Annotated in this window: 113 protein-coding genes and 4 tRNA genes (2 of these 117 cut by a window edge); 49 read left to right on the forward strand and 68 right to left on the reverse strand. The window is 69.0% G+C overall.

All coding sequences use genetic code 11. From position 1 onward, the window contains the following. The 4 genes from rplK to ABIE21_RS12765 all read right to left on the reverse strand — a co-directional run. On the reverse strand, positions 1-89 hold the start of the coding sequence (rplK, locus tag ABIE21_RS12750; RefSeq protein ID WP_354025212.1) for a 50S ribosomal protein L11. 343 nt of this gene lie to the left of the window's left edge; the window shows 89 of its 432 coding nt (coding positions 1-89); it begins with the start codon at positions 87-89; its stop codon lies beyond the left edge, outside the window. 117 nt (positions 90-206) lie between these two features. Next, positions 207-1,211 (reverse strand): transcription termination/antitermination protein NusG, encoded by a 1,005-nt coding sequence (nusG, locus tag ABIE21_RS12755; protein WP_354025213.1) that lies wholly within the window; start codon positions 1,209-1,211, stop codon positions 207-209. Between the two features lie 66 nt (positions 1,212-1,277). Beyond that, on the reverse strand, positions 1,278-1,559 hold the full coding sequence (secE, locus tag ABIE21_RS12760; protein WP_354025214.1) for a preprotein translocase subunit SecE: 282 nt from the start codon (positions 1,557-1,559) through the stop codon (positions 1,278-1,280). 70 nt (positions 1,560-1,629) lie between these two features. Next, positions 1,630-1,702: transfer RNA gene (locus ABIE21_RS12765), tRNA-Trp, on the reverse strand. A 196-nt stretch (positions 1,703-1,898) separates the two neighbouring features. Here ABIE21_RS12765 and ABIE21_RS12770 point away from each other — a divergent pair. Next, positions 1,899-3,113, forward strand: a complete 1,215-nt coding sequence (locus ABIE21_RS12770; protein WP_354025215.1) for a pyridoxal phosphate-dependent aminotransferase — start codon at positions 1,899-1,901, stop codon at positions 3,111-3,113. A gap of 172 nt (positions 3,114-3,285) precedes the next feature. Here the strand turns inward: ABIE21_RS12770 and ABIE21_RS12775 are convergent, their stop codons facing one another. After that, entirely contained in the window at positions 3,286-3,933 is a 648-nt protein-coding gene (locus ABIE21_RS12775) for a response regulator transcription factor (RefSeq protein ID WP_354025216.1), read from the reverse strand. Between the two features lie 72 nt (positions 3,934-4,005). Then, entirely contained in the window at positions 4,006-5,151 is a 1,146-nt protein-coding gene (locus tag ABIE21_RS12780) for a PspC domain-containing protein (protein ID WP_354025217.1), read from the reverse strand. Positions 5,152-5,264: 113 nt separating this feature from the next. Here ABIE21_RS12780 and ABIE21_RS12785 point away from each other — a divergent pair, with 113 nt between their 5' ends. The 7 genes from ABIE21_RS12785 (at position 5,265) to ABIE21_RS12815 (ending at position 12,049) form a co-directional block, all read left to right on the forward strand. Further along, a complete protein-coding gene (locus ABIE21_RS12785) occupies positions 5,265-6,899 on the forward strand; it encodes a PspC domain-containing protein (RefSeq protein ID WP_354025218.1) in 1,635 nt (544 codons plus the stop codon). Further along, positions 6,896-7,171, forward strand: a complete 276-nt coding sequence (locus tag ABIE21_RS12790; protein WP_354025219.1) for a hypothetical protein — start codon at positions 6,896-6,898, stop codon at positions 7,169-7,171. Before ABIE21_RS12785 ends, ABIE21_RS12790 begins: the two co-directional genes overlap by 4 nt. Positions 7,172-7,212: 41 nt before the next feature. After that, entirely contained in the window at positions 7,213-8,418 is a 1,206-nt protein-coding gene (locus ABIE21_RS12795; RefSeq protein WP_354025220.1) for a hypothetical protein, read from the forward strand. Between the two features lie 78 nt (positions 8,419-8,496). Then, entirely contained in the window at positions 8,497-9,447 is a 951-nt protein-coding gene (locus tag ABIE21_RS12800; RefSeq protein ID WP_354025221.1) for an ABC transporter ATP-binding protein, read from the forward strand. Then, the gene (locus tag ABIE21_RS12805) at positions 9,444-10,283 is read left to right on the forward strand and encodes an ABC transporter permease (protein WP_354025222.1); all 840 of its coding nucleotides are present in this window, start codon (positions 9,444-9,446) and stop codon (positions 10,281-10,283) included. The genes ABIE21_RS12800 and ABIE21_RS12805 overlap by 4 nt, the downstream gene beginning before the upstream one ends. Next, positions 10,284-11,438, forward strand: coding sequence for a sensor histidine kinase (locus ABIE21_RS12810; protein ID WP_354025223.1), 1,155 nt, complete (start codon positions 10,284-10,286; stop codon positions 11,436-11,438). Continuing rightward, positions 11,435-12,049, forward strand: coding sequence for a response regulator transcription factor (locus ABIE21_RS12815; protein ID WP_354025224.1), 615 nt, complete (start codon positions 11,435-11,437; stop codon positions 12,047-12,049). Before ABIE21_RS12810 ends, ABIE21_RS12815 begins: the two co-directional genes overlap by 4 nt. Before the next feature lie 31 nt (positions 12,050-12,080). Here ABIE21_RS12815 and ABIE21_RS12820 read toward each other — a convergent pair whose 3' ends face one another. The 6 genes from ABIE21_RS12820 to ABIE21_RS12845 all read right to left on the reverse strand — a co-directional run bounded on the left by ABIE21_RS12820 (position 12,081) and on the right by ABIE21_RS12845 (position 19,395). Next, positions 12,081-13,169 (reverse strand): UDP-N-acetylmuramate dehydrogenase, encoded by a 1,089-nt coding sequence (locus ABIE21_RS12820; protein WP_354025225.1) that lies wholly within the window; start codon positions 13,167-13,169, stop codon positions 12,081-12,083. Between the two features lie 3 nt (positions 13,170-13,172). Beyond that, positions 13,173-13,583 (reverse strand): MaoC/PaaZ C-terminal domain-containing protein, encoded by a 411-nt coding sequence (locus tag ABIE21_RS12825; protein ID WP_354025226.1) that lies wholly within the window; start codon positions 13,581-13,583, stop codon positions 13,173-13,175. After that, positions 13,583-14,029, reverse strand: coding sequence for a MaoC family dehydratase N-terminal domain-containing protein (locus tag ABIE21_RS12830; protein WP_354025227.1), 447 nt, complete (start codon positions 14,027-14,029; stop codon positions 13,583-13,585). The genes ABIE21_RS12825 and ABIE21_RS12830 overlap by 1 nt, the downstream gene beginning before the upstream one ends. 625 nt (positions 14,030-14,654) lie before the next feature. Continuing rightward, positions 14,655-15,620, reverse strand: a complete 966-nt coding sequence (locus ABIE21_RS12835) for an NAD-dependent epimerase/dehydratase family protein (protein WP_354025228.1) — start codon at positions 15,618-15,620, stop codon at positions 14,655-14,657. Continuing rightward, on the reverse strand, positions 15,617-18,376 hold the full coding sequence (locus ABIE21_RS12840) for an alpha/beta fold hydrolase (protein ID WP_354025229.1): 2,760 nt from the start codon (positions 18,374-18,376) through the stop codon (positions 15,617-15,619). The genes ABIE21_RS12835 and ABIE21_RS12840 overlap by 4 nt, the downstream gene beginning before the upstream one ends. Beyond that, complete coding sequence (locus tag ABIE21_RS12845) at positions 18,373-19,395, reverse strand: 3-oxoacyl-ACP synthase III (protein WP_354025230.1); 1,023 nt, start codon at positions 19,393-19,395, stop codon at positions 18,373-18,375. Before ABIE21_RS12845 ends, ABIE21_RS12840 begins: the two co-directional genes overlap by 4 nt. 326 nt (positions 19,396-19,721) lie before the next feature. Here ABIE21_RS12845 and dhaK point away from each other — a divergent pair, with 326 nt between their 5' ends. The 4 genes from dhaK (at position 19,722) to ABIE21_RS12865 (ending at position 24,910) form a co-directional block, all read left to right on the forward strand. Next, positions 19,722-20,720, forward strand: coding sequence for a dihydroxyacetone kinase subunit DhaK (gene dhaK, locus ABIE21_RS12850; RefSeq protein ID WP_354025231.1), 999 nt, complete (start codon positions 19,722-19,724; stop codon positions 20,718-20,720). Beyond that, a complete protein-coding gene (gene dhaL / locus ABIE21_RS12855; RefSeq protein ID WP_436232340.1) occupies positions 20,717-21,349 on the forward strand; it encodes a dihydroxyacetone kinase subunit DhaL in 633 nt (210 codons plus the stop codon). Before dhaK ends, dhaL begins: the two co-directional genes overlap by 4 nt. Continuing rightward, positions 21,346-22,068 carry a dihydroxyacetone kinase phosphoryl donor subunit DhaM gene (gene dhaM, locus ABIE21_RS12860; protein WP_354025232.1) on the forward strand — a complete coding sequence of 241 codons (723 nt, stop codon included), beginning with the start codon at positions 21,346-21,348 and terminating at the stop codon, positions 22,066-22,068. Before dhaL ends, dhaM begins: the two co-directional genes overlap by 4 nt. Positions 22,069-22,201: 133 nt before the next feature. Continuing rightward, positions 22,202-24,910: an outer membrane protein assembly factor BamB family protein gene (locus tag ABIE21_RS12865; RefSeq protein ID WP_354025233.1), complete on the forward strand. Its 2,709-nt coding sequence runs from the start codon at positions 22,202-22,204 to the stop codon at positions 24,908-24,910. Here ABIE21_RS12865 and ABIE21_RS12870 read toward each other — a convergent pair. From ABIE21_RS12870 to ABIE21_RS12910, 9 genes are all read right to left on the reverse strand, one after another. Next, positions 24,903-25,493 (reverse strand): IclR family transcriptional regulator, encoded by a 591-nt coding sequence (locus ABIE21_RS12870; protein WP_354025234.1) that lies wholly within the window; start codon positions 25,491-25,493, stop codon positions 24,903-24,905. The genes ABIE21_RS12865 and ABIE21_RS12870 overlap by 8 nt on opposite strands. Positions 25,494-25,496: 3 nt before the next feature. Next, positions 25,497-26,237: an IclR family transcriptional regulator gene (locus tag ABIE21_RS12875; protein WP_354025235.1), complete on the reverse strand. Its 741-nt coding sequence runs from the start codon at positions 26,235-26,237 to the stop codon at positions 25,497-25,499. Positions 26,238-26,324: 87 nt separating this feature from the next. Continuing rightward, entirely contained in the window at positions 26,325-27,329 is a 1,005-nt protein-coding gene (locus ABIE21_RS12880) for a ThuA domain-containing protein (RefSeq protein WP_354025236.1), read from the reverse strand. Positions 27,330-27,489: 160 nt separating this feature from the next. Continuing rightward, a tRNA-Met gene (locus ABIE21_RS12885) sits at positions 27,490-27,566 on the reverse strand. Between the two features lie 21 nt (positions 27,567-27,587). Next, positions 27,588-27,662, reverse strand: a tRNA-Thr gene (locus ABIE21_RS12890). A gap of 82 nt (positions 27,663-27,744) precedes the next feature. Further along, the gene (locus tag ABIE21_RS12895; protein WP_354025539.1) at positions 27,745-28,965 is read right to left on the reverse strand and encodes an ABC transporter permease; all 1,221 of its coding nucleotides are present in this window, start codon (positions 28,963-28,965) and stop codon (positions 27,745-27,747) included. A 101-nt stretch (positions 28,966-29,066) separates the two neighbouring features. Next, positions 29,067-29,747: an ABC transporter ATP-binding protein gene (locus ABIE21_RS12900; RefSeq protein WP_354025237.1), complete on the reverse strand. Its 681-nt coding sequence runs from the start codon at positions 29,745-29,747 to the stop codon at positions 29,067-29,069. Continuing rightward, positions 29,744-31,333 carry a hypothetical protein gene (locus ABIE21_RS12905; protein ID WP_354025238.1) on the reverse strand — a complete coding sequence of 530 codons (1,590 nt, stop codon included), beginning with the start codon at positions 31,331-31,333 and terminating at the stop codon, positions 29,744-29,746. Before ABIE21_RS12905 ends, ABIE21_RS12900 begins: the two co-directional genes overlap by 4 nt. Positions 31,334-31,336: 3 nt before the next feature. Next, on the reverse strand, positions 31,337-32,323 hold the full coding sequence (locus tag ABIE21_RS12910; protein ID WP_354025239.1) for a hypothetical protein: 987 nt from the start codon (positions 32,321-32,323) through the stop codon (positions 31,337-31,339). Between the two features lie 215 nt (positions 32,324-32,538). Between ABIE21_RS12910 and ABIE21_RS12915 the strand changes: the two genes are divergently transcribed. Then, positions 32,539-34,272, forward strand: coding sequence for a glycoside hydrolase family 13 protein (locus ABIE21_RS12915; protein ID WP_354025240.1), 1,734 nt, complete (start codon positions 32,539-32,541; stop codon positions 34,270-34,272). A 454-nt stretch (positions 34,273-34,726) separates the two neighbouring features. Here ABIE21_RS12915 and ABIE21_RS12920 read toward each other — a convergent pair whose 3' ends face one another. The 3 genes from ABIE21_RS12920 to ABIE21_RS12930 form a co-directional block, all read right to left on the reverse strand. Continuing rightward, positions 34,727-35,923 (reverse strand): M23 family metallopeptidase, encoded by a 1,197-nt coding sequence (locus ABIE21_RS12920; protein ID WP_354025241.1) that lies wholly within the window; start codon positions 35,921-35,923, stop codon positions 34,727-34,729. A gap of 210 nt (positions 35,924-36,133) precedes the next feature. Then, positions 36,134-36,934 (reverse strand): inositol monophosphatase family protein, encoded by an 801-nt coding sequence (locus ABIE21_RS12925; protein ID WP_354025242.1) that lies wholly within the window; start codon positions 36,932-36,934, stop codon positions 36,134-36,136. Positions 36,935-37,260: 326 nt separating this feature from the next. Then, positions 37,261-37,345, reverse strand: a tRNA-Tyr gene (locus ABIE21_RS12930). Positions 37,346-37,494: 149 nt separating this feature from the next. Between ABIE21_RS12930 and ABIE21_RS12935 the strand changes: the two genes are divergently transcribed. Then, positions 37,495-38,508, forward strand: coding sequence for a LacI family DNA-binding transcriptional regulator (locus ABIE21_RS12935; protein WP_354025243.1), 1,014 nt, complete (start codon positions 37,495-37,497; stop codon positions 38,506-38,508). A gap of 139 nt (positions 38,509-38,647) precedes the next feature. On the opposite strand, the gene ABIE21_RS12940 is transcribed toward ABIE21_RS12935, so the two are convergent. Next, positions 38,648-39,403 carry a hypothetical protein gene (locus ABIE21_RS12940; protein ID WP_354025244.1) on the reverse strand — a complete coding sequence of 252 codons (756 nt, stop codon included), beginning with the start codon at positions 39,401-39,403 and terminating at the stop codon, positions 38,648-38,650. Between the two features lie 21 nt (positions 39,404-39,424). On the opposite strand from ABIE21_RS12940, the gene ABIE21_RS12945 reads away from it, so the two are divergent. From ABIE21_RS12945 to ABIE21_RS12955, 3 genes are all read left to right on the forward strand, one after another. Further along, entirely contained in the window at positions 39,425-39,913 is a 489-nt protein-coding gene (locus ABIE21_RS12945; protein ID WP_354025245.1) for a YajQ family cyclic di-GMP-binding protein, read from the forward strand. Between the two features lie 47 nt (positions 39,914-39,960). Beyond that, positions 39,961-41,418 (forward strand): cardiolipin synthase, encoded by a 1,458-nt coding sequence (cls, locus tag ABIE21_RS12950; RefSeq protein WP_354025246.1) that lies wholly within the window; start codon positions 39,961-39,963, stop codon positions 41,416-41,418. A 189-nt stretch (positions 41,419-41,607) separates the two neighbouring features. Next, on the forward strand, positions 41,608-41,811 hold the full coding sequence (locus ABIE21_RS12955) for a hypothetical protein (protein WP_354025247.1): 204 nt from the start codon (positions 41,608-41,610) through the stop codon (positions 41,809-41,811). 100 nt (positions 41,812-41,911) lie between these two features. On the opposite strand, the gene ABIE21_RS12960 is transcribed toward ABIE21_RS12955, so the two are convergent. From ABIE21_RS12960 to ubiE, 3 genes are all read right to left on the reverse strand, one after another. Beyond that, entirely contained in the window at positions 41,912-43,279 is a 1,368-nt protein-coding gene (locus ABIE21_RS12960; protein WP_354025248.1) for an FAD-dependent oxidoreductase, read from the reverse strand. Positions 43,280-43,349: 70 nt separating this feature from the next. Then, the gene (locus ABIE21_RS12965) at positions 43,350-44,435 is read right to left on the reverse strand and encodes a polyprenyl synthetase family protein (protein ID WP_354025249.1); all 1,086 of its coding nucleotides are present in this window, start codon (positions 44,433-44,435) and stop codon (positions 43,350-43,352) included. Between the two features lie 59 nt (positions 44,436-44,494). Beyond that, positions 44,495-45,250, reverse strand: a complete 756-nt coding sequence (gene ubiE / locus ABIE21_RS12970; protein WP_436232348.1) for a bifunctional demethylmenaquinone methyltransferase/2-methoxy-6-polyprenyl-1,4-benzoquinol methylase UbiE — start codon at positions 45,248-45,250, stop codon at positions 44,495-44,497. Between the two features lie 76 nt (positions 45,251-45,326). Here ubiE and ABIE21_RS12975 point away from each other — a divergent pair, with 76 nt between their 5' ends. Continuing rightward, positions 45,327-46,559: an isochorismate synthase gene (locus ABIE21_RS12975; protein ID WP_354025251.1), complete on the forward strand. Its 1,233-nt coding sequence runs from the start codon at positions 45,327-45,329 to the stop codon at positions 46,557-46,559. Here the strand turns inward: ABIE21_RS12975 and ABIE21_RS12980 are convergent. The 3 genes from ABIE21_RS12980 to ABIE21_RS12990 all read right to left on the reverse strand — a co-directional run bounded on the left by ABIE21_RS12980 (position 46,556) and on the right by ABIE21_RS12990 (position 49,554). Beyond that, positions 46,556-47,380 carry a PPK2 family polyphosphate kinase gene (locus ABIE21_RS12980; RefSeq protein ID WP_354025252.1) on the reverse strand — a complete coding sequence of 275 codons (825 nt, stop codon included), beginning with the start codon at positions 47,378-47,380 and terminating at the stop codon, positions 46,556-46,558. The two genes, ABIE21_RS12975 and ABIE21_RS12980, sit on opposite strands and share 4 nt — an antisense overlap. Positions 47,381-47,543: 163 nt before the next feature. Next, a complete protein-coding gene (gene menD / locus ABIE21_RS12985) occupies positions 47,544-49,241 on the reverse strand; it encodes a 2-succinyl-5-enolpyruvyl-6-hydroxy-3-cyclohexene-1-carboxylic-acid synthase (protein WP_354025253.1) in 1,698 nt (565 codons plus the stop codon). Then, positions 49,222-49,554: a PLD nuclease N-terminal domain-containing protein gene (locus tag ABIE21_RS12990; RefSeq protein ID WP_354025254.1), complete on the reverse strand. Its 333-nt coding sequence runs from the start codon at positions 49,552-49,554 to the stop codon at positions 49,222-49,224. The genes menD and ABIE21_RS12990 overlap by 20 nt, the downstream gene beginning before the upstream one ends. A gap of 39 nt (positions 49,555-49,593) precedes the next feature. Between ABIE21_RS12990 and ABIE21_RS12995 the strand changes: the two genes are divergently transcribed. Continuing rightward, positions 49,594-49,878: a DUF4229 domain-containing protein gene (locus tag ABIE21_RS12995; RefSeq protein WP_354025255.1), complete on the forward strand. Its 285-nt coding sequence runs from the start codon at positions 49,594-49,596 to the stop codon at positions 49,876-49,878. Here the strand turns inward: ABIE21_RS12995 and ABIE21_RS13000 are convergent. From ABIE21_RS13000 to ABIE21_RS13015, 4 genes are read right to left on the reverse strand one after another with little or no spacing between them, the layout of a single operon-like run. After that, a complete protein-coding gene (locus tag ABIE21_RS13000) occupies positions 49,849-50,853 on the reverse strand; it encodes a 1,4-dihydroxy-2-naphthoate polyprenyltransferase (RefSeq protein ID WP_436232341.1) in 1,005 nt (334 codons plus the stop codon). The genes ABIE21_RS12995 and ABIE21_RS13000 overlap by 30 nt on opposite strands. Positions 50,854-50,862: 9 nt before the next feature. Next, positions 50,863-51,960 carry an AMP-binding protein gene (locus ABIE21_RS13005; RefSeq protein WP_354025256.1) on the reverse strand — a complete coding sequence of 366 codons (1,098 nt, stop codon included), beginning with the start codon at positions 51,958-51,960 and terminating at the stop codon, positions 50,863-50,865. Continuing rightward, on the reverse strand, positions 51,960-52,868 hold the full coding sequence (locus ABIE21_RS13010) for a 1,4-dihydroxy-2-naphthoyl-CoA synthase (RefSeq protein WP_354025257.1): 909 nt from the start codon (positions 52,866-52,868) through the stop codon (positions 51,960-51,962). The genes ABIE21_RS13005 and ABIE21_RS13010 overlap by 1 nt, the downstream gene beginning before the upstream one ends. Positions 52,869-52,900: 32 nt before the next feature. Continuing rightward, a complete protein-coding gene (locus tag ABIE21_RS13015) occupies positions 52,901-53,119 on the reverse strand; it encodes a hypothetical protein (RefSeq protein WP_354025258.1) in 219 nt (72 codons plus the stop codon). 51 nt (positions 53,120-53,170) lie between these two features. On the opposite strand from ABIE21_RS13015, the gene ABIE21_RS13020 reads away from it, so the two are divergent. Beyond that, on the forward strand, positions 53,171-54,154 hold the full coding sequence (locus tag ABIE21_RS13020) for an o-succinylbenzoate synthase (protein ID WP_354025259.1): 984 nt from the start codon (positions 53,171-53,173) through the stop codon (positions 54,152-54,154). Positions 54,155-54,173: 19 nt separating this feature from the next. Here the strand turns inward: ABIE21_RS13020 and ccsB are convergent, their stop codons facing one another. Genes ccsB through ABIE21_RS13045 form a run of 5 tightly spaced genes read right to left on the reverse strand, consistent with a single transcriptional unit; the run spans position 54,174 to position 58,749 of the window. Beyond that, on the reverse strand, positions 54,174-55,148 hold the full coding sequence (gene ccsB / locus ABIE21_RS13025) for a c-type cytochrome biogenesis protein CcsB (RefSeq protein ID WP_354025541.1): 975 nt from the start codon (positions 55,146-55,148) through the stop codon (positions 54,174-54,176). Between the two features lie 2 nt (positions 55,149-55,150). Continuing rightward, a complete protein-coding gene (resB, locus tag ABIE21_RS13030; protein WP_354025260.1) occupies positions 55,151-56,803 on the reverse strand; it encodes a cytochrome c biogenesis protein ResB in 1,653 nt (550 codons plus the stop codon). Next, complete coding sequence (locus ABIE21_RS13035) at positions 56,781-57,518, reverse strand: cytochrome c biogenesis CcdA family protein (RefSeq protein WP_354025261.1); 738 nt, start codon at positions 57,516-57,518, stop codon at positions 56,781-56,783. The genes resB and ABIE21_RS13035 overlap by 23 nt, the downstream gene beginning before the upstream one ends. A gap of 2 nt (positions 57,519-57,520) precedes the next feature. Then, the gene (locus tag ABIE21_RS13040; RefSeq protein ID WP_354025262.1) at positions 57,521-58,114 is read right to left on the reverse strand and encodes a TlpA family protein disulfide reductase; all 594 of its coding nucleotides are present in this window, start codon (positions 58,112-58,114) and stop codon (positions 57,521-57,523) included. Beyond that, positions 58,111-58,749, reverse strand: a complete 639-nt coding sequence (locus tag ABIE21_RS13045) for a histidine phosphatase family protein (RefSeq protein WP_354025263.1) — start codon at positions 58,747-58,749, stop codon at positions 58,111-58,113. The genes ABIE21_RS13040 and ABIE21_RS13045 overlap by 4 nt, the downstream gene beginning before the upstream one ends. Before the next feature lie 71 nt (positions 58,750-58,820). On the opposite strand from ABIE21_RS13045, the gene aspS reads away from it, so the two are divergent. Further along, on the forward strand, positions 58,821-60,149 hold the full coding sequence (gene aspS / locus ABIE21_RS13050) for an aspartate--tRNA(Asn) ligase (protein ID WP_354025264.1): 1,329 nt from the start codon (positions 58,821-58,823) through the stop codon (positions 60,147-60,149). Positions 60,150-60,195: 46 nt separating this feature from the next. Beyond that, a complete protein-coding gene (locus tag ABIE21_RS13055; RefSeq protein ID WP_354025265.1) occupies positions 60,196-60,474 on the forward strand; it encodes a hypothetical protein in 279 nt (92 codons plus the stop codon). Between the two features lie 104 nt (positions 60,475-60,578). Here ABIE21_RS13055 and ABIE21_RS13060 read toward each other — a convergent pair whose 3' ends face one another. The 5 genes from ABIE21_RS13060 to ABIE21_RS13080 all read right to left on the reverse strand — a co-directional run bounded on the left by ABIE21_RS13060 (position 60,579) and on the right by ABIE21_RS13080 (position 62,181). After that, positions 60,579-60,899: a Dabb family protein gene (locus tag ABIE21_RS13060; protein WP_354025266.1), complete on the reverse strand. Its 321-nt coding sequence runs from the start codon at positions 60,897-60,899 to the stop codon at positions 60,579-60,581. Next, on the reverse strand, positions 60,896-61,159 hold the full coding sequence (locus tag ABIE21_RS13065; RefSeq protein ID WP_354025267.1) for a glutaredoxin family protein: 264 nt from the start codon (positions 61,157-61,159) through the stop codon (positions 60,896-60,898). Before ABIE21_RS13065 ends, ABIE21_RS13060 begins: the two co-directional genes overlap by 4 nt. A gap of 80 nt (positions 61,160-61,239) precedes the next feature. Continuing rightward, positions 61,240-61,338, reverse strand: coding sequence for a 30S ribosomal protein bS22 (locus tag ABIE21_RS13070; protein ID WP_003792170.1), 99 nt, complete (start codon positions 61,336-61,338; stop codon positions 61,240-61,242). Between the two features lie 95 nt (positions 61,339-61,433). Continuing rightward, positions 61,434-61,628 (reverse strand): helix-turn-helix domain-containing protein, encoded by a 195-nt coding sequence (locus ABIE21_RS13075; protein ID WP_354025268.1) that lies wholly within the window; start codon positions 61,626-61,628, stop codon positions 61,434-61,436. An 88-nt stretch (positions 61,629-61,716) separates the two neighbouring features. Then, positions 61,717-62,181 carry an ArsR/SmtB family transcription factor gene (locus ABIE21_RS13080; RefSeq protein WP_354025269.1) on the reverse strand — a complete coding sequence of 155 codons (465 nt, stop codon included), beginning with the start codon at positions 62,179-62,181 and terminating at the stop codon, positions 61,717-61,719. A gap of 89 nt (positions 62,182-62,270) precedes the next feature. Here ABIE21_RS13080 and ABIE21_RS13085 point away from each other — a divergent pair, with 89 nt between their 5' ends. The 3 genes from ABIE21_RS13085 to ABIE21_RS13095 are packed head-to-tail and all read left to right on the forward strand — an operon-like array spanning position 62,271 to position 65,035. Then, complete coding sequence (locus tag ABIE21_RS13085) at positions 62,271-63,695, forward strand: TrkH family potassium uptake protein (protein WP_354025270.1); 1,425 nt, start codon at positions 62,271-62,273, stop codon at positions 63,693-63,695. Then, the gene (locus ABIE21_RS13090; RefSeq protein WP_354025271.1) at positions 63,688-64,359 is read left to right on the forward strand and encodes a potassium channel family protein; all 672 of its coding nucleotides are present in this window, start codon (positions 63,688-63,690) and stop codon (positions 64,357-64,359) included. Before ABIE21_RS13085 ends, ABIE21_RS13090 begins: the two co-directional genes overlap by 8 nt. A 16-nt stretch (positions 64,360-64,375) precedes the next feature. Further along, positions 64,376-65,035 carry a hypothetical protein gene (locus ABIE21_RS13095; RefSeq protein ID WP_354025272.1) on the forward strand — a complete coding sequence of 220 codons (660 nt, stop codon included), beginning with the start codon at positions 64,376-64,378 and terminating at the stop codon, positions 65,033-65,035. 25 nt (positions 65,036-65,060) lie between these two features. Here the strand turns inward: ABIE21_RS13095 and ABIE21_RS13100 are convergent, their stop codons facing one another. From ABIE21_RS13100 to proC, 4 genes are all read right to left on the reverse strand, one after another. Further along, positions 65,061-65,678, reverse strand: coding sequence for a GyrI-like domain-containing protein (locus ABIE21_RS13100; protein ID WP_354025273.1), 618 nt, complete (start codon positions 65,676-65,678; stop codon positions 65,061-65,063). A 252-nt stretch (positions 65,679-65,930) separates the two neighbouring features. Then, positions 65,931-67,217, reverse strand: coding sequence for a glycosyltransferase (locus ABIE21_RS13105; protein WP_354025274.1), 1,287 nt, complete (start codon positions 67,215-67,217; stop codon positions 65,931-65,933). Next, the gene (locus ABIE21_RS13110) at positions 67,214-69,400 is read right to left on the reverse strand and encodes a glycosyltransferase (RefSeq protein ID WP_354025275.1); all 2,187 of its coding nucleotides are present in this window, start codon (positions 69,398-69,400) and stop codon (positions 67,214-67,216) included. Before ABIE21_RS13110 ends, ABIE21_RS13105 begins: the two co-directional genes overlap by 4 nt. 263 nt (positions 69,401-69,663) lie before the next feature. Further along, positions 69,664-70,494 (reverse strand): pyrroline-5-carboxylate reductase, encoded by an 831-nt coding sequence (proC, locus tag ABIE21_RS13115; RefSeq protein ID WP_354025276.1) that lies wholly within the window; start codon positions 70,492-70,494, stop codon positions 69,664-69,666. Between the two features lie 22 nt (positions 70,495-70,516). On the opposite strand from proC, the gene ABIE21_RS13120 reads away from it, so the two are divergent. Continuing rightward, on the forward strand, positions 70,517-71,479 hold the full coding sequence (locus tag ABIE21_RS13120; RefSeq protein WP_354025277.1) for a cation diffusion facilitator family transporter: 963 nt from the start codon (positions 70,517-70,519) through the stop codon (positions 71,477-71,479). A gap of 363 nt (positions 71,480-71,842) precedes the next feature. Here ABIE21_RS13120 and tadA read toward each other — a convergent pair whose 3' ends face one another. Continuing rightward, complete coding sequence (gene tadA, locus ABIE21_RS13125) at positions 71,843-72,295, reverse strand: tRNA adenosine(34) deaminase TadA (protein WP_354025278.1); 453 nt, start codon at positions 72,293-72,295, stop codon at positions 71,843-71,845. A gap of 39 nt (positions 72,296-72,334) precedes the next feature. On the opposite strand from tadA, the gene upp reads away from it, so the two are divergent. The 5 genes from upp to ABIE21_RS13150 all read left to right on the forward strand — a co-directional run bounded on the left by upp (position 72,335) and on the right by ABIE21_RS13150 (position 76,893). Further along, a complete protein-coding gene (upp, locus tag ABIE21_RS13130) occupies positions 72,335-72,970 on the forward strand; it encodes a uracil phosphoribosyltransferase (protein WP_354025279.1) in 636 nt (211 codons plus the stop codon). A 66-nt stretch (positions 72,971-73,036) separates the two neighbouring features. After that, a complete protein-coding gene (locus ABIE21_RS13135) occupies positions 73,037-74,074 on the forward strand; it encodes a LolA family protein (protein WP_354025280.1) in 1,038 nt (345 codons plus the stop codon). Further along, positions 74,071-75,009, forward strand: a complete 939-nt coding sequence (locus ABIE21_RS13140; protein ID WP_354025281.1) for an ABC transporter ATP-binding protein — start codon at positions 74,071-74,073, stop codon at positions 75,007-75,009. The genes ABIE21_RS13135 and ABIE21_RS13140 overlap by 4 nt, the downstream gene beginning before the upstream one ends. Beyond that, a complete protein-coding gene (locus tag ABIE21_RS13145) occupies positions 74,996-75,847 on the forward strand; it encodes an ABC transporter permease (RefSeq protein ID WP_354025282.1) in 852 nt (283 codons plus the stop codon). Before ABIE21_RS13140 ends, ABIE21_RS13145 begins: the two co-directional genes overlap by 14 nt. 305 nt (positions 75,848-76,152) lie before the next feature. Next, complete coding sequence (locus ABIE21_RS13150) at positions 76,153-76,893, forward strand: winged helix-turn-helix domain-containing protein (RefSeq protein WP_354025283.1); 741 nt, start codon at positions 76,153-76,155, stop codon at positions 76,891-76,893. A gap of 21 nt (positions 76,894-76,914) precedes the next feature. Here the strand turns inward: ABIE21_RS13150 and ABIE21_RS13155 are convergent, their stop codons facing one another. From ABIE21_RS13155 to ABIE21_RS13170, 4 genes are all read right to left on the reverse strand, one after another. Continuing rightward, complete coding sequence (locus ABIE21_RS13155; RefSeq protein WP_354025284.1) at positions 76,915-78,420, reverse strand: CoA-acylating methylmalonate-semialdehyde dehydrogenase; 1,506 nt, start codon at positions 78,418-78,420, stop codon at positions 76,915-76,917. Between the two features lie 63 nt (positions 78,421-78,483). Next, the gene (locus ABIE21_RS13160; RefSeq protein ID WP_354025285.1) at positions 78,484-78,888 is read right to left on the reverse strand and encodes a VOC family protein; all 405 of its coding nucleotides are present in this window, start codon (positions 78,886-78,888) and stop codon (positions 78,484-78,486) included. A 107-nt stretch (positions 78,889-78,995) separates the two neighbouring features. Beyond that, positions 78,996-79,262 carry a hypothetical protein gene (locus tag ABIE21_RS13165; RefSeq protein WP_354025286.1) on the reverse strand — a complete coding sequence of 89 codons (267 nt, stop codon included), beginning with the start codon at positions 79,260-79,262 and terminating at the stop codon, positions 78,996-78,998. Between the two features lie 113 nt (positions 79,263-79,375). Continuing rightward, on the reverse strand, positions 79,376-79,723 hold the full coding sequence (locus ABIE21_RS13170; protein WP_354025542.1) for a DUF3592 domain-containing protein: 348 nt from the start codon (positions 79,721-79,723) through the stop codon (positions 79,376-79,378). A gap of 66 nt (positions 79,724-79,789) precedes the next feature. Here ABIE21_RS13170 and ABIE21_RS13175 point away from each other — a divergent pair, with 66 nt between their 5' ends. After that, a complete protein-coding gene (locus tag ABIE21_RS13175) occupies positions 79,790-80,323 on the forward strand; it encodes an SRPBCC domain-containing protein (RefSeq protein WP_354025287.1) in 534 nt (177 codons plus the stop codon). Positions 80,324-80,414: 91 nt separating this feature from the next. Then, complete coding sequence (locus ABIE21_RS13180; protein ID WP_354025288.1) at positions 80,415-80,759, forward strand: hypothetical protein; 345 nt, start codon at positions 80,415-80,417, stop codon at positions 80,757-80,759. Between the two features lies 1 nt (position 80,760). Here the strand turns inward: ABIE21_RS13180 and ABIE21_RS13185 are convergent, their stop codons facing one another. Together ABIE21_RS13185 and ABIE21_RS13190 are read right to left on the reverse strand one after the other, a co-directional pair. Next, positions 80,761-80,973 carry a hypothetical protein gene (locus ABIE21_RS13185; RefSeq protein WP_354025289.1) on the reverse strand — a complete coding sequence of 71 codons (213 nt, stop codon included), beginning with the start codon at positions 80,971-80,973 and terminating at the stop codon, positions 80,761-80,763. A gap of 64 nt (positions 80,974-81,037) precedes the next feature. Next, positions 81,038-82,684, reverse strand: a complete 1,647-nt coding sequence (locus ABIE21_RS13190; protein WP_354025290.1) for a BCCT family transporter — start codon at positions 82,682-82,684, stop codon at positions 81,038-81,040. Positions 82,685-82,795: 111 nt separating this feature from the next. On the opposite strand from ABIE21_RS13190, the gene ectB reads away from it, so the two are divergent. The 4 genes from ectB to ABIE21_RS13210 all read left to right on the forward strand — a co-directional run bounded on the left by ectB (position 82,796) and on the right by ABIE21_RS13210 (position 87,603). After that, positions 82,796-84,058 (forward strand): diaminobutyrate--2-oxoglutarate transaminase, encoded by a 1,263-nt coding sequence (ectB, locus tag ABIE21_RS13195; protein WP_354025543.1) that lies wholly within the window; start codon positions 82,796-82,798, stop codon positions 84,056-84,058. A gap of 429 nt (positions 84,059-84,487) precedes the next feature. Next, positions 84,488-85,921, forward strand: a complete 1,434-nt coding sequence (locus ABIE21_RS13200) for a GMC family oxidoreductase (RefSeq protein WP_354025291.1) — start codon at positions 84,488-84,490, stop codon at positions 85,919-85,921. A gap of 108 nt (positions 85,922-86,029) precedes the next feature. Continuing rightward, the gene (locus tag ABIE21_RS13205; RefSeq protein WP_354025292.1) at positions 86,030-86,659 is read left to right on the forward strand and encodes an MEDS domain-containing protein; all 630 of its coding nucleotides are present in this window, start codon (positions 86,030-86,032) and stop codon (positions 86,657-86,659) included. Between the two features lie 101 nt (positions 86,660-86,760). Beyond that, on the forward strand, positions 86,761-87,603 hold the full coding sequence (locus ABIE21_RS13210) for a helix-turn-helix transcriptional regulator (protein WP_354025293.1): 843 nt from the start codon (positions 86,761-86,763) through the stop codon (positions 87,601-87,603). Here ABIE21_RS13210 and ABIE21_RS13215 read toward each other — a convergent pair. The 4 genes from ABIE21_RS13215 to nhaA form a co-directional block, all read right to left on the reverse strand. Continuing rightward, positions 87,600-88,652: a redoxin domain-containing protein gene (locus tag ABIE21_RS13215; protein WP_354025294.1), complete on the reverse strand. Its 1,053-nt coding sequence runs from the start codon at positions 88,650-88,652 to the stop codon at positions 87,600-87,602. The genes ABIE21_RS13210 and ABIE21_RS13215 overlap by 4 nt on opposite strands. Continuing rightward, the gene (locus tag ABIE21_RS13220; RefSeq protein ID WP_354025295.1) at positions 88,642-89,577 is read right to left on the reverse strand and encodes an alpha/beta hydrolase; all 936 of its coding nucleotides are present in this window, start codon (positions 89,575-89,577) and stop codon (positions 88,642-88,644) included. Before ABIE21_RS13220 ends, ABIE21_RS13215 begins: the two co-directional genes overlap by 11 nt. Positions 89,578-89,585: 8 nt before the next feature. Then, positions 89,586-90,797: an epoxide hydrolase family protein gene (locus ABIE21_RS13225; protein ID WP_354025296.1), complete on the reverse strand. Its 1,212-nt coding sequence runs from the start codon at positions 90,795-90,797 to the stop codon at positions 89,586-89,588. Between the two features lie 137 nt (positions 90,798-90,934). Beyond that, complete coding sequence (nhaA, locus tag ABIE21_RS13230; protein WP_354025544.1) at positions 90,935-92,203, reverse strand: Na+/H+ antiporter NhaA; 1,269 nt, start codon at positions 92,201-92,203, stop codon at positions 90,935-90,937. A 328-nt stretch (positions 92,204-92,531) separates the two neighbouring features. Between nhaA and ABIE21_RS13235 the strand changes: the two genes are divergently transcribed. Both ABIE21_RS13235 and ABIE21_RS13240 read left to right on the forward strand, forming a co-directional pair. Then, positions 92,532-92,681, forward strand: a complete 150-nt coding sequence (locus ABIE21_RS13235; RefSeq protein ID WP_354025297.1) for a hypothetical protein — start codon at positions 92,532-92,534, stop codon at positions 92,679-92,681. After that, on the forward strand, positions 92,682-92,936 hold the full coding sequence (locus ABIE21_RS13240) for a zinc-ribbon domain-containing protein (RefSeq protein WP_354025298.1): 255 nt from the start codon (positions 92,682-92,684) through the stop codon (positions 92,934-92,936). A gap of 18 nt (positions 92,937-92,954) precedes the next feature. On the opposite strand, the gene ABIE21_RS13245 is transcribed toward ABIE21_RS13240, so the two are convergent. Further along, positions 92,955-94,403 (reverse strand): threonine/serine ThrE exporter family protein, encoded by a 1,449-nt coding sequence (locus tag ABIE21_RS13245; RefSeq protein WP_354025299.1) that lies wholly within the window; start codon positions 94,401-94,403, stop codon positions 92,955-92,957. A 373-nt stretch (positions 94,404-94,776) separates the two neighbouring features. On the opposite strand from ABIE21_RS13245, the gene ABIE21_RS13250 reads away from it, so the two are divergent. The 6 genes from ABIE21_RS13250 (at position 94,777) to ABIE21_RS13275 (ending at position 98,952) form a co-directional block, all read left to right on the forward strand. After that, a complete protein-coding gene (locus ABIE21_RS13250) occupies positions 94,777-95,214 on the forward strand; it encodes a MarR family winged helix-turn-helix transcriptional regulator (RefSeq protein ID WP_354025300.1) in 438 nt (145 codons plus the stop codon). Positions 95,215-95,216: 2 nt separating this feature from the next. Continuing rightward, positions 95,217-96,584, forward strand: a complete 1,368-nt coding sequence (locus ABIE21_RS13255) for a cryptochrome/photolyase family protein (RefSeq protein WP_354025301.1) — start codon at positions 95,217-95,219, stop codon at positions 96,582-96,584. Between the two features lie 61 nt (positions 96,585-96,645). Further along, positions 96,646-97,065, forward strand: coding sequence for a VOC family protein (locus ABIE21_RS13260; RefSeq protein WP_354025302.1), 420 nt, complete (start codon positions 96,646-96,648; stop codon positions 97,063-97,065). A gap of 112 nt (positions 97,066-97,177) precedes the next feature. Continuing rightward, positions 97,178-97,732 carry a hypothetical protein gene (locus ABIE21_RS13265; protein WP_354025303.1) on the forward strand — a complete coding sequence of 185 codons (555 nt, stop codon included), beginning with the start codon at positions 97,178-97,180 and terminating at the stop codon, positions 97,730-97,732. 251 nt (positions 97,733-97,983) lie between these two features. Then, positions 97,984-98,505: a hypothetical protein gene (locus tag ABIE21_RS13270; protein WP_354025304.1), complete on the forward strand. Its 522-nt coding sequence runs from the start codon at positions 97,984-97,986 to the stop codon at positions 98,503-98,505. Positions 98,506-98,643: 138 nt separating this feature from the next. Next, entirely contained in the window at positions 98,644-98,952 is a 309-nt protein-coding gene (locus tag ABIE21_RS13275) for a hypothetical protein (RefSeq protein ID WP_354025305.1), read from the forward strand. Positions 98,953-99,009: 57 nt separating this feature from the next. On the opposite strand, the gene ABIE21_RS13280 is transcribed toward ABIE21_RS13275, so the two are convergent. The 4 genes from ABIE21_RS13280 to ABIE21_RS13295 all read right to left on the reverse strand — a co-directional run bounded on the left by ABIE21_RS13280 (position 99,010) and on the right by ABIE21_RS13295 (position 104,775). Continuing rightward, positions 99,010-101,586: a family 78 glycoside hydrolase catalytic domain gene (locus ABIE21_RS13280; RefSeq protein WP_354025306.1), complete on the reverse strand. Its 2,577-nt coding sequence runs from the start codon at positions 101,584-101,586 to the stop codon at positions 99,010-99,012. Positions 101,587-101,594: 8 nt separating this feature from the next. Beyond that, positions 101,595-102,506: a carbohydrate ABC transporter permease gene (locus ABIE21_RS13285; RefSeq protein WP_354025307.1), complete on the reverse strand. Its 912-nt coding sequence runs from the start codon at positions 102,504-102,506 to the stop codon at positions 101,595-101,597. Positions 102,507-102,509: 3 nt separating this feature from the next. Then, positions 102,510-103,394, reverse strand: a complete 885-nt coding sequence (locus tag ABIE21_RS13290; RefSeq protein ID WP_354025308.1) for a carbohydrate ABC transporter permease — start codon at positions 103,392-103,394, stop codon at positions 102,510-102,512. 82 nt (positions 103,395-103,476) lie between these two features. Then, positions 103,477-104,775, reverse strand: a complete 1,299-nt coding sequence (locus ABIE21_RS13295; RefSeq protein ID WP_354025309.1) for an ABC transporter substrate-binding protein — start codon at positions 104,773-104,775, stop codon at positions 103,477-103,479. 136 nt (positions 104,776-104,911) lie between these two features. Here ABIE21_RS13295 and ABIE21_RS13300 point away from each other — a divergent pair, with 136 nt between their 5' ends. Beyond that, positions 104,912-105,961: a LacI family DNA-binding transcriptional regulator gene (locus ABIE21_RS13300; protein WP_354025310.1), complete on the forward strand. Its 1,050-nt coding sequence runs from the start codon at positions 104,912-104,914 to the stop codon at positions 105,959-105,961. Positions 105,962-106,102: 141 nt separating this feature from the next. On the opposite strand, the gene ABIE21_RS13305 is transcribed toward ABIE21_RS13300, so the two are convergent. Beyond that, positions 106,103-107,572, reverse strand: a complete 1,470-nt coding sequence (locus ABIE21_RS13305; RefSeq protein ID WP_354025311.1) for an MFS transporter — start codon at positions 107,570-107,572, stop codon at positions 106,103-106,105. 43 nt (positions 107,573-107,615) lie between these two features. Continuing rightward, entirely contained in the window at positions 107,616-108,515 is a 900-nt protein-coding gene (locus tag ABIE21_RS13310; RefSeq protein WP_354025312.1) for a hypothetical protein, read from the reverse strand. Between the two features lie 125 nt (positions 108,516-108,640). Between ABIE21_RS13310 and ABIE21_RS13315 the strand changes: the two genes are divergently transcribed. From ABIE21_RS13315 to ABIE21_RS13325, 3 genes are all read left to right on the forward strand, one after another. Next, a complete protein-coding gene (locus tag ABIE21_RS13315) occupies positions 108,641-108,976 on the forward strand; it encodes an ArsR/SmtB family transcription factor (RefSeq protein ID WP_354025313.1) in 336 nt (111 codons plus the stop codon). Next, complete coding sequence (locus tag ABIE21_RS13320; RefSeq protein ID WP_354025314.1) at positions 108,973-109,431, forward strand: SRPBCC family protein; 459 nt, start codon at positions 108,973-108,975, stop codon at positions 109,429-109,431. Before ABIE21_RS13315 ends, ABIE21_RS13320 begins: the two co-directional genes overlap by 4 nt. A 220-nt stretch (positions 109,432-109,651) precedes the next feature. Further along, a complete protein-coding gene (locus ABIE21_RS13325) occupies positions 109,652-110,245 on the forward strand; it encodes a dihydrofolate reductase family protein (protein ID WP_354025315.1) in 594 nt (197 codons plus the stop codon). Positions 110,246-110,257: 12 nt separating this feature from the next. Here the strand turns inward: ABIE21_RS13325 and ABIE21_RS13330 are convergent, their stop codons facing one another. After that, positions 110,258-110,825, reverse strand: partial view of an alpha/beta fold hydrolase gene (locus tag ABIE21_RS13330; protein WP_354025316.1) — the 3' portion only. It continues 134 nt past the right edge of the window; the window shows 568 of its 702 coding nt (coding positions 135-702); its start codon lies beyond the right edge, outside the window; the stop codon is at positions 110,258-110,260.

Below are 110,825 nucleotides of genomic sequence, written 5' to 3' on the forward strand. Positions count from 1 at the left end.
AGCGCGGGGCCGATGGGCGGCGCGGGGTTAGCGGCGCCGGCCTGGATCTGAAGCTTAATCAGACCCGTGACCTTCTTTTTCGATGCCATTGTTTTTCCTTTTCTGTTCGAGAGGCCATTGCTGGCCGCTCTCCCGCACCTCGGGCGGTTCCCGGGTGCGGTGGTTCAGGCGAAGCCGACGTGTCGCCCGAAGGGCGAACCGTATGACTAGAGCTTGGTGACCTGGTCGAAGCTGAGCTCGACCGGGGTCTCACGCTCGAAGAGCGATACGAGCACGGTGAGCTTGCCGCTCTCCGGCTTGATCTCGCTGATCGAGCCGGGAAGACCCGCGAACGAGCCCTCCTTGATCGTGATGGTCTCGCCGACCTCGAAGTCGATCTCGGCCGGGATGGAGCGGGCGGTGTTCTTGCCCTTCCCGGGAGCCGACTTGGAGGGGGCTTCGACGATCTGCACGAGGCCCTTGAGCATCTCGAACGCCTCGTTGAAGCGCAACGGCGTCGGGTTGTGGGCGTTGCCCACGAAGCCGGTGACGCCGGGGGTGTGACGCACGACGCTCCAGGAGTCTTCGTTCAGCTCCATGCGCACGAGCACGTATCCGGGGATGCGCACGCGGGTGACGAGCTTGCGCTGGCCGTTCTTGATCTCGACGACGTCTTCCATCGGAACCTCGACCTGGAAGATCGAGTCTTCGACGGTCATGGAGATCTTGCGGTTCTCGATGTTCTGCTTCACGCGCTTCTCGAAGCCCGCGTAGGAGTGGATGACGAACCACTTGCCGGGAAGCGACTTCAGCTCGGTGCGGAACGCCTCGTAGGGGTCGACCTCGATGGGGTCGCCGTTGTCGTCGAGCTCGGGACCGTCGTAGGGGGGAACGTCGAGTTCTTCGTTCGCTGCCTCTTCGGCCTCGATGTCTGCTTCGTCGTCGGCTGCGGCGACAGAGGCGTCTGCCTCGTCGGGCGAGTCGATGTCGAGGGCGTCGTCGACGATGGCGTCGGCCTCGGGGTCGATCGCGGCGTCGAGAGCCTCGAGGAGGCCGGCGAGGTCGCCCTCTTCCTGCGTCTCTTCGTCTTCGATGTGCAGCGCGGTGTGCTCGGCTGCGTCTACGGAATTCTCGTCGACAGCCAGCGAGTTGCCCTCCTGGGCCTCATCGTCCTCAGAGGACTGCTCTGCAGCGGTCGCGAGGTCGATATCGTCGCGGTGATTCTCAGACACTGAATTCCATTCCATTTCTTGTTTCGTGACCGGACGGATCCGGCCACGTCGAGCAGGCGGGCCTCGCTAGGAGGCTAAGTCGCCGTCGCCGAAGATGTAGTTGACCGCGAGCGAGAACACCCAGTCGAGTCCGCCTACGAGGGCCATCATGATGACCACGAAGACCAGCACGACGAGCGTGTAGCTCACGAGCTCTTTGCGAGTCGGAGTCACGACCTTCTTGAGCTCGCCGACGACCTGTCGGATGAACAGCGACAAACGGCCGAACGGGCTGCGCTTGACAGCGCTGTCCTTCCGGGCGTTCTCTACGACGTCCTCGCTGGGCTCGTCGGTGATTCTTCTAGCCACTGTTACTACCTTCCGACAACTCGTCGTTGTGGTGCACGGCACCCCGCACGGAAATGTACGAGGACACCTGCAGGGCGGACAGGACTTGAACCTGCAACCTGCGGTTTTGGAGACCGCTGCTCTACCAATTGAGCCACCGCCCTTTGCGTGCTCTTGCGAACACACGGGGTACTGCTTTTCTCACACGGCTTCGCTACTGAAACTCACAGGCTGGAATGCCAGAAGATGGCGCGCAAGAGCTTGGCAGAATTACTACCTCGACAAGTGTAAGGCATCGACGGCATTCCGTCATCTCGAGCGGACCGAGAACGACTCTGCCGTGCGCTCTACACTAGCTGCGTGGCCACATTTCCTCGAATCTCCCGGCGCATTGGCGCTATTGCCGAGTCCGCGACCCTGAAGGTCGACGCGAAAGCGAAGGCTCTACAGGCGCAGGGACGCCCCGTCATCTCCTACGCGGCGGGGGAACCCGATTTCTCGACGCCCGCGACCATCGTCGAGGCGGCATCCGCTGCTGTTCTCGACCCCAGGAACTACCGCTACACCCCCGCGGTCGGCCTGCCCGAGTTGCGGGAGGCGATCGCGGCGAAGACCCTGCGCGACAGCGGGCTCGAGGTCGCCGCCTCGCAGGTCGTCGTGACCAACGGCGGCAAGCAGGCCGTGTACCAGGCCTTCGCCACGATCGTCGACCCGGGCGACGAGGTGTTGCTGCCCGCACCGTACTGGACCACCTACCCCGAGGCCATCCAGCTGGCCGGCGGCGTGCCCGTCGAGGTCTTCGCCGGCAGCGACCAGGGCTACCTCGTGACCGTCGAGCAGCTCGAGGCGGCGCGCACCGAGCGCACCAAGGTGCTGCTCTTCGTCTCGCCGTCGAACCCGACCGGCGCCGTGTACTCGGCCGCCGAGACCGCCGCGATCGGCGAGTGGGCGCTGTCGCACGGTATCTGGGTGATCTCCGACGAGATCTACCAGAACCTGACCTACTCCGACGACCCCGACGTCGCGCCCCGCGCCATCTCGATCGTCGAGGCCGTTCCCGCCCTGGCCGACACGACGATCCTCGTGAACGGCGTCGCGAAGACCTATGCCATGACCGGTTGGCGCGTGGGCTGGATGGTCGGCCCGGTCGACGCCATGAAGGCCGCCGGAAACCTGCAGTCGCACCTGTCGTCGAACGTGTCGAACATCTCGCAGCGCGCGGCCCTCGCCGCCCTCACCGGCCCGCAGGACGCCGTCGAGGAGATGCGACGCGCCTTCGACCGCCGTCGTCGCCTCATCGTCGACGAGCTGAACAAGATCGACGGGATCGTCTGCCCGGTTCCCGAGGGCGCCTTCTACGTCTACCCGGATGTCACGGGGTTGCTGAACCGCGAATGGGGCGGCGTCACGCCCACGACGTCGCTCGAACTGGCCGACCTGATCCTCGACCAGGCCGAGGTCGCCGTGGTGCCCGGCGAGGCTTTCGGGCCGAGCGGCTACCTGCGCCTCTCCTACGCGCTCGGCGACGCCCCGTTGCTCGAGGGAGTTCAGCGGCTGCAGCGGCTCTTCGCGTAGGCGCCCGCGAGCCGAGGGGCAAGGTTTCGACCTTTACGCACCCGCTGAATGTCGATTGTTTGCCCCTTGCTGAACCACCGGGCGCAGGGGGCAATGAAACGACTTTCAGGCATTCGTTCGACAGCCGAAGTTTGCCCCTCTGCTCGCCTCGAGAGGCGGCGCAGACGCCAGCTCAGAGCAGCTTTCGCTCCAGCGCCCACGCGGTGAGCTCGTAGCGCGACGAGAGCTGCAGCTTGCGCAGCACGGCCGAGACGTGCGTCTCGACGGTCTTCACCGAGATGAACAGCTCGGTCGCCACCTCTTTGTACGCATAGCCGCGCGCGATGAGGCGCATGACCTCGCGTTCGCGCGCGCTGAGCCGGTCGAGCTCGTCGTCCGACGCCGCCTGCTCGCCCGCGACCGCCCCGAAGGCGTCGAGCACGAAGCCGGCGAGGCGGGGCGAGAACACGGCGTCGCCGCCCGCGACCGCCGCGACCGCGCGCGACACCTCGCCGCCCGACGAGCCCTTGGTGATGTAGCCGCGCGCGCCGGCCCGGATCACGCCGACCACGTCTTCGGCCGAGTCCGACACCGACAGGGCGAGGAAGCGCACGGAGTCGAGCAGCGCGCTCGAACGGCGCAGCACCTCGGCTCCCCCGCCGCCGGCGCCGCCCGGCAGGTGCACGTCGAGCAGCACGACCTCGGGACGCAGCGATTCGATGAGCGCGACGGCCTCGTCGACGGTCGCGGCCTCTCCGAGAACGGTGACGGTGTCGTCGAGGTCGGCGCGCAGCCCCGAGCGGAAGATCGAGTGGTCGTCGACGATGAGCACGTTCGTCATGCGGGTTCTCCTGAATTCTCACTGCGCCGGCCGCCGATGGGACGGATGCCACGGCTCACGTCACCGGGCACGTTACACCTCGAGGTGCAGGTGCACCTCGGTGCCCGATCCGCCGGTACCCGGTCGCACGCTCGCGGAGCCGCCGGCACGGGACATCCGCCCCACTATCGATTCTCGGATGCCCAGGCGGTCGGCCGGAAGGGCCGACAGGTCGACGCCCGGTCCGCGGTCTCGCACGAACACGTCGATGGCCTCGGGCGACGTCTCGAGGTAGACGGAGACCTCTCCGCCGGCGTGCCGCGCCGCGTTCAGCATCGCCTCGCGGGCGGCCGCCACGAGCGCGGCGCTGGGGCGATCGACCGGGGCGCCGGCCGTGACCACGTCGATGCGCACCGCGTAGTCGAGCTCGATCGCGGCGGCGACGTCGCGCAGCTCGGTCGCCAGATCGCTCGCCACCGGGGTGTCGCCGACGAACAGCCAGTCGCGCAGCTCGCGCTCCTGCGCCCGGGCGATGCGGGCGACCTCGGTCGAGGCCCCCGCCCGGTTCTGGATCAGGGCGAGGGTCTGCAGCACGGAATCGTGCAGGTGCGCCGCGATCTCGGCCCGCTGCTCCTCGCGCACCTGCGCGGTGCGCGAGGCCTGCAGGTCGCTCCACAGCGTGACGACGCGCGGGGCGACGATCACGGCCACCCCGAGCACCACCATCGTGACGCCGAGCACCGCGCCGGAGGCGGTGGGACGCGACAGGAGCACGGCCACCCCGGTGAGCACTAGCAGCACGACGGCGGCGATCCGCTTCCACACTCCCTGGGCCGCACTGCGGTCGGGGTCGTTGCGGTCGAACGTCAGGCTCCAGGCGACGGCCAGCCCGCTCGCCACGGTGACCACGAGAAGGGCGGTGATCGACTCGCGAGCGCTCGCGAGGAACAGGATCGCGCCGAGGGCGGCGATCACGAGCAGCAGCAGCGACGCGGGAGCGGAGCGCCGCACGGCCCCCGGCTCGTCGTCGGGGTCGGTCACGGCCTCGTCGAGCGGCACGAACGCCCAGAGCCACAGGTAGAGCAGGATGCCGCCGCCACCGAACAACGCGAGCACGACGGCGAGCGCGCGCACGCCGCCCACCGAGACGTCGAGGTGTCGGGCGACGGCGAGGCACACCCCGCCGACCACGACTCGGCGGGGGCGCACGAGAGGCGGGCGGGCTCGTGGAGTGGTCACCCTTGAATACAAGCAGGTTTGGCGGACCCCCGGATGCCCGGGCCCGCCTTTCAGGGTGCGGTCAGGGTGATACCCCATGGCAGCTCGGCGTGCTCGGCGGCCACCATTGAGACATGCCCAAGAACACCACCCCGCAGCCCGAGCCGGACGAGTCCGTCGGCCAGGCAGCCCTCCCCGGCGCCGATCAGCCCGGCGCAGAACACCCCACCACAGACCTGCCCGGCCCCGACCACACCGGCCCCGACCACTCCGCCACAGACGGCGCCGGCCAGCCGCCCACCGCTCCGCCGCTCGTCGAGCCGCTCGCCGGCAACCGCTTCTTCGCCTGGATGCGCTCGCTCAACCTGAACCGCGAGCCCGGCTGGATCGGCGGCGTCGCAGCCGGCATCGCAGCCCGCCTCGGCGTCGACCCGCTCATCGTGCGCGGCATCCTCGTGGTCGTCGCCGTGCTCGGCGGACCCGCGCTGCTGCTCTACGCCGCCGCATGGCTGCTGCTGCCCGACGAGAACGACAAGATCCACCTCGAGGAGGTCTTCAAGGGCCGCCTCGACTCGCCCATCGCCGGCATCGGAGCGCTCATCCTGCTGAGCATGCTGCCCGTGACCCAGGGATTCTGGTTCGCCGGCAACGCCTTCTGGGGCGAGCCCTACTGGGCGCAGTCGTTCGGCCGCGCGCTGTGGACCGTCGTGGTGCTCGGACTCATCGTCTGGTTCGTGATCTGGGTGGCCCGCAGGTCGAGCCGCGCGTCGAACGTGCCGACACCGACACCGGCGACGACGGATGCGCGTCCCGAGACGATCCCCCAGCCCCATACGGCGGCCTACTCCGCCGCCGGGGCCGGCGCGGCGGGCGCGCCCGGTGCCCGCCCCGTCGCGCCCCCCGGCACGGCGACGGCCGAGGAGTTCGCGGCCTGGCGCCTGCAGCAGGAGCAGTGGAAGGCCGAGAACGTCGCCTTCCGCACCCGGCAGGCCAACGAGCAGCGCGCCGCGAGCCTCGCCGCGCAGGCGCAGTACCGCGCCGAGCGGGCCGCCCGCCGTGCCGTCTACGAGGCGCACCAGGCGCGCACACGCTCCAACCCGCTCTACTCGTTCATCGCCATCGGGCTCGCGCTCGTCGTCGGCGGCGTCGTCACCGTGCTCCAGGGCGACGGCGCGATCGAGCCGGCCGGAGTGCTCGCCGGCCTCGGCGCGACCCTCGCGGTGCTCGCAGTGGCGATCATCGTCAACGGCGTGCGCGGCCACCGCCCGGGCGGCGCGCAGGGCGTCGCCGCCATCGTGCTGGTGCCGCTGCTCATCGCCGCGGTGCTTCCGCACAGCCCGAACATCAGCTACGTCGACAACGCGACCTTCGCGCCACAGGCTGAGGACAGCTACTCGAACGACGTGTACTTCGTCGCCGCCGCCGACACGGTCATCGATCTGCGGGGTTATTTCGACGAACCGCTGCCGGCGGGCTACGAGGGCGACCTGTTCAGCGACACGACCATCGTGTCGGGGGCGGGCGATGTGACCGTGCTCGTTCCGGCGGACGCCGCGTTCAGCTACTCGGCGACCATCGGCTCCGGCCGTCTCGACTCGCCCGACGGCGACGCGCGCGGCGCCTGGGTCCGTGAGTACGGACAGTTCAACCTCGTCGACGGGGTCCCGCCCGGCGAAGAGCCCGAGCGCGCCATGTACCTCGTCGTGGCGATGGGCACCGGCACCCTCCGATTCGAGCAGACCGCAGCAACTGAAGGAGCAAGCGAATGACCGACACCGAGCAGCATCCCGTCACGACCGACACCCCGCCCGCCCCGCTTGCGCCGCTCAAGCCCCGTATCGGCACGATCGTCTGGGGCTGCATCCTGCTCGTCGTGGCAGCGATCGCCATCGCAGCCTCACAAGTCGACTTCGGCGATCTGACCCCCACCGTCATCGTCTGGAGCATCATCGGATTCGGCGGGATCCTCGTGGTGGCCGGGATCGTCACCGCCATCGTGCGTGCGGCGACGCGCATCAAGGACGACCCGCCGGTCGGATGACCGCCGCGCGTCGGGCGGTCGTCCGGGCTAACCTTGCCCGAATGACCGCCCATAAGCGCGCCCAGCCCGACCCCGTCGACTACGCACCCGCCGACCAGTCCCCGTTCGGTGCGGCACGCGTGGTCGTCGGGCTGCTCCTCGTTCTCGCCGGCGCGGTCGTGCTGGCTGTCGCCATGCTCCCGCAACTCGTCCCCACGTTCGGCGCCGACCCATTCACGTTCCTGATCCAAGACCGGACGGGCGCGCCGGAGGACGGCAACGGCACCCTGCTCACTTTCGGCGCCCTCGTGCTTCCGGCCGGCGGATTCTCGCTCGCCTATCTGAGCGCCACGTCGCGCACCCGCCTCTGGATCGCCGGTTTCTGTGCCGCGTTCTTCACCCTGCAGACCGTTCTGCTGGCGGGGGCGGTGTTGTGGATCACGGGAGCCGGCCTCCACGCCGCGGCCCTCTTCGCCCTGCCCAGGAGCTTCGACACGGGAGTCATCACGTCGCCGCTGGCACTCCTGTTCAGCGTGGCGGCCGCGGCGATCATGTTCGTCCTGGCCAAGCGCACCACGTTCGACGCCCAGAGCGCCGACTACTTCGCCGAGGGCAACACGGTGGTGCGCGTGCGTCCGCTCCCCGTCGTCGTCCACGCGCTCTGGGCGGTCGTGGCTCTCGCGGTGCTGGCCGCCGTGCTCTACGTGCCACTGGCGCTCATCGAGCGGGCGGCGCTCGACTCCGCTGCCGGAACCCTGCCCGAGGGATCGTCGGCGCCGTGGCCCCGCCACACCGATCTCGACTTCGCCGACGCGCGAGCCGCCTACGCCGTCACCGTGGGCATCCTGGTCGGCGCGATCGTGTCGTCGCTGATCAAGAAGGTCCTCTACCGCACCGTGCTTCGCGGCTACATCGGCGCCCCCGTGTCCGCGCAGACGGAGGACCGCTGGAAGGGCATCCAGTCGTTCGCCCACTACCCGATCGCCGTCGCCGGGGGCACAGCGACGGCCGTCGTGCTCTTCCTGCTGCCGACCAACGACTACGACGAGCCCGATGCGACGGCGATCGCGATCTTCACGTCGATCTCGATCGCGCTCCTGCTACTCGGCCTGTTCCTGCTGTCGTCGGTCTGGAAGTCGGGCGACGACCCACTCCACGAATCCGCACTGCAGCAGGGCGTGGTCGGCGATCTGCACAAGACATTCGCCGTGCCCGACCGGAGGAAGCGCACCCCGAAGCGGCCGAAACGGCCGCGGCGCAACCGCTAGGCATCCACCGGTCGGTTGAGGGCGGGACCCACCGGTGCACCACTGTTCCCGAGCCCCCGGGCACGCCAGAGTGGAAGCATGACGAAACCCCCAGCCGCGGTCAGCGTTCGCGACCTGCGCAAGTCCTACGGAAAGCTGAATGCCCTCGACGGCGTCAGCTTCGACATCGAGCGCGGAGAGACCTTCGCGCTCCTCGGTCCCAACGGAGCGGGCAAGAGCACCGCCATCGAGATCCTCGAGGGCTACCGTGACCGCACCTCCGGCGAAGCGACCGTGCTCGGCACCGACCCGGGCCGCGGCGGTCTGGCCTGGAAGGCGCAGCTCGGCATCGTGCTCCAGTCGACCGGCGAGAGCGGCAACGTCACGGTGCACGAGCAGCTCACCCACTTCGCCGGCTTCTACCCGAACCCGCGCCCCGTCGACGAGGTCATCGCGTCCGTCGGGCTCGAGGCGAAGGAGAGAACGCTCATCCGCAAGCTCTCCGGCGGACAGCGCCGTCGCGTCGACGTGGCCCTCGGCATCATCGGCAACCCCACCCTGCTCTTCCTCGACGAACCGACCACGGGCTTCGATCCAGAGTCGCGCCGCCAGTTCTGGGAGCTCATCCGCTCGCTCAAAGACGAGGGCACCACCATCCTGCTCACCACCCACTACCTCGACGAGGCGGCGAACCTGGGCGACCGGGCCGGCATCATCGCGGGCGGGCGGCTCATCGACATCGGCACCATCGACGCGATAGGCGGGGCGGATGCGCGCGTGCCGCTCGTACGCTGGGTCGACCGGGGCGTCCGGCGCGAGCAGAGAACGGCCGAGCCGGCCACGCTCGTCGCCGCCCTGGTGCGCGACAACGGCGGCGTCGAACTCGACGGCCTCGAGGTCGTGCGGCCGAGTCTGGAGGACATCTACCTCGAGCTGGTCGCGGCGTACGAGCATCCGGCCCCTGAACGTGTCGAAGGGCCTGAGCGTGTCGAAGGGCCTGCCGCTTCGACAAGCTCAGCGACCGACCTTTCGAAGGAGAACGCACGATGACCACCATCGCCATCCCCCGCCTGCCCGCCGGCCGCACCGTGCGCCTGGGCCTCAGCCGCATCGTCAACGAGGTGCGCGCGTACTTCCGACAGGGCGACTCGGTGTTCTTCACCTTCCTGTTCCCCCTGGTGATGCTCACGATCTTCGCCACCGCCTTCAGCAACCAGTCGTTCGGTACGGATGCCTCGGGCAACGAGGTCTCCGCGGCGGCGTACTACCTGCCGGGGATGCTCGCCGCGGGGCTCCTGCTCAGCGGCCTGCAGAACCTGGCCGTCGACATCGCGACCGAGCGCAGCGACGGAACCCTCAAGCGTCTCGCCGGCACCCCCCTGCCGGTGGTGAGCTACTTCATCGGCAAGATCGGGCAGGTGCTCGTGACCGGTGCGGCGCAGGCTGCCCTGCTGCTGCTCGCCGCCGGGCTCGTCTTCGGGGTGTCCCTGCCGACCGCGCTCGAGGATTGGTTCACCTTCGCCTGGGTGTTCCTGCTCGGTGTGACCACATCGGCCGTGCTGGGCATCGCTCTCAGCCGGCTGCCGCGCACCGGCAAGAGCGCGACCGCCGTGGTCATCCCGATCACGCTCGTGCTGCAGTTCATCTCGGGGGTCTACCTGCCGTTCAGCCAGCTGCCGGAGTGGCTGCAGAACGTCGCCAACGCGTTCCCGCTGAAGTGGATGGCGCAGGGCATGCGCGCCGTATTCCTGCCCGATACCTTCGAGTCGGCGGAGCCGGGCGGCGAGTGGAACCTCATCGGCGTTTTCATCGCCACCTCGGCCTGGCTCGTGGTCGGACTCGTGGTCTGTCGTCTGACCTTCCGCTGGATCCGCAAGGATAGCTGAATGGGCAGTACCAAATGGTGGGATATCGCGGTCGTCACGGCGGCCGCGATTCTCTGCGTGCTGCTGTTCGCGAACGACGCGGAGGGCTTCGCGTTGCTCGCCGCCTTCGGAGTGATCGGCGCGCTGCTCGCCACCTGGTTCTTCATCGGGCGCGGCCACGACCAGGGCGGAACCCGCCGGTCGGCAACTGCGGCGGCCCTCGTCATCGTGCTTTCCGGGGTCGGAACGGCGCTCAACCCGGGAATGGCCACGATCCAGGTGATCGCCTTCCCGCTGCTCTGGTACTTCGCCAGCGGCCTGCGCAACGCGGTGATCACGAACGCCCTGCTCGCCGTCTCGGTCGGGGTCGGATACTTCGTCGGGCTCGGTGCCACGAGAAACGCGTTCTTCAACGCGTCACTGGTAGAGGCCATCTCGCTCGCCGGCAGCCTCGCGATCGGCCTGTGGATCACCCGCATCTCGGTCGAGAGCGAATCTCGCGAGCGGTTGCTCGTGCAGCTGCGTGAGACGCAGGCGCAGCTCGCCGCGGTCAGCCGCGACGCCGGCGTCATGGGCGAGCGTGAGCGGCTCGCCCGCGAGATCCATGACACCATCGCGCAAGACCTCACCGGGCTCGTGTTGCTCGCCCAACGCACCCGCCGGGAGCTGCAGAGCGGCAGCCCCACCGTGGGAGAGACCCTCGACCTGTTGGAGGACAGCGCCCGATCGGCCCTGGCCGAGACCCGCTCCCTCGTCGCAGCCAGCGCGCCGGTCGGACTCGCCGAGGGCGGCATCCGCGCCGCCCTCGACCGGCTCGCGGTGCGCTTCGGCCGGGAGACCGGCATCGCCGTGACCGTCGCCGGCGAGACCCCGCCGCTCGACCGCGACACCGAGGTGGTGCTGCTGCGGTGCGCCCAGGAGGGACTCGCGAATGTGCGCAAACATTCGGCCGCCGCGAACGCCACCCTCGAGCTCGCCTTCGACGAAGCATCCGTCACCCTGATCGTCACCGACGACGGCGGCGGCTTCGATCCCGCTGCGGCGATCGACGGCTACGGCCTGAGCGGCATGCGCGACCGCCTCACCCTCGTGGGCGGCACGCTCGCCGTCGACAGCGCGCCCGGGGCCGGGGCCTCGCTCACGGCCGTCCTGCCTCGCTCGGCGGTGCACGCGTGATCCGGGTGCTCGTGGCCGACGACCACCCGATCGTGCGCAGCGGGATCGTGGCCCTGCTCGCCGCCGCCGCCGACATCGAGGTCGTCGGCGAGGCCGCGAACGGGCGGGAGGCCGTCGACCTCGCGCTGGCGCTCTCCCCCGAACTCGTGCTGATGGACCTGCAGATGCCCGAGCTGAACGGTGACGAGGCGACCGCGCTCATCCTCGCGGCGCTGCCGGAGACCCGGGTCGTGGTGCTCACCACCTACGAGACCGACGCGAGCATCCTCACCGCGATCGAGGCGGGCGCGAGCGGCTACCTGCTGAAGGCCGCACCGCAGGAGGAGATCCTGGCCGGCATCCGTTCGGTCGCCCGCGGCGAGGTGGCGCTCGCGCCGTCGATCGCGGCCATGCTGGTCGGACGCGTCAAGACCCGCGCGATCACGCTGAGCCCGCGCGAGACGGAGGTGCTCGGTCTCGTCGCCCAGGGCATGAGCAACCCGTCGATCGCGAAGAAGCTGTTCCTCGGCGAGGCGACGGTGAAGACGCACCTGCTGCACGCCTTCGAGAAGCTCGAAGTGAGCGACCGCACGCGCGCGGTCACGAAGGCGATGGAGCTGGGGCTGCTGTAGCCGGCGGTCCCTGAGCCTGTCGAAGGGGGTCCTACAGCGACAGCCCCACCATCACCGGCTCGGGGTGCATGCGCACGCCGAACTCCGAGAAGACCCGGGTCTGCACGAAACGGCCGAGCTCGGCGATCTCGGCGGCGGTCGCACCCCCGGTGTTGACGATCGCGAGGGTGTGTTTGCTCGAGATCGCGGCACGCGAGCCGGGGAGCGAGAATCCGCGTGAGATTCCGGCCTTCTCGATGAGCCACGCGGCGCTGAGCTTCACGCGGAAGTCGGTCTGCGTCGGCGGGGCCGCCGGCTCCTCGCCGAGCGGCACGGCGATCGCCTGAGGCTCCGGGGCGTTCGCCCAGCGCGGCGCCTGCTCCGGCAGCGTTCGGGCGAAGTTCTCGCCCACGATCGGGTTGGTGAAGAACGAGCCACAGCTCACCGAGTCGGGGTCGGCCGGGTCGAGCACCATGCCCTTGGATGCTCGCAGGGCGAGAACCGTGTCGCGCACCGTCTGCACCCCGACGCGTTCGCCGAGCTCGACCCCGAGCGACGACGCGAGCTGGGCGTAGGCCACCGGGGCGCCGGCGGGGTCGCGGTCGAGCTCGAGCTCCACGGCCACGACGAGGCCCTGCTTGCCCTGTTTGAGCGCCGAGGTGCGGTAGTCGAACCGGAGGTCGGCCGCCGTGAGCCGCTGGAGCTCGCCGCTCAGATAGTCGAGGAAGTCGATCGCGACGAGGGTCGACGCGATCTCCTGGCCGTAGGCGCCGATGTTCTGCACGGGGGCGGCACCGGTCGACCCGGGGATTCCGCTGAGCGCCTCGATACCGCTGAGCCCGCGCGCGACGGTGTACGCGACGAGGTCGTCCCACGGCTCGCCGGCCTGCACGCGAAGGCGCACACGGTCCGGGGCATCCACCACCGTCTCGATGCCACGGGTGAGCACGCGGATGACCGTGCCGTCGAATCCGTCGTCGGCGACCACGAGGTTCGACCCGCCGCCGAGAACCAGCCATTCCTCGCTGCTCCCCCACACCTCGAGGGTCTGCGCGATGAGCTCGTGTGGCGTCTCGGGCGCGAGCATCGTGTGGGCTGCACCGCCGACGCGCATGGTCGTCAGCTCGGAGAGATCGGTCATGCGTCAGACCAGGCTGACGCGGGCTTGCGCCTTGCCGAGCACCGTCTGGTTGTCGAAGGTGACCGTGAGGTCGATGCGGGCGACGTTCTCCTCGACCGCGCCGACCTTGGCCACTACGGTGACGCTCGCGCCGGCGAGGGCGTCGACGGCGACGGGGCGGGTGAAGCGCACCTGGTAGTCGAGCACCTTGCCGCTGTCGCCGATCCAGTCCACGACCGGCTGGATGGCGAAGCCCATCGTGAGCATGCCGTGCGCGAGCACACCGGGCAGGCCGACGCTCGTCGCGACGTCGTCGCGGTAGTGGATCGCATTGAAATCACCGGATGCTCCGGCGTAGCGGACGAGGGAATCGCGCGTGATCGAGAAGGTGGTCTCGGCGACGATCTCGCCGACGGTCAGCGTTTCGGTGGGCATTACTCGTCTCCTCGCACGACCAGCGTCGAGATCGCGGTCACCACGTGGGCGCCGGTCGAATCGGTGATCGTGGACTCGGCGGTGATCATCGAGTGCCCGCCGAGCGACTTGATGTTCGCCACCGCCAGCGTCGCGGTGAGCTCGTCGCCGGCGACGATGGGGCGCGAGAAGCTGAAGCGCTGGTCGCCGTGGACCACGCGTGTGAAGTCGATGCCGGCGTCGGGCTCGGCGAGCAGCTGAGCGAGCGTGGACTCCTGGATGACCACCGGGAACGTCGGCGGCGCGACCAGGTCGGGGTAGCCTGCCGCCTTCGCGGCATCCACATCGAAGTTGACGGGGCTCGTGGAGAGCACGGCGCGGGAGAATTCGCGGATCTTCTCCCGACCGACGAGGTACGGGGCAGTGGGCGCGAACACGCGGCCCTGCAGTTCGGGGTTCACTGGCACCTTGTGATTCTAGCCAGTCGTACAACCACAAAACCCCGATTGCATTTCTGCAACCGGGGTTTCGTTGGGGGTCTTGAGGGTGCTTATCCGCCTACTGGCAGGAGTCGCACTGCAGAAGATCCATCGGGTCAACGGGAACTGCGTAGCCGCCGACTGAATCGTTGTCGTTGTCCATGTGATCCTCCTTCTGTGTAGTCGAGATCGCGACTGCTTGCCGCGAGGGTTCTCACTATATAACGGGAATCACAGCTGTGTCATTCCACTACATCTAGTGTTTCGGCGTGTCGCGTCGATTAACATTCTGTGCCCGGCCACCGACATTTCGTGTACCGCGAGATTCCGCGGAAGTTGAGTCGCGCGACACGTTCTCGCACGATTTTCTGGCCCCCGATCTGGGTGCGCGGCCCGGGAGTGTCGCGTCGCACGGCGTGTCGCGCGTGTGCGGGCGGTGGCTCGCCCGACGAGCCGCGAGCGCTCGAGCCGCGGGGCAAACAATCGACCCTCAAGCCAACGCTCAACGTCAAAACGTTGCCCCTCAGCAATAGGCAGCGTCACCCGACGAGCTGTGGGGCAAACAATCGACGTCGAAACCGGCGCTCAACGTCGAAACCTTGCCCCTCGGCTCTTAGCGGTAGGAGGCGGCGAGCCGTTCGAAGCCCTCGTCGAGCGAAACAGCCGGCGTCCACTGCAGGTCGGCGCGGGTGCGGCGCTGGTCGAACCAGTGTGCGGTCGACAGCTGTTCGGCGAGGAACCGGGTCATCGGCGGCTCGTCGACGCCGGGGCGCACGCGCCACACCGCCTCGATGACCGATCCCGCGGCGCGGGCCACGCCGGCCGGCACGCTCCAGCGCGGGGCCGGCACTCCGGCGGCGGCGCACATGCCGGCGAGCAGCTCGGCCACCGGGCGCGGCTCGCCGTTGGTCACGACGTACGAGTTGCCGTGCACCTCGGGCGCCCGCTCCAGGGCTGCGGCGATCGCCGACGCGGCGTTGTCGATGTAGGTCGTGTCGATGAGGGCGGCGCCGTGGCCGAGCAGCGGCAGGCGTCCGCGGCTGGCACGGTCGACGATGCGGGCGACGAGCTGCGTGTCGCCCGGTCCCCAGACGAGGTGCGGGCGCACGGCGACGACGGCGAGCTCCGGCGAGTCGGCGGCGAGGGCCATCAGCTCGGCGGTCGCCTTGGTGCGGGCGTAGTCGCCCCGGGCGCGCAGCGGGTCGGCGGGGAGGGCGTCGTCGCCGACGATGGATGCCCCGGCGTGCGCCACCGACGGAGACGACACGAATACGAAGCGGCTGGCCGTCGAGTCGGTTGCCGCCCGCAGCAGCCGGAGGGTGCCGCCCACGTTGATGTTCTCGAACTCCGCGGGGGCGCCGGCGAGAGAGACCTTCGCGGCCAGGTGGACGATCGCGTCGACCCCGGCGACGGCGTGGGCGACCGTGGTCGCATCCGTCACCGAGCCCAGCAGATCGGTGACGCCCACGACACCGGACGGACGGCGCTGCAGCGTGCGCACCTCGTGCCCGGCGTCCCGAACCGCGGCCGCGACGGCACCGCCGAGCAGACCGCTCGCGCCGGTGACGAGAACGATCACGGTCGCGTCATCCGCCCGCCGGTGAGCACGTCGGCCGCCCAGTCGCCGAGGCGCACGCGGTCGATCTTGGAGTTGTGACGGATGTCGGTGGGCAGCTGCGGCACGACCAGCACCGCGGCGATGGGCAGCTCGACGGAGCCGCGCACGGCGCTGGCCATGGCCGACGTCGCCAGCGACACGCGGAACGCGGGCGGGACGGTCTCGATCACGGCGACGAGCTGTTCCTCGCCGAGCGGGCCGACGCCGACGAGGGCCGCGCGGGCGACCTCGAAGACCGACTCGATCTGCTGCTCCGGTCCGACCGGGGTGACGACGCCGTCCTCGGTGACGATGACGTGCGGCATCCTGCCCTCGACCCACAGGCGCCCCTCGGCGTCGATGTGGCCGACGTCGCCGGTGCGGTGCCAGCGCTCCCCCGTCAGGGCACCGCGGCGCGACTCGCGCTCGGTGAGCCAGAGCGAGTCGTAGTGGTCTTTGATGTGCGGCGCCGAGACGACGATCTCGCCCGTCAGCATCGGTTCGTCGGTGAGCTCGCCCGTCGCCTCGCCCCACGCGTTGAGCGCGCTGATGCGCACGCGGGTGGATGCCGCGGGCAGGCCGACGCAGACGCCGCCGGGGCCGCCGAGGGTGAGCGCGGCGTCGCGGATGCCCTCGAGCGTGATGTCGGTCATAAGCAGACCCTCGGTCATGCCGTACGGCGTGTGCGCGGTCGCGTTCGGCATGAGGGCGGATGCCGCGGCGAGCAGCCGCTCGGAGACCGGCGCCCCCGCCGACAGGAACTCCTGCACGCTGGTGAGCGCCTCGCGGTCGGCGTCGGTGAGCGAGTGCGCCGTGGCGACCACGTTCGTGATCGCGGCGGGCGAGAGGAACACCACGGTGGCGTCGACGGCGGCGACCGCGGCGGCGACGGCCGTCGCGGTGAGCGTCTTCGGCGAGGTGACGACCATGTCGGGGGTGACCGAGCGCGCGCCGAGCGCGGGGCCGAGCAGCGCGAAGGGGGCGAATCCGGCGACCAGGCCGGTGCCGACTCCGACGCCGTAGGTGTCGGCGAGCGCGTCGACCAGGGCGGCCAACTGGCCGTGCGTATAGACGACGCCCTTCGCCGGCCCGGTGGAGCCGGAGGTGAACAGCACCGCAGCGGTGTCGTCGGGGGCGGGGAAGTCGGGCAGCTCCTCCTCGACGCCGAGCGACACGAGGTCGCCGAGCGAGTAGGCCACGTCGAGCGAGCGGCGCACCGGCTTGATGTAGCGCGCGGTGGAGATCTTCTGCCCCGGCCAGCCGAGGGCGGTCGCCGCGGCGAGCCCGGCTGGCGCGCCGATCACGTGGTCGGGCCAGGCGCCGCGCACGGCGCGGGTGAGCCCCTTGAGGCCGAGTCCGGCGTCGGCCACGACCACGACGGCGCCGATGCGCAGGCACGCGTAGAGCACTGCGGTGAGGTCGGCGCCGGGCTGCACGAGCAGCGAGACGCGGTCGCCGCGCTTGACGCCGACCATGGCGAGGCCGGCGGCGATCTGGCGCACGCGCTTGGAGAGCAGGCGCCAGCTGACGACGTTGGGCTCGGATCCGCGCGCCGGCGCCATCTCGACGAGCGCGGTGTCGGTGCTGTCGCGCAGCGGGTCGAGGTAGCGGAACAGCCCGGCCGGGTTGCCCTCGACGACGGGCTTCACGTAGTCCTCGTCGAAACGGTTCGGGTCGAGGTCGTCGTCGTCGAGCCCGGCGGGCCCTTCGACAGGCTCAGGGACCGTGAACCGCGAGGGGTTGGCCGCCGCGGTGCCGAGGCTGCCGAGCTCCGTTCCGCGGTCGCCGAGCCAGGTGAGGACGGCCGCCGCGTAGTCGACGTCTTCGGCGACCAGGTGTCCCGCGCCTTCGAAGCGGTGCACGTCGGCGTGCGGCATCCGGTCGACCAGGTCGTCGAGGTAGCGGTCGCCGAAGATCGGGTCTTCGGGGCCCCACAGGGCGAGGGCGGGCACCGCGAGGTAGCGCAGCGACTCGGCGATGCGGGCGAGCTCCGGATGGCTCGGGTGCGACTCGTCGGCCGGGATGTCGGCGACGAAGCCGCCGATGCCCGCGCGGCGGTCGGCCTCGAGGTAGGGCGCGCGGTAGCCGTCGCGGATCTCGTCGGAGAGGGGCGGATGCGCCAGGGAGAGCGTGGTCTCGAGGAACGCGGGCGTCGCGACCGTCGCGGAGCCCAGCACGCCGCGCAGCAGCGTCAGCCGCAGCGGCGCGGGGATCGGGGTGCCCTCCGGCTGGAAGATCGCGGTGTTGAGCACGGCGACGCCGGCGAGCAGGTCGGGGTGGTCGACGGCCCAGCCGAGGCTGACGACGCCGCCCCAGTCGTGGCCGAGCGTGATGACGGGGCCGGTGAGGCCGAGCGACGCCGTGAGGTCGCCGAGGTCGCGCACCCGTCGCGCGAGGTCGCGCGGCTCTCCGGTGCGTTCGGAGAATCCCATGTCGAGCTGGTCGACGGCGACGACCCGCCATGCCTCGCGGCCCTGGGCCGCGGCATCCGTCGCCTGGGTCAGCAGGTCACGCCACAGGTAGCTCCACGTGGGGTTGCCGTGCACGCACAGGATCGTGCCGACCGGCGTGACGCCGAGCTCGGCGAGCCGCGCGGCGTTGTCGAGCAGGTGCCACTCGTGGGTGACGCCGTCGTCGCCGGCACTGACCAGACGCGAGAACGACGGGTCGAGACCGTCGAGTCCCGCGGGTGGAAGGCTCGCCGGAAGGGGAGCGGAACGCGGGATTCGAGAAGTCACCAGGCGATCTCCAACATTGCGGTATTGAGTCCGGAACCGACGCCCATCAGCAGCACGCGGTCACCCTTCTTGAGGTCTTCGGCCTCGTAAGCGAGCGTGATCGGGATCGACGCGGGGCCGATGTTTCCGAGCAGCGGGTAGGTGCGTGGCACCTTGGCCTCGTCGAGGCCCGCGGCCTTGACGATGGCGTTGGTGTGCACGGAGGAGACCTGGTGCAGGATGTAGCGGTCCATCTTGCCCCACGACCAGTCGGACTTCGCCTCGTTCCAGGCGGAGACGACGAGCTCCATGCCGCCCTTGAGCAGCGCCTTCGCGTCGGTGAACATGCCGTCGACGCTGCCGACGCAGAGGTCGTTGAACTGGGTGGCCGCGCGCGTGACGCCGCCGAGGATGCGGTGCCCCTCGGGGTGGGCGTCTGCGCGGCCGATGACGGCCGCCGCGGCACCCGAGCCGAGCGTGAGGCTGGCGAACTCGCTCATGAAGTCTTTACGGTTCAGGCTGTTCGCCTCGAGCCGGTCGACGGTGTTGTTCTGGATCTCGTCGGCGTCCTCGCCCGCGACGATCACGGCGTAGTCGATCTGGCCGGAGTCGATGAGCGACGAGGCGAGGCTCATGCCGTTGACGAAGCCGAGACACGCGTTCGCGATGTCGAAGTTGAGGGCGGAGCTCGGCAGGCCGAGGCCGTGGTGGATGCTCACGGCGACCGAGGGCTCGAGGTTCTTGCGAGTCACCGAGGTGTTGATGAGCAGGCCGACCTGGTCGGGGCGGACGCCGGCCTGGGCGAGCGCGCGCTTGCCGGCGGCGATCGCGGCGTCGTCGAACTGCTGACCCTCTTCCCAGTTGCGGCGCTCGTACACGCCCGCGACGCGTTGCAGCAGTCCCTTGGGAAGGTGGAGTCGCTTGAGCGCCCCCTGCAGTCGCTGGTCGATCGATTCCGACGTCGTGATGCGTGAGGCGATCGTCGATGCGACCGAGAGCAGTGCGACGTTCTTGTGCGTCGTCGTGGCGTTTCCGTCCAACGGATCTCCCTATCGAATTGTCAACTGGGTGCGAGATGACAAGTTAATTATTGTCCTTCGCGAAGCTGACCGTTGACCGGGCTGGCGCTGGACGGTCTCGAGCGACCGCCACCGGGCCCCCGAACTGTCGCAAGGGGGGCTATTCCGGCGTGATCAGGCCCGTTTGCGACAAGTCCATCGACATGTCAATGGGGTCGGCGCAAGCACCGGCGTGCCCCTCGTGGTGCATGGTACTTTTGCCGGAATCGGCTGGACGCTTCGCGCGGCTTACCCGCGCGCGCGCTCATCCTTCGTTCAATGACGAACACCTGGAAGGCACACCCGACATGAAGAAACTCATCAACGCTCCGGAGGCCGTGCTGGCCGACGCCCTCGTAGGCATCGATGCGGCTCATCCCGAGCTCACCGTCGACCACGCGAACCGCATCATCTACCGCGGCACCCCCACGCGGGCCGGCAAGGTCGCGCTGATCTCCGGCGGCGGCTCGGGACACGAGCCGTTGCACGGCGGCTACGTCGGCCTCGGCATGCTCGACGCCGCGTGCGCCGGCGAGGTCTTCACCTCCCCCACCCCCGACCAGATGCAGGAGGCGACCAAGGTCGCCGACGCGGGCGCGGGCGTGCTGCACATCGTCAAGAACTACACGGGCGACGTGATGAACTTCGAGATGGCCGCCGAGCTCGCCGAGGCGGAGGCCGGAACGAGGGTCGCCTCCATCGTGGTCAACGACGACGTGGCCGTCGAGGACTCGACCTGGACCGCCGGCCGGCGCGGCGTCGGCCTCACCGTGCTGCTGGAGAAGATCGTGGGCGCCGCCGCCGAGGAGGGACGCGACCTCGACGCCGTCGTCGCGCTCGCCACGCGGGTCAACGAGTCGGGGCGCTCCATGGGGATGGCGCTGACGAGCTGCACCGTGCCCTCGGCCGGCAGGCCAACCTTCGACCTGCCCGACGACATGATGGAGATCGGCGTGGGGATCCACGGCGAACCGGGCAGACACCGGGTGCCGCTGGCGCCGGCCGCATCCATCGCCCAGCAGCTGGTCGAGCCGATCCTCGCCGACCTCGACTTCACCAAGGGGCCGGTGATCGCGATGCTGAACGGCATGGGAGGCTCCCCGTTGATCGAGCTGTATCTGATGTACGGCGAGGTCGCGAAGCTGCTCGAGAAGGCCGGCGTCACCGTCGCCCGCAACCTGGTCGGCAACTACATCACGAGCCTCGACATGGCCGGGTGCTCGGTCACGCTGCTGCAGGCCGACGACGAGCTGCTCGGCCTGTGGGACGCGCCCGTCAACACCCCCGGCCTCCGCTGGGGCGTGTGACCGTGGCAGACGTCTCGCTCGACCGGCTCGTCGACTGGCTGACCCGATTCCGTGCGCTCGTGACCGAGAACCAGGGCTACCTCACCGAGCTCGACTCGGCGATCGGAGACGCCGACCACGGGTCGAACATGGCGCGCGGCATGAACGCGGTGATCGACAAGCTCGGTGAGCCGCAGACGGTCGACGCGTTGTTCAAGACCGTCGGCATGACCCTCGTGAGCTCGGTGGGCGGCGCGAGCGGGCCGCTCTACGGCACGTTCTTCCTGCGCATCGGAACGACGGCGGGGGCGGTGGACTCGCTCGACGGCGCCACCCTCTCGGCCGGACTGCGCGCCGGGTTCGAGGGCGTGATCTCTCGCGGCAAGGCCGAGCCGGGCGACAAGACGATGGTGGATGCCATGGGCCCGGCCCTCGACGCCCTGGACGCGAGCCTCGGGTCGGGTTCGGACCCCGCCGCCGCGGCCGCCGCGGCGTTCGAGGCGGCGCAGCGCGGCCGCGACGCGACCGAGCCGCTCGTGGCGCGCAAGGGCCGGGCGAGCTACCTCGGCGAGCGCAGCGCCGGCCACCTCGACCCCGGGGCGACCTCGACCGCGTTCCTGTTCCAGGCCCTCGCGGAGGCGCTGGCTTGATCGGCATCGTGGTCGTCTCGCACAGCCCCGCGCTGGCGGACGCCGCGGTGGCCCTCGCGCTCGAGATGGTCGCCGGGGCTCCGCCGCCGATCGCCGTGGCCGCGGGAGCCGGAGAGGGCGTCATCGGCACCGACGCGATCGCCGTGGCCGCCGCCATCGACGAGGTGGCCTCGCCCGACGGGGTGCTCGTGTTCATGGACCTCGGATCGGCCGTGCTCAGCGCGTCGATGGCGCTCGAGTTCACCGCGACCGACGCCGAGGTGCGGCTCAGCGACGCCCCGTTCGTGGAGGGAGTCGTCGCGGGCATCGTGCTGGCCGCGGCCGGGGCCTCACTCGCCGACGCGGCGAGGGAGGCGTCGAGCGCGATGACCGCCAAGAACGCGCAGCTCGAGTCCGCGCCGCCGGCGGACCCGCAGACGGCGGCGCCCGTCGTCGACGGCTCGGTCACGGCAGAGGCCGAGGCGACGATCGTGAACGACGTAGGCCTGCACGCACGGCCGGCGTCGGTGATCGTGGCGAAGATGGCCGAGTTCGATGCGAGAGTGCGGATAGCCGATGCGGACGACCCGACGCGGTCGGCGCCCGCGGGCAGCCTGCTGGCCCTGATGGGCCTCGGACTCGGGAAGGGCACCAGGCTGCGCATCAGCGGCACCGGCCCCGACGCCGCGGCCGCCGTGGAATGGGTGCGCGCGATGACGGCGGACGGGTACGGCGAGTGACAGGTTAGTCGCACCCGTTTCATCCGCCCGCGCCCGCCCGAGTACCACTCGGTGGATCGCAGCTTGCCAACCCCAGCGCGTCGGAATAGCGTCCGAGGCACAACCGGATCGACGACGATCGAGGAGCTGGCACATGAGAAGAAGTCTTGTGAATCGGACGGGCACGGCGGGGTTCGGAGCCCTCCTGCTGCTCGCGTTAACCGCGGTCCCCGTCCAGGGTGCGGCTGCCGCCACACCGGCCGAGACGCCGGCCGGTGAGACAGCGCCGAGCGGGCTCACCGGGCTCCGACCCACCGGTGACGACATGCCGACGGTGGGCGGCAATCTCGGCAATCAGCACTATTCCGCGCTGACGCAGATCGGCAAGCGCAACGTCGACAAGCTCGCCCCTGCCTGGCGCACGCACGTGTCGGCGGTGGAACCGGCCACCGACGACGTCGGCCAGCAGACCACCCCCATCGTGGTCGACGGCGTGATCTACCTCGACTCCCCGAGCGGCGGCGTGATCGCCGTCGACGGCGCGACCGGTGCGGCCGTATGGAAGTGGGAGCCGACGGAGTTCGCCACCGTAGACACGCGACGCGGGGTCTCGGCCGGCGAAGGCAGGATCTACACCCTCGCCGACGGCGACCGGGTCGTCGCCCTCGACCAGGCGACGGGTCAGCAGCTCTGGGTCGTGCAGCCGACCGCCCCCGACGGGCAGAGCCTCGGAAACCTGGAACGCGTCGCGACCGTCTACAACGACGGCATCGTCTACGCGCACGCCGCCAACGGCGACCGCGCGGCGGTCGTCGCACTCGACGCCGACGACGGCAGCTACCTCTGGCACTTCTTCGGCGGCCCCGACCGCGACGCCGTGTACACCGACGTGAACGGCAACACGGTCGCGGCCGGCGAGACCTGGGGACCGCCGCTGCCCGACGGCACCGAGTGCGCGCTCATCGGCGGGGCGACGCCGTGGATCCACGGTTCCGTCGACCCCGAGCTGGGCATGTACTACATGACCTTCGGCAACGCCCGCAGCTGCCGGTCGTCGCAGGACGGATCCCTCCGCCCCGGCGACAACCTCTTCTCGAGCACCCTCGTCGCCGTCGACGCGGCTACGGGCGACTACAAGTGGCACTACCAGTCCATCCGGCACGACGTGTGGGACATGGACAACGTGCACCCGCCGACCCTCGCAGACATCACCGTGGCCGGAGAGGCGCGCAAGGTGCTGTTCTACGGCAGCAAGTCGGGTCACCAGTTCGTTCTCGATCGCACGGACGGCACGCCCGTGCTGCCGGTCGTCGAAAATGAGATGATCACCGACTCGAGGCAGAAGAACGCCGAGACCCAGCCGTTCCCCGAGGAGCGCCTGCTCCCCGAGTGCGTCGTCTGGCAGAGGCTCGATCCCGAGAACGTCCCGGGAGATCCTTGGCGCGCGGTTCCTAACTACAACGGCTACCAGGCCGACGCCGACGGCAACCTGGTCTTCAACCCCGACAGCTATGTGAAGGCGGATGAGCCGTTCCTCACCTATCCCGAGGACTACCCGGCCGACCACCGCCAGGGCTGCATGTACGACCCGCAGTGGGACCTGCCGATCCTCTCGACCACGAGCCAGAACGGCGGCGCCGACTGGTCGAACAACGCCTACAGCCACCGCACCGATCTGGTGTACTACCCCTACGGCACCAACCCGGTGGCACACTGGAACGGCGCCGCGGCAAACGGCCAGCGCGCGATCGGCCAGTACCAGACCGGCGGCATCCTCGCCTACGACGCCTCGACCGGCGAAGTGCAGTGGCAGAACCATCTGGGCACCGACATGTCGCACGGCCAGGGCCCGCTGGTGACCGCGTCCGACCTGCTGTTCGCCGGCCAGATCGACGGGCGGCTGCTCGCGATGAACGCCCGCGACGGCAAGGTCCTGTGGGACTTCCAGACCGGATCGGGCATCGCCTCGGCTCCCATCACCTACAGGGTGAACGGCGAGCAGTACGTGGCGGTATTCGCGGCCGGCTCGACGAATCCGTACGGCAACTCGGTCACGCAGGGCGACTCCCTCTGGGCGTTCAAACTGGGAGGCGGCTACACCACGGAATCGGGGAGCCCCGAGGGCCCGGATCCCGCTCCGCTGTCGATCCGGCGGCCGGTGAGCGGTGCCGCAGTCGAGGGTTCGACGGTCGGCAACACGGTGCTCCTCGCACGCGGCGACCGCACGACCGACACCGCGGCCGTGCAGGACGCCACGGCGCAGAACGCCATGCAGCCGACACATCTGCGGGTGCCGGTGGGAAGCACGGTCACGTTCCTGAACCCGGGCGCGGAAACGTTCCCGAACTTCCCCAACCTGAAGGAACACTGCGCGACGCAGTTCTTCGAGGGCGAGTTCAACGCCCGACTGCAGCCCGGCGAGAGCTACCAGCACACCTTCGCTCGAGCGGGCGAGTACTACTTCAACGACTGCACCGACCCGAGGCCGACCGGAAAGATCGAGGTGTACCTCGATCCGCAGGACCAGCCCGGCGCACTCCGGTTCATCCCGAGCCGACTCGACCTGGAACCGAAGAGAGGCATCTTCTCCCCCATGACGAGCAAGGTCCTCGCCCACTTCCAGCTCCCCCGCGGCTACCGGTACGACAGTGCGGCGGAGCTCATCACGCCCCTGTCGCAGAACCCGGTCGAACCGGTCAAGGTGACCTCGGTGAAGAACCAGGTCGTGCTGGTGTTCGACGAGACGGACATCGACCACAACGTGCCGGAGGGCCAGACCTCTCTGACCGTTCGGTTGAACGTGGTGCGCGACGGCGTGCAGCAGCAGTTCACGTCGACGGCAGCAGTCAGGGTCGTCAAGTGAGACCCGAGTAGTCACCGCACTCGAGGCCGCGCTCGATCGCCCGGGCGGCGGCCTCGAGGGGGGCTGCATTCACGTCGACGTCGCCGGGGAAGACGAGGGTGATCGCGGCGTCGATACCCGCCGAGAACACTCGCACCGGCCGGGTCACGCGCGACGGCCCTGGTGTGTCGCGCCGCTCCAGTGCGGGTGTGCGATCCCCGATACGCCGGGAGACGTCGGGCGCCCTGTCCCGCACCATAGCGATGAGCACCATGTCGGCCCCGTCGCGGATCGCCAGTTCGACGGTCGCACCCGTCTCCGTGCGCAGAGCCGACATCATCGGCAGGGCGGCGCGTCTCAGCCTCTGCGGCGCCTCGGCGAGCTGGCCGAGTTCGAACAGTCGCACTCCCAGGCGGATGGTCGAGCCGTCGCGCTCGAGATAGCGACGGTCGACGAGGCCGCTCACCAGCCGGGAGACCGTGGACTTGGGCAGACCCGTCCGCTGCGCGAGTTCAGAGACCCCCATGCCACGATCGTCTTCGCCGAGAACCTCGAAGATGACTGTGATGCGGTCGAGCACGCCGACCGGGTCATCGACCGCCATCGATCACACCGCTTGCAGCGCGAGCCGACGGGTGAGCGCCAGTGCGGCGTGGCGCACCAGGGGAATCATCCGCTCGGTGTCCATCTCTCTCACCGGCCCGGCGACCGAGATCGCGGCGACGGGCGCCAATTGTGGCGAGAGGACCGGGCTCGCGACTCCGACGACCCCAGGGAAGGTTCTGCATCGGTCGATCGCGACAGCGCACGACCGCACGTGTTCGAGCTCACGCTCGAGTTGGTTGCGCCCCATGCTGTCCAGGCCGCCCGTGATGGCGCGCGCGGCCGACTCGTCGCTCGTGAAGGCGAGAAACGCCTTGCCGAGGGCGGTCGTCACGGCGGGCACGCGAACGCCCGCGCGGGAGGGCGCGGGTCGCAACCGGCCGCGCACGGATATCACCGAGAGCATGTCGCGCCCATCCTGAACGGCGACGTTGAGGTGCTCGCCGGTGGCGTTGAAGAGCTCGGCGAGCACGGGGAGTGCGGCGGCGCCGAGGCGGCGTGGGGTGGAAGCGCGAGCCCCCAGCTCGAACAGCCTCAACCCGATGACGACCCCCGCTTCGGTGCGTTCGAGATAGCCGCGGCGAACGAGCTCGGCCACTGTGCGTGATGCGGTCGACTTGGGGATTCCCGTCGCGAGGGCGAGCTCCGTCACCGAGGCACAGCCGCCGCACTCACGCACGGCTTCGACAATCGCGATGATCCGGTCGAGCACCGATACCGGCTCATCACCCTGAGCGGTTCGCATGCGGTCCAGTATCGGCCTGTGACGGGGCGCCGAGGCGGCCCAGTCCCGCTGAGTGGAACGCGGAGCTCCCGCCTCGACGCCTCGACGTCATCTGGTGGTCGTGCAGAACTGCTTGATGCCCATGGCGCTCTCCAGGCCCTCCATCACGTGCTGCTTGAAGAGGTCGTCACCCGCCAGGCTCGCATCGGTCCACGCGGCCGGGTCGTGACCCAGCGTCGTCAGCCACGACTTGCCGCCGTCGTAGTAGTGGCACCAGCTCACGGCGTGCTCTTTTCCGTGACCCGGGTGCCCGGTCGCCCGGCCGTTGAGGCTCGTCTTCTCGTCGACCTCGAGCAGCACGTTGACGTAGCTCGGGTACGGCACGAGGTTGTACCACTCGTCGGTGAAGGCCCAGGTTCGCGGCATAAACGAGGTCGAGACGTCGCGACGGTTGATCGTCTCGACCGTGCCCGGCCGGTTGGGCGCGTGGTCGTAGAAATTCGCCCCGCCGAGCAGTCCCTCGTACCACGGCCAGTGGTACTCGGCACCGAACGCGTTGTGGATGCCCACGAAGCCTCCGCCGCCACGCACGTACTGCATGAGCGTCGTCTGCGCGGTGTCGTCGAGGGTGTCGCGGTTGGAGCTGAGGAACACGACCGCCTGGTACTGGCTCAGGCGGCTGAAGCTCGCGAGGTCCTCGGTGTAGTCGACCGCGATACCGCGTTCTTCGGCCCACGCCTTCAGGCCTGCTTGCGCGATGTTGTCTGCGTTGAGCGGGGGGTTCAGCCCCGGGGCGAGCGGCGTGCCGAGGTGGGCGTGACGCGGGCCGGCCGTGCGGCTCCAGATGAGGATGCGCTTCGCCTCGCCCTCGACCCAGCCGTTGCCCCAGTTGTTGTAGCAGACGGGGTCGGTACCGCGGCAGACGCCGTAGTCCTTGATCTCGTCCTGGTAGATCTGGCTGGCGGTCGCGGGTCTCCCGCTGTTCCCGTTGCGGTCGCCCCACCCCCGGTCGCCGTCCCTGTCGGTGCCGATCCCGGCGGCGGTGAGCACAATTCCTCCGCCGAGGGTTGCCGCGGCGACGAGAGCGACGCCCGACCGTAGTAGCGATTTCACGAGATCTCCTTTGATCGTTGTGCGACGCACTCCGGCCATCGACGCCCGGAGGCTGGTGCGAATCTATGCGCGCCGAATCGGATCAGGCAAAGCGCGTTCCATCCAGTAAGCCCTCGCGCGGTGGAGAACGACCGCGGGGCCGGGGAGTGTCGAATGTGTGTGGTAGCTGAGGCGGGGTACGATCCCGCGACCTCACGATTATGAGTCGTGCGCTCTAACCAACTGAGCTACTCAGCCATATAACCGCCGGGGCGGTTATGGAGCCCCCTGTGGGAATCGGACCCACTACCTCTTCCTTACCAAGGAAGTGCTCTACCAATGAGCTAAGGGGGCACAAAGCGACTTTCATCGTTTTGGCACCGTAAGAGACTAGCATCCGCCGGGCCCTGTTCTGCACACGGCGGATGCTCGACGGTCACGACCCGCGGAGAGCCGTGATCGGTTCGATGTTGGACGCCCGGCGGGCCGGGAGCGCGCCGGCCGCGAGACCGACGACGGCGCCGAGGAGCGCGGAACCGACGGCGAGCCACGGGTCGAGAATCGGCGTCCAGCCCTGGAGCAGCGAGACGATGACGACGGCGAACACGCCCAGCGCCGAGCCGATGAGGCCGCCGAGCAGGCCGATCACCACCGACTCGATCATGAACTGGCGGGCGATGTCCCGCCGGGTGGCGCCGAGCGCGCGGCGCAGCCCGATCTCGCCGACCCGCTCCATCACCGAGAGCATCGTCACGTTCGCGATGCCGAGACCGCCGGCGAGCAGCGCGATGCCGCCGAGGATGAGGAACACCACGTTGATGTCGGCTTGGATGTTGTCGCGCAGCGACGACTTGGTCGATGGAGCAGTCACGTCGAAGTTCTCCGGCGCGTTCGGCGACAGCGCGATCGGCGCCTGACGTTCGACGACGCTGCCGGCGCCGACGGCGATCTGCACCTGCAGTTCGGCCGGTGCGCTCACACCGAAGTCGGCGCGCGCCGTGCCCATCGGAAGGATCACCGAGTCGAGCAGATCGGAGCGCCGTTCGACGCCCTTGATGATGCCGATCACGGTGTACGAGGTCTCGCCGATGAAGACCGACGGCTGGCTGTCGACCCGGTTGATGCCGAGCTCCTCCGCCGCGCGCATGCCGAGCACCACCACCCGGTCGCCGCGCAGGTCGTGTCCCGCGTCGAAGTAGCGACCGGTGACGACGTCGCCGCGCACCGCGTCGAGCAGTTCGGCCGTGGTGGCCACGACCGCGGGGCTGAGCACCGCGGGTGCCGACGGGTCGTTCACGGGCACGGATGTCACGGCGAGCTCCCGCACGTCGACCTCGGCCACGAGTCCCGCGCGTTCGACTCCCGCGAGTCGCTCGACCCGCTCCGGGGCATCCCACGGCAGCACGCCGACCGCTCGCTCGCCGCCGTTTCCCTGCGCCGTCGCGGGCGCGACGACCACCTGGGTGGCGGCGACCGCGTCGAACTGGTTGGCTATCTGGCCGGCCGCGGTCTGGGCGAAGCCCACGGTCACGACGAGCGAGGCGATACCCAGCACTGTGCCCAGCGTCGTCATGATGAGCCGGCTGGGCTTCGCGCCGATGCCGAAGCTGGCCTCGACCAGGAGGTCCTGCAGCGAGAACCGGTCGGCGCGCGGTATGGCCGGCGGCGCGCCCCAGCCCGCCTCGGCGGAATCGGCGTCGGCCGTGTCGGCGAGTTCGGCGAGCTTCGCCTTGCGCCCGAATCCCCGCAGTGAGATCTTCACGAGAGCTCCTGTAGTCGACCGTCGGTGATGCGGATGCTGCGTTCCGCGCGTTCGGCGACGGCGCGGTCGTGCGTGATGATGACGAGGCTCAGTCCGTCGGCGTTGAGCTCCTCGAAGAGGTCCATGACCTCGCCGGAGGTGGTGGCGTCGAGGTTTCCGGTCGGCTCGTCGGCGAGCAGCAGCTCGGGCGAGCCGACGACCGCTCGGGCGACGGCTACCCGCTGACGCTCTCCGCCGGAGAGGGTTCCAGGCACGAAGTCGACACGGTGTCCGAGCCCGACACGCTCGATGGCGGCCCGGGCGCGCGGTTCGCGCTCGGCGCGCGGAACCCCGCTGTAGAGCGTCGCGAGCAGCACGTTGTCGAGCACCGTGCGGTGCGGCATCAGATGGAACGCCTGGAAGACGAATCCGATCTTGCCGCCGCGCAGGGCGGCGCGCTGCTCTTCGTCGAGCGCGCCGGTCGACGCGCCGTCGAGGTAGTACTCGCCGACGCTCGGGCGGTCGAGCAGCCCGAGCAGGTTGAGCATGGTGGACTTGCCCGAGCCGCTCGGCCCGACGATCGACAGGTAGTCGCCGCTCTCCACGCGGAGGTTGACCGACTTGAGAGCCTGCACCTCCGGCGGACCCGGAAACGACCGGGTGACGTCGATCAGCTCGACGACGGGGGGCCGGGTCATCGACCGACCACGACGAGGTCGCCCTCGGCGATGGCGCCTTCCTCGGAGGAGATCTCGACGAAGCCGTCGGCGGCCAGGCCCGTCGTCACCTCGACGAGAGTGGTCTCGTCGCCGTCGCCGGTGCTGACCTCGACGCGTGACTCGCCTCCGGGGCCGGCGGTGAGCGCGGCGAGCGGAACGGCGAGCACCGCGCCGGCGGTCGCCGACACCGGGATGCTCACGCGCACGTTGTTTCCCTGCAGCGCGGCGATCTGCTCGGCCGAGAGCTCCGCAGGGGTGAACAGCACGGTGAACCTGCCGCTGGGCTCCGTGGACCCCTCGGCCGGCTTGGCCGGGGTGACCGAGGCGACGGTGGCCGGATGCTCGCTGCCGTCGGGCATTGCGAGCAGAGCGGCGTCACCCTCCTTGAGCAGCTTCGCGTCGGTCTCGGCCGCCGTGCCCGAGATGACGAGCGTCGCGCCGGAGACGCGCATGACGGCCCCGGTGATGGTGGTGCCGCGCTGCACGGTGACCTCGTCCACTCGACGCGGGAGGCCGGGCAGGTAGAGCACCTCACTGGCGGGGAACGCCGTGAGGGCGCCGTTCTTGGCGTCGGCGAGTGTCTGGGTCGCCGAGGCGAGCTGCTGGGTGGCAGCCGCAACGCCCGCGACCTCCGCGCTGGTATCGCGCGGTGCGGTGAGCTCGCTGCGCTTCACCAGCTCGAGGTCGATGATGTCCTGCAGGTTGGCGAGCTCCGTCGGGTTCGCGCCCTCGTCCACCGCGGCCTGCCAGTTGCGCTGGGCAACACGGATCGCGTTGTCCTGCCCGAGGCGCTCCGACGCCGTCGCTCCTCCTCGCGCCACCGCGAGGTCGCGCTGGGCGGCGGCGAGCTGGTTCTTCGCCGATGCGATCGCCTCGGTGGCGGAGCGGAGCGCTTCGGCGCCGCCCTCCTCGGAGGAGGGGACGGGGTAGCCGACCTTGTCGTACAGGGCGGCGACGGCGGCCGCGGTGGCCGCGTCGTAGACCGCGGAACCGAGGTCGCCGGGGCTGATGCCGACCGCGCTGAGCGCCTGCTTGAGCTGGGTGACGTCGGGCCCGGAGACGCCGACGCGGAGCGTGCGGTAGACGGGGAGGTCGCCGGGCAGCACGATCACCGGGCGACCGGTGACCTCGAGCGCCACGTTGCCCGCGCCGAAGGTCGCGCCGACCTCGGGCACCTGGCCGGTGACGACGGCGGGGCCGCCGAGGTCGCCGGTCTCGATCTTCACCTCGACGGAGTCGGCGTACGTCGCGTCTCCGCGGATGGTGACGTCGTTGCCGAGCTCGCGGCTCTCCACGGGCACGGTGATGAGGCCGGCCTTCGGCGCCTTCGCGTCGGCCGCGGCCTGGCCCGGCGAGACGATGAACTGCCCGAGGGCGAGCCCGGCGACGAGCGATACGACGGCGACGGCCGCGACGACCCACATCGTGCGGTTGCCGCGCAGGAGGCGGCCCCAGCCCTGAGTGCGCGACGGCCCGGTCGGCTCGGCGGTCACCTCGAGGTCGGATCCGGGCTCGTCGAGCGCCGTTCCGGGCGCGACGGCGCGCTTGCCCAACGGAAACTTCACGGTCTACTTGCCCTGTTCCACGTCGGCGATCATGGCGTCGAGCTCCGACTTGTGGTCGTCGATGAACTGGCGCTCCACGTCGAACTGCACGGCGAGCATCTTGTCCTGATAGTCGAGCTTCTTGCCGCACTTGAAGTCGGCGAGCGCCACGGCGATCTCGTTCTCGCGCAGTTCGGCGAGCTTCGCCTCGTCGGGCGTATCCGTCAGCGTCTCGTAGTAGGCGTTGGACGCGTCGTTGACCAGGGTCATCGCGTCTTCCTTCTTCTTCAGGTCGGAGTAGCCGGCGTCGGCCATGCAGGCCGACCACTCGGCGTCGAGCTTCTTGACCTTCGGGTCCTTCTGGACCTTCTCCCAGACCGTGTTGAGCTCGTCCATGAGCGGCTTGTACTTGTCGCTCTGGGTCACGTCTTCGCCGTTGATCTCGTGCTGCGCCGCTCCCTGGCAGCCCGCGGTCTCCCAGTTGTACTCGTAGCTGCCGTCGCCGTCCTCCATGGCCGCGAGCTCCTCCTCGGTGGGGCCCGGGCCGTAGAGCACCTCGTAGTAGGCGGTCTGCTCGCCGGGCGAGAGCACCTCGACGTAGGGCTGGTTCGGGTCGACGAACTGCTCCGCCTGCTCGTTCTGCTTCTCCTGCTCTTCGGGCGACAGCGTCATCCCGTAGCCGTTCGCCGCGACCCACTTCTCCGTGTCGCGGTCTTCCATGTCCTCCTCGGAGAAGTTCATGTACTGCGACTGGTCGACGGGCGTGTACTCGAAGCCCTCCTCCGACATGCAGACGGCCACGAGCTCTTCCGACTTCTTCTGCTTGGCGATCTGCTCCTTCTCGTCGAAGCCGCCGTACATCGCCTCGTAGTACTCGGTGAGCGGGGTCTCGTTGGCGTCGAGCTTGTCGCCGCCTCCCCCTCCGCCGCTGCAGGCCGAGAGGGCGAGCGTGGCGGCGACGGCCAGAACGATGGTGGTGGACAGACGCTTGCGCAAGGGGACCTCCGGCATTGGGGGAAAGGATGCTCGGAAGGCGCCACTGAGACACGGATCCGATCGTGTTTCTTACGATAGCGAAGAACGAAAGGAAAACTCGTCATACTTGGGAATGATCTCGGGCGTCCGGGTCATCCGAAAGGCTGAGTCGTTTGCTGCCTCGTCGGCCGGCCGGAGCGCTGAGAAATCGTTCCCGTTGCCGAACCGCTTTCGCGATTAGGCTTGCCCGCATGACTACCGCAAGCCAGTCCGTCGCCGCGCCCGCAAACGCTTCCACCCTGGGCAAGGAGTGGTGGCGCAGCGCCGTCATCTACCAGATCTACCCGCGGTCGTTCGCCGACCTCTCGGGAGACGGCATCGGCGACCTGCCCGGCATCACCGCGCGCCTCGACTCGCTCGCCGCACTCGGCGTCGACGCCATCTGGCTCTCCCCCTTCTACACCTCCCCGCAGAAGGACGCCGGCTACGACGTCGCCGACTACTGCGACGTGGACCCCCTGTTCGGCACCCTCGACGACTTCGAGGTGATGCAGAACCGGGCGCACGAGCTCGGACTGCGCGTCATCGTCGACATCGTGCCCAATCACACGTCGGACGCGCACCGCTGGTTCCAGGAGGCCGTGGCCGCTCCCGCGGGATCGGCCGAGCGCGCGCGCTACATGTTCCGCGACGGAAAGGGCGCATCCGGAGAGCTCGCCCCCAACAACTGGGAGTCGGTGTTCGGCGGTCCAGCATGGACCCGCCTCGTCGAGCCCGACGGCACCCCGGGCCAGTGGTACCTGCACCTGTTCGACTCCTCGCAGCCCGACCTCGACTGGCAGAACCCGTGGGTGCGCGACCAGTTCCGCGACATCCTGCGCTTCTGGCTCGACCGCGGCGTCGACGGATTCCGTGTCGACGTCGCCCACGGCATGATCAAGGCCGAGGGCCTGCCCGACTACACTCCCACTCCCGGCGGGAGCATGGGCGGCAGCGGCTCGACGGCCGAGGGCGTGGCGCTCGAGCCCGGCATCAGCGACCACTCCGAAGACCAGCCGACCGCGCCGTTCTGGGCTCAGGACGGCGTGCACGAGATCTACCGCGACTGGCACACCGTGCTCGCCGCCTACGAGGGCGACCGCGTGCTCTGCGCCGAGGCCTGGGTCGAACCGCTCACCAAACTCGCCCGCTGGGTGCGCCCCGACGAGATGCACCAGGCCTTCAACTTCAGCTACCTCGAGACCCCGTGGACCGGGCCCGCGCTGCGCCGCATCATCGACGATTCGATCTCGGCCTTCGCGGGCGTCGGTGCGCCGAGCACCTGGGTCCTGTCGAACCACGACGTCGTGCGTCACGCGAGCCGCCTCGCCCTCACCGCCGAGAACCCTCAGGGCGCCGGCATCGGGCCAGACTCCCTCGGCCTGCCCGACCAGGATCTCGGCCTGCACCGCGCCCGCGCCGCGACCGCACTGATGCTCGGCCTGCCCGGCAGCGCCTACGTCTACCAGGGCGAGGAGCTCGGGCTCCCCGAGGTCATCCACCTGCCCGACGCCGCCCGCCAGGACCCGACGTGGTTCCGAACCAACGGAGAGCGCTACGGACGAGACGGATGCCGCGTGCCGATCCCCTGGGAGGCGCAGGCACCCGCGTTCGGCTTCAACGACAGCGGCGAGAGCTGGCTGCCGCAGCCCGACGAGTGGGCGACGTACGCGCGCGACGCGCAGGCGGGCGTCGAGGGCAGCACGCTCGAGCTCTACACAGAGCTGCTGCGCCTGCGCCGCGAGAACGACCTCGGCATGGGGTCGCTCGAGTGGCTCAGCGGCTTCGGCGAGTCCGTCGTCGCGTTCAGCAACGGGCCGATCACCGTGATCGCGAACACCGGCCAGGTTCCGGTTGAGCTGCCGCTCGGAACGATCGTGGCCTCGAGCGGCCCGGTCGACGGCGGGGTCCTCCCGGCCGACACCACGGTCTGGATCACCGCCTAGGGCACGGCCTCCTGCCCGCCCGGCCGGCCTCCGCCGGCCTCCGCCGGCCTCTGGCCCGCCTCGTCGGCCTCCGGCCCGCCTCGTCAGCCTCCGGCCGGCCGAGCCGACCCCGCCGGCCCAAGCCGACCCCGCCGGCCCCGCCGGCCCAACCGTAGAGACCCCGCTGACGCCTCGCGCAGCGGGGTCTCGCGCGTTCGGTGGCGGCGCGATGCTGCTCGATCGCGGTCGCGAGAGCTATCTGCCGCTACCGAGGGCGACGGGTAGCGCAGAGCGCCCGGTGAAGCGGGCCTCTCGCGTCGGGTCTGCGCTGACTGGCCAGTTGCGCACGGTTGCCTGCCGCTATTACCGCACGAAGTGGCCACCCACGGCGGCAGACCGGCCGAGATCGGACGCGGAGGCGGCGGGGTGCCGCGGGGTGGGGATGGGTGCCACGGGGTGGCAGGGGTGCGACGAGCTAGCTGACGGCGTTCGCCTGCAGCCAGGCGAACGGGTCGAGCACGACGCCGTCGACGTGGATCTCTAGGTGGAGGTGGGCGCCCGTCGATGCGCCGGTGGAGCCGACGAGGCCGATCAGGTCGCCGACCTTGACGGTCTGCCCCGCCACGAGGGGGCTGGAGCCGCCGATCATGTGGCCGTAGATGCTCTCGACCTTCTTGCCGTTGATCACGTGGTCCAGGTAGACGTGCTGCCCGAAGCTGCCGGAGAACTGCGACTGGGTGACGACGCCGTCGGCGATCGCATAGATCGGGGTTCCGGAGCCGGGGGTGAAGTCGACGCCGTTGTGGTGGCTGGAGCAGCCGCGGCAGGGTGCGACGCGGTCGCCGTAGCCGGAGCTGATGGGGGTCGCGTACGGGAAGGGCCACCGCACCGAGCCGGAGGTCGGTGCGAACGTGTAGATGCGCGTTCCGTACTTGGCCTTGAGCACCTCGGAGTACGAGGTCACGGTGAACGCGTCGCGGGCGACCGCGCCGACGGTGGCATCGGCGGCGACCTCGACTGTCTGTGCCGGCGCGGACGCAACGGTTGCCGCCTCGCCGCTGGCCGACGGGCCTGACTCGAAGGTGATGAACGCGTTCGCCGGAACCGTGGTCCCGACGAGCAGGGCGCCGGAGAAGAGCATCGCGCCGATCGACAGCAGAGTCGACGCCGGGCCGCGCTTCGGCGTGCCCGTCGTGGTGGTGCGCTTGGAACGCGGGAGCTTCTTCACGCGGAGCTTCGGCTCTGCGGCGACTCGACGGCGTTCGGTGCGGGCGACCCGACGGCTGCCCTTGATACGGCCCTTGCCGCTGACGATGGGAATCGCCTCGGGGTGCACGGCGGCCTCGGGGGCGGAGAACAGGCTCAGCAGGAACGGGTCGTCTGCCGGAGCCGAGGTGACCGTGTCGTCGGAGAGCGACGGCGCTACTCCGGGTGACTGGGCGAGGCCGGGCTCATCGCCGACGATGGACTCGACGGGCAGGTGGACCATGGACGCCTCGACCGCGATGGGCAGCGATGCGAAGAACCCGACGTCGGTCGGTTCGCTCGAGCTCACGGGAGCGGTGGATGCCACGGACGCCGGCGGCGCGGGAATGGCGGGCACGGGGGTGCCGGCCGCCTCCATGGCGCGCAGCTGGCGCCGGGTGAGGGGTACGGATGGTTCAGGTGTCACGATGCGAGGTACTCCGACTGCGAGAAGAATTCGGCGCGCGCGATGACATCAAAATCTAGAGTCATTGCGGGTTTCTCCTCTAAAAAGGTGCCCGTCGGGGTCTGACGGGGCTCTGTTTCTCGGGTAATCACCACGGTGGCAGAAAGCCAAACGGGTAACGGCTAGGTAAACGTTAGCTGCAAACGCATGGATCTGCCACCCCAGTGTGGGTCACACGGCGAGGTCGGCGAGTGCTCGCTCCAGAGTCGAGGCAAGCTCGCGCGGCGCGGCGAGCAGGAAGGCGTGGTCGGCAGGGGCTCCGTCGCGGCCCGTCACGACGGCTCCGGCCTCCCGTGCGATGAGGGCGGCGGCTGCGTGATCCCACGGCTTGAGGCCGCTTTCGAAATAGCCGTTCAGGCGGCCGGTCGCGACCGCGCACAGGTCGAGAGACGCCGCGCCGAAACGGCGGATGTCGCGTACCAGAGGCAGCAGCCCGGCCACCACCCGGCCCTGCTCACGGCGCACCTCCGCGGCGTACCCGAAGCCGGTCCCGATCAGCGCCTGAGCGAGGGATACGGGCTCGACGACCCGAAGCTGCTGATTTCCCGAGAAGGCGCCACCGGCATCCGTCGCCGTGTAGATCTCGCCCGTGACAGGGTTGGTGACGCACCCGGCCAACGCCCGCCAGGTGAGCGGGTCGGGGTCGCCCTCGACCACGGCGATGCTCACCGCCCAGCTCGGGATTCCGTAGAGATAATTCACCGTTCCGTCGATCGGGTCGACCACCCAGGTGAGGCCGCTCGATCCCTGTTCGGCGCCGCCCTCCTCGCCGAGGAACCCGTCGTCGGGACGGGCGTCCGCGATGAGCGAGCGGATGAGGTTCTCGGTCTCACGGTCGGCGAGGGTGACCACGTCGACCGGGCTCGACTTGTGATCGGCGATCTCGACGCCCTCTACACGCCTGCGGTGCGCGAGCTCGCCCGCCCTGACGGCTATGTCTCGGGCGAGGTCGATCAGTTCGTCGTTGGGCATGCATGCAACGCTACCCGTACGGCACGGATCGAATAGGTGGGAGCGGACAACGAATCCCCCAGTACTGGGGTGTCGGCATAAATGCCGACACGATTGTACCCTTTTTCACAAGCGAGGACTTGCCTGAAGTAATCGCCAGAGCTGGACCAGCCGAACCGCTTCTCCCTAGGTGGCGGCGATCCACGCTGTTCCGCGCCCACCGACCCGACGGCTGGCGCAGGGTGCCCGTCGCCGCTCCCCCGGTGCGGGTACCCGCACGCCCCGCCTAGCGAGACAACCCGAACAACGCAAAAGGCCCCGACTCTCGTCGGGGCCTTTTCCATCTCTGGTGGCGAGTGAGGGATTCGAACCCCCGAATGCGATGCAGTCTGATTTACAGTCAGATCCCTTTGGCCGCTTGGGTAACTCGCCAGGGCGCTTCCGTCCACATGTGATCATCTGACCGAAGGCGCTGAACAAGAATAGCGTGACTTTCGACTCATTAATTCACACCGACGATTTCGCGCCGATCGCGCCGTGGCAGGCCGATAGTATCGCTGTGCCAAGGGAGGTGCCGTCGCGTGCCGGGAATCAATGAAGTCGCTGTGCTCGCGGGGGTCTCGACCGCAACTGTGTCACGCGCGCTGAGCGGCAACGGCCACGTCTCGGCCGCCACCAAGTCGCGCGTGAAGGCCGCCGCCGTGGAGCTCGGCTACGTCGTGTCATCCAACGCATCGAGCCTCGCGACCGGCCGCACCAAGAACGTCGGCGTCGTCATCCCGTTTCTCAACCGCTGGTTCTTCAGCTCGGTGGTCGAGGGGGCCGAGCACTCGCTGCTCAGCCACGGCTACGACCTCACCCTGTACAACCTGAGCGGCAACGGCGACGAGCGGCGCAGCGTCTTCGAGCACTTCCTGCTGCGCAAACGGGTGGACGCCGTCATCGCCATCTCCCTCGAGCTCACGGCGAGCGAGGTGAGCAGCCTGCTCGACATGAACAAGCCGATCGTCGGCGTGGGCGGGCCCCTGCCGGGAGTGCGCACGCTGAGCATCGACGACGAGCAGGTCGCCCGCCTCGCGACCGAGCACCTGCTCTCGCTCGGGCATCGCTCGATCGCCCACATCGGCGGCAACAACGACGTCGAGCTCGACTTCCACCTGCCGACGCACCGCCGCGTCGGCTACGAGGCGGCCCTGGAGGCCGTGGGCATCCCGATCGACCCCGGCCTCTTCGCCGCCGCCGACTTCACGCTGCAGGGCGGCTACCGGGCTGCGAAGCAGCTGCTCGGCAATCCGCGAAAGCGCCCGACCGCCGTCTTCGCCGCGTCGGACGAGATGGCGATCGGCACGATCCTCGCCGCCCGCGACCTCGGACTCCACGTACCCGGCGACGTCTCGGTGATCGGCGTCGACGACCACGAGCTCAGCGACTTCTTCGGCCTCAGCACCGTCGCGCAATTTCCCGCCGAGCAGGGCCGCCGCGCCGTCGAGATCCTCATGGACCAGCTGCACCCGGACCGGCGTGCGCCCGCCAGCAACATCCCGCTGCGGTTCGAGTTGATCGTGCGCTCGAGCACCGCCCGCCCCGGCGGTTAGAGGTCGCGACCGCGGCGGCGCATCCGCACACCGTAGATGCTGCCCGCGAAGCCGACCACGACGAGGATGATCGGAACGATGAACGGGCCTATTTCCATGACCCGATGCTAGCTCGTCGCGCTGGTCTGACCGCTAACGGCTACTGCGCCTGCGAGCGGTATCGCGAACCGGCCTCCGCGATGGTGACCGCGTAGGCGGGGTCGGAGTTGTACGCGGCGATGCCCGAGTGCCAGCCCGACTCGGCTGCCATGTCGCCGCTCGCCCGGCACAGGTAGTTCGCCGAGGCCAGGGTCGCGTCGTCGATGTTCTGCGGGTCTTCGGCGCCGTCGGCGTTCGCGTCGACGTGCCAGTTGCGCCAGGTCTGCGGGATCAACTGCATCGGACCGACGGCCCGGTCGTACTCGGCGTCGCCGTCGACGGCGCCCGCGTCGGAGTCGGGGATGTGGTCGGTGGATGACCCGTCGAGGGCGATCCCGTAGATGCCGGGTGTCGCGGTGCCGTCCGGCCCGATCTCGGAACCGCCGTGCGTGCCGTGGCGGCTCTCGGCGAAGCCGATCGCGGCGAGAGTGTTCCACGCCAGCCCGCAGGCCGGCATCTCGACCGCCTTCGAGAGCGCGACGCCCGCGTAGGCGGCGAGGGCCCGCGCGGGGATGCCCGTGCTCGAGGCGGTCTGCGCCAGCCAGTCGGCGTCGACCAGGCCGGCCACGCCGGGGGCGGTCGGCGCCGCGGCGGAGACGGGCGCCGCTGCGGGCGACGCCCACGTCGGCTGCGGCAGCGCATCCTCCGCACCCGGTCCGGCGGCGAGGGGCCTCAGGGCGAGGAAGACGAGCAGCGCGAGCACGAGAACCCCCGCACCCGCCACGATGAATATCCAGAGGTGACGACGAGCGGGCATCCCTCGTTCTACCATGGGGGTATGGCAGACCCCACATTCGACATCGTCAGCAAGGTCGACAAAATGGAGGCGGACAACGCCGTCAACCAGGCCCAGAAGGAAATAGCGCAACGCTACGACTTCAAGGGAGTCGGCGCATCCGTCGAGTGGAGCGGCGAGAAGCTGCTCCTCAAGGCGAGCGCCGAAGACCGCGTCAAGGCGGTTCTCGAGGTGCTCGAGGCGAAGTTCATCAAGCGCGGCATCGGCCTGCGCAGCCTCGACGCCGGCGACCCCTACCCCAGCGGCAAGGAGTACCGCATCGAGGTGTCGCTGAAGAACGGCATCTCGTCGGAGGACGCGAAGAAGGTCAGCAAAATCATCCGCGACGAGGCGCCGAAGGGCGTCAAGTCGCAGATCCAGGGCGACGAGCTGCGGGTCACGTCGAAGAGCCGCGACGACCTGCAGGCGGTCATGGCGCTGCTCAAGGGCAAGGATCTCGACATCGCCCTGCAATTCGTCAACTTCCGCTAACCCTTTCGCCCCGACGGGGCCGATCGCGTCGCTAGAATTCGAAGCATATGGATAGCTTCGCGTGGTGGCCCACCGTCTTATTCGCGTTCGCTGTCATCGACTTCCTGATCCGGCTGACGTGCCTCATCTACGTACCGCGCAACCGTAAGCCGCAGACCGCGACCGCGTGGCTGCTCGCGATCTTCTTCCTGCCGCCCTACATCGGTGTGACGCTGTTCCTGCTGCTCGGAAGCCGACGCCTCCCGCGCGGACGGCGGGAGAAGCAGGCGGAGATCAATTCGTTCATCACCGACACGACCGAGGGGATCGAGGACGTCAAGCACGACCACCCGTGGCTCGACCCGGTGGTCGAGCTGAACCGACGGCTCGGCGCGATGCCCCTCGTGGGCGGCAACACCGCGAAACTCTACGGAACCTACGAGGTGACCCTCGTCGAGATGACGGCCGCGGTGAACGCCGCCACCAAGTGGGTGCACGCCGAGTTCTACATCCTCTCGTACGACAAGACCACTGCACCGTTCTTCGACGCATTGGAGGCCGCCGTCAAGCGCGGAGTCACGGTGCGCGTGCTGCTCGACCACGTCGCAGGTCTCCGCACGACCCGCTACCGGCGCACCCTGCGCCGACTGCGCAAGGCGGGCGTCTACTGGTCGCTGATGCTCCCGATCCAGCCGCTGCGCGGCAAATGGCAGCGCCCCGACCTGCGCAACCACCGCAAGATCCTGGTGATCGACGGCGACGTGGCGTTCACCGGGTCGCAGAACGTCATCGACTCGAGCTACAACAAGAAGGGCAACATCCGGCGCGGGCTGCACTGGAAAGACCTCATGGTGCGCTTCGAGGGCCCGATCGTCGCCGGCATCAACGCCCTGTTCGTCACCGACTGGTACACCGAGACCGACGAGCTGCTCATGCGCGAGGTGAGCACGGTTCCGCGCCCGATCTCGGAGGACACGCTCGACGCCCAGGTGGTGCCGAGCGGGCCGGGCTTCGCGGGCGAGAACAACCTACGCCTGTTCAACTCCCTGCTCTACCTGGCGCAGGAGCGGATCATCATCACCTCCCCCTACTTCGTTCCCGACGAGTCGATGCTGTACGCCATCACCACGGCCGCGCAGAGCGGAATCGACGTGCAGCTGTTCGTGTCGGAGATCGGCGACCAGCCCGTCGTCTACCACGCGCAGCGCAGCTACTACGAGGCGCTGCTGCGCGCGGGCGTGCGAATCTGGCTCTACAAGGCGCCCACCGTGCTGCACTCGAAGTTCTTCACGATCGACGACGAGGTGGCGGTGATCGGGTCGAGCAACATGGACATGCGCTCGTTCAGCCTCAACCTCGAGATCTCGGTGATGGTGCACGGAAAGTCGTTCGTGACCGACCTGCGCAAGATCGAACAGGAGTACCGCGACACCAGCCGCGAACTCTTCCTCGACGAGTGGATGCAACGGAACCGGGCCAGCGCCGTGCTCGACAACGTCGCCCGGCTCACCGCCGCCGTTCAGTAGCGGCTGCGCGCCTCGGGGCGCATCCTTCACATCATCTGCCCGGCGGGGCACACGCCGCAAGTCTTTGCTCCTCACCGAACGCGAAGCATATTCTTTTTAGGCGCCCGCGATCACAGACGATGCGGGCAGCGCACCATTGATTGCCGCCCGACCCCAGGCCGGGCGCCAAGCGAAAGCCGGGGCCCACACGTGTCCAGTCTTCTCACACTCGTCGCGAGCACACCCGCCGCGGTCGCCGGGCTCGACGACACGTCGACCTGGTGGCTTGTGATCGCCGCCCTGCTGGCCTGCCTGCTCGCGAGCGCCGGCGCTGTCGTCACCGCCGTGCACCACCGGAGGCAGCACACTCCGCGCTACCGCCGTCACTCCCCCACCGGGATCGACGAGAAGTAAGCGCGCCCGCTCGATCGTGCCGCGGCCTTCCGCGGGCTGCTGCCGCTGCCGACGCCGCCGACGTTGCAACTTTCCCGACGCGTTGCACCGTTCACGACGGCTAGGCGTTGGAGACGCGCACCATCTCGTCGCGCTCGACGACCTTGATGCGGGTGCGTCCGACGGCCTCGCCGAGTCCGAGCTCGTGCTGGTCGAGGTTGTGCCAGCCGTCGAGGTTCGTGAACTCCACGCCGCGGCTCTCGAGCAGCTCGACGACGGCGGCCTCGTCGGGGTGGGCGGGCGCCCACCAGTTGGCCTGGTCGTTGACGACGTGCTTGATGGTCTCCATCGCGTCGCTCTTGGTGTGGCCGATGAGGCCGACCGGTCCGCGCTTGATCCAGCCGGTGGCGTAGACGCCGTGCACCTGCTCGTGGTTGTCGTCGATCACCTGGCCCTCGCGGTTGGGGATGACGCCGCGCTTCTCGTCGAAGGGGATGCCGTCGAGCGGCGAACCGAAGTAGCCGACCGCGCGGTAGACGGCCTGGATCGGGATCTCACGGATCTCGCCCGTGCCGCGGGTCCCGCCCTCGCCGTCGGGCTCGGTGCGCTCGTAGCGGATGCCGGCGACGCGAGCCGAGTTGGTCGACTCGTCGAAGGTGCCGGTGATCTCGAGCGGCTTCGCGTGGAAGTGCAGGTGAAGGCGGCGCGAGGCGGTGCCGGTCTCGCGGGCGCGCCACTGGGTGAGCACCTTGTCGATCACGAAGACCTGCTTGTTGCTCGCGATCGCGGCCTTCGACGCCTCGTCGTAGTCGAAGTCCTCGTCGTAGAGGACCATGTCGACGTCTTTCAGCTCGCCGAGCTCGCGCAGTTCGAGCGGCGAGAACTTCACCTGGGCGGGTCCGCGACGGCCGAAGACGTGCACGTCGGTGACAGGGCTCGCCTTGAGGCCGGCGTAGACGTTCTCCGGGATCTCGGTGGGAAGCAGGTCGTCGGCGTGCTTCGCGAGCATCCGGGCGACGTCGAGCGCGACGTTGCCGTTTCCGATGACGGCGACGGATGACGCGTCGAGGGGCCACTCGCGCGGGAAGTCGGGGTGCCCGTCGTACCAGCTGACGAAGTCGGCCGCACCGTAGCTGCCCGGCAGGTCGATGCCCGGGATGTCGAGCGAGGCGTCGCGGATGGAGCCGGTGGAGAAGATCACGGCGTTGTAGTGCTTCTTGAGGTCGTCGAGGGTGATGTCGCGGCCGAAGCTCACATTTCCGAAGAGGCGGATCTTGCCCGAGTCGAGCACGTCGCGCAGCGCGTTGATGATGCCCTTGATGCGCGGGTGGTCGGGCGCGACGCCGTAGCGCACGAGCCCGTAGGGGGCGGGCAGCTGCTCGAACAGGTCGATCGAGACGTCGAACTGCTTCTCTGCCTTCAGCAGGATGTCAGCGGCGTAGATACCGGCGGGGCCGGCTCCGACGATGGCCAATCGTAGTTTGGTCATTGTGGTGTCTTTCGATCGTGTGGTCTCGGTGCGCCCGTGGGCGGCCGCCTCGACCAGTGGGTGGGGCAGGCTAGTTGGAGCGTTCGACGACCGTGTCGGCGAATCGGGTCAGGGATTTCTTCACCGGGCCGTCGGGCAGCGGTTCGAGGGCGGCTACGGCCTCGCGGGCCCAGCGACGCGCCTCGGCCAGGGTGCGGGCCGTGACCTCGTGCTCGCGCAGCTCGGCGATCGCGGCGTCGAGGTCGGCATCGGCGTCGGCGCTCGCGCGGCCCTCCGCGATGTCGCTCACGTCGCGCTCGATGCGGCCGAGCAGCTCGGCAGCGCCGGGCTCGGTGAGCGCGAGCTGGCGCAGGTAGAGCAGCGGCAGCGTCGAGACGCCCGCGCGCAGGTCGGTACCGGGAACCTTGCCGGTCTCCGAGGAGTCTCCGGCGAGGTCGATGATGTCGTCGATCAGCTGGAAGGCCACGCCGATCTTCTCGCCGAACGTGACGACGGGAACGCGGTACTGCTCGGGGGCGTTCGACGTCACGACGCCGACCTCGGCGGCAGCGGCGATGAGCGAGCCAGTCTTGTCGGCGAGCACCTGGATGTAGTGCGCGATCTCGTCTTCGCCGTCGCGCGGGCCGATGGTCTCGTGCAGCTGGCCGAGGCACAGGCGCTCGAAAGTGTCGGCCTGCAGCCGGATGACGCGTTCGCCGAGGCCGGCCACGAGCTTGCTGGCCCTGGCGAACAGCAGGTCGCCGGTGAGGATGGCCACGGAGTTGCCCCAGACCGCCTGCGCGGTGGGAACGCCGCGGCGCATGGTCGACTCGTCCATCACGTCGTCGTGGTACAGCGATGCGAGGTGGGTGATCTCGATGGCCTTCGCGGCGGCGAAGACCTGCTCGTGGTTGCCGTCACCGAGCTGGGCGGAGAGCAGGGTGAGCAGTGGCCGCACGCGCTTGCCGCCCGCCTCGAGGAGGTAGCGGCTCGTGACATCCGCCATGTCGTCGGCGAACGACATCTCGACGAGGAGGCCTTCCTCGACGACGTCCAGTCCGTCTTCGATCTCCTTGACGAACCTGCGCTCGTCGCCCGACGAGAAAAGCTTGTCGCCGAGTCCGAGCGAGGAGCTCAGGGTGTTCCGTCGACGCGCTACCGGAACGCTCGCGTTCACTCGCTGCTCATTTCTAGAGATTCGTTTCTGCCGGGAGACCCTCGCGGGCCTCGTCGAGGTTACTGGGCCTGTACGGGGATCGAACGGGTGGTCGCGCTCTTCTTGCGTTTGGCGACCGAGGCGAGCACCGTCGCGTCTTCGGGCTTGCGACCGCGGTGCAGCGCCACGACGCCGGCGGTGAGGTTGCGCCAGGCGACGCGGGTGAAGCCGACGCCGCGGATCCACCGGCTGAGCTCGCCCTGGTCGGGCCAGGCGCGGATCGACTCGGCGAGGTAGTCGTAGGCGGCCGTGTTGGAGCTGGTCGCCCCGGCGACGATCGGCATCACGTAGCTGAGGTAGGCGTTGTAGCCGGCGCGCAGCACGGCGCGGGGCGGCTTCGAGAACTCGCAGATCACGAGGCGTCCGCCCGGCTTGAGCACGCGGTACATCTCGGCGAGCGCGGCCTTGGGGTCGTTGATGTTGCGCAGCCCGAAGCTGATGGTGACCGCGTCGAACTCGTCGTCGCCGAAGGGGAGGTGCTCGGCGTCGCCCTCGATGAACTCGAGCTCGGGGTGGCGGCGGCGGCCCTCGGCCACCATGCCGGGAGAGAAGTCGAACGCCACGACGGTGGCGCCGGTCTTGGTCAGCGCGACCGAGCTCGTGCCCGTTCCCGCCGCGATATCGAGGATTCGCTCACCGGGCTGCGGGTCGATTGCTCGCACGGTCGCGAAGCGCCAGATGGGCGCGTTGCCCGCCGACAGAACGTTGTTGGTTCGGTCGTAGTGCTTCGCGACGCCGTCGAACATGTCAGCGACCTCGCCCGGTTGCTTGTTCATGTCGGCTTTAGTCACCCGATAAGTCTAGTGAGTACGGGTTTCCTTGTCTGAGGATCGGCGGGGGTACGCTTGTGAAGTGAGTACGCCTGTCGGATCCATCGCCCATCTGGCCGCAACGACAGTGCAGACCGACGACATCGGTCGTCTCATCCCCCTGATCGATCCCCGCGACCCGCTGCTGTTCATCCGCCGCGGGCAGGGAATCGCGGGCATCGGCGAGGCCATGCGCCTCGAGTTCACCGGGCCGAACCGCATGACCGACGCCGCCGCCGCGTGGCGCGAGGTTCTCGCCACGTCGACCATCGACGACCCGCTCGGCATCCCCGGCACCGGTCTCGTCGCGCTCGGCAGCTTCGCCTTCTCGGAGCACTCGGCCGCTACGAGCGTGCTGATCGTGCCCGCAGTGATCCTGGGCCGCCGCGACGGCGTCTCGTGGATCACCCGGGTCAATACGGATGCGCCCGTGCCCGCCCCGCGGCCGTTCGGCGCGGAGTACAGGATCTCGCTCCTGCCCGGCCAGATGACGGCCGACGCCTTCGTGGCCGCCGTCGACATCGCCCTCGAGCGCATCCACGCCGGCGACGTGCGCAAGGTGGTGCTCGCCCGCGACCTCATCGGCCATCTGCCCGAGGGGAGCGACCTGCGTCTCGTGCTCGGCTCCCTCGCGCTCGGCTATCCCGACTGCTTCACCTTCGCGGTCAACGGCTTCATCGGCAGCTCGCCCGAGACGCTCGTGCGCGTCGACGCGGGCTCGGTGAGCGCCCGTGTGCTCGCCGGCAGCATCGGCCGGGGCGCCGACGCCGAGGCCGACCATGACGCCGCCGTGTCGCTGGCGACCTCGACCAAGGACCTCGACGAGCACCAGTACGCGCTGACCTCGGTGCTGACGGCGCTGGCGCCGCACAGCTCGACCCTCGCCACGAGCGACCAGCCGTTCACCCTCAAGCTGCCCAACCTGTGGCACCTCGCGAGCGACGTCGCCGGAACGCTGAGCGACGGCTCCACCTCGCTCGACCTCATCGCCGCGCTGCACCCCACCGCGGCGGTCGCGGGCGCCCCGACGCAGGCGGCGCTCGACCTGATCCACGAGCTCGAGCCCTTCGACCGCGGCCGCTACGCCGGGCCGGTCGGCTGGGTCGGCGCGAACGGCGACGGCGAGTGGGCCGTCGCGCTGCGCTCGGCGCACGTCTCGCACACCGGCCGCGTCACCGCCTATGCGGGCGGCGGCATCGTCGACGGCTCGGAGCCCGCGCGCGAGCTGGCCGAGACGAAGCTGAAGTTCCGCCCGATCGTCGAGGCCTTCGGCTAGCTCGCCGCGAGCCGCGCCTTCTCCGCCTCGACGTCGTAGTCGGGCTGAGGCCACTCCAGGTGCATGTCGCGCAGCGCCGCGAGCATCAGCCGGTGCACCGCGAGGCGCGCGTACCACTTGCGGTTCGCCGGAACGACGAACCACGGGGCATCCGTCGTCGACGTCCTGGTCACGGCGACCTGGTACGCCTCCTGGTACGCCGGCCACAGCAGACGCTCGTCGACGTCGCCGGGGTTGTACTTCCAGTGCTTCTCGGGACGCTCGAGGCGGGCGGCGAGGCGCTCGCGCTGCTCCTCGGGCCCGATGTGCAGCATGACCTTCACGATCGTCGCTCCCGCGGCGACCAGCTGGCTCTCGAACTCGGCGATGAGGCCGTAGCGCTCCTCGATCGCCTCGGGGGCGGACAGGCCGCGCACCCGGTGGATGAGCACGTCCTCGTAGTGCGACCGGTCGAAGACGCCGATGTATCCCGGCGGCGGAACCTGCGACCGCACCCGCCAGAGGAAGTCGTGCTTCTTCTCCTCGTCTGTCGGCGCCTTGAACCCGACGGCGCGCACGCCCTGCGGGTTCACCTGCCCGACGACGTGGCCGACGATGCCGCCCTTGCCCGAGGTGTCCATGCCCTGCAGCACGAGCAGCAGTCTGCGCGTGCCGCCGTAGAGGCTCTCGGCGTAGAGCTTCTCCTGCAGGTCGGCGAGCTCGGCGGCCCCGGCGGCGAGCTCGGCCTCCCCCGACTTCTTGTCGCCGTCGAAGTCGGGGGTGGAGTCCGGGTCGACGTCGGCGAGCACAAAACCGGGACCCACGCGCAGCTGATCGCTCATGCGGCAAGGCTAGCCCGCCGCCCCTACCAAAACGAAGGAGATGGCACCGCTATCGGCCCGAAAACGCGTTCCGGAGCCGCTCGGCCGAGATACTCCTTCGTTTTCGGTACGCGCTTCGTTCTTGGTGCGCGGGTTGGGTCTCGGTCCCGGGGCGCGCGCGAGCTCAGCGGGCGAGCGGCACTTCGATCAGGGTGGGGACGTCGGATGCCGTCAGGCCCGAGTCGAGCTCGCCCCGGTTCGCGAGGCGACGGTACTCCCACCCGTATGCCGCGGCGAGCTGCTCGAACGACACGGACTGCGCGGTGAGCATCACGCGGTCGAGCGGGCCGGCGGGCGCCGTCGTGGCGACCTCGAGCGAGTCGAAGATCGTGCCGCCGCCGTCGTTGCCGACGATGACCTGCAGCCGCGGCCGGGGCTCGCCCACGCCGAACAGCAGCGAGTTCGCGTCGTGCAGCAGGGTGAGGTCGCCGAGCAGCACGCGCGTGACGCCTCCGGCGCTCGGGCCGGCGACGCCCTGGCTGGCGAGCGCGACCCCGATGCCGGTGGCGACGGTGCCGTCGATGCCGGCGAGCCCGCGGTTGGCGTGCACGCGGATCTTCTTGCCGGGCACCACGCGGTCGGCCTCGCGGATGAGCCGCGAGGCGCCGAGCACGAGCCGGTCGTGCGGCCACGTGACGCGCCACACCGCCTCGACGAGGGCGCGACGGGTGACCGGCGCGCGCAGGCCGGCGAGCACCTGGCGCGAGAAGGCGGCCTGCGCGGCGGGCTCGGCCGAGATGGCGAGGTCGACGTCGGGCGAGTCCTGCTGCTCGAGCAGCGCGCGCGAGGTCGTGACCCAGCGGCCCAGCCAGGCGCGTCCCGCCGGCGATGCGTCTGGCTCGCCCGTGACGCGCACAGCGTCGGCGAACGTGGCGACGGCGTGACCGGGGTTGTAGTCGTCGAACGCGGGCGAGCGGACGACGACGGCCGAGACATCCGCCCGCTGGATGAGCGCGGGGATCTCGCGGCTGAGCGTGGGGTGGCCGAACACGATGACGCGTTCGATGCGTTCGCCGAACTCGATGGTGCCGAGCATCTCGCGGTAGGCGACGACGAGGTTGGGCCCGAAGTGCGCACCGCTCGAGACCTCGGCGAACAGGGGCGCTCCGAGGGCCCGTGCGGTGGCCTCTGCGATCTCGCCCGCGCCATGGCCGGCGACGACGACGGTGCCCGGCGCCTGATAGATCGGCAGCGCGTCGCCCGCGAGGCGCGGCGGTGCGTAGGCGGCAGGCTCCGACTCTGGCGGCAGCGGCACGATCGCCGACAGCGGCTCGACGAACGCGATGTTCAGGTGTACCGGACCGGTGGTGATCGGCGAGGTGCCCGCGGCGGCCACTGCCTCCGCTGCGATGCGGCGGGCGGATGCCTCTTCCCCCGACGATCCCGTCGGGGCCACAACGTCGAACGACGCACGCACGGCGGTGGCGAAGATCCCCGGCTGGGTGGTGGCCTGGTTGGCGCCGATGCCGCGCAGCTCCACCGGCCGGTCGGCGCTGACGACGATGAGCGGAACACCCGAGTGGTGCGCCTCGAGCACGGCGGGGTGCAGGTTCGCGACGGCGGTGCCCGAGGTGGTGACGACGAGGACGGGTGCCGCGGTCTCCACGGCGAGGCCGAGAGCGGTGAACCCGGCACCGCGCTCGTCGATGCGCACGCGCAGCCGCACGCGGCCGGCGGCCTCCAGCTCGGCGGCGGCGAGCGCGAGGGCCTGCGAGCGGGAGCCGGGGCTGAGCACTATGTCTCGCACTCCCTGCCTGACGAACTCGTCGAGCAGGGCGACGGCGAAGAGGGATGCGGGAGAGCTATTCCTTGGGCGGGTCATCGTCGAGTTCGGCGAGTTCCTGCTCGAGCCGGCGAATGCGTTCGTCTTGCTCCTCGTCGCGGCGGATGTTCTTGAGGAAGTTGGGGTCGTCGTCGGGGGCGACGGTGCGGCGTTCGCCTCCGCTGTCTTTTCGCTCCTTGCCGAGCAGGAACCACAGCACTGCACCGACGATGGGCAGGAGAACGATGATGACGACCCAGGCGAACTTGTTGAGCGCGCGCACGCGGCGCGCATCGGTGAGAATCACGTCGACGATTGCGAACACGTCGACAGCCACCACCACGAAGGGGAGGATGACGAGGAATCGAGCCATGCAGTCAATCTTAGGCTTAGCGCTGCCTACACTTGTCAGGTGAAGCCATGGTTGTTATATAGCGTGATCCGACTGTCGATCTTCGTCGCGGTTCTCGTGGTGCTGCTGGTCGCACAGGTACCCGGGTGGCTCGCCGCCATCGTCGCAGCGCTCTTCGGCTTCGCCGTCTCGTATCTCTTTCTGGGAAAGCTCCGTGCGCCCGTCGTGCAGGGTGTCGCCGACCGCCGCAGCGGCAAGACGCGTGCCGCGACCGACGACGAAGACATCGAAGACGCCCTCGAGCGCAACGACTTCCTAGAAGGCGATGGCCCAGCCAAGCGCTAGCCCGTAGACGAGCCCGGTGAGGCTGGTCAGCTGCAGCACGAGGATCAGCTCCTTCGCCGTCTTGGCTGTGAGCGCGATGATCACGGCGGGGATCGCGATGAGCAGCGCGCCGTACACGTAGGCGGCGTTCGCGAACTCGAGGGTGAATACCCCGAGGATCACGAACGGTGCGAGCAGCAGCACGGTGAACAGGATGCGTGACGCGCGGTCGCCGATGATGACGCTGAGCGTGCGCTTTCCGGCGAGCGTGTCTTGCTGGATGTCGCGGGTGTTGTTGATCACGAGCACCGCGACCGAGATCAGCCCGATCGCGACGGCGGCCAGCCAGCACTCGAAGCTGACAGTGCCCACCTGCACGAACATGGTGCCGGCGGTCGCGACGAGGCCGAAGAAGACGAAGACCGCCACCTCGCCGAGCGCGTTGTAACCGTACGGCTTCTTGCCGCCGGTGTAGAACCAGGCAGCGACGATGCAGACGGCGCCGACGGCGAGCAGCCACCAGTAGCCGGTGAGCACGACGAGGGTGATGCCGGCCAGCGCGGCGAGGCCGAAGAAGACGAGCGAGACGGTGAGCACGGCACGCGGGCTCGCGGCACCCGACCCGGTGAGGCGCGACGGCCCGACCCGGTTCTTGTCGGTGCCGCGCACGCCGTCGGAGTAGTCGTTGGCGTAGTTGACGGCGACCTGCAAGGCGAGGGCCACGGCGAGGCAGAGCAGCGCGCGAACCCAGTGCCAGCCCTCGTCGTTGTCGAACTGGTACGCGGTAGCGGTGCCGAGCGCGACGGGGGCGATCGCGAGCGGGAGGGTGCGCAGTCGCGCTCCGCCGATCCACTCGGCGGCTCCGGCCTTCTTCACCTGGGCGACGCCGGGCGGGCGTCCGCCCGGGCGTCCGCTCCTGCCCGCGTTCTTGCCCGAGTTCGTACCAGGACGGGCGGCGTTCACTGTCGTGTTCTTCTTCTTCTTCGCTTCAGGCACAGCGAGAGTCTAACCAGCGACGGCCGCACGGATCGCGACCCGGTCGGGCTTGCCGGAGGGCAGCACCGGCAGGCTGGCGACGACGACGATGCGCGCGGGCACGGCCGCACGGCCGAGCCTCTCGACGACGACCGGCTTGAGCGCCGCGAGCGGGTAGTCGACGGTCGCCACGAGCACGGGCACCTCGCCCCACTGCTCGCTGAGCTCGGAGACGACGACCGCGTCGCCGAGTCCCTCGACCTCGCGCACGACCCGTTCGAGGGCGCCGAGCGAGACCTTGAGGCCGCCCGAGACGATGACGTCGTCGAGACGGCCCACGACGCGCAGCACGCCGTCGACGATCTCGCCCGCGTCGCCGGTGCGGTACCAGCGCTGGCCGCGGTCGGTGTGGAACGCCTCGTCGGTGCGCTCCGGGTCGCCGAGGTAGCCCTCGGCGAGCACCGGTCCGGCGAGCTCGATCTGCCCGTCGACGATGCGCGCCTCGGTCGAGCCGATCGGGATGCCGTCGTAGACGCAGCCGCCGCTGGTCTCGCTCGAGCCGTAGGTGCGGGTGACGTTGAGGCCGAGCTCGAGGGCGCGGGCGATGAGCGCGACCGGGCTGGCCTGCCCGCCGACGAGGATGCGGTCGAACCGCCGCAGCGCCGCGAGGGCGCCGTCGGCGTCGATCAGCCTGGCGAGCTGGGCGGGCACGAGCGAGGTGTAGCGCTGGGCGTGGTCCATGGCCCCGGCCGCGGCGACAAACGCCTCGGCGTCGAAGTGCCCGGGCGCGAGCTGCACGGGCACGGTCTCGGCGCTGAGCGACCGCACCAGCACGTTGACGCCGGCGATGTAGGTGGTCGGCAGCGCGAGCAGCCACTGGCCCGGTCCGCCGAGGGCGGTGTCGGATGCCGCGGCGCTGGCCAGCAGCGCGTCGCTCGAGAGCGCCACCCGTTTCGGCGTGCCCGTCGAGCCGCTCGACTCGATCACGAGGGCGACGCGCGTGGGAACCGTGTCGGGGATGGGGCCGGTGGGCCGGCCGGCGAACACGGCGGGGCCCTCGCCGGAGAGCGCCTCGCGCAGGGCGACGAACATCCCGTCGCCGTGGACCGCGGTGAGCGCCCTCGTCATCAGTACTGCCAGGGGTAGGGAGACCAGTCGGGCGCGCGCTTCTCGAGGAACGCGTCGCGGCCCTCGACGGCCTCGTCTGTGCCGTAGGCGAGGCGGGTGGCCTCGCCGGCGAAGACCTGCTGGCCGACCATGCCGTCGTCGACGGCGTTGAAGGCGAACTTCAGCATGCGGATCGCGGTCGGGCTCTTGCCGAGGATGGTGTTCGCCCAGCGGTACGCCTCGGTCTCGAGCTCGGCGTGCGGCACCACGGCGTTGATCGCGCCGATCTCGAGGGCGCGCTGCGCGTCGTACTCCTCGGCGAGGAAGAAGATCTCACGGGCGAACTTCTGCCCGACCTGCCGGGCGAAGTACGCGCTTCCGTAGCCGCCGTCGAACGAACCCACGTCGGCGTCGGTCTGCTTGAACTTGCCGTGCTCTGCGCTCGCTATCGACAGGTCGCAGACCACGTGCAGCGAGTGCCCGCCGCCGGCCGCCCAGCCGGGGATGACCGCGATGACGACCTTGGGCATAAAGCGGATCAGCCGCTGCACCTCGAGGATGTGCAGGCGCCCGGTCGCGGCGGCGCTCGGAGCGACCTCGCCCTCGTTCACCTCGTAGAGGTACCCGTCGCGCCCCCGGATCCGCTGGTCGCCGCCCGAGCAGAACGCCCAGCCGCCGTCTTTCGCGCTCGGGCCGTTGCCGGTGAGCAGCACGACGCCGATCGCCGAGTTCTGCCGTGCGTCGTCGAGGGCGCGGTACAGCTCGTCGACCGTGTGCGGCCGGAACGCGTTGCGCACCTCGGGCCGGTTGAACGCGATGCGCGCCACCCTGCCCGCGGTGTCGTGGTGGTACGTGACATCCGTCAGCGCTTCGAAGCCGGCGACCGGCTTCCAGACGCTCGGGTCGAACAGGTCTGAGACTTCGGGCATGCACCCAGCCTACGAGTTGTCGTCGATGCCGGTCAGCCCGCGCCGAGCGCGAAGCCGAGTACGAGCAGCCCGGCGACGCCCAGCAGGAAGACGCCGGCGAGCGCTGCGAGTACCAGCACGACCGTCGCCAGGGTGCCGCGGCGTCGGCGGGGCGCGGTGTCGAGGGTCTGCATCATCGGCACTGTGGTGACGCCGCCGAGCGCGAGCCGGCGCTGGGTCTCTTCGAGGGTCTCCTGCAGCTTGCCGGTCATGGGTTCACCCTAGACCCCCCATTGATCGGCGAACCTTGCGAGACTGGAGCCATGCTGGCAACGCTGACTGACATCCTGGCCACCGCTCGTGTCGTGTCGATCCCGTTGCGGCAACGCTTTCGCGGCATCGACACCCGCGAGGCGATGCTCTTCGAGGGGCCACAGGGCTGGACCGAGTTCTCCCCCTTCGTCGAGTACGGCGACGAGGAGGCGGCCGCGTGGCTCGCCGCGGCGATCGACTTCGGCTGGAACGAGACTCCGGCGCTCGTGCGCGACTCGATCCCGGTGAACGCGACGCTGCCCGCGGTGGGCGCGGGGCTCGTGCCCGACGTGCTCGACCGGTTCGCCGGCTGCCGCACCGTGAAGGTCAAGGTCGCCGAGATCGGCCAGACCCTCGACGACGACGTGCAGCGCGTCGCCGCGGCACGGTCGTATCTGGGGGCGGAGGGGCGCATCCGTATCGACGCCAACGGCGGGTGGAACGTCGACGAGGCCGAGCACGCGATCCACGCGCTGGCCGAGTACGACCTCGAGTACGTCGAGCAGCCGTGCGCGACCGTCGAGGAGCTCTGGCAGATCCGACAGCGGGTGAAGTACATGGGGCTGCCGATCGCCGCCGACGAGAGCGTGAGAAAGGCGGATGACCCGCTCGAGGTCGCCCGGCAGGAGGCGGCCGACATCCTCGTGATCAAGGCGCAGCCGCTCGGCGGCATCCACGCCGCCCTCGGCATCGCGGGGCAGACCGGGCTGCCGCTCGTGGTCTCGAGCGCCCTGGAGACCTCCGTGGGCATCTCCATGGGGCTGCACCTCGCGGCGGCGCTGCCCGAACTGCCGTACGACTGCGGCCTTGCCACGGTGAGCCTGCTGTCGCTCGACGTCGCGCTCGACCCGCTCGTGCCGGTCGACGGCAGCATCGGCGTGCGCCGGGTGGTGCCGAACGGCCGCGTGTTCGTCGACTACGCCGCGGGCGCCGACCGCGACGCGTGGTGGCGGGCCCGCCTCGAGCGCGCCTTCGCCCTGCTCGACCCGGCGTGACCGGCGCGGCGCGCGGGGCCTACAGGCCGCTGTACGCGTGCAGTCCCTTGAAGAACAGGTTCACGACGGTGAAGTTGAACATCACGGCACCGAAGCCGATGATCGCCAGCCACGCCGAACGTGAGCCGCGCCATCCGCGGGTCGCCCTGGCGTGGATGTAGCCGGCGAAGATAGTCCAGATGATGAACGTCCAGACCTCCTTCGTGTCCCAGCCCCAGTAGCGTCCCCACGCCCGCTCGGCCCAGACGGCGCCGGCGATGAGGGTGAAGGTCCAGAAGACGAAGCCGATCAGGATGAGGCGGTACGCGAGGTTCTCGAGGCGTTCCGCGTTCGGCAGGGTGGCGAGGAACGCCATGCCCTCTCCGCCGCGCGCCTCCCGGCGGGACTGCAGCAACTGCACGACCGACAGGCCGCCGCCGAGGGCGAAGAACGAGGTGCCGAGGATCGCCACGAACACGTGGATCACGAGCCATGCCGACTGCAGGGCTGGCGGCTGCGGGGTGACGGCGACATAGAAGTTCACCGTGGCGAGCCCGAGGAAGACCAGGCAGAAGCCCACGATGTAGGCGCCGAGGAACCGCAGGTCCTGCCAGAACTGCACGAGCAGGAACACCCCGACGATGATCGCCGTCGCGGTGATGGCGAAGCCGTACATGTTCGACCAGGGCGCGTAGCCGGCGGCGAAACCGCGCAGCACGACGCCGGCGGTGTGCAGCACCCAGCCGAGCACCGTGAAGCCCATCGCCAGTCGCAGCGCACGCGAGCGCTTCAGCGGCGCGGCCGCGGGCGCATCCGTCGCCAGCCTGTCGACCAGCGCCGAGGCGCGGTTTCCGGATGCCGCGGCGAGCATGCCCACGGGGGCGGCCTCGGCCACCTCCTCGACGGGCTGCGCGGCCGAACGGCGGGCGAGGTCGACCGTGAACGCGATGAAGGCGAGTGTGTAGATCGCCATCGCCGAGTACACGGCGAGGAGGGAGACGGTCTCCAGAGTCATGGTCACGATTCCACCTTAAGCCCGAGCTGTTTGACGTGCGCGGCCGCGATGTCGGTGACCGCGGCCTCGAGACGGGGATCCTCGCCGCGGGCCAGACCCGCGTACTCGAGAGTCACGGTGCCGTCGGCCTTCTGCGTGGCCTTCACCCAGACGCGACGACGCGGGATGAACAGCCCCGTGAAGAGCCCGGCGAGGATGAGGATCGCGAACGACAGCACCCACACCTGCGACGGGTCGCGGTGGATGTCGAACGACGCGAAGCGTTTCACGTCGGTGAGCTCGATGGTTCCGAGGCCGTTGGGCAGCTCGACGGTCTCGCCGATCTTCAGCTGCAGGGCGGGAACCTCGGCACCGGACGCGTCGACCGCGCCGTCGCCCGCGATCGGGGTGAGCGGGTCGGTGTTGAGCTGGTAGACCGAGCGGGGAACGCCGGCATCGAGACCGAGGTCGCCGGTGTAGACGCGCAGCGACAGCACCGGGTCGAGCAGGTCGGGGAAACCCGACGAGAGGGCGCCGCTGTCGAGCTTCGCGGCGGTCGGGTAGAAGAATCCGACGAGGCCGAGCTGCTCGGAGAGGCCGTCGGGGATCTTGAGCACACCGAGCGACGTCAGGAAGGTGTCCTGCGGGAGGAACGGCGTCGAGTCGGTCCAGACGACGGTGCCCTCCGGGTCGCGAACCGTGACGGTCGGCGCGTAGCCGTTGCCGAGCAGGAACACGTCGGTGCCGCCGATCGCGAGCGGCTCGTTGACCTTGATGTTCGCCTTCTGGTCGTCGCCGCCGGGAGTCGTGGTGGTGACGTAGGCCGAGTAGTCGGTGACCTGGCCGATGGCCTTCTGGTTCTCGAGCTCGTAGGTGGCCTCGAACTTGTCGAGGCTGATGCGGAACGGCTCGAGCACGTCGCTGGCGAAGAATCGGCCGGGGTTGAACGAGTCGTAGTCGCCGAGCACGTTGACGAACTTCTGCCCCTCGACGACGACCCGCTGCCCGCTGTAGCCGAAGCTGCCGCCGATGGCGACGGAGACCAGGATGCCGACGAGCGCCGTGTGGAAGACGAGGTTGCCGGTCTCACGCAGGTAGCCGCGCTCGGCGCTCACCGAGTACGAGGCGCCGGCCTGCCCCGAGCTTGTCGAATGGGCCGACGGGTACAGCTCGGTGCGGTACCCGCTGCGCTTCAACTGCGCGCGGGCGACGTCGATGGCGGATGCCGCATCCGTCTGCCCCGTCACCGATGTGTACCCGGCGAGACGGTTCAGCCGGGCCGGCGTCTTCGGCGGCCGCGACCGCAGCGCGCGGTAGTGGTGCACGCTGCGGGGGATGATGCAGCCAATGAGCGAGATGAACAGCAGCAGGTAGATCGACGAGAACCAGATCGACGTGTAGGTGCTGAACACCTGGAGGCCGTCGAGGATCGGGTACAGGTCGGGGTAGTCGAGCTTGTACTGGATGACGCCGTTCGGGTCGGAGCTGCGCTGCGGAACGAGCGACCCGGGAATCGACGCGAACGCGAGCAGGAGCAGCAGGAAAAGCGCGGTGCGCATGCTGGTGAGCTGGCGCCAGAAGAACCGCAGGTAGCCGACGAATCCGAGCTGCGGCTGCGCGATCGTCGGATCGACCGGTGCCGAGTCGATGTGGTCAGAGGGGCGTGACGAAGACATTGATCACCGCTCCTAACTGGCTCATCCACTGCGACCACAAGCCTGTCACCATCAGCACACCGATGATTACCAACATCGAGCCGCCGACGATGTTCACGAGGCGGATGCGCTTCTTCACCCAGGCGACGGATGTCGCGACCCAGCCGAACCCGAAGGCGACGAGCAGGAACGGGATGCCGAGGCCGAGCGAGTAGACGATGCCGAGGATGACACCCTGCCACGCCGACCCGCCGTTGAAGCTGATCGCGGTGATCGCCGCGAGGGTGGGGCTGAGGCACGGCGTCCAGCCGAGCCCGAAGACGATGCCGAGCAGCGGTGCGCCGGCCACTCCGGTCGCCGGCATCCAGCTCACCTTGAAGTCACGCTGCATAAACGTGAACTGGCCGATGAACACCAGCCCGAGCAGGATCACGATGACGCCGGCGATGCGGGTGATGGTGTCGCCGTAGACGAACAGCCAGGTTCCGAGGGCCCCGAAGGCCGCGTTGGTGGCCACGAAGACGATCGTGAAGCCGAGGATGAACAGGCTCACCCCGAGAACGAGCCGGGAACGGTCGCGGCGGCCGGTGCCGCTCAGGCCGCCGACGTAGCCGAGGTAGCCGGGCACGAGCGGGAGGATGCACGGGGACAGGAAGGAGAGCAGTCCGGCGAGGAGTGCGATCGGAAGCGCGATGATGAGTTGCCCGTCGCCGACGAGCTCACCGACTCCTGGCACGCTCAGCCGTCCTCGGCGAGGGCGTCGTTGATCAGGGTGCGCAGGTTGGATGTGCCCTCGATGCCGCCGAGGATGCGGGCGGCGACGCGACCCTCCTTGTCGATGACCAGAGTCGTCGGAACCGCGTTGGGTGCGACCGTGCCCGAGAAGGCGAGCAGCAGGTTGCCATCGTCCGAGTCCATCACCGACGGGTAGGTGATACCGAACTCCTCGGCGAAACTCAGCGACTGCGCTGCCTGGTCGCGCACGTTGACGCCGAGGAAACTCACGCCCTCGCCCGCGAAGGAGGCGTTGAGCTTCTCGAGGTCGGGCGCCTCGACGCGGCACGGCGGGCAGCCCGCGTACCAGAAGTTGAGCACGAGCACCTCGCCGGCATAGTCGTCGGAGCTGACCTCGTCGCCCGAGTCGGTGACGCCGGCGAATGACACCGGCGCCTCACGGTCGGCGGGGGCGATCTCGCTGATCGTGCCCTCGCCCGAGATGTAGTTCTTGGTGGTGCCTGCGGAGTACTGCTCGGCGAGCGGGTCGTTCGTGCACCCGGCCAGGAGGGTCAACGCGGCGACCGCTGCTGCGGCGGAGAGAAAGACGCGCTTCACACTGCTCCAAAATCGACGGATGCTGCGAGCAAGTCTTTCGCAGGATCCTGATAGTTGACCTCGACGAAGCGGTCGCCCTCGCGGCGGAGGGTCGTGATGCTCGAGAGGGTGCAGCGTCGTTTGCGGGGGTCGTGGTAGAGCTTCATGTTCTTCACCGACCGAGCGACCATCACGATCGGCATCTGGTGGCTGACCATCACGACCTCGCCGCCGTCGGCCGCGGCCCACGCGTCGCCGACCGCGGCGAGCATGCGCGCCTCGACGCTCACGAACGGCTCGCCCCAGCTCGGCTTGGTCGGGTTGACCACCCACGGCCAGACCCGCGGGCGCAAGAGCACCCCCGGTCCGAACTCGAACTTCTTGCCCTCGAACTTGTTCCACGGTTCGATGATGCGGTCCTCGGTGACGACGGGCAGGCCGAAGTCGGCCGACCACGGTGCTGCGGACTCCTGCGCGCGCTGCAGCGGGCTGGCGTAGACGGCGGTGATGTCGCGCCCGGCGAGGCTCGCCGCCGCCGAGGCCGCCATCCTGTGGCCGAGTTCGGAGAGGTGGTAGCCCGGGATGCGTCCGTAGAGGATGCCGTCGGGGTTGAACACTTCGCCGTGGCGCACGAGATGGATGAGGTTCGCTGGCATGCGGCAATTCTACGTTCGGTGCCGCTGGGAGTACGGCCCGCGACCATGGGCGAGGACTGTAAACTCGCGGGGTGACTGAACGCACCCTCATCAAAGACCTGGCCGCGGCATCCGACGGCCCCATTTCCGTATCCGGCTGGGTCGAGACGGTGAGGGATCAGAAGAAGGTGCAGTTCGTCGTGCTGCGTGACGAGTCCGGCGCCGTGCAGCTCGTTCATCCCCGCAACTTCAACGAGGACAAGACCCCGGCCGACGACCCGATCGCCGACATCATCTCCGGCCTCGCGCAGGGCACCTTCCTCACCGCGGCCGGCGAGCTCAAGCACGACGAGCGCGTGAAGCTCGGCGGCGTCGAGATCAAGCTGGACGCCCTGGTCATCGCCTCCGAGGCGATCCCCGAGACCCCCATCGCCGAGGACTCCAGCGGCGACAAGCGCATGGACTGGCGCTTCCTCGACCTGCGCGTTCCCAAGAACGCCCTCGTCTTCAAGATCCAGACCACCTTCCTGCACGCGCTGCGCAGCTACTGGGTCGAACGCGACTTCGTCGAGATCCACACCCCCAAGCTCATGGCGTCCGCCTCCGAGTCGAAGGCCGAGCTGTTCGAGGTCGACTACTTCGAGGGCAAGGCGTACCTGTCGCAGAGCCCCCAGTTCTTCAAGCAGATGGCGCAGCCCGCCGGCTTCGGCAAGATCTTCGAGGTCGGCCCGGCCTTCCGCGCCGACCCGTCGTTCACTTCTCGTCACGCCACCGAGTTCACCTCCGTCGACACCGAGGTCAGCTGGATCGACAGCCACGAAGACGTCATGACCCTGCACGAAGAGCTGCTGGTCGCCGGTTTCCAGGCCGTCAAGGACAAGCACGGCGACGAGATCAAGGCCCTGTGGGACGTGGATGTCACGGTGCCGACCACCCCGTTCCCCCGAGTGCCCCTCGCCGAGGCCAAGCGCATCGTCGCCGAGCGCGGCTACGAGGTGCCCCGCGCCGACGACGACATGGACCCGGAGGGCGAGCGCCAGATCGCCGCGTGGGCCAAGGACACCTACGGGCACGAGTTCGTCTTCCTCACCGACTACGCCTCGAGCATCCGGCCGTTCTACCACATGCGTCACGAGGGCGACGAGACGATCACCAAGTCGTACGACCTCATCTTCAACGGCGTCGAGATCTCGACGGGAGCCCAGCGCGAGCACCGCATCGACGTGCTCGTCGAGCAGGCGAAGCAGAAGGGGCTCGACCCCGAGGAGCTCGACTTCTACCTCGACTTCTTCCGCTACGGCGTGCCCCCGCACGGTGGATTCGGCATGGGACTCAGCCGCGTGCTCATGCTGATGCTGCACCTTCCGAACATCCGCGAGGCCACGTACCTCTTCCGCGGCCCCACGCGTCTCACGCCGTAGCCGTCTCTGCCCGATCCGTTAACTTTGATAAGGCAGGATGACCCCTATGTCCAAGAAAATTGACTCAGCACGTAAGGACCTCACCAAGGCCCTGAAGAAGCACGCCGAAGTCGTCGGAGCGACCGCCGTGTCGCTCAAGAAGGCTCAGCGAGCCGCCGCCGAGGTGCACCTCGCCGCCATCGCCTATGTCGCAGCGGTAGAGGCGAAGACCGGGCTGACCAGCCCGTTCGGCGACACCCTGCAGCCCGGGCTCGACACGTCGACGATGGACTCGCTCTCGGCCGAGCGCGACGCACTCGCGACGAAGAAGCCCCGCAAGAAGTAGCCGGCCGGCCCGCCCCGCAGGGGTTGCGCGCCATCCTGGGACGAGCGCTACAGCGCGCGCTGTAGCGCTTGTCCCGAACTGGCGCGCTTGCCCGCGAGCGACGCTCAGTCGGCCGTGAGCACGCTCTCGACCTCGAAGTCGACGTTCGAGCGCGCCGACACCAGCGGCTTGATGACGTGCGTCGCGGCGACGTGGTCGGGGTGCACCTGGTACGCCTCGAGACCCTCGAGCGAGTCGTAGTCGGCGATGAGCACGACGTCCCAGTTGCTGTCGGGGTACGCCGAGTTGGTCCCCACCTCGAGCGACAGGATCTCGGGGATGACCGCCGGCAGCGCGGTGAGTGTGGCCGTGATGGTCGCGGCCTGCTCGGCGCGAGCCGCGGCATCCGTACCGTTCAATTTCCAGCTGACGACGTGACGGATCATGCGGATGCCTCCAGGAGCGCGTTCTTCAGGCGAGTCGGGTCGATGCGCCAGATGTTGTGGACCTTGCCGTTGATGAGCACGACCGGGATCTCCTCGACGTACTTCTCGTAGAGGTCGGGGTGCTCGAGGATCGACAGCTCTTCGATGTGCACGGATGCCTCGGAGCCGAGCTCCGCGACGACGCCGTCGACCACGTCCCGGGCGGTCTCGCACAGGTGGCAGTCGGGTTTGCTGACGAAGGTGAGCTGGATCTCGGGCACCCGCCAAGTCTACTTAACGCAAAAAGCGCCAGTCCGTGTTCGTGATGAACACGAGGACTGACGCTAGTGCGTAAGAAGCTCTACTTCTTGTTGCGACGCTGGTGACGAGTCTTGCGAAGCAGCTTGCGGTGCTTCTTCTTCGCCATACGCTTGCGGCGCTTCTTGATTACTGAACCCATGGGTACCTCACTGGTTACTGAATTAGACCGACCCGGTCCGATTCGGAACCGCGGAAAAATGTACTGCGTAAGTCTAGCGCAAAGCGCTGCGAGCGCTAACCGGTGTGCGAAATGGGCGTCTGGATCAGCGCGACGACCGCGGATTCGGGGATCCGGAACGACCGGCCGAAGCGGATCGCCGGCATCTCGCCCGCGTGGACCATGCGGTACACCGTCATGTTCGAGACACGCATCATGTCGGCCACTTCTGCGACCGTGAGAAAACGCACATCGGAGAGATCCCCTGACATGTCTGTGCCCCTCGCGATTATGGAGCACTCGTTACGGGTGTTACTAGAGTGCTGATTCGCAACACTAGGGGCTGGTGTGACTCGCTGTCTACGGCTTGTGTGCGAACCGTTTGGTGACCGCGTCGGGCAGCGCCCCCGACACCCTCTCCGACGCGCCCTGGAACGCCGTTCTCGCCCGGTGCGAGCGGTCGGCGATGGCGCGTCCGATGGTCGACCCCACGTCGGTCCCGGCCCACGCCGAGAAGACGACGGCGTCTTCGGATGCCTCGGGCACGGTGTCGTACGCGTCCCCGACGAACGGCGCCAGCCACGACTGCAGCTCGTCGAAGGGCGCGAACTCGAGGCTGAAGTACTTCGAACGGCCCTCCTCGCGGGCGCCGACGAAGCCCAGCTCGCGCAGCACTCCCAGATGCTTGGTCGCGGTGGGGGTCGTGACGCCGATCTGCTCGGCGAGCTCGGCCGCGGAGATCTCGCCGGTTCCTCCCCTGCCGAGCAGCGCGTGCAGGATGTCCCGTCGGGTGGAGTCGGCGATTGCGTCGAAGGTGTCGGCCATTGGGAAAGGCTAGCGGGGCCGGGCGGGTAGTACCATGACAACCTGTTCCGTCAAGAGCGTTTCGACCCCGGTACCGAGAAGAGGTAGTCATGCGCACGAAGCCCGTGCAGCACGGCTCTACCCTCGGCAGGATCCGCGACTACTTCGAGCACTTCGCCGCGGCGACTCCGGCGCGGTTCGCCATCCTCATCTTCGCGGCCCTCGTGCTCGTCTTCACCCTGCTGTTCTCCCTTCCCATCTCGACCACCTCGGGAAAGGTACCCCCGTTCGTCGACGCTCTATTCACCGCGGTGTCGGTCATCTGCGTCACGGGACTCTCGACAGTCGACATGGCGTCGTACTGGTCGCCGTTCGGCCACGTCGTGATCCTCGTCGGCGTGCAGATCGGTGGAATCGGCGTTCTGACCCTCGCCTCGATCCTCGGGCTCGTGATCTCGCGCAAGCTCGGCCTCCGCCAACGGCTCCTCGCGGCGGGAGACAGCAACCCGCTGCGCATGCACAAAGGCTCGATCGCCGAGGGCCAGGCGGTGCGGCTGGGCGAGGTCGGGTCGCTGCTCGTCACCGTGGCCCTGAGCGTGCTCGTGATCGAATTCGCGATCGCCGCGCTGCTCTTCCCCCGACTCCTGATCTCCGGGATCCCTCCGCTCGAGGCGGCCTGGGAGGCGTTCTACTACTCGGCCATGGCCTTCACCAACACCGGCTTCCAGCCCACGAGCAACGGCCTCGTGCCCTTCGCCACGGACTACTGGTTTCTCAGCGTCCTGATGCTCGGCGTGTTCCTCGGCGCAGTCGGCTTCCCCGTGATCTACGTGCTGATGCGCAACATCCGGCGCCCCAAGAAGTGGTCTCTGCACGTCAAGCTCACCCTGACGACGACCATCCTGCTCTTCATCCTCGGTGGGCTGGCCTTCTTCGTGCTCGAACTCGGCAACACCAAGACCTTCGCGAGCATGGATTTCGGGCAGCAGGTCTTCCAGCCCTTCTTCCTCTCGATGATGACGCGTTCCGGCGGGTTCAACACGATCGACATCGCCGAGCTGAACGGCTCGAGCCTGCTCGTGGCCGACATGCTGATGTTCATCGGCGGCGGATCCGCGTCGACCGCCGGCGGCATCAAGGTGACGACCCTGGCGATCCTGTTCCTCGCCGCGTTCGCCGAGGCACGCGGCCGGGAGGGGATGGAGGCGTTCGACCGCCGCATCCCGGGCGACGTCCTCCGACTCGGCGTGAGTGTCGTGCTCTGGGGCGCCACGACCGTGGCGACGTCATCCATTCTTCTCCTGCAGATCTCAGGCGCCTCGCTCGACTTCGTGCTGTTCGAGGTCATCTCGGCCTTCGCGACGTCGGGGCTCAGTACCGGGCTCACCGCGTCGGTGTCGGATGCGGGGGTTTACGTGCTCGCCGCGACCATGTTCCTCGGTCGAGTGGGTACGGTGACTCTGGCGGCCGCACTCGCCGCCAGCACGAGCCGCCAATTGTTCAAACGTGCTGAAGAGAGGCCCATCGTTGGTTGACAGGATTGCGCACAACGCGCCCGTGCTCGTGATCGGCCTCGGCCGCTTCGGGGCTGCGACGGCCGGCCAGCTCGACAGGCTCGACCGCGAGGTTCTCGCCGTCGACGCCGACGAGGGACTCGTGCAGAAATGGTCGGAGCGCGTCACCCACGCTGTCCAGGCGGATGCGCGCAGCATCGATGCCCTCCGCCAGATCGGCGCGCAGGAATTCTCCATCGCGGTCGTCGCCGTCGGCTCGTCGATCGAGGCGAGCGTGCTCATCACCGCGAACCTGGTCGACCTCAAGATCCCGCAGATCTGGGCGAAGGCGATCAGCCAGTCGCACGGCAAGATCCTCTCGCGCATCGGCGCGAACCACGTCATCTACCCCGAGGCGGAGGCCGGCGAACGCGTCGCCCACCTCGTCTCCGGGCGCATGATCGACTTCATCGAGTTCGACGACGACTTCGCGCTCGTCAAGATGTACCCGCCCAAGCCGATCCGTGGCATTCCGCTGTCTGAATCGCAGGTGCGCCGCAAATTCGGCATCACGGTGGTCGGCGTGAAGGCGCCGGGCAAGGACTTCACCTACGCGACCCCCGAGACCGTGATCTCCAACCACGACCTCATCATCGTGAGCGGAAATTCGGCCGATATCGAACGGTTCGCGAGCATCTCGAGCTGACGTTTACACTCGCTTAGTGGTAACTGTCATCATCCCCTGGCGCCCGCAGCCCTCGCGGCTCGCAGCGTTCGAAGCGACGTCTGAGTGGTACCGGGCGAATCTGCCCGGAGCCGAGATCCGCACGGTCGACTCGGGCGACGTGCCGTTCAACCTGGCGCGCTGCCGCAACGTGGGCATGGACGCCGTCGCCGATCCGGACGAGGTCGTCATCATCGGCGACGCGGACACTATCCCGAGCATCGCGCCGCTGCTCGAGGCCGTCTCGGCCGCTCGCGACTCGGGGCTAGTGCACCTGCCGTACACGCGCTACCAGTGGCTCGGAGCGGTCGGCACCGCGGCCTTCTTCGACGGGGCGCCACTCGAATCCGTCGAGGCGACTCTCGTCGTCGGCGCCTGCTCGGGCGTCTACGTGACCACGCCGCGCACGTGGGCCTCGCACGGCGGCCAGGACGAGCGGTTCCGCGGCTGGGGCTTCGAGGACTCCGCGTGGTTCGCAGCGCACACCACGCTGCTCGGCTCGCAGCCGCAGCGGCACGACGGCAACGTCTACGCCCTGCACCACGAGACGCAGCTGCGCGAGGGCGAGCAGTACGACGCCAACGCCGCGCTGCGCGAGCGCTACCGTGAGGCCGAGCCGTCGGCCGACGCCATGCGCGCGCTCGTCTTCGGGGCGTAGCGGGGCGTTTTCGCGCGTTACGCGGCTACTCCACCGGCTGGCGCAGGATCGTGCGCAGCCGCGCCGGCTCGACCCTGCGCGCGTCGCTGAGGTAGATCTCATGGTGCTTGCCGCGCATGGCGAGCCCCGCGCCGGGGATGAACTCGTAGTGCAGGCGCTCGAGGATCTCCGCCTCGTCGTCGTACGAGCCGATGTGCAGGGTCTGCACGCAGCGTCCCTCGGTCAGGGTCTCGAGGCGAACGCGGTCGAGGCTCGCCGGCGCGCCGCCCGCGGCAACGGCGGCTCGTGCGGCGTCGAACATCTCCTCGGTGATCCACTCGGGCACCATCATCATCAGCGTCCAGTCCCAGCGGGACTTGTCGCGCGCCGCCGTGAAAGCCTCCATGTCGGCCGACCACCACTGGCCTTCGAGCGGCATGACCACGTAGTCGCGGCCGAGCTGTTGTCTGCTCGCGAACTTCAACTTGTAGGCCATGGGGTACATGACCTCGAGCGCGTCGGCGAACTGCGACGAGCTGTTCGGATCGCCGTGCCCGTCGAGCATGAGGTACTGCGTCGGCGGCACATCCACTATCCGGAACTCGTTGTGCTTCGCCCGGTAGGCGTCCAGCGTCTTCTTGAAGTCGGTCTTCGTCGGTTCCACGTCGCTCCTCCATGGCGTCGGCAGCAACGGCACGCGCTCAATCTAGGGCCTCCGCGGATCGCGGGGCAACGCGGGCTGGCGCCGGGGGCGCGCGCGGCGGCTCCGGCTCGACGAGGCGCTTCAGGCTTCGCGACGGGGTTCCGGCGGGGCCGTTTTCGCTCACGGCGAGGTTGCGGCTCGATGAGCCCGCCGCGGCAGGCTCATTCGTCAGGAAGCGGCTCGCGAGCGTTTGCGACCCGCCTGCCAGCCCGCCTACGCCAGCGCCGCGTGCGCGCGCTCGCGCCCCGGCGTGGTGCGCAGAGACTCGCCGAGCGCCGTCAGCCGGGGCTCCCGCAGCGCGAGCACCCGCTCGAGCGCGGCCCGAAGCTCGTCGACCGTCGCCGTGTTCGGTGCGAGCGACTCGCCGAAGCCCTCGCGCTCGATGGCGGCGGCTCCCGCGAACTGGTCGGTCGAGAACGGCAGCACGAGCAACGGCAGCCCGTAGGTCATCGACTCGGTGACGCTGTTGTTGCCGCCGTGGTTCACGGCCGCCGCGGCGTGCGCGAGCAGCGTCACCTGCGGCAGGAACTCGCGAACGAGCCAGTCGGCGGGCAGGTCGCCGAGTTCGGCCCGGTCGGCGGATCCGATCGCGACGGCCACGCGGATGCGCAGCGACGCCAGCGCCGCCAACACCCTCGCGAGGACATCCCCTCGCACCGACAGAAAACTGCCGAAGCTCACGTAGACGAACGGTTCTTCGCTCGACGCGATCCAGGCATCCACCTCGTCGTCCGCCGCCTCGGAGCGCACGGCCGATCCGATGAACTCGTGTGCGGGCAGCAGAGCCGTGCGCGCCGGTTCGTGCAGTTCGCGCGGGTAGTTGAACAGCAGCAGCTCGCCGTGCTCCGCGAACGCGTTCTCGCTGCGCAGATGCGAGGCGTCGAGACCGTCGAGGGCGGCGTTCCACTCGGCGGTGAACGACGCGCTCACGTCGTCGCAGAGGGCGCGCAGGGCTGCGAGCGAGGCGGCATCCGGCTCGAACGCCCGCGGCCAGGAAGGCGGATAGCCGTAGACCTCGTCGCCGACGGGAAGGGCCGAGGGATGCCCGAGCACGACGTCGGCGTACGGGGTGCCGTGGGCGAGGAGCGCGAGCCGCGCGCTGAAGGCCAGGTGGTCGACGATCACGCGGTCGGGCTTCACCTCGTCGACGACGCGCTGCACGGCGCGGGCGGTGTCGACCGGGTCCCAGAGCAGGTCGTTCTTGCGCGCGGACGCCTGGAAGGCGAGTGTCTCGACCATGCCGAGCCGGGTGGCGGCGAAGAACCCGCGCAGCGCGTCGTCTTCGCCCTTGGGCTGGTCCTCGGCCTTGATGATGCCCGGATTCGAGCCGCGACCCAGCTGCAGGTGCACCCGTTCGAAGCCGAATGAGTCGACGATCGACGCGGTGGCGCTGCCCGTGGCGACCACGACGCGCTCCCCCGCGGCCTGCCAGGCGGTGCCGAGCGTCGCGAGCGGAAGCAGGTGGGAGGCGTAGTCCGGGCTGATGATGAGCAGCGTCACCGGATGACCGCGCTGCCCGCGTGCGCGTCGTACACGGTGTCGCTCACGCCGGAGTAGACGACCGCGAGGGCGCGGGCCATGGCCTGAATGGTGAAGTTCTGCACCACGGTGTCGCGTGAGCGGTGCGGCCGCGCGTCGGTCGTCGCCGTCTGGGCGGCCTCGAGCGCCACGGTGTCGAGCGCGTCGCTCATCGATGCGGCGAGCAGGGCGGCGTCGGACGTGCGGGTGAGGAACCCGGTGACGCCCTCTTCGACGTATGTCGCCGGGCCTCCGCCCGCGGGGGCGACCACGAGCAGGCCCGCGGCCATCGCCTCGAGGATCGCGATGCCGAACTCCTCTTTCAGGCTGCCGCAGACGTAGACGCCGCCGGGGGCCGCGAGACCGGGAACCCCGAAGCGTGCCGCGGCCACCCAGCGTGCCACGGTGTCGTTGGGGCGGTGCCCAGCGAGCAGGAGACCGGATGCCACGGCCTCGTGTCTCGGGATCGTGCGGTCGATGCGGTCGAGCTGTTCGAGCTCGTCGGCCGACGGGTTCTCGAGGTCGCCGCCGACCAGCAGCAGGTTGGCGCGCTCGCGCAGCGGTCCGTTGGCCCAGGCGGAGGCGACGGTGGCCATGCCCTTGATGCGGTGGAAGCGGCCGACGGAGATCAGCAGCGGCAGCCCGCGGCGTTCCTCCGGGAGGCCGTCGAGCAGCGTGCGCAGGCTCTCGAGCGTCGGCGTGGCCGGCGCGCCCGTGGCGTGGTCGGCGGCCTCCCCGACGGCGCGGTCGACGACCTCGAGGTCGATCCCCTCCGGCACGATCGAGTGACGCTCGGGGTGCGCCGTGATGTCGATGCCGACGAGCTCGCGCATGTCGGTCTCGAGATTGGGCCGCGGGAAGAGCACGGTGTGCGCGGCGTCGGCGGCGAGGCGCTGCACGAGCCGGGCGCGGAACCAGAAGTGCTCCCGCTCGTCGACCTCTCCGAAGTTGGCGCGGGTCAGGTCGCCCGACTGGTCGAGCGTGCGGATCACGGCGTGCGGGTCGGGCGCGACGGTGAACACGACGGGGATGCCGAGGTCGCGGGCGACGTTGGCGGCGGCGAGGCTGCCGACGTCGGCCATGCGCAGGTGCAGCACGTCGACGGTGCCCACGGCGCGCAGCACCCGTCGGATGCCCCGTTCCGCGGCGACCCGCAGCTGCCATGCGTCCGACGATGCGACGGGCTCGCTCAGCAGGGGAACGGACGCGTAGGCGTGCCCGCGCACGGTGGACGCGACGCCGGACAGGCTGTCGAGCGCCTCCGTGGCGCTTCCGCGGGAGAGCGTGACGACCCGCTGCACGGCCGCAGACTCCGCAGGCACGCCGGTCGCGGCGGCCAGGGCGTCGCCGAGACGGACGAGCAGGGTGGCGATGCCTCCGTTGTCTCCGCTGCCCGCCCGGGTGAGCTGCGGGTCGATGTCGGCGTGCAGGAAGAGCTGGGCGACGGTGAGCCCGTTCTGCCACGGGGCACGCACGGCCGGACTGGACGTGAGGTCGACGAGTGCGAGGCGGGCGGCGTCGGCGACGAAGCCGTCGCCCGCGGCGAGTCGTGTGACCAGCTCGACGCTGCGCGAGTCCCCGGCCCGGTCGCCGAGGCCGGCGACCGCGGCGACCCGCACGGAGACCGGCTCGCTCTCGGTTGCGGCGACGCGGAGGAGCGCTGCAGTGGCGATCTGGCCGCGAGCGACTCCTAGGGTCTCGACGAGCCGGGTGCGCGGTCTCGGGTCGCGCACGCCGAGCAGCGCGCTCTCGAGCCCGACGGTCACCTGGTCGGGTGCGGAGGATGCCCACTGCTGCAGGGTGCGCTGGGCGAGCATTCCGCTGAAGCCGCCGTCGACGACGAGGCCGATCAGCCGGGCGATGGTGTCGTATCGGGGAAGCCGGGCCGAGAACGCCCAGGCGGCGTGCTCGCGCAGATAGCCGCGCTCGCTCGAGAGGAGTCCTGACAGCACGTCGTCGGCCTCGTCGTCGAACACCTGGGCGAGCGCGTGGATGGAAGCGATGGCGGTGAGCTGGTCGTCGCCGTCGACGGTCGACGCGAGAACGCGCACCGTGCGGGCGCCTCCGTTGCGGCTCGCCACGAACGCCAGTTCGTCGGCAACCCGCATCGCATCGACGATGTGCGTCGTCTGGCGAAGCTCGTCTAGAGAGGTCTGAATTCCCACTGTGGCACTTCCGTTCCGATTGACCCTGATCATTATCAACGGCGACGCTGAACGCATGGTGCCCCGTCACGAAACCACTAGCCCATTGCCAACGGGAGCGGTTGCCGCTAGGCGCTACGACCCGGCATCGGAATCATCATCGGTCTCCGTCCCTCCGGAGTTCGGAGCCGATGGGCCGGGCGGATTGGTATCGCCGCGAGACGCTGCTCAGGGCGATCCCGCCGTCGCGTCGGCCCTGACAGCGGCACGCGTCCTCTGGGAGATCAGCAGCCGCTGGCGAGCTCTTCGGCCCGCGCGAGTGCGGCCGCTGTCGCGCGGTCGAACACCGCGGTGAGATCGGCGGCCTCGAGCTCTGTGATCGCCCGCTCGGTCGTGCCCTTGGGGCTCGTCACCTTGGCGCGCAGCTCAGCAGGTGTGGAATCGGATGCGGCCAGCAGCTGCGTCGCCCCGATGAACGTGCCGTCGACCATGGTCGACGCCTGCTCCGCCGTGAACCCGAGGCCGATGGCGGTGCGCGTGAGCTGCTCGATGAGGAAGTACACGTACGCCGGGCCGGAGCCCGAGATGGTGCTGAGCGCGTCGATCTTCGACTCCGGGATCACGAGCACGTCGCCCACGGTCTCGAAGAGCTGCCGCACGATCGCGAGGTCGTCGTCGCTCGACCGGGTTCCCGCCGCGAGTCCCGTGACTCCGAGCCCGACGACCGATGGCGTGTTCGGCATCGAACGCAGCACGGCGCCGGGAACCAGCGCCTCCATCGTCTCGATCGTGACGCCGGCCGCGACGCTCACAACGATGGCGTCGGGCTCGAGGCTGTCGGCGATCTCGCGCAACAGGTCGGGAACCATGCCCGGCTTGACGCCGATGAGCACGATGCGTGCGCCGGCGACGGCGATGCGGTTGGCGTCCGGGTCGACGGATGTCGCGAGCGAGGTGACCCCGTCGGCGGCGAGCCGCTCGGCCTTCTCCGCCGAGCGGTTGGTGACACGGATGCCGCCGGTGACCCCGACGCCGGGGTTGAGCAGGCCGCTGAGGATGGCTCCTCCCATCGAACCCGTTCCGAGAATGGCGATGCTGGGGAGAGTGACGGTCATAGGAGCATTCTAGGATTGCCCCATGAGCGCATCCGGTGGGAACAAGGCAATCGTCGCGGCACTCCTCGCAAACCTGGGAATCGCGGTCACGAAGTTCATCGCCTTCGCCTTCTCCGGGTCGAGCTCCATGCTCGCCGAGGGCGTGCACTCCCTCGCCGACACCGGCAACCAGGGTCTGCTGCTGCTCGGCGGACGCAAGGCGAAGAAGAAAGCCAACGCGGAGCATCCGTTCGGCTTCGGGCGTGAACGCTACGTCTACGCCTTCGTCGTCTCCATCATCCTGTTCTCCATCGGCGGCGTCTTCTCGATCTACGAGGGCATCGAGAAGATCCAGCACCCGCACGAACTCGAGAACGCGTGGCTGCCGATCGTCGTGCTGATCGTCGCGATCGGGCTCGAGAGCTTCTCGTTCCGTACCGCGATCCGCGAGTCGAACCACGTTCGCGGCAAGCAGGGCTGGGTGCAGTTCATCCGTCGCTCGAAGTCGCCGGAGCTGCCTGTCGTCCTGCTCGAGGACTTCGCCGCGCTGATCGGACTGCTGCTCGCCCTGTTCGGCGTCGGCCTCACCATCCTCACGGGCAACTCGCTCTTCGACGCCCTGGGCACCCTCGCGATCGGCATCCTGCTGGTGCTCGTCGCTATCGTGCTCGGCATCGAGACCAAGAGCCTTCTGGTGGGCGAGGGTGCCAGCGTCGCCGACACCGACGCGATCCGCAACGCGATCAACGCCCAGCCGCAGGTCGAGGCGCTCATCCACATGAAGACGCTGTACCTGGGCCCGGAGGAGCTGCTCGTCGGCGCGAAGGTCGCCTTCGCCCGGTCGCGCAAGCTCGCCGACGTGGCGAACGACATCAACGAGCTCGAGGTCAGCATCCGTGCCGCCGTCCCGGTCGCCCGCATCATCTACATCGAGCCCGACGTGTACATGCCGCCGAACGAGGCCAACCCGGCCACCGACTCGTTCGTGATCAAGGCCGCCGACTAGCCCCATACCGCTCCCCGAGCCTGTCGGTCCCGGAGCCTGTCGGTCCCGGAGCCTGTCGGAGGGCCGCTGTTCCACCGAAGTGCACTTATCGCCCGTTTTCACGCGGCGATTGGGGGCGCAACTGCACTCTCGCGCGCCGGTCGCGCGCCGGTCGCGGCGCTGTGATGCGCCGGTTCGCTGGGTGGCCAGTTGTGGCTCCACATACCGCGAGAAACCGTGCACAAATGGCCACCCAGCGCCGCTTCGACGGGCTCAGCGGCCGCCCGCGGCTAGGGCGCCCAGTGGCGCGGCGGGACGGGCGGGGGCGGCGAGCGGCACCGGCGGGCGGGGCGCCGGTCAGCGACGCGAGTCGGCGGGGCGGCTCTAGCGGCGCTGCGTGAAGAAGTCGAGCAGCAGGTCGGCGCAGGCCTCGGCCTCGACGCCCGCGACGACCTCCACACGGTGGTTGAGCCGACGGTCGCGCAGCAGGTCGTAGACGCTGCCCACGGCGCCGGCCTTCTCGTCCCAGGCGCCGAAGACGACGCGCGGGATCCGCGAGTTGAGGATCGCGCCCGCGCACATGATGCACGGCTCGAGGGTGACGACCAGAGTCGTGTCGAGCAGGTGCCAGTCGCTCAGCGCGGCCGCCGCCTCCCGGATCGCGAGCACCTCGGCGTGGGCGGTCGGGTCCTTGTGCAGTTCGCGCTCGTTGCGGCCCGAGCCGATGCGCTTTCCGTCGCCGTCGAGGATGAACGCCGCGACAGGAACGTCGCCCGTGTCGAACGCGAGGCGCGCATCCGCGATCGCCTCGTGCATCCACTCTTCGTACTGGCCCATGCAGCGAGCCTAGGCGCTGGGCTGAAGTAGATTGGGCACATGCGAGTTCACGTTGCCGACCATCCGCTCATCACGCACAAGCTCACCGTGCTGCGCGACAAGACGACCCCGTCGCCGACGTTCCGTGCTCTCGCCGAAGAGCTCATGACGCTGCTCGCCTACGAGGCAACCCGCAACGTGCGCACCGAGGTCGTCACCGTGCAGACCCCCGTGGCCGAGACGCAGGGGCTCGCGATCAGCACGCCCCGCCCGCTCGTCGTCCCGATCCTCCGCGCCGGGCTCGGAATGCTCGAAGGCATGGTCAAGCTGGTGCCCACCGCCGAGGTCGGATTCCTCGGCATGGTGCGCGACGAGGAGACCCTCCAGCCCACCACCTACGCCGAGCGTCTGCCCGACGACCTGTCGGGCCGCCAGTGCTTCGTGCTCGACCCGATGCTCGCCACCGGCGGCTCCCTCATCGCCGCGATCGACTTCCTCTTCGCGCGCGGCGCAGAAGACGTGACCGCCGTGTGCCTCATCGCCGCCCCCGAGGGCCTCGCCGCCGTCGAGACGGCCATGGCCGGCCGAGGCGACGTGACCATCGTGCTCGGCGCCGTCGACGAGAAGCTCAACGAGCAGGGTTTCATCGTCCCCGGCCTCGGCGACGCCGGAGACCGCCTCTACGGGCTCGTGTAAACCCCCAGCGCACATTGAGCAATCGGGCGTACCGTCGCATTTGACGTGTTCGAAAGGTCGCCCGCCGTGAACAGAAACTCCAAGCGCTGGATCCCAGCCGCAGTAGTCCCCGTGGTCATCGTCACCGCCGCAATCGCCGTGCCCGCCGCCGCGAACGCCGACCCGACGCTGCCCGAGAAGAGCCCGCAACAGCTGCTCGAGCTGGTCGCCGACAGCGCGGGCACCGCGTACTCGGGCACCGTCGAGCAGTCGTCCGACATGGGACTCCCGGATGTCTCGGCCCTCGGCCAGACGCCGGGGGGCGACTCCGCGGCATCCGCCCTCGAACTGATCACCGGTTCGCACACGGCCAACGTCTTCGTCGGCGGACCCACCACCCAGCGGGTGCAGGTGCTCGACCGGTTCGCCGAGCGCGACGCGATCCGCAACGGCGACAGCGTCTGGCTCTACGACTCGAAGAAGAAGGAAGCCGTGCACCTCACGGCTCCGGCCGACGCCGCCGCCGCGAAGACCACCACGGTGACACCCGCCGAGGCGGCCCAGAGGCTCCTCGCCGCGATCGAGCCCTCCACCGAGATCGAGGTCGTCGACACCGCGCGCGTCGCGGGCCGCGCGGCGTACGAGCTGAGGCTCACCCCCGGCGACGCCGACACCCTGGTCGACTCCGTGGTGCTGAGCGTCGACGCCGAGACCGGCCTGCCGCTCGGCGCGAGCGTCACCGCGAAGGGCCAGTCCGAACCGGCCTTCGACGTGCGCTTCAGCAAGATCAGCTTCGACGCCCCCGACGCTTCCCTGTTCGAGTTCGCGCCGCCCAGCGACGTCACCGTCACCGAGAAGACCGTGACCGGCGACGTGCCGGACGCCGCGCCGGCGGCCCATCCCGAGCCGACCGTCGTCGGCGACGGCTGGGACGCTGTCGTCGTGATCCCCGCCGGAGAGGTGCCCGTCGGAGCCCGCGCCCCGATGCTCGACCGGTTGACCACGAAGGTCGACGGCGGACGGGTGCTCAGCACCAGCCTCGTCTCCGTGATGCTCGCCGACGACGGACGCGTGCTCGTCGGCGCCGTCGGCACCGAGACGCTCCAGGCCGCCGCCGCGCAGTGAGCCCCGCCGACCTCGCGATCGAGACCCACGCGCTCAGCAAGACGTTCGGGCGGCAGACCGCGGTCGACGAGCTCGCGCTGGCGGTGCCCCGCGGATCCGTGTTCGGCTTCCTCGGCCCGAACGGGTCGGGCAAGACCACGACGATCCGTATGCTGCTCGGGCTGGCCTCGGCGACGGAGGGCGAGATCCGGGTGCTGGGCAGGGAGATTCCGGATGCCGCGGCCGAGGTTCTCCCCCGGGTGGGCGCCCTCGTCGAGGGACCGGCGTTCTACCCCTTCCTCTCCGGCCGCGAGAACCTGCGGCGCTTCGATACGGCCAATCGGCACGCGCCATCCGCCACCCGCTCCGCCCGTGTCGACGCCGCTCTCGACCGCGTCGGGCTCGGGCACGCGGCACGCAAGGCCGCCCACGCCTACTCGCTCGGCATGAAGCAGCGTCTCGGTCTGGCCAACGCGCTGCTGACGCCGCGCGACCTGCTGACCCTCGACGAGCCCACCAACGGCCTCGACCCGCAGGGCACCCGCGAGGTGCGGTCGCTCATCCGCTCGCTCGCCGACGAGGGCACCACGGTGTTCCTGTCCAGCCACCTGCTCGCCGAGGTGGAGCAGGTATGCACCCACGTCGCGGTGATGAGCACCGGCCGCCTCGTCGCCCAGGGCTCGCTCGACGAGCTGCGCGCCGAGGGCACCGTGCGCATCACGGTGCGCACGCCGGATCCCGCCGAGGCACGCCGGGTGCTGGCGACGCTGGGGCTCGCACCCGACGGCGACGGCGACGAGATCACCGCCGAGCTGCCCGCGGGTATCCAGCCCGAGGTCGTCACCGAGGCGCTCGTGCGCGCCGGCGTGCGGGTGCGCGGCATCGCGGCTGCCGGCGCCTCGCTCGAGGACCGCTTCGTCGCGCTCACCGGGGAGGGATTCGATGTCGCCGAGTGAGCTCCGCGCCGCCGAGGGCCGCTCGACCGGGCTCGCCCTGCTCGGGTCGGAGCTCGGCGTGCTCTTCCGCCGTCGGCGCACATGGGCCATGCTCGCCGCCCTCGCCGCGGTGCCGGTGCTGATCGCGGTGGCTGTGCGGCTCTCCGACTCCGACGGCCGGGGTGGCGGCCCGCCGTTTCTCTCGAGCATCACCCAGAACGGCCTGTTCGTCGCGTTGACCGCGCTCGTGGTGTCTGTGCCGCTGTTCCTGCCGCTCACCGTCGGAGTGGTCGCCGGCGACACGATCGCGGGCGAGGCGAGTCTCGGCACGCTGCGCTACCTGCTCGCCGCCCCCGCCGGCCGGGTGCGCCTGCTGCTGGTGAAGTACGCCGGAGCCGCGGCCTTCTGCCTCGTCGCCACCCTCCTGATCGTGATCACCGGAGTGCTGATCGGCGCCGCGCTCTTCCCCGTCGGACCGGTGACCTTGCTCTCCGGCGACACCATCGGAGTCGACGGGTTCGCGCTGAGGGCCGCGCTGTTCGCCGGCTACGTGACCGTCTCGCTGCTCGGCCTCAGCGCGATCGGGCTCTTCATCTCCACACTGACGACCGTGCCGGTGGGGGCGATGGCCGCCACGATCGTGCTCTCGGCGGTGAGCCAGATCCTCGACGCGCTGCCCCAGCTCGAGGTCATCCATCCCTGGCTGTTCACCCACCACTGGCTCGGATTCGCCGACCTGCTGCGCACACCCGTCGACCTCACCGTGTTCGGCGAGAACGCGCTGCTGCAGCTCGGCTACATCGCCGTGTTCGGCGCCTTGGCCTACGGACGGTTCGCCACCAAGGACGTGTTGAGCTGAGACCGAGCTTGACACGCGGCGTAACTATGCAAGATAGTTGCCTCTATGACTTTCCACGCGCTCTCCCTGTCTGGCCTTGCGGCTCGCGGGACCGCCGGCATGATGCCGGCCAGCGCGATGTGTTGTCGAATGTGCGCCTAACGGCCAACCCCTCGCCGAGTGAGATTTTCATCCTTGAGATCTGACTCCCGGTTGTCTCCTTTCATTACGGAGCCATCCTGCACCGCACGACCCAGATATACCCAGAAGGAATCACACCCTCATCATTAGAGGCCCTTCACCCCTTTCAAGGATTCTTCCGACTCATGTCACTCGCAACTCTCGACCGTCCGACCACCTCTTTCTCCGCCCCGAGCGCTCGTAGCCTCGTCGCAGCCGAGCAGCAGTTCGCGCCGGCACCGATCGAATCGACGGATGCGGCCCAGCCTCGATTGCGCGCCGTTCCCGCCGGAACCGAGGCCCGCGGCTTCGTTCTCTACGTGGGTGTCGACGAGCTGAAGGCCGAGCTGGCCGGCACCGACCTCGGCCAGATCGTCGAACAGCTCAAGAACCTCGTCGCCGGCCTGGTGCCCAACGCCGAGACCTACGCCGCAGTCGCCCTCGCACCGCAGGGTGCCGGCGGCCGTGACGTCGACGTCGTGCGTCTCGCCCTGCAGGACCCCGCCGCCCTCGCCCGCCAGCGCCAGACTCCCGCGGTCGAGGCGAAGCCGCGCGGCGGAGTCGTCATCGACATCTCGCGCAAGCGCCTGCTGCTCGACGGCGAGACCGCTCCCCTCACCTACAAGGAGTTCGAGCTGCTGCAGTACCTGGTGCTGCGCGAGGGCCGCACGATCGACCGTGCCGAGCTCATCAGCTCGCTCTGGGCCGCCGGCGACGACGAGATCCCCAACGAGCGCACCATCGACGTTCACGTGCGCCGTCTGCGCTCCAAGCTCGGCGCCTACGAGGACATCGTGCGCACCGTGCGCGGCGTCGGCTACCGCTTCGACCGTCACGCCGACGTCTCGATCCGCCAGGCGACCACGCCCAGCCCCGACTTCATCTGACGCGGTCGCCGGCCCTCGGCGTCAGTTCTGCGGGAACCCCAGGTTGATCCCGCCGTGGCTCGGGTCGAGCCAGCGGGCGGTGATCGCCTTCTCGCGCGTGAAGAAGTGGAAGCCCTGCAGGCCGTACGCCTTCGAGTCGCCGAAGATCGAGTCTTTGAATCCACCGAAGGAGTAGTAGGCGACGGGCACGGGGATCGGCACGTTGATGCCGATCATCCCCACCTCGATCTCGTTCTGGAACCGTCGGGCAGCACCGCCGTCGTTGGTGAAGATAGCGGTGCCGTTGCCGAACGCGCCGTCGTTGATGAGCGCCACCCCGTCTTCATACGACGCGACCCGCACAACCGACAGCACCGGCCCGAAGATCTCCTCGGTGTAGACACGTGACGTGAGCGGCACCTTGTCGATGAGCGTCGGTCCGAGCCAGAAACCGTCGGATGCCCCGTCGACCTCTATTCCGCGGCCGTCGACCACGACATCCGCTCCGTCGGCGATCGCGACGTCGATGTAGCTCGCCACCTTGTCGCGGTGCACCTCGGTGATCAGGGGCCCCATGTCGCAGGAGCGGCGTCCGTCGCCTACCGTCAGCGACGACATCCGCTGTTTGATCTTCTCGATCAGCTCGTCGGCGACGGGCTCCACCGCGACGACGACCGAGATGGCCATGCAGCGCTCTCCCGCGGAGCCGAATCCGGCGTTGATCGCCGAGTCGGCCACGAGGTCGAGATCGGCGTCGGGCAGTACGAGCATGTGGTTCTTCGCGCCGCCGAGCGCCTGCACACGCTTGCCGTTCTTCGATGCCGTCTCGTAGATGTACCGGGCGATCGGGGTCGATCCGACGAACGAGATCGACTTCACGTCGGGGTGCGTCAGCAGTCCGTCGACCGCTTCCTTGTCGCCGTGCAGCACGTTGAGCACGCCGTCGGGCAGTCCGGCCTCGCTGAAGAGCGCGGCCAGCCAGTTCGCCGCCGACGGGTCCTTCTCACTCGGCTTGAGCACCACCGTGTTGCCCACGGCTATCGCGATCGGGAAGAACCACATCGGCACCATCGCCGGGAAGTTGAACGGGCTGATGATGCCGACGACGCCGAGCGGCTGCTTGGTGGAGTACACGTCGACGCCGGTCGACACCTGCTCGGAGTACTCGCCCTTGATCAGGTGCGGAAAACCGGTGGCCAGCTCGACGACCTCGAGGCCGCGGGTGATCTCGCCGAGCGCGTCGGACAGCACCTTGCCGTGCTCGGAGGTGAGGATCGCCGCGAGCTCGCCCTTGCGCTCATTGAGCAGCTCACGGAAACGGAACAGCACCTGCTGGCGCTTTGTGATCGACGTGTCGCGCCAGGCCGGGAAGGCGGCCTTGGCCGCGGCGACCGCCGAGTCGATCTCGGCGGCGTCGGCCAGCGCGACGGTCTTGGTCTGCTCGCCCAGGGCCGGATCGAACACGGGGGCCGTGCGGCCGCTCGCACTCTCGACGGTCGCGCCGTCGATGTAGTGCTGGACGATGGGGAGAGCGGACGTGTCGGTCATGGTGTTCCTCGCTCGGAGAGTGGACGCAATGAGTACACCCTACGAGTCGGCACCCGCTGGGTTCTAGCGCCTCTCGACGACCTCGAGGTAGTGCGGATTCTGCATGATGCCGAGGATGTTGCCGAACGGGTCGACGACGGCAGCGCCCACGAAGTTCTCGCCGAAGTTTCGTGGGGGCTGGTGTGGGGTCGCGCCGAGTTCTATCAGGCGGTCGTAGGCCGCCTGGGCGTCGTCGACGTGCCAGTAGACGATGGCACCCCCGGGAGTGCCCGACTGCTGTTCGCCGCCCAGGTCGGGGAGGTACTTGCTGTCGAGGATGCCGAGCTCGTGCTCGTAGTCGCCGACGCGGAATTCTACGTACTCGGTGCGGGTGTAGTACGGCTCGATGCCGAGCACGCCCGAGTACCAGCGCTTCGCTGCGTCGAGGTCGGCGGACTGATAGGCGACGGTGGTGAGTCCTCTTAACATCGGTGTTTCCCTTCGTTGTCGTGTATGCCTCCCACCAACAACGTAGACCCGGCAGCCGACACCGGGCGGGCGCTTCTCGACCGTCGAGCGTGGACGGTGGCCGTCGCTCAGGCGTAGGTGCCGACGAGGATCCACTGCGATCTGGCCGGGTCGAAGCGCACGTCGAACACGCGGCTGCGACCCGAGTCGTCGGTGCCCTGGAACCGCCAACCCACGGGCGGCACGACGGGCAGGTGCGTGATGCGCTCGTCGAGGAAGTCGGCGAGAGCGGTCGGCTCGTCGGAGACCCGATACCGCTGCCCCTCCCAGACCAGCCGTGACGGCTTGCCGTCGTCGTCGATCCAGACGGCCACCGGGCCTCGTACCAATGTCATGATTCTCCCAACACTCGAACGTGTGTTCGAATGTCACTAGTGTAGATTCGTCGCGCGCGACACGCCAAGAGGGAATCTCGGGCAGAGAATCATCCGTGCTCGAAGGCGCCCGCTCAGCTCCGAGACTTTGGCCTCGACCGTTTGCGCACGACGCCTACCGCTAGTGCGACCGTGAGCGCCGACCCGGCGAAGAAGGCGCCGCCGCCCAGGGCGAAGCCGACCCACGTGTTGCCGCCGTCGGTCAGGTACGCCACGGACGGGTCGGCCGGGTCGTAGACGATGTCGGCGTGGTGACCGATGTCGACCTCGTCGGGATCGGAGGCGCATCCGGAACTGACCTCGAGGAAGTGAACGTCGCCTTCAGTGGTCTCGAACCGGTACTCGGGGCAGTAGCGGTGGCCCCTGGGCTGCCCGATCGGAGCGCGAGTGCTGCCCGGCTGCTGGATCGCCTCGGGGAATATTCATCAGTTCTGTGAGTGTAGCTCGGCTCCGACGAGTCGCCCGCGCCGGGGTGATTGACTGTAGCCATGACCAACGAGCTGCGCGGCGACAAGCGGCGGTTCGACTTCCGGCGGGCGGCCGTCGGCGGGGTGACCATTCTCGCGCTGCTGACGATCGGCGCGTTGTGGCAGCGGGCGCATCCGTACTCCATCGAGACCAGCACCACCATCGACGCGAGTCCAGACGAGGTCTGGGCGGTTCTCACCGACTTCGACGCGTACGACGAATGGAATCCCACGCTCACCGGCATGACCGGCGACCTGCGCGAGGGGGCGACGGTCTCGTTCTCGAACGACGGCATGGACTTCACGCCCACCGTGCGCCAGGTCGAGGCGCCGCGGCTGCTGCGCTGGGAGGGTCACGTGGGCGTCGTCGGCGTCTTCGACGGCGAGCACAGCTTCACGCTGGAACAACAGGACGACGGCAGCACCGTGTTCACCCAGAGCGAGCTGTTCCGCGGAGTGGCCGTGCTGTTCGTGACGGACATGCTTCGGGATGACACGGCGCCGTCGTCCCACGCGATGAATGCCGCGCTGCGTGAACGGGTCGAGGGCGACTAGGGGCACTTCCCGGGCACCGCGGCCCTCGGTTTGGGGTCTACCTACCTCGCGACCGATGCGTCCGACGTGAACGGCGATCTCGCCCGTGGCTATGAGCCGGACGCCGAGGCCCTGGCCCCGGTTCGCACTCGCCCTCCAGTCGGGCGAGCTCACTACGCCGGACCTGCTCGAGCAGATGCGGACCACCGTCGGCTTCGACCGCTACGGTCTCGGGCTCGAGAAACGCAGGACCTTGTGCGGAGTCGTCTGGGGTCACCCCGGGAGCCTCCCCGGCTACACCACCCATACCTATACCGACTCCGCCGGAACTCGCACCCTGTCGATACTCGTGTCGACGACGTTCGGGATCGACGAACGGGAGGCTGCCGCTGCCTACGACGAGCTCCTCCGCGGGGCCGTATGCGCGATGTTCGACGAGCCGGTGCCGAACAGCTGAACTACTTGCGCTTGCCCTTCCACTCTCGTGAGAAGACCCAGAGTCCCGCCACGAGCACCACGGCGCCTGCGATGCCGGCGATGATGCCGAAGGGACTGGCTCCCCCGTCGTCTGCCGATCCCAGGAACGTCGAGCCCGCAAACAGGAACGTCGCGCCCACGAAGTACCAGACCGCGGTGCCGGCGGATTCGCTCGAACTCGGGTCGTTCCCCATCATCGGTCCCTCCCGCGCCTGCCAGCGCGACGTCGTCGTCTCAAACCAACCGTAGCGCGCCCGATCAGTTGTTCTTGCGGCGCATCCGGCTCAAAAGCGAGCCGCCGAAGACCCCGCGCTCGGTGGGCTCCTCGACTTCGAGGCCGTAGTAGTCGCCGATGCGGTCGAGGAGCGCGGCGCGTTCCGCCTTGTCGTACGCCCGCAGCTCGCGATTGAAGGCGACGACCGTCGACCAGCAGATGGCGATCATGATCACGGAGAACGGCAGGGCGATGATGATCGCCGCCGTCTTCAGTGCCTCCAGCCCGCCCGACAGCAGCAGGGCGATGGCGAGCAGCGAGGTGATGCAGGTGAAGAACACCCGGATCCAGCCCTTCGGCTCGATCTGCCCGCCTGTCGCGATCATGCTCATCACCAGCGAGCCGGAGTCGGCCGAGGTGATGAAGAAGATGGCGATGAGGATGATCGCCCCGATCACCAGCACCGAGCCGCCCGGCAGCTGGCCGAGGGCGGCGAACAGCGCACCTTCGACGTTGACTGAGCCGTCTGCGCCGACGAGCCCGCCCTCGCCGTGCAGCTGCGAGTACAGCGCGGTGCCGCCGAGCACGCTGAACCAGAGGAACGTGATGAGGGTCGGCACGAGGATGACGCCGGTCACGAACTGCCGCACGGTGCGCCCGCGCGAGATGCGGGCGATGAAAATGCCCACGAACGGCGACCAGGATATCCACCATGCCCAGTAGAAGGTGGTCCACGCGCCCTGCCAGCTCTCGCCGGCGTCGCCGGTGAAAGCGCTCACGTTGAACGTGAGGCCGACCACGTTCTGCAGGTAGTTTCCGATCGACTGCACGAACTCGCGCAGGAGGAACTGCGACGGTCCGACGATCAGCACGAACAGCACGAGCGCCGCGGCGAGCGCGAGGTTGAAGTTCGACAGCCACTTCATGCCTTTGGACACCCCGGAGAGCACCGAGAACAGGACGAATCCGGTGATCACGACGATGATGCCCACGTTCAACAGCTCCGACGACTCGACGAAGCCGGCGCTCTCGAGCCCGGCGCTGATCTGCAGCACTCCGAGGCCCAGCGAGGTCGCGACGCCGAACAGCGTTCCGACGAGCGCGATGACGTCGATGGCGTGGCCCCAGCCTCCGCGCACCCGCTTTCCGAGCACGGGCTCGAGCGCCCAGCGGATGGAGACGGGGCGACCGCGGCGGTGGATCGCGTATGCCAGGGCGAGGCCGATGACGACGTAGATCGACCAGGCGTGCACACCCCAGTGCAGGTAGGTCTGCGACAACGCCTGCTGGGCGAGCTGGTTGTCGGTGCCGGTGACGCCGGGGCGCGGCTGGGCGAAGTGGCTGAGCGGCTCGCTGACCCCGTAGAAGACCAGGCCGATTCCCATGCCTGCCGCGAACAGCAGCGAGAACCAGGATCCGAGCGAGAACTCGGGCTCGTCGTCGTCTTTGCCGAGCTTGATGTTGCCGTAGCGGCTGAAGCCCATCCACAGGCAGAAGGCGACGAAGAATGCCGCGAGCAGCACGTAGTACCAGTTGAAGTTGCTCACGATGCTCGACTGCACGGCGTCGAACACCGCCTCCGTGGCATCCGGAAGCAGCATGGCGAAGGCGACGAAGATCGTGACCACTACCGCGGCCGGCCAGAAGACCCATCGTTGAACGGTCGGGGTGCGGCGCGTTGGTGAGATCACCGCCCCAGACTAAAACGGAAGAGTTTCGACTTCGACTTTGCATTTCGCGCGCACCTGCGCATGTCACCGCCCTCTCGGCCCCGGTAGTTACCATGAGGGATGACGAATGACATGAACCTCGATATTTTCTCAGACATGGAGTCTGACGTACGGGGCTACATCAGGTCGTTCCCGGTCATCTTCGAACGTGCCGTCGGCTCGATCATGATCGATCAGGACGGCGCCGAGTACGTCGACTTCTTCAGCGGTGCGGGCGCCCTCAACTACGGGCACAACAACCCGATAATGAAGAAGGCACTGATCGACTACATCGAGGGCGACTCGATCTCGCACTCCCTCGACATGGCTACCGTCGCCAAGAAGGCGTTCCTCGAGGCGTTTCAGAGCATTGTGCTCGAGCCGCGTGGACTGGACTACAAGCTGCAGTTCACCGGCCCCACCGGCACCAACGCGGTGGAGGCGGCGCTCAAGATCGCCCGCCTGTCGACCGGACGCTCGACGGTCGTGGCATTCACGCGCGCCTTCCACGGCGTTAGCGGTGGATCGCTCGCCACCACGGCGAACCAGCATTTCCGCCAGGCGGCCGGCTACGAGCTCGACAACGTCGTGTTCGTGCCCTTCGACGGCTACCTCCCCGGACTCGATACGCTCGCGTACCTCGAGAAGCTGCTCGACGACCCCAGCAGCGGCCTCGAACTGCCCGCCGCCGTCATCGTCGAGACGATCCAGGCCGAGGGCGGCATCAACGTCGCGAGCCCAGAGTGGCTTCGGGGCCTCCGCGAGCTGACCGAACGCCACGGAATCGTGCTGATCGTCGACGACATCCAGGTCGGCTCCGGTCGCACCGGCGAGTTCTTCAGCTTCGAGGCATCCGGAATCGTTCCCGACATTGTGACGCTGTCGAAGTCGCTGTCGGGCTACGGCCTGCCGATGTCGCTCGTGCTGCTCAAGCGCGACATCGACGTTCTCAAGCGCGGATCGCACAGCGGCACGTTCCGAGGCAACAACATGGCCTTCGTCTGTGCCACCGTGGCCCTCGAGACCTACTGGAAGGACGACGCGCTCACCGCCGACGTGCACCGCAAGGAGGCGATCGTGCGCGAGCGGCTCGCGGCGATCGCCTCACTCCACCCGGAGGCGCAGCTCGAGGTACGCGGCCGCGGGTTCATCTTCGGATTCGCCAGCACCGCCATGCCGGCACTCGCACAGGCGGTCGCGGCCGAGGCGTTCACCCGCGGACTCGTCGTCGAGACGTCGGGGCCGGTCGACGAGGTGCTCAAGCTGCTTCCCGCGCTCGTCATCGACGACGCCACCCTGAACCGCGGCCTCGACATCATCGCGGCGAGCGTGGAAGCGGTGCTCGCGAAGGCGTAGGCGATGGCGATGGCCGCGTGATTTGACCCCCGTCCGGGGGGTGCGCGCCGTCGAGCATTCGTGCGAGGATTCCTTGCCAGATATCAGACCACGTCCTCGGCTTCGGTGACCCCTTTCCGCGCCCTGCGATGAGACTCCCGAAGGCAGGCGTCAATGTCGATAATCACCGAGCCCGCTCCTGCGGCGGAGGAATTCGACTGTTGCGTCGTCGGGGCGGGTCCGGTGGGACTGTCGCTCGCTCTCGAAGCGGCGGATGCCGGACTGCGAGTGCTGCTCCTGGACGCCGGAGCCGCCACCCCGAGAGACAACGCCGCCGCGGCTGCAGCACGCCCTCCGGGACACGTGGTCGATCCCACCACGCACGCCCCTCTGGAGCTGACGACCGGGCGAGGCATCGGCGGCTCGTCGTGGCTGTGGGGCGGTCGCTGCGTGCAGTTCGACGCTCTCGACTTCGAGCCCCGCGACTACATCGCCGGTAGCGGGTGGCCCATCACCGAGGCGGACGTCTCTCCGTGGGCGGCCGCCGCCGCCGAATACCTCGATTGCGGAGTGCCGACTTTTCGAAGCGACGCGGCGGAGTGGGACGGCCTGAGCCAGGTCAGCGTGACGAAGCTCGAACGCTGGGCGCGGCAGCCCAAGCTCGCCGCCCGGCTCGGCGCGCGGGCCACGGAGCACCCCGGCATCTCGGCGCTCTGCGAGGCCACGGTCATCGACATCGGCTTCGATCAGACAGGAACGGGCGTGGCCCATCTTCTCGTCCTTCATGGGCGGGACAGGGTCGAGGTGCGAGCCAGCAGCTTCGTCCTCGCCTGCGGAGGACTCGAGACCACGCGCCTGCTCTTGAGCGTGCAACGCCGGCTGCCGAATCACTTCGGCGGAGTCGACGGGCCGTTGGGCCGTTACTACATGGGGCACCTGAGCGGGAGCATCGCCAATATCGAGCTCACCGACACGTCAGACATCCGGGACCTGGACTTCGCTCTCGACGATCACAACGTCTATGTCCGTCGGCGCTTCACCTTCTCGGATCGGATCAAACGCGAACGCCGCCTGTTGAATACGAGCTTCTACGCCGACAACCCGCCTTTCTACGATGCGAGGCACCGCAACGCCACCCTGTCTCTCGTCTTCCTGGCGCTCTCCATTGCGCCGATCGGCCGACGCCTCATCGCGGAGGGCATCCGCCTGCGGCACATCGGTCCGCCCCCGCGCCGCTACGCGCCCCACGTCGCGAATATCGCAAAGCGGCCCTTTCGGGCAGCGGGCGACGTCGTCCAGGTCCTCCGGAAGCGGTACCTCTCCCCCACCCGGAAACCGGGCTTCCTGCTGCGCAACCCGGCGGGCATCTACGCGTTGCACTTCCACGCCGAGCAGGTGCCCGATGCCGACTCCAGAGTCACGCTGAATGCGGCGACATCCGCCGACGGCCAGCCGGGACTCGACATCGACTTCCGCTACACCCAGCAGGACTTGGACTCGGTGCTCGCGTCGCATCGATTCCTCGACGAGCAGCTGCGGGAGTCCGGCCGCGGCCGGCTGCTGTACCTCGATGCCGAGGATGACCGCGCGGCGGGGGTGCGCGCGGCCGCCACCGACGGCTTCCACCACATCGGCACGACCAGGATGAGCGTCGACGCGAGCGACGGCGTAGTCGACGGCGACTGCCGCGTGCACGGAGTCGACAACCTGTTCATCGCGTCCAGCGGCGTCTTCAGGACCTCGGGCGAAGCCAACCCGACGTTCCTCGCGGTCTGTCTGGCCGTACGGCTGGCGAGACATCTCGCCGAAGCCCTGGCACCGGACGGCTCCCGCCCCGGCTCGGGGCGGGCCCGCGGCACGATGAACGGGCCGGCTTCGGCGTGAGTCCTTCGGCGAGAGAGGAAGCCGTGCACCGCGAAGCCGTCGTTGTGCGCGGCGAGGGCGCTGCGCTACTCTGCCGAGACCACTGAACCCGCGAATCGAGAGATCGATATGCCCACTGACGACCGGCGCGCCGCCGCTCCCGTCACGTTCGCGGACGGGGTGCTCGACCGCTATCGCCACGTGTGCGCCTTCACGAGCAACGGACGGCACGACGATGCCGTGCTCGATGCGTTCGTGCGCCAGGGGGTCGAGGCCGGCGACCGGCTGCTCTACCTCGTCGATCCCGCCGAGTCGGCCGCCCCCGTCAACCGTCTCAGGCATCTCGGATACGACGCGGGCGAGCTGCTGGCACAGCACAGGTGCCAGGTTCGCACGTGGACAGAGACCTATCTACGCAGTGGCCGATTCGACCCGGACGACATGCTCGCCCAGCTCGACGAGATGCTGCCCGGCAGCACGACGCCGCGTATCCGCCTGGTCGCAGACATGGGCTGGGCGACCGCGCTGAGCGACGACGCCGACGACCTCATCGACTTCGAGGCGAAGGCGAACTTCGTGCACGCGCGCCACGAGCACGTGGTGATCTGCTCCTATGACGCCGAGAAATTCGACGGCTCGTTCATCATCGACATCCTCCGCACCCATCCGATCGTCTTGATCGGCGGGGTCCTGCAGGAGAATCCGTTCTTCGTGCCGCCGTCGGAGCTCCTGGAGGAGCGGGCGCGGCGGAACCGCTGAGCGGCGGCCCGGTCGATATGGACACCCGCACGCCAGACGGAGCGCAGGATCGAAGGCCGACGGATGCCTCTGCCTCCGACACTCGACGCTGGTTACGCGACATGGGCGCCCTGCTCGCACTGCCCGCCCTGTGGGTCGACCACGAACCGGGCGAGATCGCCACGGGACTGCTGAGCGTGCTGTTCAGCGTGCTGCGGCTCGACGGCGCCTACGCGCGCTTCGACGATCCCGAAGGCGGCGTGCCGCTCGTGATCTGGCGCCCCTCGGGAACGGCCGTGCCCGTCGAACTGGGGGTCGTGCTCGACGCGGAGCGCTCCCTTGCGCCGGGGATCACGACGACCTCGGTCGGGCTCGATGCCGGCGCCTACCGCGTCACGAACGTCGCCCTCGCACTGCCGTGGGAGACCGGTCGAGTGCTGGTCTCCGCCAGGCGGAGCGACTTCCCGACGGCCATGGAGACGCACCTGCTGCGGGTGGCGATCAGCCAGGCCGCGATCGCCATCCACACCGCCCGCCGGCTCGGCCGCGAGCACGAGGCGAGGGTCTCGGCCGAACGCATGCTCGTGAAGCAGAACGAGTTGCTCCGGTCGCTCGTCGACGAGGTAGAACCGTCGCTGGCGTCGCTCTCGAAGCACGTGCACGACGCGTCGCGGCTGGTGTCGGACGTGGACGACTGGAATGCCACACGACTGTCGGCGCGCGCCGCAGGCCCGCCCAACGAGGCGGAGGAGAAGGCGGCGCGCCCCGCCCGGCTACCCCTGACCCGCCGGGAGCTCGAGGTGCTGGGCCTGCTCGCCCAGGGGCTCAGCAACAAGGAGATCGCCGGGATCCTCTGGTTGAGCGACCGCACGGTGGAGCGGCACATCACCAGCCTGTACCGCAAGATCGGGGTCGCCCGCCGCAGCGAGGCGACGGCCTTCGCTCTCCGCAACGGTGTCGTCTAGCCGAACGTGAAGCAGTAGGCCTCGACACCTCCCTCGGCGAACTCGATCTCGAAGACGCGGTCGCCGATCGGCCCGGGCTGCCTGATCAGCTGGTACGTCCCGGCGGTGTCGACGACTCCGCGACCGTCGACGTCCACGTCGCTCCCTCGCGCATCCCCGACCGGCTGCCCGTCGAGGAAGACCCGGAAGGGCACTGCCCGCCCGCGGGTCGACGGAGCCATGACCAGGTTGACGTCGCGGGCATGGAAGGCGAACGCTATCCGCCCGCCCGGCGCGTTCGACACGGCGGCGTGCCGGGCGACCGTCCAGTCGCCGGCGAGGTCCCAGCCGTTGAGCGGGAGCCCGGCGCTGCCCTCGTAGACGTGCGCGCGGTCGTAGAGCGCCCGGTCTTCGGATGCGAAGCCGCTGCTCTGCCCGTATCCGAGGTAGCTCTCGGGCGAGCGCAGCGACGTCCAGTCGGCGGCGACCTCCAGCCCCTCCGGGCGCACGTCGACGAGGTCGAGGTCGATGTCCGTCGCGCCTGCCTCGGCGAGGAGCTGCTGAATCGCCATCTCGGTCATCGCGTACTCCCCCTCGCCGAAGTGGTGGTAGCGGATGCGGCCCGCCGCGTCGGCCAGATACACCGCGGGCCAGTAGTGGTTCGCGAACTCGTTCCACACGCCGTAGTCGGAGTCGACCGCGACCGGGTACTCGACCCCCAGCTCGCGCGAGTGCGCCTCGACGTTGACAGGGTCGCCCTCGAAACCGAACTCCGGCGTGTGCACCCCCACGATGGTGAGCCCGGCATCCCGGTACTTCGCGTCCCACGCCCGCAGGTACGGAAGCGTGCGCAGCCAGTTCACGCACGTGTAGGTCCAGAAATCGACGAGCACGACCCGCCCGCGCAGGCTCTCCGTCGTCAACGGCTCGGTTCCGAGCCATCCCGTGGCCCGGTCGAACGAACCGAGGCGCCCCTCGTCGGGCAGCGCCCGGGTGTCTCCCGAGAGCCGGTGCGCTAGCGAGCGGAACAGACCGCCACGGCCCTGACCGTCGGACCGATCAGCCGACATGGGACACCTCCGATGCCGCCTCGGCCCGCTGCGCCGCGCGGTCGACGGCCATCACCGCGTCGGCGAACTCCCGTGGCGCCTCCTGAGGGAGGTTGTGGCCGACGCCCCCGGTGACGACCCGGTGCTCGTAGGGGCCGGTGAAGAGCGGACGATAGGCGGATGCCTCGGGGTGCGGTGCCCCGTTGGTGTCGCCCTCGAGTGTGACGGTGGGCACCGCGACCGGCGGCCGTGCGGCCAGCCGGCGTTCGACGTCGGCGTACTTCTCCTCCCCCTCGGCGAGTCCCAGCCGCCAGCGGTAGTTCGCGATGACGATGTCGACGTGGTCGGGGTTGTCGAACGATGCGACGGTGCGGGCGAAGGTCGCGTCATCGAACCGCCATCGAGGCGATGCGGTCTGCCAGATGAGCCGTGCGAACTCGCTTCGGTACCGGTCGTAGCCGTCGCGGCCGCGTTCGGTGGCGAAGTAGTACTGGTACCACCAGGCGAGTTCCGCCGCGGGCGGGAGCGGGGCCGCGTTCGCCTGCTGGCTTCCGATCAGGTAGCCGCTGACCGCGACGTGCCCGAGGCAGCGCTCGGGCCAGAGTGCCGCGAGGATGTTCGCGGTTCGCGCACCCCAGTCGAACCCGGCGACGACCGCCCGGTCGATCGCGAGCGCGTCGAGCAGCGCGATGGCGTCGAAAGCGAACACCGACTGCTGCCCGTTGCGCGGGCTCGTGGCCGACAGGAACGTCGTCGAGCCGAATCCGCGCAGATGCGGAACGATGACCCGGTGGCCCGCGTGGGCGAGGATCTGCGCGACCTCGGAGTAGCTGTGGATGTCGTACGGCCAGCCGTGCAGAAGCAGCACGGCCGCACCGTCGGAGGGTCCGACATCCGCGAATCCGACGTTCAGATCTCCGGCCTCGACCTGCCGGATCTCTCCCATGGCCGCGCTCATCGCAGCGACCGGAACGCAGCGCGGATCTCCTGCGCGAACAGCTCGGGCTGCTCCCAGGCGGCGAAGTGGCCGCCGCGGTCGAGACGGTTGAAATGCACGAGATTCGGGTAGGCCTGCGCGGCCCAGCTGCGCGGGGCGGCGTAGATCTCGTCGGGGAAGACGCTGACGGCGACCGGCAGCGTGACGCCCTTCGGGGCGAAGAACGGGAGCTTGCTCTCCCAGTAGAGCCGGGCGGAGGAGACCGCCGTGTTGGTGAGCCAGTAGAGCGTGACGTTGTCGAGCACGTCGTCACGGCTCAGGCCCTCCGCCTCGCCGGCGAACACTCGCGCGACCAGCTCGTAGCTGGCGGCATCGTGGTCGAGCATCCAGGCGGCAAGGCCGACCGGCGAGTCGGCGATTCCGTAGAGCGTCTGCGGCCGGTTGCCCATCTCCTGGGCGTAGGCGAGACCGTGGGCGTAGAACGTGGCGAGCTGATCCCACGCACCACGTTCTTCCCCGGTCAGGTCGTCGGGCGCCGCCTCGCCGTCGGTCAGCGCCTGCTGGATCGAGTCGGGCACCGTCGCCGGCATGTTCGTGTGAATGCCGATCAGACCCGGCGGGGTCTGCAGGGCGAGCTGCTCGGTCACGGCATTGCCCCAGTCGCCGCCCTGCGCGACGTAGCGGTCGTAGCCGAGGCGCCGCATGAGCTCGGCCCACGCCCGGGCGATCCTGATCGGATCCCACCCCGGCTGCTCGGGCTTGCCGGAGAAGCCGTGGCCCGGCAGCGACGGGATGACGAGGTGGAACGCGTCGGACGCGCTCGCGCCGTGCGCGGTGGGATCGGTCAGCGGCCCCACGATCTTCATCTGCTCGATCACCGATCCGGGCCAGCCGTGGGTGACGATCATCGGCAGGGCTTCGGCGTGCAGCGATCGCACGTGGATGAAGTGGATGTCGAGTCCGTCGATCTCGGTGACGAACTGCGGCAGGTCATTGAGTCGCGACTCCACCGAGCGCCAGTCGTGCTCCTCCGCCCAGTAGCGTGCGAGCGCCTCGACGACGTGCAGCTGCACGCCCTGCGACGCGTCGGTCACGGTCTCACGCTCGGGCAGGCGGGTGTCGCGGATGCGACGGCGCAGGTCGTCGAGGTCGGCCTGTGGAACGGCGATGGTGAAGGGGCGCACGGCGGTGCTGTCGTCCGTCTCGGTGCGGTGTTCGCTGATGGTCATGGCGTCTCCCTGGGGTTTCGGCGGAAGGGCGACGGATTGCCGCCTCTGACCTCGACTCTGTCTCGGGCCGCACCCCCGCGACATCCGCACCACCCCTCACTTCCGGGCGACCAGCCCCGAGACGTGAGGAGAACCCCTCACTCCACCGGCGACGCCTGCCGCTCGAGAGCCCTGTAGTGGCGGTTGCGCAGGGAGAGCATGGTGCCGCCGATGGTCGCCGCGATCAGCGAGCCGGCGAGCACGCCGACCTTCACGTGCTCGTCGGACTCGCTTCCGCTGCCGAACGAGAGCTCGCCGACCAGCAGCGACACGGTGAATCCGATGCCGGCGACGAAGGCCATCCCCACCATGTCGATCCATTTGATCGACGGGTCGATCCGCAGTCCGGGTAGCCGGGTGACGAGGAAGGTCGTCGCGGTGATGCCGATCGCCTTGCCGAGCACGAGGCCTGCGATGATCCCGAGGGCGATCGTGTCCTGCAGTGACTCGGCGAGGCCGGCGAGACCGCCGACGGCGACACCGGCGGAGAAGAAGGCGAAGAGCGGCACGGCGACGGCTGTCGAGACGACGCTCCACCGGTCGGCGAAGTGGGCGGCGAGACCGTCGTACAGCTGGCGTCCGGAGGCGTCGACGCCGCTCTTCACCCGCGCGCGCTTGGTGGCGATGACGGGCACCATGAATCCGAGGAGCACCCCGGCCACGGTGGCGTGGATGCCGGAAGCGTGGATGAGAGCCCAGGTGATGACACCGAGCGGGATCAGGAGCCACCAGGCGCGCACGCCGCGCTGCACCGCGACGCCGAACGCGGCGAGCGGGATCAGGGCGAGCGCCAGAGGGACGAACGCTATCTCGTCGGTGTAGAAGATCGCGATGATCGAGATGGCGAGCAGATCGTCGACGACGGCGAGGGTGAGCAGGAAGGTGCGAAGGGCCGGTGGCAGATTGCGCCCCACGACGGCGATCACGGCGACGGCGAATGCGATGTCGGTCGCCGCGGGGATCGCCCACCCCTGCAGCGCCTCGTCGCCCGCGTTGAGGTTCACGATCACGTAGATCAGCGCGGGCACGGCGACTCCGCCCACGGCGGCGGCGATAGGCACGATCGCGGTCGAGAACTCGCGCAGCTTGCCGGCAACGAACTCCTCTTTCAACTCCAGCCCGACGACGAAGAAGAAGATCGCGAGCAGCCCGTCGGCGGCCCACGCGCCGACGCTGAGGTGCAGGTGCAGTGCCTCCGGTCCGAAGGTGAAGTCGCGCAGGGCGTTGTAGAAGCCGACCGCGCCCGTATTGGCGAGGACGAGCGCGAGCACCGTGGCCCCCAGAAGGAGCGCGCCGCCCACGGTGTCCTTGGCAAGGGTCTGATGGATGCCGCGCCAGATCGAGTGCGGGGCCTGGTCGTCGGGCAGGTGGTTCGGCGCGTGATGAGTCACGGGTTCCTTCGTCTGTGCGTTTGGTCGCTCGAGTCGTGAGAGGTCTATCGACCCCGCCGACCAGACTTCCCGGCACACCAGCAGCTACTTTACGCGGTCGTCGAGGGCGCTGCTCGGGCTCACCCGCGCAACCACCGAGCGGACGCGCCAGCCCGCTTCGCCGCCGGCACTGCCTCGCGCCCGTGCCAGAGTCAATGGTCACCGACGAAAACGTGCCCCGTCGCCGCAGGACCGATGATGGAAAAGCGGGATTACCCGTCTCACCACAGGCCCCGAGCGGGCCAAGACCGAAAGCGACGCCCCCATGCTCCGTTTCATCAAGTTCGCCGTCGTGGCCGTGCCCGTAGTCACCAAGTTCGTCAAGAGCCCTCGAGGCCAGAAACTGGTCGCGAGCGCCAAGTCCCGTCTCGGCGGTCGCAGCACCCCGGGCACCACGGGCGCCGGGGGACGCTAGATGTTTCTGCTCTTCGGCTCGCGGGCCACGGAGCAGATCGTCAACGTCGTGACCTTCGTGTGCGGCTACTGCCACACGAGCGCTCGGCAGAACGTGGTCAGATCGGCGAACCGGTTCACCCTCTTCTTCGTGCCGCTGTTCACGTTCTCCACGCGTTTCTACAACGAATGCACCAACTGCGGCGGGCGCACCGCGTTGACGCGCGCGCAGGTGGAGCATTCGCTCAGCAGCGTGGCTCGCGACACGGCGCGTTAGCGCTCCGGCTCTCCGGTATCACCGCGCGCCGCGCGTGCGCCGCCCGGCGAGGACGGCCGAGCGGTCGAGGCCGAAGGTGCGTCTGGCCGCGAAACCGCCGATGGTGGTTCCCGCAGCGAGCCCGATGCCGGTCGCCAGTGCGATGACCATCGCGGGAAGAGCCTCCGTCACTCCCTCGGCCGAGTCCATAAAGGCGTAGAGCGACCGATAGACGGCGAGTCCGGGGATGAGACCGATGATGCCGGCCATGGTCATCGCGCTCTCGGGCACCTTGACCCAGCGGTAGACGAGGTATCCGATGACGCCCGCGAAGATGCCGGCGATGCCGGGTGCGAGCCCCGGCTGGGAGGCGAGGGGAAGCACCAACGAGTACAGGGCGAAGACGAGACCGGCCACCGTCGCCATGAGCGGAACGTACCGCAGACGCACGTACGAGGTGAGCGCGAATCCGACTCCGATCAGCGCCGACCCGGCGACGCCGGGAACGAACCCTATGTCGCTGCCCAACGACGTGCCGATCGTCACCGGCAGCCCCATCCGCAACGCAGCGCCGAGCACGATAGAGATGCCGACGGCGAGGCCGAGGGTGAGCATGAGCACTTCCATGCCGCGTGCGGTCGCCGTGACGTAGTATCCGTCGATCGCGTCGCGGGCGGATGCCGTCAGGCCGACACCGGAGAGCAGTGTGATGATCCCCGCGATCACGATGACGGTGGGGCTGTTCGACCCGGGTAGTTCGATCCCGATAGAACGCAGCCAGAAGATGAAGACGGCGACGCTCGTCGTAGCCATCGCCGCGGCGATCTGGGCGAAGAAGGCGGGTACCAGCAGCTTTCCCAGTCTTCGGGTGATGAGGTCGGAGACGATCGCGGACGCGGCCGCGACGAACACGAGCACGAAGCTCACGTCGAACATCACCACCACTCCGCCGGCCAGAACGGCCTTGCCCGCCGCGACGACCCAGCGGCGGTACGGGTGCGGACTGGTCAGAATGGAGGTGAGGCTGTCGCGTGCTTCCTCGACGCCTATCCGGGTGTCGGTGCCGGTGATCTCGTCGATGAGCCGGTACACATCCTGCAGACGCGAGTAGTCGGTGGTTCGCACTTTCACGATCCGCATGACCGACATGGGGTCTTCGTTCATGCCGCGGTGAATGGACACGGTGAGCGAGGTGAACGTCACGTCCACGTGCATCCCGCTGATGCCGTACGCGTGGCTGATTCTCAGAACGGTGGCTACCACGTCGGCGGCGGAAGCGCCGGTGGCCAGCATCGCCTCGCCCGCACGCAGGCACAGGTCGATTACCAGTCTGGCGTGGCGCTGGGGCATCTGGTCGTCGACCGTGACGACGGATATGACCTGGGTGGGGGCGTCGAGTCCGCGGATCGCGCCACCGGCCAGCCTCGAGATGGATCGGCTCACACGATCGCGAAGCACGTCTCGTCGGTCGTTGGCGCTGTCTGTCACGCGTTAAGGCTACGGGCTGATCGAGACGTCGGATCACCCGATGTTCCTCGTCGCCCAGATGGTGCAGGTGCCCTCGGAGGGGCCGAGCATACGGGGCGTCACAGGCGTTCGGAAAACTCTCAGAAATATAACGGTTCGATAACTAGCGCTTCGTTACCGCACCGTTATATATTAATGGAGCAGAAGTTGTTTGCTGTGGCAGCTGATGCGGAATGTGATTGCAGGACACTCTTGGTGCAAGGGAGAGGGTCGGTTTCTAGCCTCTGAAACCGACCCTCAATCCTGTTTAAGGCTGCCCTCATTCCTACGGCATGTTGCGCTCACCCGATCCAGAGGTTGCGTTGGTATCGGTGCGCATACATAGAGTTGTCCCGTGAGCGATAAATCCTTGGCTGTAGACGCGTGGGAGTCCCTGTTTCGCGCGCAGGTCTCCGTTCTGCGGCAGCTGAATTCAGAGTTCCCCTCCGGCGAGCTGTCGTTCAACGAGTACGACGTGCTCTTCAACCTCGCGCGTCAGCCCGAACGCCGGCTGCGCATCCGCGACCTCAACCGTCACCTCCTGCTCACCCAGCCGAGCGTGAGCCGGCTCGTCGACCGCCTCGTGCAGCGCGAGCTCGTCACCAAGGAGAGCGACCCCGGCGACGGCCGCGGCACCATCGTGCAGCTCACCGACGAGGGATTCGCCCTGTTCCGCAGGGTCGCCGTGGTGCACGCCGAGTCGATCCGCAACCGCGTCGGCGGCATCCTCGACGCCGACGAGCTGCGCCAGCTGACGGTGCTCACCGAGAAGCTGCGGCTCGGCGGAAAGTGACCGTGCCGAACGAACGACCGTCGGTCGTCTGGCTGCGCGACGACCTGCGCCTGGCCGACAACCCCGCCCTCGACGCCGCGGTCGCGCGGGGCGGCCCGGTCGTGGTCGTCTACCTTCTCGATGAGGTGAGCCGCGGCATCCGCCCCCTCGGCGGAGCCGTCAAGTGGTGGCTGCACCACAGCCTCGCCTCCCTCGGCGCCGACATCGCGGCCCGCGGCGGCACTCTCACGCTGCGCCGCGGAGACGCCGCCACCGAGATCGCGCGCATCGTCGCCGAGACGGATGCCGCCGCGGTCTTCTGGAACCGCCGCTATGGCCGGGCCCGCGACATCGACGCCGCCCTGAAGTCGAGCCTGCGTGAAGCCGGCGTCGAGGCGCAGAGCTTCCGCGCCAACCTGCTGTTCGAGCCGTGGACGGTCACGACACAGGAGGGCAACCCCTACCGGGTCTTCACGCAGTTCTGGAAGACCTGCCTGGAACAGGGCGTCGCAAGGGACCCGCTCGACGCGCCCGACAGCATCCGCCCGTTCGACGTGCGCAGCGACGACCTCGGCGACTGGGGCCTGCTGCCCACAAAACCCGACTGGGCCGGCGGGCTGCGCGAGCACTGCCGCCCGGGCGAGGACAACGCGCACGAACGGCTCGAGGGCTTCGTCGACGAGGTGCTCGAGAGCTACAACCGACGCGACGAGCCCGGCTTCGAGGCGACCAGCGGACTCAGCCCGCACCTCCGCTTCGGCGAGATCAGCCCCCTGCAGATCTGGCACCGGCTGCACGGCGCGCTGGGCGCCGGCGCGAAGGCGAACGCCGCGGGGTTCCTGCGCGAGGTCGGCTGGCGCGAGTTCAACTGGAACATCCTGTACCACTTCCCCGAGCTGCACGAACGCAACTACCGCAGCGCCTTCGACGCGTTCCCCTGGGCCGACACCCCCGAGTGGGAGATCGACGCCTGGCGCCACGGCACGACCGGGGTCCCGCTCGTCGACGCCGGCATGCGCGAGCTGTGGGAGACCGGCACGATGCACAACCGGGTGCGCATGGTCACCGCGAGTTTTCTCATCAAGAACCTGCTCGTCGACTGGCGGGTGGGCGAGGCCTGGTTCTGGGACACCCTCGTCGACGCCGACGAGGCCAACAACCCGGCGAACTGGCAGTGGGTCGCGGGCAGCGGGGCGGATGCCGCGCCCTACTTCCGCGTGTTCAACCCGGTTCTGCAGGCCCAGAAGTTCGACAAGCACGGGCGGTACATCCGTCGCTGGGTCCCCGAGCTGGAGGCGGGCGAGTACCCGCTCGAGCCGATCGTCGATCTCGCCCAGTCGAGGCGCGACGCCCTCGCCGCGTACGACACGATGAAGGCCTCGACCTCGTAACCACGGGGTTGTGGCGGGCGTCGCCCGGTTGCCAGAATTCAGGGGATCAAAGGAGATTTCCATGGTGACACGACTCAACCCGTACCTCGGCTTCCGCGACAACGCCCGCGAGGCGATGGAGTTCTACCGGTCGGTGTTCGGTGGCGAACTGACCGTCAGCACGTTCGGCGACCTTCAGATGAGCGACGACCCGGCCGAGAAAGACAAGGTCATGCACGCGCAGCTGGAGACCCCGAACGGGCTGGTGCTGATGGGCGCAGACACCCCGAGCTCGGTGGACTACACCGGCGGCGGCGACCTGGTGTCCGTCTCCCTGAGCGGGGAGGACGTCGAGGAGCTGACCGGCTACTGGGAGAAGCTCTCCGAGGGCGGCACGGTGCAGGAGCCGTTGACCGCGGCACCGTGGGGCGACCAGTTCGGCATGTGCGACGACAAGTTCGGGGTTCACTGGCTCGTGAACATCTCCGGCTCACCCGCCTGAGCGGGGCCTTCCGTCCGGCGTCAACCCCGCGCGCCCGAAATCGGTCGCGCGAGTAGCGTCGCCCGCACACGCACGGCGACCCGTGCCGTCGTGGCCAACGGGAGGAAGACAGATGTCACAACGCAACACCCTCGTACGCAGCATGCACGACCTCGGGCTGGCCGCTTGGTTCGGAGGCTCGCTGATGGGCGCGGTCGGTTTGAACGGCGCAGCGGCGACGGCCAACTCCCCCGCCGAGCGGCTGGCGATCTCGTCGCGCGGCTGGGCCAAGTGGGCGCCGGTGCAGCTCGCCGCAATCGTCGTGCACGGCGTCGGAGGGATCGGTCTGATCGCCGGCAACAAGACTCGGTTGATGGGGCAGCAGGAGAGCCGCACGAACACGATCATCAAGACCGCCGTCACCGGGCTCGCCGGTGCCTCGTCTCTCGCATCGGGCATCGCGGGCAAGAGGATGAGCGACCACTCCGACGAAGGGGCGCGCGGAGTCACAGAGCCGGGCAGCGGGTCGTCGCCGGAGCTGAGCTCGGCGCAGCGTGTCCAGAGAGTGCTGCAGTGGACGACGCCGGTGCTCACCGCCGTGCTCATCGTCCTCGCCGCCCAGCAGGGCGAACAGCAGCGACCTGTGAAGGGACTGTGGGAGACGACTCTCAAGAACCTCCGGCGCTAGTGGGCGGATATCAAAGAACTCCTGATCGCACTGCCAGCACTCGCTCAGGTTTGGTGACGGCGTCGCCGGGATCCGCGGGATGGCGCGGCAGACGCGGCTCCGAGATTGTTCGAATCAGGCACGAGACGGTGTCGATCCCGACCGCCGCCCAATCCGATTCCCGCGTCCGGTCCGGACCCCCAGTGCACCCGGGAACGACCGGCCTCACTGGTTCGGGGAGATTCGGGTGCTGACTTGAAGGAGTTCAGACAATGAACAACATCACGAAGAAGACTCTGCTCGCCACCGGCGGAACCGCCGCCGCTGCCGCCCTCGCGATCGTCGGCTTCGCCGGCCCCGCATCGGCCGACACCACGAGCGACACGTCCAGCGAGTACAGCTCCACTCAGACCAGCACCGATCTCTTCGGTGACATCTCCGACCTGTTCGGCAACGTCTCGCTCGCCGGACAGTCGCCCATCGTGATCGCCCCGCAGGTGGGCGATGTCGCTTCCGGCGACGTGCTCGGCGGCGGCGTCCTGAGCGGCAACGACGTGACCGCACCCGTCACCGCCCCGGTCACTGCCCCGGTCGCCTCGGGCAACGACGCCTCGGTCGAGGCGCCCGTCACCGCGCCGATCACAGCACCCGTGACGGCCCCCGTCACCGGCGGCGACACCAGCACCGACATCGGCGCCGGCGTGAGCGACCTGGTCGACAGCGTCACCGACGTCGACGGCCTCATCGGCGACGTGACCGGCGGACTCGGACTCGAAAGCGTCCTCGGCCGCTAACCAGCCACGGCGCGAGAAGGCTCCCGGTTGACGCCGGGGGCCTTCTTTCGCATACCGCTCTTTCAGGCGGCGTCAATGCCGCGAGCGAAAACCGATCCGCGGGTAGCGTCGCCTGAACACGTCAACCAAAGGATCACTGTGAACACTGCTGCGAACGTCAAGCACATCAACGAAGCGCTGGCCACCTACGGGGCCGGACCGTTCATCACCACCGACACGACGGGCGACGACGAGAAGAGCGTCGTCACGGGCACCCTCGACGGCCGTTCGGTCCGTGTGGAGTTCACCGTCGGCAGCGGCAGCCCCGACCCCGCCCACGCTGTGGCGATGTTCGACGCGGAGACCGGCGATCAGCTCGGGCAGGGCGACAGCGCGGCCACGTTCGCAGACGCGATCTCCAGCTACCACTGGAACGGCGCGCTCACCGGCACCGACGAGAGCCGCTAGCAGCCGCCCGCGCACGAGAAGGCCCCCGGTCCACGCCGGGGGCCTTCGACGTTCGCGTCACGCCGTGAAGCGGTGGGCCCCGGATGCCACGGCGAACGGCTCTCGGCCGGGCAGTTCGACGCGCGCTGTCGATCCCGTCGGCACCACCAGCTCGACGGTGAGCCTCTCCGCGTCGATCACCCAGGCGATCGACAGCTCCCCGTACGGCGTCAGGTGCCGCGCGCTGGCGGAGGTGAGGCCGCCGCCCGGCTGCGGTCGCACGAGGATCTCCCGGTAACCGGCGCTCGCGGGCGAGATGCCCGCCACAACACGGTGCATCCAGTCGGCGACGGCTCCGAGGGCGTAGTGGTTGAACGAGGTCATCTCCCCCGGGTTGATCGAGCCGTCGGGACGCTGCGAGTCCCAGCGTTCCCAGATCGTCGTCCCGCCCTGCAGCACGGTGTACAGCCACGACGGGCACTCCCGCTCGAGCAGCAGGTCGTAGGCGATCTCAACCGTGCCGGCCGTGGTGAGCGCGTCGGAGATCACGGGCGTGCCCGCGAACCCGGTGGCGATGCGGTTTCCGGCCGCGTGCACGAGCTCGCCGACGCGGGCGCGCGCCATGGTGGCGCGCTCCGTGTCATCCGGAATCAGCCCGAACTGGATAGCGAGCGCGTACGCGGTCTGCGCGTCGCTCGTCATCCTTCCGCTCTCCTCGAAGTACTCGGCGATGAAAGCCTCTCGCACGGCCGCGGCGAGCGCCTCGTAGTGCGCGGCGTCGGCGTCTCGGCCGATCACGCGCGCTGTCTCGGCGAGCCGGCGCGTCGACCAGGCGAAGTAGGCGGTCGCGACGAGGTAGCGGTCGGTGAGCGCGGCGGCGGGGTCCTCCGGCGGTGCGGCCGGGTCGAGCCAGTCGCCGAGCTGCTTTCCCTCGTTCCACAGGTGGTCGTCGCCGGCGAGCCGGTCGGCGAGGTCGACCCAGGCCTTCGCGCTCTCGTACTGCTGCTCGAGGATGCCGGTGTCGCCGAACCTCTCGTAGAGCGTCCACGGGGTGAGCACGGCCACGTCGCCCCACACCGCGCCCGGGTCGATCGGCGTCCACGAGTCGCCGCCCGGGATCACCGGCACGTACCAGGGCACCGTGCCGTCGGGCAGCTGTTCGACGGCGACGTCTTTCAGCCACGAGCCGAGCATGCCCGACACGTCGTAGAGGAAGGCCGCGGTCGGGGCGAAGACCTGCAGGTCGCCGGTCCAGCCGAGGCGCTCGTCGCGCTGCGGGCAGTCGGTGGGGATGTCGACGAAGTTGCCGCGCATGCTCCAGCGCACGTTCTCGTGCAGCCGGTTGACGAGCGGGTCGGATGATTCGAACCAGCCGGTTCTCTCGAGGTCGGAGTGGTAGACCTTCGCCACGACCGCGCCAGCCGCGAGCTCGCCCGGCCAGCCCGAGACCTCGGCGAAGCGGAAACCGTGGATGGTGAACCGCGGCTCCCACCGACGCTCGCCGCAACCGTCGAGCACGAGCGTGTCGGTCGACGCCGCCAGGCGCAGCGGGCGGGTGTAGAGCTCGCCGTCCTGCAGGACCTCGGCATGGCGCAGCGTGATCGTGGCGCCGGCCGGGCCGTCGACGACGAGGCTGAGGCGGCCGACGAGGTTCTGCCCGAAGTCGAGGATGTACGCGCCGGAGGCCGAGCGGGTCACCGCGACCGGGGCGAGCTCCTCGGTGCAGCGCACGGGCGGACCCTCGGGGGCGACGAGGGTGGAGGGGTCGCGCTCGGCGATCGCCACCGGGGTCCAGCCCGCGGCGTCGAACGCCGCGCTCGACCAGCCCGGCTGCTCGGCGCGGGCGTCGTAGGTCTCGCCGTCGTAGAGTCCCGACTCGAGGATGGGGCCGAACGAGGCCGTCCACGACTCGTCGGTGGCGACGGTGTCGACCCGTCCGTCGTCGTACTCGACCTCGAGTTGGGCGATGAGCGAGACATCCGCCCCGTAGAGATTGCGGTAGCCGCCGTTGAAGCCCATGCGGCCGCGGTACCAGCCGTCTCCGAGCCAGGCGCCGACGGCGTTCTGGCCCGTGGTGAGCAGATCGGTCACGTCGTGCGTGTAGTAGCGCAGACGCTCGCCGTAGACCGTCCACCCCGGGGACAGGATGTCGTCGCCGACGCGCACGCCGTTGATCTCGGTCTCGTGCACGCCGTGCGCGCTCACGTAGAGGCGGGCGCGGCGGACGGGCGCCGTGACGGTGAACTCGCGGCGCACGAGCGGCGGTCGTCGGTCGGTGTCGGGATCCTCGTCCCAGGCGGGGCCGACCGCCTTCGCGACCCAGTCGCCGGGTTCGAGCAGCCCGGCCTCGACGTAGCCGGTCTCGCTGAACGCCGACGCCACACCGTCGTCGCCGTAGACGCGCACGCGGACGCCCACGCGCTCGCGCGAGGCGAGCGGCGCGACGGGCCAGGCGACGAGCACCTGCTCGTGCGACTCGAGCCGGCCGGTGCTCTGCGTGCCGTCCGCGCGGTCGAACTCGAGCTCGTAGCCGGCCTGCATGAATCCGGGTTCGGCCGTCGTCTGCCAGGAGATGCGCGGGGAAGCCACTCCGATGCCGATCGCTTCGTCGTAGTGGTGCTCGAAGCGCACTGGTCGGCTGATTGTTGCTTGCACGGAGGTGACTACCCTTTCACGGAGCCCGCGGTGAGGCCCTTTTGAACGCGTTGGTTGAGGATCAGATAGAGCACCAACGTGCCGAACACATTGATGCAGATGGCGGCGAAGAGCGGGCCGTAGTTCGTGGCGCCGAATTCGCCGTTGAAGTTCAGGAGCCCGACCTGGATGGTGCGCAGGTCGCTCGAGTTCGTGAAAGTCAGGGCGATGAGCAGGTCGTTCCAGATGAAGAAGAACTGCACGAGGGCGACGGTGAAGATCGCGTTGCTCACCATCGGCATCCCCACCGAGAAGAACGTGCGGATGATGCTCGCCCCGTCGAGCGTGGCCGCCTCGAACACCTCGCGCGGGATCGCCCTGAAGTAGGTGGCCATCATGAATACCGTCAGCGGGAGGCCGATCGCCGTGTAGGTGATGACCAGCGGCCACAGCGTTCCGGTCAGCCCGGTCTGGAAGTAGACGGTGAACAGCGGCAGCAGGATCATCTGGGTGGGCACCATGATGCCGATGAGGAAGGCGAGCAGCACGCCGCCGCGCCCCTTCCAGACCAGCACCTCGAGCGCGAAGCCGGCGGCCGTGCCGAACAGGATGATGAAGAACAGCGCCGGGAACACCGACAGCACGCTGTTGGTGGCGTACTGGGCGATGTTGCCGGTGTTCCAGGCTTCGACGTAGTTGTCGAAGGTGAATTGCGACGGAAGCGACCAGGTTGGATTGTTGAGGAACTCGGCGTTGGTCTTGAACGAGCCGAGCAGGAGCCAGACGAGCGGGTAGACGACGAGGACGAGCAGGATGGCCACGAGGATCGTGGTCGGCACTTTCTTGACGAGCCGTCGCGTCGTTCGGCTGCGCTGGGTCGGGCGACGGCCGGGTTGCCGCGTCGACTGCTGGGTCGTGCGCTGGAGTGCGGGAGCAGACACGGTCTAGCCCTTCGTGAGGTCGCGGCGTGAGGAACGGAAGATGAAGACCGTCACGACGAGACAGAGGATGGTGAGCAGCAGCGCGATGGTGCTGCCATAGCCGTACTCGCCGTAGGTGAACGAGGTCTGGAACATGTAGAGCGTCAGCGGGCTGGTGGTCGTGCCCGGCCCGCCGTTCGTGAGGGCGAGGACGCTATCGAAGACCTTCAGCGTTCCGTTGATGCTGAAGATGATCGAGGAAAGCAGCACGGGCAGCGAGAGCGGGATGACGATGTGGCGCACGAGTTTCAGCCCGCTCGCCCCGTCGAGCCGGGCGGACTCGAGGGTCTCCTCGGGGATGTCGACGAGGCCGGCGTAGAGCAGCACGCCGTAGAAACCCATGGAGCGCCAGATGTCCATGACGGCGATGACGAGGAAGGCGCTGCCGGCGGAGCCGAACCAGTCGACCGACGGAATTCCCACCACGTTGAGCAGTTCGTTGACGAGGCCGTTCTGCGGCGCTACCTCGAACATCTTCTGGAACATGAGTGCGACCGCGACGGTCGGCAGCACGACGGGGAAGAAGACGAGCGTGCGAACGATGCTCGACGAGCGCCGCAGCACGAAGACGTAGAGCAGCGAGAGCGCGTAGCCGAACAGGACCTGGCCGATGGTGATGACGAAGGCGTAGCGGATCGTGAACCAGAGCGCATCGTGCACGCGGGTGTCGCCGATCATCGTGGCGAAGTTGTCGAGGCCGACGAAGGTGAAGCCGACGATGGCGTTGCCTTCGAAGACCGTGTAGCCGAGCGACCATATGACGGGCACCAGCATGACGAGGGTGTAGACGAGGAGGGCGGGGCCGACCAGGATCAGGATCGACTTCTTGTCGCCGAGGACGTTCTTCATTCAGACTTCTTTTCTCGCGATGGCGATCCGGCCGCGACTGTGTCGCCGCGGCCGGATGCCTGCAGTGGTGTTCTCGGTGCGGTCAGAGGTCGTTCTGCACGAGCTCCATGAACTCCTCGGCCGTGATGTCGCCGGTCACGAGCTGCGCGGCGTTGGTCTGGCTCGTCGTCGTGGCCTTCGTCGAGAAGAGCGCCTCGAACCAGAGGACGGCCTGCTCGGTCGTCGCGATACGCTCCTGCACCTCCTGCGTGAGGGCGGGCAGGTCGTCGACGGGAGTGTTCACCTTGAAGCCGGAGACGCGTCCCTGGCTGGTGAGGGCCTCGCTGCCGTAGTTGTCGGCGATGCAGCTGAGCCAGTCGCCGACCTTCGAGTCGTAGGTCTTCGCGTTGAAGGTCGCGGGCAGGCCGACGTTGGCCGCGATCTGCGAGCTGTCGCCCTCGCCGCCCTCGACGTTCGGGAACGGCATGAAGCCGATGTTGTCGAGACCGACCTGGTTGCGCTCCGCGTCGTTGAAGTCGCTGAGCGCCCAGCTGCCCATGTAGAACATGGCGGCGCTGCCGTTGAGGAACTGGTTCGTGGCGGTGTCGTAGTCGATCGACCCGACACCCTGCCCGAAGTACCCCTCTGCGCCGAGGTCGGCGACGGCCTGCGCGGCCTCGACGTACTCGGGGTCGGTCAGCTTCGCGTCGCCGTCGGTGACCTTCTGAAGCGCGTCGGGTCCGAGGGTGCGGAAGATGTAGTTGCCCAGCAGCCGGGTGATCGGCCAGCCCTGCTCGCCGCTCGCGGAGAACGGAGTGACTCCCGCGTCGTCGAACGTGCCCGCCGCCGCGACGAGGTCGTCCCAGGTCTCGGGAACCTCGACGCCGTTGTCGGCGAAGATCGTCTTGTTGTACCAGATGCCCTCGATGTTGTACTCGAACGGCAGAACCTTGAAGCCGCCGTACAGGGCCTCGATGGTGGAGATCGCCGCTGGCTCGATGTTCTCGATCGCGTCGAGCTCGGTGAGGGTGCTCTCGAAGTCGAGCACATTGCCCGAGTCATCCAGAGTCTTGGTCAGCGCGGGCGCGTTGCCTGCGGAGTACACGACCGGCAGGGCGTTCTGCCCGGCGAGCAGCTGCAGCCGCTGGTCGAGGTTCGTCTGCGGAACGGAGTCGCTCGTGAACGGCAGCGCCTCGTTCTCGGTGGCGCAGGCGTCTTCGGACAGCGCGGTGAAGATGGCGGGCAGTTCGGCGTTCTCCGAGTTGGTGAGCAGGCTGAACTCGTCGGGCGACGAGCTGCCTCCTCCACCGCCTCCGCCAGCGCAGCCGGAGAGCAGCAGAGCCGCGCTTCCGACTCCGGCGACCAGTGCGAGGGTGCGTCGCCTGCTGTGACGTGTGGTCATCATTCCTCCTTGAATGGTGAGCGCTGGCATTATTGAAGCGCTTCAAAAGCAAGATAGTCTGTTGTCGAGCGAAAGCGCAACCCGCTCTGTAACGATTCATCCGGAGTTTGTTTTCTCCCCGAGTAAGTTAGGCACCATGACGACGTTGTTGGGCGATGGCCGCCGCGCGAAGGATCCGGCGCCGAGCATGGCCGACGTCGCGCGTCACGCGGGGGTATCGCTCGGCACGGTGTCGAACGTGCTTAACTCGCCGGCCAAGGTCGCGCCGTCCACCCTGACGCGGGTGCGGGCATCCATCGACGCCCTCGGCTTCGTGCGCAACAACCTCGCCCGCTCGCTCGCGGCCGGCCGCGCCGACACCCTCGGTTTCGTGATCGTCGACATCGGCAACTCGCTCTTCGTCGACATCGCCCGCGGCGCGCAGGAGGTGTCGGGCGAGCAGGGGATGAAACTGCTGCTCGCCAACAGCGATGTCGACCTCGCGGCGCAGAACTCCTACCTCGACCTGTTCGACGAGGCGCGGGTCGGCGGGGTGCTGCTTGCCCCCCTCGACGGACCTCTGGATGCGGCCGCACGAGTGCGCAGCCACGGTCGGCCCGTCGTGCTGGTCAACGCCCCCGATCCGCAGACCGACACCTGCGGGGTGGTCGTCGACGAGGAGCTCGGCGGGTATCTCGCGACCCGTCACGTGCTCGACTCGGGGCGGCGTCGACTGGCGTACACCGGCGGGCCGCTCACGCTGCACGCCGTGGCCCAGCGCTACGCCGGGGCCAGACGCGCGGTCGAGGAGGCGGGTGCCGGGGCGACGCTCGAGCTCATCGAGACGACGAAACTGACGATCTCGGAGGGCCTGGCGCTCGGACGCTCCCTCGCCGAACGCGACGAGACCCACCGCCCCACCGCCGTGATCTCCGCGGCCGACGCGCTCGCCTCGGGCTGCGTGCAGGCGCTCATCTACGCGGGCATCCGGGTTCCCGACGACATCGCGATCATCGGCTACGACAACAACCACTTCGCCTCCGACAGCGTCGTGCCGATCTCGACTGTCGGGCAGCCGGGTCACGAGATGGGGCGCATCGCGACCGAGCTCCTGCTCGAGGAGATCCGCTCGCCGGGCGACCACGTGCACCGCACGATCACCCTCGAGCCGCAGCTGATCGCCCGGGCGAGCACTCGGTCGGTCTGAGCCCGGAACACGGCCGCGGCTCGCGTTCGTGACTCAGGATGAACCGTGCCGGGCGCACCCCGCGGACCCGGAATAACGCGAGCGCGGCGGCATGCGCAACCCGTTCGTCCTGAGTGATGAACGCGGCGCACCGGCCGGCGCCTACTCCCCAGACGGCACCAGGCGCTGCCGCCGCCGCGCGTTCAGGTCGAACACGCCGAGCGCGAGCGCCGCGACCATCAGCCCGATCGAGATGAGCAGCGCGTTGCGGAAGCCGTCCTGGTAGGCGACGAGCTCGACCTCGGTGCCCGACTCGCGCAGGATCGTCGCGAAGTACATGGCGGTCGCCGCCGCGACGCCGATCGAGGTGCCGACACGCTGGCCGAGCTGCGCCATCGATCCCGCGACGCCGCCCTCGCTCACGGGCACGTCGGCGAGGGTCAGCGTCTGGTTGGGCGAGATGACGAAGCCGCCGCCGATGCCCGCGATCAGCAGCGCGGCACCCATGCCCCACGGCGCGAGCTCGGCGGGCAGCGAGATCGCGAGAACGAGGTCGAGCGAGAAGCCGATGATCACGAACACGAGTCCGAACACGACGAGCGCCCTCCCGTAGCGCTGCACCAGCCGCCCGCCGATGAAGGCCGTGATGGCGGATGTCAGTGCGAACGGAATCGAGACCAGTCCGGCGAACACGGGTGCGAGCCCGAGCCCCTCCTGCAGGAACAGCGTGCTGATGAGGAACACCGCCGGCAGGGCGCCGAAGTACGCGGTGGCGAGCAGCAGCCCGTTGCGGTACGACGACTTGCGGAACAGGGCGAAGTGCACGACCGGCGACTTCCCCCGGCGCTGGTAGGCGAGCTCCCACCAGACGAAGACGCCGCCGAACAGCGCAGCCGACGCGAGCCAGAGCCAGCGCAGCGGGCTGTCTCCCGGCCCGCCGGTGGTGAGCACGAACGGGAAGAGCAGGCTGAACGTGGCGACCCCGAGCAGTAGCACGCCGATCAGGTCGAGGTTGGATCTCACGCGCGGCCCCGACCGCTTCGGCAGCAGCCTCAGCGCGAAGAAGATCGCCGCGAGCCCGAGCGGGATGTTCATCCAGAACAGCAGACGCCAGCCGTCTTCCGGCCCGCCGAGCAGGATGAGCAGCCCGCCGAGGCTCGGCGCGAAGGCGGTGGAGACGCCGATGGTGGCGCCGAAGACGCCGAACGCCCGCCCGCGCGCCTCACCCTGGAAGAGCTGCTGCACGAGGCCGAGAACCTGCGGCATCTGCACGCCGGCCGCGATGCCCTGCAGGATGCGCCCGATCACGAGCGCCTCGATGCTCGGCGCGAGAGCACACAGCAGGCTCGCCGCGGTGAAGCCGCTGAGGCCGATCACGAACATGAGCTTGCGCGAGTAGATGTCTCCGAGCCTGCCGGCGGGCACGAGGGCCAGCCCGAACGCGAGCGCGTAGCCGGCGACGATCACCTGCAGCTCGGTGGCGCCGGCGCCGAGAGACTTCTCGATCGACGGGAGCCCCACGTTGACCTTGCTCAGGTCGAGGATCGTCAGCGCCGCGACGCTGACGGCCACCGCGAACGCCTGCCACTTCGCTCGGTCGCTCAGCGCGGCAGGCGGCGGCGTCTCACTCATTGTGCAAACCTACGCCAGCCGGTGTTTCATGCGTGCGAACTCTTCAGCGCAGGGCGAGCAGCGCCTTCTGCGCCTCCGAGCCCTCCGGCACGTCGATCGGGATGCGCGTCGAGCCGACCTGCAGCGTGACGACGCTGACACCGAGATACCGTGGATGCTCGGCCACGGTCACCGACCGCAGGGCGTCGAGGGAGACGACGGTGCGCCCCCGCGAGAGCGCCGGCACTCCCCCACGGGTGAACCATTCGCGACGGCTCAGCACCTGCAGCTCGGTCGGGGTCGCGGCGACCAGCGCTCCGTGCAGGGTGATCGGCAGCACAGCATCCGCAATCCTGCTCAGCACGCCGCCGCGGCGGCGCACGACGACACGCCCGTGGGCGGCCAGCAGCCGGATGTCGGGCTCGCGGCGCCTCAGATCGCGGAACCCGGTCACAAACAGGGCGTCCTTCTTGCCGAGGTCGTCGAGCTCGAGGGGCGGATGCTCGGGCGGAAGCCCGCGCGTGCGGCCGGTCTGCTCGGCCCGCCTGCGGAGCAGGTCGGTGAGGGCGACGACGGTGTCGTTCGAGGAGCCGTTGTAGGGCACGATCACCGCGTCGCCGACGAGGGTGAAGATGGTGAGCTGGGCGTCGAGCAGATTCACCCAGTCGTTGATCGCGGCGATCTCGTCGAACCCGACCGACAGCTCGGTGAAGCGGTCGCCGTCGCGGCCGAGGATGGTGAGCGCCCGCTCGTCGACGATAATCAGGTGGTCGTAGAGGTGCATCGCCGGCGTCGCGTCGCGCCGGGCGATGTTGCGGGGGAACTTCAGCACGAGGATGGTCGCGGCGAAGTCGATCGGACGGCCGCGGTAGAGGGGCGGCACCTCGTCGGCGGTCGTGACCTCGTCGATCCACGGGCCGAACGCGTCGTATTCCGCGGTCGAGGTGTAGCTCGCAGTAGTCACGAGATCGAGACCTCCAGTGGTCGGGGTGGCCGGTCGCCGGCTAGGGGCAATGCTAACCCCGCCGCCCGCACCGGCGGCCGAATTAGTTATTGAACCACACGGTTCAGTGATGTATTCTGAACCACATGGTTCAGCAACAGGTTCTCGATCGGGCATTCGCCGCACTCGCCGACTCGACTCGCCGTGACATCCTGACCCGGCTCGGCGAGGGGCCGGCGACGATCGGCGAGCTCGCCGAGCCGTTCGGGATGACGCTCACCGGACTCAAGAAGCACGTGAACGTGCTCGAGTCGGCCGGACTCGTCACGACGACGAAGGTCGGCCGGTCACGCGAGTGCAGATTGGGATCCGAGCGATTGGACGACGTCATGCACTGGATCACCCTGTATCAACGCCTCTGGGAGCGTCGACTCGACGGGCTCGAGGCCTACTTCACCCTCGAGAAAGGAACGGACGAATGACCAACGACACCGCAACCCACACCCTCCAGATGAGTCGCTTCCTGCCGGCGACCCCCGACGAGGTCTTCGACGCGTACACCGACGCCGAGAAGCAGAAGATCTGGTTCAGCATCCTCGACACCGAGCCCGGCATCGTCGAGATCGAGGTCGACCTGCGCGTCGGCGGGCAGCAGACCGCCGCCTGGGGCGCGAGCCGTGACGAGCTGTTCCGCGAGACGCAGATCTTCCGCGTGATCGACCGGCCGAACCGGCTCGTGACGACCTCGACCGGCAGCACGCCCGACGGCCAGACGATGACGACCGAGATCGAGGTGACCTTCGCTGAGCAAGACGGCGGCACCCTGATGAGCGTCGTGCAGACCGGCTTCCCCACCGCCGAGCTGCGCGACTACTTCTCGACCTACGCCTGGGTCGGCGCGTTCGACCGCATCGAGGCCTACCTCACGCGCGAGTAGCGCCGCGCCCGGCCCGCTGCCGTGCCGGCGCGCCCCTCGCCCGCTCGCCCGCTGGCCCGCTGCCAAACGAAGGAGATTCTGCGATTCACACCCGCGCATCCGGGCCAACGTGTGACTCGACGCCCGGTTCTCCTTCATTTGGCAGAGGGGCGGCGGCGGGGTTCCGGGCGGCGGGCGAGCGGCCCTACGATTGCCCCGGACCGACAGGACGGAGCAACGGATGGCACGGCTGATCTACTCGGCGACCGCGTCCCTCGACGGCTACATCAACGACGCGCAGGGCGCGTTCGACTTCACGGCTCCCGACGCCGAGGTGCACGCCTTCGTCAACGACCGCGAGCGGGAGATCGGCACCTATCTGCTCGGGCGGCGCGTGTACGACGTCATGACCTACTGGGACACGGCACCGGTCGACGACGTGCCGAGTGGCGAGGGCGGACCAGCCGAGGGAGCCGAGGCAGCGATCATGGCCGACTACGCCCGCATCTGGCGGCGGATCGACAAGGTCGTGTACTCCCGGTCGCTCGACACGGTGACGGCCGATCGCACCCGGCTCGAGCGGGACTTCGATCCCGAGGCGGTGCGCGCGCTCAAGGAGGCGGCGCACCGCGACCTCTCGGTCGGCGGCGCCGAGCTCGCCGGTCAGGCGCTGGCCGCGGGCCTCGTCGACCTGCTGCGCGTCTACATCGTGCCGGTGGTGGTGGGCGGCGGCACACGACTGCTGCCCGACGGGCTGCACCTCGAGCTGGAGCTCGTCGACCAGCACCGCTTCACCGACGGCACCGTCCACCTGCTGTACGCCGTCGAGAACTGACGTCCCACGCGATCAGGTGCGGTCGACCGCGGCGAGGATCGCGGCGGCGAGCTCGCGAGGGCGGGTGAGCTGCGGCCAGTGTCCCGTGGGCAGGTCGACGAGCTCGTAGTCGGTGAGCCTGGCGAGCTCGGCGAAGTACGGGCTGCCGGCCGCCATCCACTCCCGCAACGCGTCGGTCGTGAACTCGCAGCAGATCACCGTCGCCGGCACGTCGTAGCGCCGCGGGTCGCCGAGGACCTGCTTGTCACTCGCGACCCGCGCGGGCTCCGGGATGGCGATCGAGCGGAACCGCTCGCGCAGCGCCTCGTCGAGGTCGACGAGGTCGCCGTCGTCGAACACCGACCAGTCGGGCAGCGGGATCTCGCCGTCGACGACCGGCAGCTCGTCGTTGATCGAGTCGCCCGCCCCGAGCGGTCCGCTGTCGACGTAGACGACGCGGGCCACGGAGTCGGGCCGGGCGTCGGCCACGGCGTGCGCGATCGCGCCGCCTCCGCTGTGACCGACGAGGACGACCGGGTCGGGTGACGCGTCGACCGCCGAGACCACGGCGGCGACGTGGTCGCTCAGGCCGATGTCGGTG

Origin of the sequence: Conyzicola nivalis, from assembly GCF_040548875.1 — a bacterium.
GTDB classification, from domain to species: Bacteria; Actinomycetota; Actinomycetes; order Actinomycetales; family Microbacteriaceae; genus Conyzicola; species Conyzicola nivalis_A.

What these genes read in the sequence shown, in the direction of transcription:
- ABIE21_RS13020 (WP_354025259.1), top strand. Translation starts at nt 53,171, where the DNA reads ATGCTGGCAACGCTGACTGACATCCTGGCCACCGCTCGTGTCGTGTCG.
- ABIE21_RS13175 (WP_354025287.1), top strand. Translation starts at nt 79,790, where the DNA reads ATGACCAACGAGCTGCGCGGCGACAAGCGGCGGTTCGACTTCCGGCGG.
- ABIE21_RS13305 (WP_354025311.1), bottom strand. Translation starts at nt 107,572, where the DNA reads ATGAGTGAGACGCCGCCGCCTGCCGCGCTGAGCGACCGAGCGAAGTGG.
- ABIE21_RS13010 (WP_354025257.1), bottom strand. Translation starts at nt 52,868, where the DNA reads ATGCCCGAAGTCTCAGACCTGTTCGACCCGAGCGTCTGGAAGCCGGTC.
- ABIE21_RS13070 (WP_003792170.1), bottom strand. Translation starts at nt 61,338, where the DNA reads ATGGGTTCAGTAATCAAGAAGCGCCGCAAGCGTATGGCGAAGAAGAAG.
- ABIE21_RS12870 (WP_354025234.1), bottom strand. Translation starts at nt 25,493, where the DNA reads ATGGCGGTCGATGACCCGGTCGGCGTGCTCGACCGCATCACAGTCATC.
- ABIE21_RS13205 (WP_354025292.1), top strand. Translation starts at nt 86,030, where the DNA reads ATGCCCACTGACGACCGGCGCGCCGCCGCTCCCGTCACGTTCGCGGAC.
- cls (WP_354025246.1), top strand. Translation starts at nt 39,961, where the DNA reads ATGGATAGCTTCGCGTGGTGGCCCACCGTCTTATTCGCGTTCGCTGTC.
- ABIE21_RS13315 (WP_354025313.1), top strand. Translation starts at nt 108,641, where the DNA reads ATGGTTCAGCAACAGGTTCTCGATCGGGCATTCGCCGCACTCGCCGAC.
- ABIE21_RS13295 (WP_354025309.1), bottom strand. Translation starts at nt 104,775, where the DNA reads ATGACCACACGTCACAGCAGGCGACGCACCCTCGCACTGGTCGCCGGA.
- ABIE21_RS12940 (WP_354025244.1), bottom strand. Translation starts at nt 39,403, where the DNA reads ATGCCCGCTCGTCGTCACCTCTGGATATTCATCGTGGCGGGTGCGGGG.
- ABIE21_RS13120 (WP_354025277.1), top strand. Translation starts at nt 70,517, where the DNA reads ATGAGCGCATCCGGTGGGAACAAGGCAATCGTCGCGGCACTCCTCGCA.
- ABIE21_RS12900 (WP_354025237.1), bottom strand. Translation starts at nt 29,747, where the DNA reads ATGACCCGGCCCCCCGTCGTCGAGCTGATCGACGTCACCCGGTCGTTT.
- ABIE21_RS13300 (WP_354025310.1), top strand. Translation starts at nt 104,912, where the DNA reads ATGACGACGTTGTTGGGCGATGGCCGCCGCGCGAAGGATCCGGCGCCG.
- ABIE21_RS12990 (WP_354025254.1), bottom strand. Translation starts at nt 49,554, where the DNA reads ATGGCTCGATTCCTCGTCATCCTCCCCTTCGTGGTGGTGGCTGTCGAC.
- ABIE21_RS13060 (WP_354025266.1), bottom strand. Translation starts at nt 60,899, where the DNA reads ATGATCCGTCACGTCGTCAGCTGGAAATTGAACGGTACGGATGCCGCG.
- ABIE21_RS13075 (WP_354025268.1), bottom strand. Translation starts at nt 61,628, where the DNA reads ATGTCAGGGGATCTCTCCGATGTGCGTTTTCTCACGGTCGCAGAAGTG.
- ABIE21_RS12960 (WP_354025248.1), bottom strand. Translation starts at nt 43,279, where the DNA reads ATGACCAAACTACGATTGGCCATCGTCGGAGCCGGCCCCGCCGGTATC.
- ABIE21_RS12805 (WP_354025222.1), top strand. Translation starts at nt 9,444, where the DNA reads ATGACCACCATCGCCATCCCCCGCCTGCCCGCCGGCCGCACCGTGCGC.
- dhaK (WP_354025231.1), top strand. Translation starts at nt 19,722, where the DNA reads ATGAAGAAACTCATCAACGCTCCGGAGGCCGTGCTGGCCGACGCCCTC.
- ABIE21_RS13165 (WP_354025286.1), bottom strand. Translation starts at nt 79,262, where the DNA reads ATGACATTGGTACGAGGCCCGGTGGCCGTCTGGATCGACGACGACGGC.
- menD (WP_354025253.1), bottom strand. Translation starts at nt 49,241, where the DNA reads ATGACCCGCCCAAGGAATAGCTCTCCCGCATCCCTCTTCGCCGTCGCC.
- ectB (WP_354025543.1), top strand. Translation starts at nt 82,796, where the DNA reads ATGAACCTCGATATTTTCTCAGACATGGAGTCTGACGTACGGGGCTAC.
- ABIE21_RS13290 (WP_354025308.1), bottom strand. Translation starts at nt 103,394, where the DNA reads ATGAAGAACGTCCTCGGCGACAAGAAGTCGATCCTGATCCTGGTCGGC.
- ABIE21_RS13235 (WP_354025297.1), top strand. Translation starts at nt 92,532, where the DNA reads ATGCTCCGTTTCATCAAGTTCGCCGTCGTGGCCGTGCCCGTAGTCACC.
- ABIE21_RS13005 (WP_354025256.1), bottom strand. Translation starts at nt 51,960, where the DNA reads ATGACGAGGGCGCTCACCGCGGTCCACGGCGACGGGATGTTCGTCGCC.
- ABIE21_RS13225 (WP_354025296.1), bottom strand. Translation starts at nt 90,797, where the DNA reads ATGACCATCAGCGAACACCGCACCGAGACGGACGACAGCACCGCCGTG.
- resB (WP_354025260.1), bottom strand. Translation starts at nt 56,803, where the DNA reads ATGTCTTCGTCACGCCCCTCTGACCACATCGACTCGGCACCGGTCGAT.
- ABIE21_RS12775 (WP_354025216.1), bottom strand. Translation starts at nt 3,933, where the DNA reads ATGACGAACGTGCTCATCGTCGACGACCACTCGATCTTCCGCTCGGGG.
- ABIE21_RS12825 (WP_354025226.1), bottom strand. Translation starts at nt 13,583, where the DNA reads ATGCCCACCGAAACGCTGACCGTCGGCGAGATCGTCGCCGAGACCACC.
- ABIE21_RS13180 (WP_354025288.1), top strand. Translation starts at nt 80,415, where the DNA reads ATGAGCCGGACGCCGAGGCCCTGGCCCCGGTTCGCACTCGCCCTCCAG.
- ABIE21_RS13210 (WP_354025293.1), top strand. Translation starts at nt 86,761, where the DNA reads ATGGGCGCCCTGCTCGCACTGCCCGCCCTGTGGGTCGACCACGAACCG.
- ABIE21_RS12785 (WP_354025218.1), top strand. Translation starts at nt 5,265, where the DNA reads ATGCCCAAGAACACCACCCCGCAGCCCGAGCCGGACGAGTCCGTCGGC.
- ABIE21_RS13145 (WP_354025282.1), top strand. Translation starts at nt 74,996, where the DNA reads ATGTCGCCGAGTGAGCTCCGCGCCGCCGAGGGCCGCTCGACCGGGCTC.
- ABIE21_RS13240 (WP_354025298.1), top strand. Translation starts at nt 92,682, where the DNA reads ATGTTTCTGCTCTTCGGCTCGCGGGCCACGGAGCAGATCGTCAACGTC.
- ABIE21_RS13150 (WP_354025283.1), top strand. Translation starts at nt 76,153, where the DNA reads ATGTCACTCGCAACTCTCGACCGTCCGACCACCTCTTTCTCCGCCCCG.
- ABIE21_RS13320 (WP_354025314.1), top strand. Translation starts at nt 108,973, where the DNA reads ATGACCAACGACACCGCAACCCACACCCTCCAGATGAGTCGCTTCCTG.
- ABIE21_RS13055 (WP_354025265.1), top strand. Translation starts at nt 60,196, where the DNA reads ATGTCCAAGAAAATTGACTCAGCACGTAAGGACCTCACCAAGGCCCTG.
- ABIE21_RS13325 (WP_354025315.1), top strand. Translation starts at nt 109,652, where the DNA reads ATGGCACGGCTGATCTACTCGGCGACCGCGTCCCTCGACGGCTACATC.
- ABIE21_RS12810 (WP_354025223.1), top strand. Translation starts at nt 10,284, where the DNA reads ATGGGCAGTACCAAATGGTGGGATATCGCGGTCGTCACGGCGGCCGCG.
- ABIE21_RS12980 (WP_354025252.1), bottom strand. Translation starts at nt 47,380, where the DNA reads ATGAGCGATCAGCTGCGCGTGGGTCCCGGTTTTGTGCTCGCCGACGTC.
- ABIE21_RS12910 (WP_354025239.1), bottom strand. Translation starts at nt 32,323, where the DNA reads ATGCCGGAGGTCCCCTTGCGCAAGCGTCTGTCCACCACCATCGTTCTG.
- ABIE21_RS13015 (WP_354025258.1), bottom strand. Translation starts at nt 53,119, where the DNA reads ATGACCGGCAAGCTGCAGGAGACCCTCGAAGAGACCCAGCGCCGGCTC.
- ccsB (WP_354025541.1), bottom strand. Translation starts at nt 55,148, where the DNA reads ATGACTCTGGAGACCGTCTCCCTCCTCGCCGTGTACTCGGCGATGGCG.
- ABIE21_RS13155 (WP_354025284.1), bottom strand. Translation starts at nt 78,420, where the DNA reads ATGACCGACACGTCCGCTCTCCCCATCGTCCAGCACTACATCGACGGC.
- ABIE21_RS12865 (WP_354025233.1), top strand. Translation starts at nt 22,202, where the DNA reads ATGAGAAGAAGTCTTGTGAATCGGACGGGCACGGCGGGGTTCGGAGCC.
- ABIE21_RS12915 (WP_354025240.1), top strand. Translation starts at nt 32,539, where the DNA reads ATGACTACCGCAAGCCAGTCCGTCGCCGCGCCCGCAAACGCTTCCACC.
- ABIE21_RS13265 (WP_354025303.1), top strand. Translation starts at nt 97,178, where the DNA reads ATGTCACAACGCAACACCCTCGTACGCAGCATGCACGACCTCGGGCTG.
- ABIE21_RS12875 (WP_354025235.1), bottom strand. Translation starts at nt 26,237, where the DNA reads ATGCGAACCGCTCAGGGTGATGAGCCGGTATCGGTGCTCGACCGGATC.
- ABIE21_RS12795 (WP_354025220.1), top strand. Translation starts at nt 7,213, where the DNA reads ATGACCGCCCATAAGCGCGCCCAGCCCGACCCCGTCGACTACGCACCC.
- upp (WP_354025279.1), top strand. Translation starts at nt 72,335, where the DNA reads ATGCGAGTTCACGTTGCCGACCATCCGCTCATCACGCACAAGCTCACC.
- ABIE21_RS12790 (WP_354025219.1), top strand. Translation starts at nt 6,896, where the DNA reads ATGACCGACACCGAGCAGCATCCCGTCACGACCGACACCCCGCCCGCC.
- ABIE21_RS13215 (WP_354025294.1), bottom strand. Translation starts at nt 88,652, where the DNA reads ATGTCGGCTGATCGGTCCGACGGTCAGGGCCGTGGCGGTCTGTTCCGC.
- ABIE21_RS13260 (WP_354025302.1), top strand. Translation starts at nt 96,646, where the DNA reads ATGGTGACACGACTCAACCCGTACCTCGGCTTCCGCGACAACGCCCGC.
- ABIE21_RS12925 (WP_354025242.1), bottom strand. Translation starts at nt 36,934, where the DNA reads ATGCCCAACGACGAACTGATCGACCTCGCCCGAGACATAGCCGTCAGG.
- tadA (WP_354025278.1), bottom strand. Translation starts at nt 72,295, where the DNA reads ATGGGCCAGTACGAAGAGTGGATGCACGAGGCGATCGCGGATGCGCGC.
- ABIE21_RS13045 (WP_354025263.1), bottom strand. Translation starts at nt 58,749, where the DNA reads ATGCCAGCGAACCTCATCCATCTCGTGCGCCACGGCGAAGTGTTCAAC.
- ABIE21_RS13220 (WP_354025295.1), bottom strand. Translation starts at nt 89,577, where the DNA reads ATGGGAGAGATCCGGCAGGTCGAGGCCGGAGATCTGAACGTCGGATTC.
- ABIE21_RS13085 (WP_354025270.1), top strand. Translation starts at nt 62,271, where the DNA reads ATGCGCACGAAGCCCGTGCAGCACGGCTCTACCCTCGGCAGGATCCGC.
- ABIE21_RS12945 (WP_354025245.1), top strand. Translation starts at nt 39,425, where the DNA reads ATGGCAGACCCCACATTCGACATCGTCAGCAAGGTCGACAAAATGGAG.
- ubiE (WP_436232348.1), bottom strand. Translation starts at nt 45,250, where the DNA reads ATGAACAAGCAACCGGGCGAGGTCGCTGACATGTTCGACGGCGTCGCG.
- ABIE21_RS13270 (WP_354025304.1), top strand. Translation starts at nt 97,984, where the DNA reads ATGAACAACATCACGAAGAAGACTCTGCTCGCCACCGGCGGAACCGCC.
- proC (WP_354025276.1), bottom strand. Translation starts at nt 70,494, where the DNA reads ATGACCGTCACTCTCCCCAGCATCGCCATTCTCGGAACGGGTTCGATG.
- ABIE21_RS13185 (WP_354025289.1), bottom strand. Translation starts at nt 80,973, where the DNA reads ATGGGGAACGACCCGAGTTCGAGCGAATCCGCCGGCACCGCGGTCTGG.
- ABIE21_RS13160 (WP_354025285.1), bottom strand. Translation starts at nt 78,888, where the DNA reads ATGTTAAGAGGACTCACCACCGTCGCCTATCAGTCCGCCGACCTCGAC.
- ABIE21_RS13080 (WP_354025269.1), bottom strand. Translation starts at nt 62,181, where the DNA reads ATGGCCGACACCTTCGACGCAATCGCCGACTCCACCCGACGGGACATC.
- ABIE21_RS12820 (WP_354025225.1), bottom strand. Translation starts at nt 13,169, where the DNA reads ATGACCGATCTCTCCGAGCTGACGACCATGCGCGTCGGCGGTGCAGCC.
- ABIE21_RS12800 (WP_354025221.1), top strand. Translation starts at nt 8,497, where the DNA reads ATGACGAAACCCCCAGCCGCGGTCAGCGTTCGCGACCTGCGCAAGTCC.